This window comes from Nocardia sp. NPDC050713, assembly GCF_040654315.1.
Classification (GTDB): domain Bacteria; phylum Actinomycetota; class Actinomycetes; order Mycobacteriales; family Mycobacteriaceae; genus Nocardia.
On the sequence record NZ_JBFAHS010000001.1, the window covers coordinates 691,052 to 802,836 of the forward strand.

The 111,785-nt window shown below is 68.3% G+C and carries 114 protein-coding genes and 1 tRNA gene (2 of these 115 running past the window's edge); 53 read left to right on the plus strand and 62 right to left on the minus strand.

Features of this window, described 5'->3' with window-relative positions; all coding sequences use genetic code 11:
* From AB0H49_RS02630 to AB0H49_RS02645, 4 genes are all read right to left on the minus strand, one after another.
* Window positions 1-280, minus strand: partial view of an HIT domain-containing protein gene (locus AB0H49_RS02630; protein ID WP_357246308.1) — the 5' portion only. The gene continues 155 nt to the left of window position 1, outside the view; 280 of the gene's 435 nt are visible here — the first part of the coding sequence; it begins with the start codon at window positions 278-280; the stop codon falls past the left edge of the window.
* A gap of 88 nt (window positions 281-368) precedes the next feature.
* Entirely contained in the window at window positions 369-1,790 is a 1,422-nt protein-coding gene (gene purB, locus AB0H49_RS02635) for an adenylosuccinate lyase (RefSeq protein ID WP_357246311.1), read from the minus strand.
* 6 nt (window positions 1,791-1,796) lie between these two features.
* A complete protein-coding gene (locus AB0H49_RS02640) occupies window positions 1,797-2,435 on the minus strand; it encodes a TetR family transcriptional regulator (RefSeq protein ID WP_355000341.1) in 639 nt (212 codons plus the stop codon).
* 129 nt (window positions 2,436-2,564) lie between these two features.
* Window positions 2,565-3,734: a pyridoxal phosphate-dependent aminotransferase gene (locus AB0H49_RS02645; protein ID WP_357246314.1), complete on the minus strand. Its 1,170-nt coding sequence runs from the start codon at window positions 3,732-3,734 to the stop codon at window positions 2,565-2,567.
* 128 nt (window positions 3,735-3,862) lie between these two features.
* Between AB0H49_RS02645 and AB0H49_RS02650 the strand changes: the two genes are divergently transcribed.
* Entirely contained in the window at window positions 3,863-4,822 is a 960-nt protein-coding gene (locus AB0H49_RS02650; RefSeq protein WP_357246317.1) for a M23 family metallopeptidase, read from the plus strand.
* A 34-nt stretch (window positions 4,823-4,856) separates the two neighbouring features.
* Here the strand turns inward: AB0H49_RS02650 and purD are convergent, their stop codons facing one another.
* Entirely contained in the window at window positions 4,857-6,137 is a 1,281-nt protein-coding gene (gene purD / locus AB0H49_RS02655) for a phosphoribosylamine--glycine ligase (protein WP_357246320.1), read from the minus strand.
* Between the two features lie 224 nt (window positions 6,138-6,361).
* Here purD and AB0H49_RS02660 point away from each other — a divergent pair, with 224 nt between their 5' ends.
* The 3 genes from AB0H49_RS02660 to AB0H49_RS02670 all read left to right on the plus strand — a co-directional run bounded on the left by AB0H49_RS02660 (window position 6,362) and on the right by AB0H49_RS02670 (window position 9,610).
* Window positions 6,362-6,739, plus strand: a complete 378-nt coding sequence (locus tag AB0H49_RS02660) for a PH domain-containing protein (protein ID WP_355000557.1) — start codon at window positions 6,362-6,364, stop codon at window positions 6,737-6,739.
* A gap of 31 nt (window positions 6,740-6,770) precedes the next feature.
* Window positions 6,771-7,196, plus strand: coding sequence for an HIT family protein (locus tag AB0H49_RS02665; protein ID WP_097247837.1), 426 nt, complete (start codon window positions 6,771-6,773; stop codon window positions 7,194-7,196).
* Window positions 7,197-7,858: 662 nt separating this feature from the next.
* Window positions 7,859-9,610 (plus strand): glycoside hydrolase domain-containing protein, encoded by a 1,752-nt coding sequence (locus AB0H49_RS02670; protein WP_357246323.1) that lies wholly within the window; start codon window positions 7,859-7,861, stop codon window positions 9,608-9,610.
* 142 nt (window positions 9,611-9,752) lie between these two features.
* On the opposite strand, the gene AB0H49_RS02675 is transcribed toward AB0H49_RS02670, so the two are convergent.
* From AB0H49_RS02675 to AB0H49_RS02685, 3 genes are all read right to left on the minus strand, one after another.
* Window positions 9,753-9,824: transfer RNA gene (locus tag AB0H49_RS02675), tRNA-Thr, on the minus strand.
* A 111-nt stretch (window positions 9,825-9,935) separates the two neighbouring features.
* Window positions 9,936-10,178: an MbtH family protein gene (locus tag AB0H49_RS02680; protein ID WP_011207082.1), complete on the minus strand. Its 243-nt coding sequence runs from the start codon at window positions 10,176-10,178 to the stop codon at window positions 9,936-9,938.
* A gap of 152 nt (window positions 10,179-10,330) precedes the next feature.
* Window positions 10,331-11,164, minus strand: a complete 834-nt coding sequence (locus tag AB0H49_RS02685; protein ID WP_355000346.1) for an alpha/beta hydrolase — start codon at window positions 11,162-11,164, stop codon at window positions 10,331-10,333.
* A 183-nt stretch (window positions 11,165-11,347) separates the two neighbouring features.
* On the opposite strand from AB0H49_RS02685, the gene AB0H49_RS02690 reads away from it, so the two are divergent.
* The 4 genes from AB0H49_RS02690 to AB0H49_RS02705 all read left to right on the plus strand — a co-directional run bounded on the left by AB0H49_RS02690 (window position 11,348) and on the right by AB0H49_RS02705 (window position 15,652).
* Window positions 11,348-11,539, plus strand: a complete 192-nt coding sequence (locus AB0H49_RS02690; protein ID WP_067791289.1) for a hypothetical protein — start codon at window positions 11,348-11,350, stop codon at window positions 11,537-11,539.
* Window positions 11,540-11,701: 162 nt separating this feature from the next.
* On the plus strand, window positions 11,702-13,291 hold the full coding sequence (locus AB0H49_RS02695) for a trehalose-6-phosphate synthase (RefSeq protein ID WP_355000347.1): 1,590 nt from the start codon (window positions 11,702-11,704) through the stop codon (window positions 13,289-13,291).
* Between the two features lie 64 nt (window positions 13,292-13,355).
* On the plus strand, window positions 13,356-14,090 hold the full coding sequence (locus AB0H49_RS02700) for a response regulator transcription factor (RefSeq protein WP_355000348.1): 735 nt from the start codon (window positions 13,356-13,358) through the stop codon (window positions 14,088-14,090).
* Window positions 14,091-14,230: 140 nt separating this feature from the next.
* The gene (locus AB0H49_RS02705) at window positions 14,231-15,652 is read left to right on the plus strand and encodes a HAMP domain-containing sensor histidine kinase (RefSeq protein ID WP_357246614.1); all 1,422 of its coding nucleotides are present in this window, start codon (window positions 14,231-14,233) and stop codon (window positions 15,650-15,652) included.
* A 21-nt stretch (window positions 15,653-15,673) separates the two neighbouring features.
* Here the strand turns inward: AB0H49_RS02705 and AB0H49_RS02710 are convergent, their stop codons facing one another.
* The 12 genes from AB0H49_RS02710 to AB0H49_RS02765 form a co-directional block, all read right to left on the minus strand.
* A complete protein-coding gene (locus AB0H49_RS02710; protein WP_357246327.1) occupies window positions 15,674-16,165 on the minus strand; it encodes a h domain protein in 492 nt (163 codons plus the stop codon).
* Window positions 16,162-17,058: a hypothetical protein gene (locus AB0H49_RS02715; protein WP_357246330.1), complete on the minus strand. Its 897-nt coding sequence runs from the start codon at window positions 17,056-17,058 to the stop codon at window positions 16,162-16,164. The genes AB0H49_RS02710 and AB0H49_RS02715 overlap by 4 nt, the downstream gene beginning before the upstream one ends.
* Entirely contained in the window at window positions 17,055-18,473 is a 1,419-nt protein-coding gene (locus tag AB0H49_RS02720) for an MlaD family protein (RefSeq protein WP_355000351.1), read from the minus strand. Before AB0H49_RS02720 ends, AB0H49_RS02715 begins: the two co-directional genes overlap by 4 nt.
* Window positions 18,470-19,714, minus strand: a complete 1,245-nt coding sequence (locus AB0H49_RS02725) for an MCE family protein (protein ID WP_357246333.1) — start codon at window positions 19,712-19,714, stop codon at window positions 18,470-18,472. The genes AB0H49_RS02720 and AB0H49_RS02725 overlap by 4 nt, the downstream gene beginning before the upstream one ends.
* A complete protein-coding gene (locus tag AB0H49_RS02730) occupies window positions 19,714-20,976 on the minus strand; it encodes an MCE family protein (RefSeq protein ID WP_355000353.1) in 1,263 nt (420 codons plus the stop codon). Before AB0H49_RS02730 ends, AB0H49_RS02725 begins: the two co-directional genes overlap by 1 nt.
* The gene (locus tag AB0H49_RS02735; RefSeq protein ID WP_355000354.1) at window positions 20,973-22,037 is read right to left on the minus strand and encodes an MCE family protein; all 1,065 of its coding nucleotides are present in this window, start codon (window positions 22,035-22,037) and stop codon (window positions 20,973-20,975) included. Before AB0H49_RS02735 ends, AB0H49_RS02730 begins: the two co-directional genes overlap by 4 nt.
* A complete protein-coding gene (locus tag AB0H49_RS02740; RefSeq protein WP_355000355.1) occupies window positions 22,034-23,059 on the minus strand; it encodes an MCE family protein in 1,026 nt (341 codons plus the stop codon). Before AB0H49_RS02740 ends, AB0H49_RS02735 begins: the two co-directional genes overlap by 4 nt.
* Window positions 23,056-24,225: an MCE family protein gene (locus AB0H49_RS02745; protein ID WP_357246337.1), complete on the minus strand. Its 1,170-nt coding sequence runs from the start codon at window positions 24,223-24,225 to the stop codon at window positions 23,056-23,058. The genes AB0H49_RS02740 and AB0H49_RS02745 overlap by 4 nt, the downstream gene beginning before the upstream one ends.
* A 5-nt stretch (window positions 24,226-24,230) precedes the next feature.
* Window positions 24,231-25,082 carry an ABC transporter permease gene (locus AB0H49_RS02750; protein WP_355000357.1) on the minus strand — a complete coding sequence of 284 codons (852 nt, stop codon included), beginning with the start codon at window positions 25,080-25,082 and terminating at the stop codon, window positions 24,231-24,233.
* 4 nt (window positions 25,083-25,086) lie between these two features.
* Window positions 25,087-25,851, minus strand: a complete 765-nt coding sequence (locus AB0H49_RS02755; protein WP_067791272.1) for an ABC transporter permease — start codon at window positions 25,849-25,851, stop codon at window positions 25,087-25,089.
* Between the two features lie 297 nt (window positions 25,852-26,148).
* Complete coding sequence (locus tag AB0H49_RS02760) at window positions 26,149-27,054, minus strand: 3-oxoacyl-ACP reductase (RefSeq protein ID WP_357246342.1); 906 nt, start codon at window positions 27,052-27,054, stop codon at window positions 26,149-26,151.
* 44 nt (window positions 27,055-27,098) lie between these two features.
* Window positions 27,099-27,287 (minus strand): ferredoxin, encoded by a 189-nt coding sequence (locus AB0H49_RS02765; protein ID WP_141807579.1) that lies wholly within the window; start codon window positions 27,285-27,287, stop codon window positions 27,099-27,101.
* 151 nt (window positions 27,288-27,438) lie between these two features.
* Between AB0H49_RS02765 and AB0H49_RS02770 the strand changes: the two genes are divergently transcribed.
* The 3 genes from AB0H49_RS02770 (at window position 27,439) to AB0H49_RS02780 (ending at window position 30,345) form a co-directional block, all read left to right on the plus strand.
* The gene (locus tag AB0H49_RS02770) at window positions 27,439-28,632 is read left to right on the plus strand and encodes an acyl-CoA dehydrogenase family protein (protein WP_355000359.1); all 1,194 of its coding nucleotides are present in this window, start codon (window positions 27,439-27,441) and stop codon (window positions 28,630-28,632) included.
* A gap of 19 nt (window positions 28,633-28,651) precedes the next feature.
* A complete protein-coding gene (locus AB0H49_RS02775; RefSeq protein ID WP_357246345.1) occupies window positions 28,652-29,755 on the plus strand; it encodes an acyl-CoA dehydrogenase family protein in 1,104 nt (367 codons plus the stop codon).
* Window positions 29,756-29,880: 125 nt separating this feature from the next.
* The gene (locus AB0H49_RS02780) at window positions 29,881-30,345 is read left to right on the plus strand and encodes a hypothetical protein (protein WP_357246348.1); all 465 of its coding nucleotides are present in this window, start codon (window positions 29,881-29,883) and stop codon (window positions 30,343-30,345) included.
* Window positions 30,346-30,375: 30 nt separating this feature from the next.
* Here the strand turns inward: AB0H49_RS02780 and AB0H49_RS02785 are convergent, their stop codons facing one another.
* Window positions 30,376-30,963: a TetR family transcriptional regulator gene (locus AB0H49_RS02785; RefSeq protein WP_357246351.1), complete on the minus strand. Its 588-nt coding sequence runs from the start codon at window positions 30,961-30,963 to the stop codon at window positions 30,376-30,378.
* Between the two features lie 100 nt (window positions 30,964-31,063).
* Here AB0H49_RS02785 and AB0H49_RS02790 point away from each other — a divergent pair, with 100 nt between their 5' ends.
* Entirely contained in the window at window positions 31,064-32,245 is a 1,182-nt protein-coding gene (locus tag AB0H49_RS02790; protein WP_357246354.1) for an FAD-dependent monooxygenase, read from the plus strand.
* 118 nt (window positions 32,246-32,363) lie between these two features.
* On the opposite strand, the gene AB0H49_RS02795 is transcribed toward AB0H49_RS02790, so the two are convergent.
* Complete coding sequence (locus tag AB0H49_RS02795; protein WP_357246356.1) at window positions 32,364-34,013, minus strand: acyl-CoA synthetase; 1,650 nt, start codon at window positions 34,011-34,013, stop codon at window positions 32,364-32,366.
* A 60-nt stretch (window positions 34,014-34,073) separates the two neighbouring features.
* On the opposite strand from AB0H49_RS02795, the gene AB0H49_RS02800 reads away from it, so the two are divergent.
* On the plus strand, window positions 34,074-34,856 hold the full coding sequence (locus AB0H49_RS02800; protein ID WP_355000365.1) for a crotonase/enoyl-CoA hydratase family protein: 783 nt from the start codon (window positions 34,074-34,076) through the stop codon (window positions 34,854-34,856).
* A 61-nt stretch (window positions 34,857-34,917) separates the two neighbouring features.
* Here the strand turns inward: AB0H49_RS02800 and AB0H49_RS02805 are convergent, their stop codons facing one another.
* The gene (locus tag AB0H49_RS02805; RefSeq protein WP_067791250.1) at window positions 34,918-35,337 is read right to left on the minus strand and encodes a VOC family protein; all 420 of its coding nucleotides are present in this window, start codon (window positions 35,335-35,337) and stop codon (window positions 34,918-34,920) included.
* A gap of 178 nt (window positions 35,338-35,515) precedes the next feature.
* Here AB0H49_RS02805 and AB0H49_RS02810 point away from each other — a divergent pair, with 178 nt between their 5' ends.
* Window positions 35,516-36,508, plus strand: a complete 993-nt coding sequence (locus AB0H49_RS02810; protein ID WP_357246361.1) for a sigma-70 family RNA polymerase sigma factor — start codon at window positions 35,516-35,518, stop codon at window positions 36,506-36,508.
* 243 nt (window positions 36,509-36,751) lie between these two features.
* On the opposite strand, the gene AB0H49_RS02815 is transcribed toward AB0H49_RS02810, so the two are convergent.
* Window positions 36,752-38,302 carry an acyl-CoA synthetase gene (locus AB0H49_RS02815; RefSeq protein WP_357246364.1) on the minus strand — a complete coding sequence of 517 codons (1,551 nt, stop codon included), beginning with the start codon at window positions 38,300-38,302 and terminating at the stop codon, window positions 36,752-36,754.
* Between the two features lie 70 nt (window positions 38,303-38,372).
* Entirely contained in the window at window positions 38,373-39,410 is a 1,038-nt protein-coding gene (locus tag AB0H49_RS02820) for an LLM class F420-dependent oxidoreductase (protein WP_355000369.1), read from the minus strand.
* Window positions 39,411-39,629: 219 nt separating this feature from the next.
* On the opposite strand from AB0H49_RS02820, the gene AB0H49_RS02825 reads away from it, so the two are divergent.
* From AB0H49_RS02825 to AB0H49_RS02840, 4 genes are read left to right on the plus strand one after another with little or no spacing between them, the layout of a single operon-like run.
* Window positions 39,630-40,595 (plus strand): OB-fold domain-containing protein, encoded by a 966-nt coding sequence (locus tag AB0H49_RS02825; RefSeq protein WP_357246367.1) that lies wholly within the window; start codon window positions 39,630-39,632, stop codon window positions 40,593-40,595.
* Window positions 40,596-40,607: 12 nt separating this feature from the next.
* Window positions 40,608-41,642, plus strand: a complete 1,035-nt coding sequence (locus AB0H49_RS02830; RefSeq protein WP_357246370.1) for a thiolase domain-containing protein — start codon at window positions 40,608-40,610, stop codon at window positions 41,640-41,642.
* Complete coding sequence (locus AB0H49_RS02835; RefSeq protein ID WP_355000372.1) at window positions 41,639-42,808, plus strand: thiolase domain-containing protein; 1,170 nt, start codon at window positions 41,639-41,641, stop codon at window positions 42,806-42,808. Before AB0H49_RS02830 ends, AB0H49_RS02835 begins: the two co-directional genes overlap by 4 nt.
* The gene (locus AB0H49_RS02840) at window positions 42,805-43,221 is read left to right on the plus strand and encodes a nuclear transport factor 2 family protein (protein ID WP_357246374.1); all 417 of its coding nucleotides are present in this window, start codon (window positions 42,805-42,807) and stop codon (window positions 43,219-43,221) included. Before AB0H49_RS02835 ends, AB0H49_RS02840 begins: the two co-directional genes overlap by 4 nt.
* A 79-nt stretch (window positions 43,222-43,300) precedes the next feature.
* On the opposite strand, the gene AB0H49_RS02845 is transcribed toward AB0H49_RS02840, so the two are convergent.
* On the minus strand, window positions 43,301-44,566 hold the full coding sequence (locus tag AB0H49_RS02845) for a cytochrome P450 (protein ID WP_357246377.1): 1,266 nt from the start codon (window positions 44,564-44,566) through the stop codon (window positions 43,301-43,303).
* Between the two features lie 131 nt (window positions 44,567-44,697).
* Here AB0H49_RS02845 and AB0H49_RS02850 point away from each other — a divergent pair, with 131 nt between their 5' ends.
* On the plus strand, window positions 44,698-45,861 hold the full coding sequence (locus tag AB0H49_RS02850; RefSeq protein ID WP_355000375.1) for a steroid 3-ketoacyl-CoA thiolase: 1,164 nt from the start codon (window positions 44,698-44,700) through the stop codon (window positions 45,859-45,861).
* Window positions 45,862-46,224: 363 nt separating this feature from the next.
* Window positions 46,225-46,641, plus strand: coding sequence for a helix-turn-helix domain-containing protein (locus AB0H49_RS02855; RefSeq protein WP_011207048.1), 417 nt, complete (start codon window positions 46,225-46,227; stop codon window positions 46,639-46,641).
* 428 nt (window positions 46,642-47,069) lie between these two features.
* Here the strand turns inward: AB0H49_RS02855 and AB0H49_RS02860 are convergent, their stop codons facing one another.
* From AB0H49_RS02860 to AB0H49_RS02880, 5 genes are all read right to left on the minus strand, one after another.
* A complete protein-coding gene (locus tag AB0H49_RS02860; RefSeq protein ID WP_357246381.1) occupies window positions 47,070-48,092 on the minus strand; it encodes a hypothetical protein in 1,023 nt (340 codons plus the stop codon).
* Complete coding sequence (locus tag AB0H49_RS02865) at window positions 48,089-48,604, minus strand: ImmA/IrrE family metallo-endopeptidase (protein ID WP_357246384.1); 516 nt, start codon at window positions 48,602-48,604, stop codon at window positions 48,089-48,091. The genes AB0H49_RS02860 and AB0H49_RS02865 overlap by 4 nt, the downstream gene beginning before the upstream one ends.
* Before the next feature lie 10 nt (window positions 48,605-48,614).
* Entirely contained in the window at window positions 48,615-49,172 is a 558-nt protein-coding gene (locus AB0H49_RS02870) for a hypothetical protein (RefSeq protein WP_357246387.1), read from the minus strand.
* Window positions 49,173-50,640: 1,468 nt separating this feature from the next.
* The gene (locus tag AB0H49_RS02875; protein WP_357246390.1) at window positions 50,641-51,549 is read right to left on the minus strand and encodes an SDR family oxidoreductase; all 909 of its coding nucleotides are present in this window, start codon (window positions 51,547-51,549) and stop codon (window positions 50,641-50,643) included.
* A gap of 106 nt (window positions 51,550-51,655) precedes the next feature.
* A complete protein-coding gene (locus AB0H49_RS02880; protein WP_357246393.1) occupies window positions 51,656-52,447 on the minus strand; it encodes an SDR family oxidoreductase in 792 nt (263 codons plus the stop codon).
* Window positions 52,448-52,533: 86 nt separating this feature from the next.
* Between AB0H49_RS02880 and AB0H49_RS02885 the strand changes: the two genes are divergently transcribed.
* From AB0H49_RS02885 to AB0H49_RS02905, 5 genes are all read left to right on the plus strand, one after another.
* Window positions 52,534-53,298 (plus strand): enoyl-CoA hydratase family protein, encoded by a 765-nt coding sequence (locus AB0H49_RS02885; protein ID WP_357246396.1) that lies wholly within the window; start codon window positions 52,534-52,536, stop codon window positions 53,296-53,298.
* A gap of 26 nt (window positions 53,299-53,324) precedes the next feature.
* On the plus strand, window positions 53,325-54,203 hold the full coding sequence (locus AB0H49_RS02890; RefSeq protein ID WP_355000380.1) for a CoA-transferase: 879 nt from the start codon (window positions 53,325-53,327) through the stop codon (window positions 54,201-54,203).
* A 4-nt stretch (window positions 54,204-54,207) separates the two neighbouring features.
* Window positions 54,208-54,966 carry a CoA-transferase gene (locus tag AB0H49_RS02895; protein ID WP_357246400.1) on the plus strand — a complete coding sequence of 253 codons (759 nt, stop codon included), beginning with the start codon at window positions 54,208-54,210 and terminating at the stop codon, window positions 54,964-54,966.
* Between the two features lie 58 nt (window positions 54,967-55,024).
* On the plus strand, window positions 55,025-56,110 hold the full coding sequence (locus AB0H49_RS02900) for a nitronate monooxygenase (RefSeq protein WP_357246403.1): 1,086 nt from the start codon (window positions 55,025-55,027) through the stop codon (window positions 56,108-56,110).
* A gap of 287 nt (window positions 56,111-56,397) precedes the next feature.
* The gene (locus AB0H49_RS02905) at window positions 56,398-56,586 is read left to right on the plus strand and encodes a hypothetical protein (protein WP_357246406.1); all 189 of its coding nucleotides are present in this window, start codon (window positions 56,398-56,400) and stop codon (window positions 56,584-56,586) included.
* A gap of 214 nt (window positions 56,587-56,800) precedes the next feature.
* On the opposite strand, the gene AB0H49_RS02910 is transcribed toward AB0H49_RS02905, so the two are convergent.
* Complete coding sequence (locus AB0H49_RS02910; protein ID WP_357246617.1) at window positions 56,801-57,949, minus strand: acetyl-CoA C-acetyltransferase; 1,149 nt, start codon at window positions 57,947-57,949, stop codon at window positions 56,801-56,803.
* 86 nt (window positions 57,950-58,035) lie between these two features.
* Entirely contained in the window at window positions 58,036-58,653 is a 618-nt protein-coding gene (locus tag AB0H49_RS02915; protein WP_355000385.1) for a TetR/AcrR family transcriptional regulator, read from the minus strand.
* A gap of 309 nt (window positions 58,654-58,962) precedes the next feature.
* Between AB0H49_RS02915 and AB0H49_RS02920 the strand changes: the two genes are divergently transcribed.
* Genes AB0H49_RS02920 through AB0H49_RS02930 form a run of 3 tightly spaced genes read left to right on the plus strand, consistent with a single transcriptional unit; the run spans window position 58,963 to window position 60,562 of the window.
* A complete protein-coding gene (locus tag AB0H49_RS02920) occupies window positions 58,963-59,283 on the plus strand; it encodes a type VII secretion target (RefSeq protein ID WP_355000386.1) in 321 nt (106 codons plus the stop codon).
* On the plus strand, window positions 59,280-60,023 hold the full coding sequence (locus tag AB0H49_RS02925; RefSeq protein WP_357246411.1) for a hypothetical protein: 744 nt from the start codon (window positions 59,280-59,282) through the stop codon (window positions 60,021-60,023). The genes AB0H49_RS02920 and AB0H49_RS02925 overlap by 4 nt, the downstream gene beginning before the upstream one ends.
* Window positions 60,023-60,562: a hypothetical protein gene (locus AB0H49_RS02930; protein ID WP_357246414.1), complete on the plus strand. Its 540-nt coding sequence runs from the start codon at window positions 60,023-60,025 to the stop codon at window positions 60,560-60,562. The genes AB0H49_RS02925 and AB0H49_RS02930 overlap by 1 nt, the downstream gene beginning before the upstream one ends.
* A gap of 781 nt (window positions 60,563-61,343) precedes the next feature.
* Here the strand turns inward: AB0H49_RS02930 and AB0H49_RS02935 are convergent.
* From AB0H49_RS02935 to AB0H49_RS02945, 3 genes are all read right to left on the minus strand, one after another.
* The gene (locus AB0H49_RS02935; protein ID WP_355000390.1) at window positions 61,344-62,075 is read right to left on the minus strand and encodes a hypothetical protein; all 732 of its coding nucleotides are present in this window, start codon (window positions 62,073-62,075) and stop codon (window positions 61,344-61,346) included.
* A 146-nt stretch (window positions 62,076-62,221) separates the two neighbouring features.
* Window positions 62,222-63,022, minus strand: a complete 801-nt coding sequence (locus AB0H49_RS02940; protein ID WP_357246417.1) for an SDR family oxidoreductase — start codon at window positions 63,020-63,022, stop codon at window positions 62,222-62,224.
* A complete protein-coding gene (locus AB0H49_RS02945) occupies window positions 63,019-64,212 on the minus strand; it encodes an acyl-CoA dehydrogenase family protein (protein ID WP_355000391.1) in 1,194 nt (397 codons plus the stop codon). The genes AB0H49_RS02940 and AB0H49_RS02945 overlap by 4 nt, the downstream gene beginning before the upstream one ends.
* A 77-nt stretch (window positions 64,213-64,289) precedes the next feature.
* Between AB0H49_RS02945 and AB0H49_RS02950 the strand changes: the two genes are divergently transcribed.
* From AB0H49_RS02950 to AB0H49_RS02995, 10 genes are all read left to right on the plus strand, one after another.
* A complete protein-coding gene (locus AB0H49_RS02950) occupies window positions 64,290-65,849 on the plus strand; it encodes a FadD3 family acyl-CoA ligase (protein WP_357246420.1) in 1,560 nt (519 codons plus the stop codon).
* A complete protein-coding gene (locus AB0H49_RS02955) occupies window positions 65,849-66,769 on the plus strand; it encodes an enoyl-CoA hydratase (protein WP_357246423.1) in 921 nt (306 codons plus the stop codon). Before AB0H49_RS02950 ends, AB0H49_RS02955 begins: the two co-directional genes overlap by 1 nt.
* A complete protein-coding gene (locus AB0H49_RS02960) occupies window positions 66,769-67,911 on the plus strand; it encodes an acyl-CoA dehydrogenase family protein (RefSeq protein ID WP_357246426.1) in 1,143 nt (380 codons plus the stop codon). The genes AB0H49_RS02955 and AB0H49_RS02960 overlap by 1 nt, the downstream gene beginning before the upstream one ends.
* Entirely contained in the window at window positions 67,908-68,939 is a 1,032-nt protein-coding gene (locus AB0H49_RS02965) for an acyl-CoA dehydrogenase family protein (protein ID WP_357246429.1), read from the plus strand. Before AB0H49_RS02960 ends, AB0H49_RS02965 begins: the two co-directional genes overlap by 4 nt.
* Window positions 68,940-69,012: 73 nt before the next feature.
* Complete coding sequence (locus AB0H49_RS02970) at window positions 69,013-70,059, plus strand: acyl-CoA dehydrogenase family protein (RefSeq protein WP_357246432.1); 1,047 nt, start codon at window positions 69,013-69,015, stop codon at window positions 70,057-70,059.
* 223 nt (window positions 70,060-70,282) lie between these two features.
* Window positions 70,283-70,735: a MarR family transcriptional regulator gene (locus AB0H49_RS02975; RefSeq protein WP_357246434.1), complete on the plus strand. Its 453-nt coding sequence runs from the start codon at window positions 70,283-70,285 to the stop codon at window positions 70,733-70,735.
* Window positions 70,736-70,761: 26 nt separating this feature from the next.
* Window positions 70,762-72,003, plus strand: a complete 1,242-nt coding sequence (locus tag AB0H49_RS02980) for an MFS transporter (protein WP_357246437.1) — start codon at window positions 70,762-70,764, stop codon at window positions 72,001-72,003.
* 82 nt (window positions 72,004-72,085) lie between these two features.
* Window positions 72,086-72,838: a DUF427 domain-containing protein gene (locus tag AB0H49_RS02985; protein ID WP_357246440.1), complete on the plus strand. Its 753-nt coding sequence runs from the start codon at window positions 72,086-72,088 to the stop codon at window positions 72,836-72,838.
* 67 nt (window positions 72,839-72,905) lie between these two features.
* Complete coding sequence (locus AB0H49_RS02990) at window positions 72,906-73,121, plus strand: type II toxin-antitoxin system VapB family antitoxin (protein WP_355000400.1); 216 nt, start codon at window positions 72,906-72,908, stop codon at window positions 73,119-73,121.
* Window positions 73,118-73,546 carry a PIN domain nuclease gene (locus tag AB0H49_RS02995; protein ID WP_357246444.1) on the plus strand — a complete coding sequence of 143 codons (429 nt, stop codon included), beginning with the start codon at window positions 73,118-73,120 and terminating at the stop codon, window positions 73,544-73,546. The genes AB0H49_RS02990 and AB0H49_RS02995 overlap by 4 nt, the downstream gene beginning before the upstream one ends.
* 19 nt (window positions 73,547-73,565) lie before the next feature.
* Here AB0H49_RS02995 and AB0H49_RS03000 read toward each other — a convergent pair whose 3' ends face one another.
* Both AB0H49_RS03000 and AB0H49_RS03005 read right to left on the minus strand, forming a co-directional pair.
* The gene (locus AB0H49_RS03000; protein ID WP_357246447.1) at window positions 73,566-73,766 is read right to left on the minus strand and encodes a hypothetical protein; all 201 of its coding nucleotides are present in this window, start codon (window positions 73,764-73,766) and stop codon (window positions 73,566-73,568) included.
* Window positions 73,767-74,001: 235 nt separating this feature from the next.
* Window positions 74,002-74,916, minus strand: coding sequence for an AraC family transcriptional regulator (locus tag AB0H49_RS03005; RefSeq protein WP_357246449.1), 915 nt, complete (start codon window positions 74,914-74,916; stop codon window positions 74,002-74,004).
* A 96-nt stretch (window positions 74,917-75,012) separates the two neighbouring features.
* Between AB0H49_RS03005 and AB0H49_RS03010 the strand changes: the two genes are divergently transcribed.
* Complete coding sequence (locus AB0H49_RS03010) at window positions 75,013-76,056, plus strand: saccharopine dehydrogenase NADP-binding domain-containing protein (RefSeq protein WP_357246452.1); 1,044 nt, start codon at window positions 75,013-75,015, stop codon at window positions 76,054-76,056.
* A gap of 204 nt (window positions 76,057-76,260) precedes the next feature.
* Window positions 76,261-76,671 (plus strand): cupin domain-containing protein, encoded by a 411-nt coding sequence (locus tag AB0H49_RS03015; protein WP_357246455.1) that lies wholly within the window; start codon window positions 76,261-76,263, stop codon window positions 76,669-76,671.
* 44 nt (window positions 76,672-76,715) lie between these two features.
* Here AB0H49_RS03015 and AB0H49_RS03020 read toward each other — a convergent pair whose 3' ends face one another.
* Both AB0H49_RS03020 and AB0H49_RS03025 read right to left on the minus strand, forming a co-directional pair.
* The gene (locus AB0H49_RS03020; RefSeq protein ID WP_355000406.1) at window positions 76,716-77,048 is read right to left on the minus strand and encodes a hypothetical protein; all 333 of its coding nucleotides are present in this window, start codon (window positions 77,046-77,048) and stop codon (window positions 76,716-76,718) included.
* Complete coding sequence (locus AB0H49_RS03025; RefSeq protein ID WP_355000407.1) at window positions 77,048-78,244, minus strand: Rieske 2Fe-2S domain-containing protein; 1,197 nt, start codon at window positions 78,242-78,244, stop codon at window positions 77,048-77,050. The genes AB0H49_RS03020 and AB0H49_RS03025 overlap by 1 nt, the downstream gene beginning before the upstream one ends.
* Window positions 78,245-78,507: 263 nt before the next feature.
* Here AB0H49_RS03025 and hsaA point away from each other — a divergent pair, with 263 nt between their 5' ends.
* The 4 genes from hsaA to hsaB are packed head-to-tail and all read left to right on the plus strand — an operon-like array spanning window position 78,508 to window position 82,071.
* On the plus strand, window positions 78,508-79,671 hold the full coding sequence (gene hsaA / locus AB0H49_RS03030) for a 3-hydroxy-9,10-secoandrosta-1,3,5(10)-triene-9,17-dione monooxygenase oxygenase subunit (RefSeq protein ID WP_355000408.1): 1,164 nt from the start codon (window positions 78,508-78,510) through the stop codon (window positions 79,669-79,671).
* Window positions 79,671-80,552 carry a 4,5:9,10-diseco-3-hydroxy-5,9,17-trioxoandrosta-1(10),2-diene-4-oate hydrolase gene (hsaD, locus tag AB0H49_RS03035; RefSeq protein WP_357246460.1) on the plus strand — a complete coding sequence of 294 codons (882 nt, stop codon included), beginning with the start codon at window positions 79,671-79,673 and terminating at the stop codon, window positions 80,550-80,552. The genes hsaA and hsaD overlap by 1 nt, the downstream gene beginning before the upstream one ends.
* A gap of 2 nt (window positions 80,553-80,554) precedes the next feature.
* The gene (gene hsaC, locus AB0H49_RS03040; RefSeq protein WP_355000410.1) at window positions 80,555-81,460 is read left to right on the plus strand and encodes an iron-dependent extradiol dioxygenase HsaC; all 906 of its coding nucleotides are present in this window, start codon (window positions 80,555-80,557) and stop codon (window positions 81,458-81,460) included.
* A 23-nt stretch (window positions 81,461-81,483) separates the two neighbouring features.
* Window positions 81,484-82,071 carry a 3-hydroxy-9,10-secoandrosta-1,3,5(10)-triene-9,17-dione monooxygenase reductase subunit gene (hsaB, locus tag AB0H49_RS03045; RefSeq protein WP_357246463.1) on the plus strand — a complete coding sequence of 196 codons (588 nt, stop codon included), beginning with the start codon at window positions 81,484-81,486 and terminating at the stop codon, window positions 82,069-82,071.
* A 59-nt stretch (window positions 82,072-82,130) separates the two neighbouring features.
* Here hsaB and AB0H49_RS03050 read toward each other — a convergent pair whose 3' ends face one another.
* Window positions 82,131-82,889, minus strand: coding sequence for an NAD(P)H-binding protein (locus AB0H49_RS03050; protein WP_357246466.1), 759 nt, complete (start codon window positions 82,887-82,889; stop codon window positions 82,131-82,133).
* Window positions 82,890-83,027: 138 nt separating this feature from the next.
* Here AB0H49_RS03050 and AB0H49_RS03055 point away from each other — a divergent pair, with 138 nt between their 5' ends.
* A complete protein-coding gene (locus AB0H49_RS03055; protein ID WP_357246469.1) occupies window positions 83,028-83,600 on the plus strand; it encodes a YdeI/OmpD-associated family protein in 573 nt (190 codons plus the stop codon).
* Between the two features lie 51 nt (window positions 83,601-83,651).
* Here the strand turns inward: AB0H49_RS03055 and AB0H49_RS03060 are convergent, their stop codons facing one another.
* The gene (locus AB0H49_RS03060; protein WP_355000414.1) at window positions 83,652-84,212 is read right to left on the minus strand and encodes a TetR/AcrR family transcriptional regulator; all 561 of its coding nucleotides are present in this window, start codon (window positions 84,210-84,212) and stop codon (window positions 83,652-83,654) included.
* Between the two features lie 133 nt (window positions 84,213-84,345).
* On the opposite strand from AB0H49_RS03060, the gene AB0H49_RS03065 reads away from it, so the two are divergent.
* The 4 genes from AB0H49_RS03065 to AB0H49_RS03080 all read left to right on the plus strand — a co-directional run bounded on the left by AB0H49_RS03065 (window position 84,346) and on the right by AB0H49_RS03080 (window position 87,024).
* A complete protein-coding gene (locus AB0H49_RS03065; RefSeq protein ID WP_357246472.1) occupies window positions 84,346-84,963 on the plus strand; it encodes a DUF2867 domain-containing protein in 618 nt (205 codons plus the stop codon).
* Window positions 84,964-85,081: 118 nt separating this feature from the next.
* A complete protein-coding gene (locus tag AB0H49_RS03070; protein ID WP_357246475.1) occupies window positions 85,082-85,852 on the plus strand; it encodes a glucose 1-dehydrogenase in 771 nt (256 codons plus the stop codon).
* A gap of 117 nt (window positions 85,853-85,969) precedes the next feature.
* Entirely contained in the window at window positions 85,970-86,626 is a 657-nt protein-coding gene (locus AB0H49_RS03075; RefSeq protein WP_355000417.1) for an SRPBCC family protein, read from the plus strand.
* Window positions 86,626-87,024 (plus strand): metalloregulator ArsR/SmtB family transcription factor, encoded by a 399-nt coding sequence (locus AB0H49_RS03080; protein WP_355000418.1) that lies wholly within the window; start codon window positions 86,626-86,628, stop codon window positions 87,022-87,024. Before AB0H49_RS03075 ends, AB0H49_RS03080 begins: the two co-directional genes overlap by 1 nt.
* 128 nt (window positions 87,025-87,152) lie before the next feature.
* Here the strand turns inward: AB0H49_RS03080 and AB0H49_RS03085 are convergent, their stop codons facing one another.
* From AB0H49_RS03085 to AB0H49_RS03115, 7 genes are all read right to left on the minus strand, one after another.
* Window positions 87,153-87,539, minus strand: coding sequence for a hypothetical protein (locus AB0H49_RS03085; protein WP_357246479.1), 387 nt, complete (start codon window positions 87,537-87,539; stop codon window positions 87,153-87,155).
* 51 nt (window positions 87,540-87,590) lie between these two features.
* A complete protein-coding gene (locus AB0H49_RS03090) occupies window positions 87,591-87,737 on the minus strand; it encodes a DUF1059 domain-containing protein (protein ID WP_141807638.1) in 147 nt (48 codons plus the stop codon).
* Between the two features lie 51 nt (window positions 87,738-87,788).
* Entirely contained in the window at window positions 87,789-88,595 is an 807-nt protein-coding gene (locus tag AB0H49_RS03095) for an SAM-dependent methyltransferase (protein ID WP_355000420.1), read from the minus strand.
* Window positions 88,596-88,763: 168 nt separating this feature from the next.
* Window positions 88,764-89,801: a 4-hydroxy-2-oxovalerate aldolase gene (dmpG, locus tag AB0H49_RS03100; protein WP_141807640.1), complete on the minus strand. Its 1,038-nt coding sequence runs from the start codon at window positions 89,799-89,801 to the stop codon at window positions 88,764-88,766.
* A 12-nt stretch (window positions 89,802-89,813) separates the two neighbouring features.
* The gene (locus AB0H49_RS03105; protein WP_355000421.1) at window positions 89,814-90,722 is read right to left on the minus strand and encodes an acetaldehyde dehydrogenase (acetylating); all 909 of its coding nucleotides are present in this window, start codon (window positions 90,720-90,722) and stop codon (window positions 89,814-89,816) included.
* A 10-nt stretch (window positions 90,723-90,732) separates the two neighbouring features.
* Window positions 90,733-91,518 carry a 2-keto-4-pentenoate hydratase gene (locus AB0H49_RS03110; protein ID WP_357246484.1) on the minus strand — a complete coding sequence of 262 codons (786 nt, stop codon included), beginning with the start codon at window positions 91,516-91,518 and terminating at the stop codon, window positions 90,733-90,735.
* Between the two features lie 39 nt (window positions 91,519-91,557).
* Window positions 91,558-93,222, minus strand: a complete 1,665-nt coding sequence (locus AB0H49_RS03115) for an FAD-binding protein (RefSeq protein WP_357246620.1) — start codon at window positions 93,220-93,222, stop codon at window positions 91,558-91,560.
* A 114-nt stretch (window positions 93,223-93,336) separates the two neighbouring features.
* On the opposite strand from AB0H49_RS03115, the gene kstD reads away from it, so the two are divergent.
* Window positions 93,337-95,052, plus strand: a complete 1,716-nt coding sequence (kstD, locus tag AB0H49_RS03120) for a 3-oxosteroid 1-dehydrogenase (protein ID WP_357246487.1) — start codon at window positions 93,337-93,339, stop codon at window positions 95,050-95,052.
* A 188-nt stretch (window positions 95,053-95,240) separates the two neighbouring features.
* A complete protein-coding gene (locus AB0H49_RS03125) occupies window positions 95,241-96,101 on the plus strand; it encodes a MaoC/PaaZ C-terminal domain-containing protein (RefSeq protein WP_357246490.1) in 861 nt (286 codons plus the stop codon).
* A 249-nt stretch (window positions 96,102-96,350) separates the two neighbouring features.
* Here the strand turns inward: AB0H49_RS03125 and AB0H49_RS03130 are convergent, their stop codons facing one another.
* The 6 genes from AB0H49_RS03130 to zapE form a co-directional block, all read right to left on the minus strand.
* The gene (locus tag AB0H49_RS03130; protein ID WP_357246493.1) at window positions 96,351-96,809 is read right to left on the minus strand and encodes a hypothetical protein; all 459 of its coding nucleotides are present in this window, start codon (window positions 96,807-96,809) and stop codon (window positions 96,351-96,353) included.
* Entirely contained in the window at window positions 96,806-98,089 is a 1,284-nt protein-coding gene (locus AB0H49_RS03135) for a DUF58 domain-containing protein (RefSeq protein WP_357246496.1), read from the minus strand. The genes AB0H49_RS03130 and AB0H49_RS03135 overlap by 4 nt, the downstream gene beginning before the upstream one ends.
* Window positions 98,086-99,048 (minus strand): MoxR family ATPase, encoded by a 963-nt coding sequence (locus AB0H49_RS03140; RefSeq protein WP_355000427.1) that lies wholly within the window; start codon window positions 99,046-99,048, stop codon window positions 98,086-98,088. Before AB0H49_RS03140 ends, AB0H49_RS03135 begins: the two co-directional genes overlap by 4 nt.
* Window positions 99,049-99,076: 28 nt before the next feature.
* Window positions 99,077-99,574, minus strand: coding sequence for a hypothetical protein (locus tag AB0H49_RS03145; RefSeq protein ID WP_357246500.1), 498 nt, complete (start codon window positions 99,572-99,574; stop codon window positions 99,077-99,079).
* Window positions 99,571-100,521 (minus strand): DUF4129 domain-containing protein, encoded by a 951-nt coding sequence (locus AB0H49_RS03150; protein WP_357246503.1) that lies wholly within the window; start codon window positions 100,519-100,521, stop codon window positions 99,571-99,573. Before AB0H49_RS03150 ends, AB0H49_RS03145 begins: the two co-directional genes overlap by 4 nt.
* Window positions 100,522-100,673: 152 nt before the next feature.
* On the minus strand, window positions 100,674-101,750 hold the full coding sequence (gene zapE, locus AB0H49_RS03155; protein WP_357246506.1) for a cell division protein ZapE: 1,077 nt from the start codon (window positions 101,748-101,750) through the stop codon (window positions 100,674-100,676).
* A 77-nt stretch (window positions 101,751-101,827) separates the two neighbouring features.
* On the opposite strand from zapE, the gene AB0H49_RS03160 reads away from it, so the two are divergent.
* Entirely contained in the window at window positions 101,828-102,406 is a 579-nt protein-coding gene (locus AB0H49_RS03160; protein WP_357246509.1) for a TetR family transcriptional regulator, read from the plus strand.
* Window positions 102,407-102,438: 32 nt separating this feature from the next.
* Here the strand turns inward: AB0H49_RS03160 and AB0H49_RS03165 are convergent, their stop codons facing one another.
* Complete coding sequence (locus tag AB0H49_RS03165; protein WP_357246512.1) at window positions 102,439-103,776, minus strand: alpha/beta fold hydrolase; 1,338 nt, start codon at window positions 103,774-103,776, stop codon at window positions 102,439-102,441.
* Window positions 103,777-104,093: 317 nt separating this feature from the next.
* Here AB0H49_RS03165 and AB0H49_RS03170 point away from each other — a divergent pair, with 317 nt between their 5' ends.
* Window positions 104,094-104,876, plus strand: coding sequence for an alpha/beta hydrolase (locus AB0H49_RS03170; RefSeq protein WP_357246515.1), 783 nt, complete (start codon window positions 104,094-104,096; stop codon window positions 104,874-104,876).
* 104 nt (window positions 104,877-104,980) lie between these two features.
* On the opposite strand, the gene AB0H49_RS03175 is transcribed toward AB0H49_RS03170, so the two are convergent.
* The 6 genes in view from AB0H49_RS03175 to AB0H49_RS03200 are tightly spaced (at most 58 nt apart) and all read right to left on the minus strand, a layout consistent with a single transcriptional unit that may run on beyond the window.
* Entirely contained in the window at window positions 104,981-106,159 is a 1,179-nt protein-coding gene (locus tag AB0H49_RS03175; protein ID WP_357246518.1) for a lipid-transfer protein, read from the minus strand.
* Window positions 106,152-106,616 (minus strand): MaoC family dehydratase, encoded by a 465-nt coding sequence (locus tag AB0H49_RS03180; protein WP_357246520.1) that lies wholly within the window; start codon window positions 106,614-106,616, stop codon window positions 106,152-106,154. The genes AB0H49_RS03175 and AB0H49_RS03180 overlap by 8 nt, the downstream gene beginning before the upstream one ends.
* The gene (locus AB0H49_RS03185; protein ID WP_355000435.1) at window positions 106,613-107,551 is read right to left on the minus strand and encodes an OB-fold domain-containing protein; all 939 of its coding nucleotides are present in this window, start codon (window positions 107,549-107,551) and stop codon (window positions 106,613-106,615) included. Before AB0H49_RS03185 ends, AB0H49_RS03180 begins: the two co-directional genes overlap by 4 nt.
* Window positions 107,552-107,567: 16 nt before the next feature.
* Complete coding sequence (locus tag AB0H49_RS03190; protein WP_355000436.1) at window positions 107,568-108,728, minus strand: acyl-CoA dehydrogenase family protein; 1,161 nt, start codon at window positions 108,726-108,728, stop codon at window positions 107,568-107,570.
* Window positions 108,713-109,777, minus strand: coding sequence for an acyl-CoA dehydrogenase family protein (locus AB0H49_RS03195; protein ID WP_357246525.1), 1,065 nt, complete (start codon window positions 109,775-109,777; stop codon window positions 108,713-108,715). Before AB0H49_RS03195 ends, AB0H49_RS03190 begins: the two co-directional genes overlap by 16 nt.
* Before the next feature lie 58 nt (window positions 109,778-109,835).
* Window positions 109,836-111,785 carry the 3' portion of an acyl-CoA dehydrogenase gene (locus tag AB0H49_RS03200; protein WP_355000438.1) on the minus strand. Its footprint extends 219 nt past the window's final position, so the window shows 1,950 of its 2,169 coding nt (coding positions 220-2,169); its start codon lies off the right edge, out of view; its stop codon occupies window positions 109,836-109,838.

Genomic DNA, 111,785 nt, shown 5'->3' on the forward strand with positions numbered 1-111,785 from the left:
CCGCCGTCACGCCATCGGCGAGAAAGAAATTGACCCCGTCACACCCCACCTCACTCGCCCGCAACGCCCCAGCCAGCCGCTGCCCCACCTGAAACAGCTTCCCCCCGATCACCGGATCCAGCTCCGCCAAACACCGCGCCGCCACCCGCGGCACCACCAGCAAATGCCCCGGCGTCATCGGCCGAATGTCCATGAACGCGACCACGTCGTCGTCCTCGTACACCTTGGAAGCCGGCGCCCGCCCGGCAATGATGTCGGCGAAAATCGAGTACGGATCCACACCGCACCTTAACCTGCCAGCAGCCGGGTTCCGCGTGAACCCGGCTCCTCTCCGGACGGGTGGGCAGCCGGGTTTCGCGTTTGCGCCGTCAGAGGATTGGCGACGGGGTGTAGCGGGCGGCTTCGGGGTAGGTGTCGACGAGTTTTTGGACCTGGGCGATGACGTCGGCGGCCTGGGCGCCCGCGGCGCCGATGAAGGCGGACTTGTCGGCGAGGGCGGTGTCGAGGGCCGGGCGGTCCAGGGGGAGGCGGTGGTCGGCGGCGAGGCGGTCGAGCAGGTCGGGCTCGCGGCCCTGTTCGCGCATGGCGAGGGCGACGGCGACGGCGTGCTCCTTGATGACCTCGTGCGCGGTCTCCCGGCCGACGCCCGCGCGCACCGCCGCCATCAGGATGCGGGTGGTGGCGAGGAACGGCAGATAGCGGTCGAGCTCGCGGGAGATGACGGCCGGGTAGGCGCCGAACTCGGCGAGCACGGTGAGGAAGGTTTCCATCATGCCGTCGATGGCGAAGAACGCGTCCGGCAGCGCGACCCGGCGCACCACCGAACAGAACACGTCGCCCTCGTTCCACTGCGCGCCCGACAGTTCGGCGGCCATCGAGGCGTACCCACGCAGCACCACCTGCAGACCGTTGACGCGCTCGCAGGAGCGGGTGTTCATCTTGTGCGGCATGGCCGAACTGCCCACCTGCCCGGGCTGGAAGCCCTCGGTGACCAGCTCGTGCCCCGCCATCAGGCGAATGGTGTGCGCGAACGAGGACGGACCCGCGCCCACCTGCACCAGCGCGGAGAGCACGTCGTGATCCAGCGAGCGCGGATACACCTGACCGACGCTGGTGAACACCGTCGCGAAGCCGAGATGCCGGGCGACCTGCTGTTCCAGCGTGGCCAGCTTGGCCGAATCGCCGCCGAGCAGGTCGAGCATGTCCTGCGCGGTGCCCATCGGACCCTTGATGCCGCGCAGCGGGTAGCGGTCGATGAGCTCGCGCAGCCGGGTCAGCGCGATCAGCAGCTCGTCGGCGGCCGAGGCGAAACGCTTGCCGAGGGTGGTGGCCTGCGCCGCCACGTTGTGCGAACGGCCGGCCATCACCAGCGTCTGGTACTCGGCAGCCCGCTCGGCCAGCCGCGCCGCGATGGCGACGCCGTGCGCGTGCACGTGCTCGAGCGAGAGCCGGATCTGCAGCTGCTCGACGTTCTCGGTGAGGTCGCGGCTGGTCATGCCCTTGTGCACGTGCTCGTGCCCGGCCAGCGCGTTGAATTCCTCGATGCGCGCCTTCACGTCGTGGCGGGTGACCCGCTCGCGCTCGGCGATGGAGGCGAGATCGACGTGGTCGATCACCCGCTCGTAGTCGGCGATCACTCCCGCCGGGATGTCGATGCCGAGCTCCGACTGTGCCCGCAGCACCTCCAGCCACAGCCGCCGTTCCAGCACGATCTTGTGCTCCGGCGACCACAGGTGCACCAGCTCGGGACTGGCGTAACGGGTGGCGAGGACATTCGGGACGAGACTCACGTCTGGTCAGTCTAGTGCTCGGAACCTGTCCGCTTGCTGCGGCGTCGCCGGGGCGACGATATCGATCACCTCGAGCAGCGCGCCGCGCGCCATCCGACGGGGTTCCGGGTTGCTTTCGCTCAGCGCCGCGACCACCGCGCCGTCCACCACCGCGACCACCCTGCGTAGCTGTTCGGGCCGCACCATCCGGTCCGAACGCCGCAGCACGTCGGCGAGCAGCTCGTCGAGCTGGGCGCGCAGCCGTAGCTGGACCTCGCGTAGCTCTGGATGTCGCGCCGAGGCCACCGAACGCTCGTAGCGGGCGATCAGCTGACCACGCGCGCCTTCGTCGGGCCCGTCGGCGCCGACCAACAGGTCCAGCACCAGGTCGACGGTCGCCTCGGCGCCGCGGCGGCGGTGACTCACCTCGCCGACCCTGCGGCGCATCGCGTCCAGCTCCGCGTTCCCACTGAACTCGACCGCGCGGGCGATCAGGTCTTCCAGGGACTCGAAGTAGTACGTGGTCGAGGCGAGCGGTAGATCCGCGCGCGTGGCAACCGAGCGATGCCGCACCGCATCGAATCCGCCTTCGAGTAACAACTCGGCGGCGGCCGCTACCAGAGCCTGGCGACGCCGTTCGCCTTTCGGGGTCGTCGCGGTTATCACCGTGCCATCGTGCCAGTCGTCATCAGTTCATCCGTGCGAAATCGAGAGTCGAAAGCCAGCAATCGTTGTTTTACCCCATCTGGGCGTTCCCGGTGTCGAACTGTGGAAACTTGTTGTCGGACATGAGGTTCAGGCGCCCAGATAGTAGCCGAGCCGCAGCAACGCCGCCTCGATATCCGCGGTGGCGCCCGCAAACGAGAAGCGAACGGTGCGGTGCCCGGCCACGGTGTCGAAGTCGATGCCGGGCGCCAAGGCCACCCCGGTGTGCTCGAGCACCTCGGCGCACCACTTGCGCGAATCGTCGGTCAGGTGGCCGATGTCGGCGTAGGCGTAGAACGCGCCGTCGGCGGGGGCCAAGTCGGTGATGCCCAGCTTCGGCAGGCCGTCCAGCAGCAGCCGCCGGTTCACCGCGTAACGCTGGACGTGGCCGTCCAGCTCGGTCTTGGCCTCGGCGCCGAAGGCGTGCAGCGCAGCGTATTGGGAGACGGCGGGCGGGCACACCGTCATGTTGGAGGCCAGTCGCTGCAGCGCGGGCCGCAGCCTGCTCGGCGCGAGCATCCAGCCGAGCCGCCAGCCGGTCATGGAGAAGTACTTGGACACCGAGCCGATAACCACGGATTCGCGAGAGGTCTCCCACGCCGAAGAGGTCTGTGCCGCCGAGCCCGGGGTCTCGTAGGTGATGCCGTGATAGATCTCATCGGAGATCAGCAACGTCCCGTGCGTGTCGCACCAGCGGGCGAGCGCGGCGAGCTCGGCCGGGGTGATCATGGTGCCGGTGGGGTTGGCCGGGCTGGCGACCACCAGACCGGCGGGCGGCTCGGGCAGCGATTCGAGCATGGCCACGGTCGGCTGGAAGCGGGTCTCGGGGCCGCAATCCAGTTCGACCACTCGGCAACCCAGCGCGGTGAGGGTGTTGCGGTAGGCCGGGTAACCGGGCCGAGCCACCACGACGGTGTCGCCCGCGTCGAAGGCGGCCAGGAAGATCAGGGTGAACGCGCCGGACGACCCGGTCGTCACCACCACCTCGTCGGGGTCCACGTGGTAGCCGTAGGTGTCCCTGTGGTGCTCGGCGATCGCCTCGCGCAGCTGCAGAATGCCGAAAGTCTCTGTGTAACCGAGCAATTCGGCGTCGATCGCGGTCTTCGTGGCACGCAGCACCGGAGCGGGAGCGGGCGTCGAGGGCTGACCGGCCGCGAGCACGAGCACGTCGCCGTGGGTTCGGGCGCGCTCCGCGGCGGCTTTCCAGACATCCATCACGTAGAAAGGTGGAATGGTCGACCGGCGAGATTCTCCTGACACCCGACAGACGGTAGACCCTCCGACCCGGCGGCAGGTCGCCAACGCTCGGCTTTCCTCGAAGAGCTTTCTCGGCCGACACCTGCCCACATCCGTGCTTGCGTCCCGCGCGCACGGCTAAGGTCGGCGTAATGCTGGAAAAGGCTCGCCGCGCGGGGCTCGAGCGGGTACGCGGAGTGGGTGGCATCGGCGTCATTCCGCCGGATTGGCGTGCCAAGGTGCGGGAGCGGTCCGATCGCGATCCGCGCCGCCTGCTACGCCGCGCCCGCGCCGAATTCGCCGAACTGCGCCGCCGCCCCCTGCCCGACCCGCGGGACCTGTGGACCGAACAGAAACGGCAGGACTACCGAGCGCTGCTGCGCAAACATCGGGTGCTGATCGCGGGGCTGGCGGTGACACTGCTGGTGGCCGGGGCCGATTCACCGTTCGACTGGGGCGTCGGCCACCGCGATCCCGGCCCGAACGAGGCCATGCGGGTGTTCTTCGCCCATCCCCAGGAAATGCAATCGACCCCGCCCTCGGTGCGCCGCTACCTCAACGCCATCGCGAGCGGCGAACGGCGCCGCGAACAAGCCGTGGTCGCCGCCGCGGCGCGAGCGACGCTGGAGCGAGCCAAGGCCGAAGCCGCCGCGGCCGCCGCGGGCGAATGGCAACCCTGGATGGGCGGCACCGCACCGCTGCCGCCCGGCTCGATCCTGCCGGGCGTCGGCGGATTCGTACTACCGACCCGCGGCACCTTCACCTCCGGATTCGGTTCGCGCTGGGGCACTTTCCACAACGGCATCGACATCGCCGCGCCCATCGGCACCCCGATCTACGCCGTCGCCAACGGCACCGTGATCGACGCGGGCCCCGCCCAGGGTTTCGGCTTGTGGGTGCGCATCCGCCACGACGACGGCTCGATCACCGTCTACGGGCACATGTACGACTTCTTCGTCTCCGTCGGCGAACGCGTCCCGGCGGGCATGCAGATCGCCCGCATGGGCAACCGCGGCGATTCCACCGGCCCGCACCTGCATTTCGAGGTGATCGTCGGCGGTCGCCACGTCGACCCGCGCGCCTGGCTGGCGCTGCACGGCCTCAGCTTCTAGTGCTGCGTCCAGAATCACCCCGCGAAGCGGGCGGTTACTTCGTGGGGACGGCGATCCGGTCCTCGACGGCGGCGAGGCCGATGTCGGTGCGGTAGTGGCTGCCGGGCAGCTTGATCGAGGCGATGCGGTCGTAGGCCTTGGCGCGGGCCTCGGCCAGATCGGCGCCGACGCCGACGACACTCAGCACGCGTCCACCCGAGGAGACCAGCGCACCGTCCTCACGCTGCGCTGTCCCGGCGTGCAGCACGGCGGCGGCGTCGTCCGGAGCGCCTTCGCCCGCACCGGTGATCACGTCGCCGAGGCGCGGACGGCCAGGGTAGTTCTCGGCGGCGACCACCACGGTGATGGCCGAACCGTCCCGCCAGCGCGGCGCGGCGACCTCGGCGAGGGTGCCGGTCGCGGTGGCGTTCAGCAGCTCGCCGAGCGGGCTCTCCAGCAGGGCGAGCACCGCCTGGGTCTCGGGATCGCCGAAGCGGCAATTGAATTCGACCACCGCGGGTCCGTCCGCGCCGATCGCGAGACCGGCGTAGAGCAGACCGGAGAACGGGCAGCCGCGGCGCACCATCTCGGCGGCGACCGGCTTCACCACGTCCTCGACGATGGCGGTAGCGATCTTCTCCGGCAGCCAGGGCAGCGGCGTGTACGCGCCCATGCCGCCGGTGTTCGGGCCGGTGTCGCCGTCGCCGACGCGCTTGTGATCCTGCGCGGGCAGCAGCGGCACCACCGTCTCACCGTCGACCAGGCAGAACAGCGAGACCTCCGGCCCGTCGAGGAACGACTCCAACAGCACCGGGTGACCCTGTTCGAGCAGTTCGGCGCCGTGATCGCGGGCCGCGAGCCGGTCGGCGGTCACCACGACGCCCTTGCCCGCGGCGAGACCGTCGTCCTTGACCACCCAGGTGGGGCCGAAACGATCCAGCGCCGCGTCCAGCTCGGCGGGGTTGTCGACGACCTCGCTGTGCGCGGTCCGCACACCGGCGGCCGTCATCACGTCCTTGGCGAAGGCCTTCGAACCCTCGATCCTGGCGGCGGCGGCCGACGGGCCGAAGCAGGCGATGCCCGCGGCGCGCACCGCGTCGGCCACGCCGAGCACCAGCGGCACCTCGGGGCCGATCACCACGAGGTCGGCGGCCAGCTCGGTGGCCAGCGCGACGACCGCCTCGGCCGAGGACGGGTCCACCGGACGCACCTGCGCGTGCTGCGCGATGCCCGCGTTGCCCGGCGCGGCGTAGAGCGCGCTCACCGCGGGATCGCGGCGCAGGCTGAGGACGAGGGCATGTTCACGGGCTCCGGAACCGATGACGAGTACGCGCACGGCCAACAGCTTAGGTGAAGCGACTACCCGCCTCGTCGGGCATCGGCCTTCTGGTCGGCTCGCGTTCGGCATCCGTTCGCCCAGCGTTCGGCGACCGCTCGCCGTACCCGCACGAATTCGATTGTCGCCTTTCGCCCCTCGCGGCCTCGCCCCGTGGATCATGGGTGGGGAGGGTTCGGACCATCCGCCGAACCGTCTCCCCCACCGCGAAGGACGTACAGATCATGGGTCTGATCGACGGACTGATGGGCAACGCCGGGCGCATAGATCCTGGCCAGGCACAGCAGGAGTACGGGAAGCTGCTCGGCAACGGCGAGCAGATCTACTCCGCCTACCTGCTGGTGCGCGACGCCCTCCTGTTCACCAACCGCCGCCTGATCTTGGTGGACAAGCAGGGCCTGTCCGGCAGGAAGGTGAGTTACCACAGCATCCCCTACCGCTCGATCACGCACTTCGCGGTGGAGACGGCGGGCACCTTCGATCTGGACGCCGAGCTCGTCATCTGGATCGCGGGCACGCACGAGCCGGTGCAGAAGCGGTTCAACCGGCAGGTCGACATCTACGAGGTGCAGGGCATCCTTTCCCACTTCGTCGCTGTGTAGCGCGCGGCCGTCTGCGGACTACGCTGCGGATATGGCTTCCGTCTTCAGTGCGATCATCGCAGGTCAGATCCCTGGTCGATTCGTATGGCAGGACGACGAATTCGTCGCCTTCCTGACCATCGCGCCGGTCACCCAGGGCCACACGCTGGTGGTGCCGCGCAAGGAAATCGACCACTGGCAGGACATCGACGCCGAGACCTTCGCGCGGCTCAACGGTGTCGCGCAGCAGATCGGCAAGGCGGTGCGCGCCGCGTTCGACGCGCCGCGCGCCGGTCTGCTCATCGCGGGCCTCGAGGTGCCGCACCTGCACGTGCACGTCTTCCCGGCCTACAGCCTCGGCGATTTCGACATCTCCGGAGCGGACCCCAACCCGTCGCCCGAGTCGCTGGACGAGGCGCAGGCCAAGATCAAGCAGGCGCTGCGGGATCTGGGTCACGGGGCCAACGTGCCGGACTGAACGGGTCGGCGCGAGGCACGCGCGGCGATGCGGGCAGTCGGCCGACGAGCAGCTGGACGGCTGGGCCGCAACGGCACAGGGCGACGGCTCGCCCACAACCACACAGGGCGGCTCGCCCACAACGACACAGGGCGCTCGGTTTTCGAAACCGAGCGCCCTTTCCATTTTCATGACTGTTCAACGAACTGCTCTGTCCCGCAGGCGCACTGCTCTACACTTCTATGGGTAACCGTTCCGTTGCTCGAAGACGGCGTTCAGACTTTGCAGGTCCGCACGAAACGAGTGGTGTCATGGCCGATAACCACGGGCAGTTCCCCTCTCCGGCAACACCTTCGCGTCTTCTCCATAGGATCCTTCCCGGTCGCAGAAGACCCCTCGTCGCCGACCGACTATCGCCCGTCGGCGAAACGCACCGCGCGGAGCGCTGTTGATCCAGCGCCGAAGGTGCCTTCACTCCCCGCACTTTCGAATCTCCGCACGCCGCCCGGCCGCTCAGCGGTAGCCCTCCGTGACACAGGCACGCTCGGCTCCGCACCGAAACGGCGATCCACCGTCCGCGCCCGGACGATCGACGCACGTCGCAGTATGTCGACTTGCCGAACCGCAGGGTCCGCCGCGCACTTCTCGAGTTCCGGATTTCCCAACCGCCGTGGAGGGCAACGATGGTCACAGCAGTGGATTTCGCAGCACGACAGATCGACCCGCGAGCCATCCGGGACGCCGGACACGTCGCGGTGCTCTCCTACGTCTCCACCTCACGCCCCGGCTCGAACTTCGGGGCCAAACCGCTCACCCGCGAGTACGCCGACCGCATCCGCGCCGCGGGACTCGACATCGTCTCGATCTGGCAGTACGGCAAACCCGGCAATCCCGAGGCTCCTTCCGACTACACCCTCGGCTTCGAGGGCGGCGCCCGGATGGGCCACGAGGCGAGGGAACGGCACTTCGCCGCGGGTGGGCCCGGCTACTGCCCGATCTACTTCGCCGTCGACGAGGACATCGATGAGCACACCTGGAACACCAAGGCGGTGCACTTCTTTCGCGGCGTGAACAACGCCATCGGCCAGGAGTGGACCGGAGTCTACGGTCACGACGAGGTGTGCCTGTGGGCGATTCGCGACGGCGTCGTCGGGCGGTCGACCACGCCGGGCCGGTATTGGGCCTGGCAGACCAAAGCGTGGTCGGAAGGCGATATCGCCGAGGGGATTTCGCTGTATCAGCGCGTCGTCGACACCCCGTCGACACCCGGTCCCAAGATCGACGGCACCTCCGTCGACGTGAACGACATCTACGCCGCGGACTACGGGCAATGGTCGATCGACCGTGCACCGAGGCCGGTGGCCAAACCCGAGTACGTCGAGCTCGATCGGATGGGCAACTCGCGCAGCAGCCGCCACGGCGCACGCGTCACGAACTTCCTGCTGCACACGCAGGAGGGCAACGGCACCGCGGAGTCGCTGGCGAACTACCTGAACAACACCGCGAACGGCGTCTCCTACCACTACACCGTGCGCGACGGCATCGTGTGCGACGTCGTCGACACCGACTACGCCAGCTGGAGCGTGCTCGACGCCAACCCGTTCACGATCAACCTGTGCTTCGCCGGATCCCGCGCCGGGTGGAGCAGGGCGCAGTGGCTGGAACGCGAGGACGATGTCCGGATCGCGGCGTGGCTCGCCGTCCAGGACGCACGCAAGTACGACTTCGAGCCGATCGTCATCCCGCCGCCGTACTGGCGCGGCGAGGGCATCTCGGACCACAAGTACGTCACCGAGGAATTGGGGATCGGCACGCACACCGACGTCGGCTACAACTTCATCTGGGACCGGCTGGAAACCTTCGTCAACGAGTACGCGGGCGGCGGACCCCCGCCCGGCCAAGCCAACGCCATCGACGACGCGGCCGCTGCCGCACCGTGGCTCGGCAGGCGGCTCACCCCGGGCGAGATCCCGACCCCGGACGGCGTCGGCCGCCGCGCCGAATTCGAGAACGGCCAGGTGTATTGGCACCCGAACACCGGCGCGCACGCCATCCCCACGCGGTTGTTCGACAAGTTCGCCGAACTCGGCTGGGAGACGGGCCCGCTCGGCTGGCCGATCACCGACCTGACCATCCTGACCGACGCCGCGGGCGCGCGCCTCGGCGAAGTCCAGGGCTTCCAGGGCGGCGCCCTCTACCTGCGGTACGGCGCCGACCGCCCGCCGGTCTGGGTGCACGGCGCGATCCGCGACCGCTGGAATCGCTCCGGTTTCGAAAAGGGCGCTCTCGGGTGGCCCCTCGCCGACGAGCAGTCCTTCGACGGCGGCGCCTTCCAGCGCTTCGAGCACGGAACCATCTACTGGCCCGGCCGCCGCGACACCCTCGCCCTGCTCGGCAACGACGGACCGGACACCCCTCTCCCCGACCGCGATTGAGAGAGCGCAGGGCACGCGCCGCACAGGATTGAACTGACGACCTTTCGCTTACAACAACGACCGAGCCTCTACCACTGAGCTCAGCCGCGCAGCGGCTGCAAAAAGGGCGCCCGGTCCGAAACCGAGCGCCCTCTGTTCGACGAGCCCCCTGTCAGGATTGAACTGACGACCTTTCGCTTACAAGGCGAGTGCTCTACCACTGAGCTAAGGAGGCGAGAAGCGGTGCCAATCATAGCCGGGCTCGCCCGCCGCGTGACACCGGCTTTACGGTGTCACGCGGTGGCGGCTCAACGAGATGTCCCGGCGCAGTATCGGATACCGCGGGTCAGGACTGGGCGCCCTGCCGGGCCGCGTCATCGGCGGCCATCGCATCGCGCAGACTCTTCGGACGCATATCCGTCCAGTTCTTCTCTACGTACTCGACGCAGGCAGCGCGGCTGTCCTCACCGAACACGACTCGCCATCCGGCCGGAACCTCGGCGAACGCGGGCCACAGGGAATGCTGTTCCTCGTCGTTGACCAGGACGAAGAAGCGGCCGTCTTCGTCATCGAAGGGGTTGGTGCTCAATTTCACCTCACTGGATACTGGCGCTGTGTACGGGATCTGCTCCAGGGTCCGTCCGGCGCGGCGACCGTGCTGATCACGAGTCGTACACCGGAAGAACTCCCCGAGCGTTGTGTCGACCCTAGCAAGGGAGACGTTACGTGTAGGTGGTTACCTCAGGCGGCGAAGAAATCCAGGAGGATCTTGTTGACCGCCTCCGGCCGCTCCAGGTAGCCGAAATGCCCCGCGTCGGGGATCTCCTGGTAGCGGGCGCCGGGGATGGCGTCGGCCACCTCCCTCGTGAGGTACGGGGGGATCATCCGGTCGTCGGCGAATCCGACGCCGAGGCACGGCACCGAGATCGCGCGGTAGGCCTGCACCCGGTCGAAATCGTGGTCCATCTTGCGCTGGGCGCGGATGCCAGGGGTGACCGGTCCGCCGGTGAATTCGAACAGGTCGAGCCAGTCGCGCGCGGAGTTGGTGTTGGCCATGGTGGCGGGCGAAAGGTTCATCACGGCGGTCACCGCGGCCTCGTACTTCGCGGGCAGTTTGACGCCGCTGGCGTCGAGATCGTGTTCGCCGAGCGAGAGCGTCTTCTGGAACTGGTCGAGCCGCCCGTGCCCGGCCATGAAGACGGCCTTGCGCACCAGGTCGGGACGGGCGAGGGCCAGCTCCTGGGCGACGCGCGCGCCCATCGAGGTGCCGACGACCAGCGCGGGTCCCTCGTCCAGCAGTTCGATGAGACCGGCGGTGTCGGCGACCAAGTCATCGATGGTCATGCCCGAAGCCGCCTCGAAGGACGGCGCGATGCCGCGGTTGTCGAACGTGCAGACCCGGTATCCGGCGGCGACCAACGCGGGCACCTGGTGCAGTTCCCAGACCCGGCCGGGGCTGCCGGTGCCCATGATCATCACGACGAGCGGGCCGCCGCCCTTGACGTCGGTGCCCTTCGCCCGGTCGCCCTTGACCTGGTAATTGAGGGAGATTCCGTTCACCGTCGCCAGCGGCATTTGTGGACCCTTTCGTGTGGTTTATGCTGCGCCCCACGGTATAGGCATGGGGGTGAGGGTGCACCAGGCACTCGGGATAAGCGACATACTGGTGCGGCGGCGCCGATTCCATACCGTGAAGTGGCTCCGAGGCCTCGGGGGTCCAGCGTCGCTTACCATTGACTATTCGTACGCACGAGCGTAATGAGCCGGGAGGACAAGAAGATGGCCGCGAAGGGCAGCGCGAACGATATCGCGGACGACGAACTGGAACCACTCGCCGACGAGACCGCACGTCAGGCGCAGCGGGTCGTCGCGGCCTACGCAGAGGACGCCGACGAATGCCGGATGCTGCTGTCGATGCTCGGCATCGGACCCAGCGGCCGCGGCGAGTAACGCCCGACCCCTCGCTCGACGACAACGGCGCCGTCGACTCGACAGATCAACTCCAACGCCGAATCAGCGACGCGTGACCGCGGCGAGAGCGACGGGCCCCGACCGGGAACCGCGTGACCGCGAAGACACCGCGAACGCCGCCAACCAAATAAGGATGCGTGAGTGGACCAGATGACCGAACAGCTGTCCGACGACTCCGAACACGCCCCCGAACTACCCGAACCCGAACCACAGGAGTCCGGCGCCCCGCGCGCCGTATCGATCGCTCCGGAGGGCGCCGGTTCGGGTTTTGTCGTTGTGGCCAACCGTCTGCCCGTCGATCTGGAGAAACTGCCCGACGGCAGCACCCGCTGGAAGCGCAGCCCCGGCGGCCTGGTGACCGCGCTGGAGCCGGTGTTGCGCAACAACAAGGGCGCGTGGGTCGGCTGGGCGGGCGTGCCCGACGTCGAGGTCGAGCCGATCATCGAGGACGGACTGGAACTGCATCCGGTGCCGCTGTCGGCGCAGGAAGTGACCGACTACTACGAGGGCTTCTCCAACGGCACGCTGTGGCCGCTGTACCACGACGTGATCGTCCGGCCGACCTACGACCGCAGGTGGTGGGCCGCCTACGTCAACGTGAACCGCCGGTTCGCCGAGGAGACCGCCAAGGTCGCCGCCGAGGGCGCGACCGTCTGGGTGCAGGACTACCAGCTCCAGCTGGTGCCCAAGATGCTGCGCATGCTGCGGCCGGACCTGACCATCGGCTTCTTCCTGCACATCCCGTTCCCGCCGGTCGAGCTGTTCATGCAGATGCCGTGGCGGACCGAGATCATCGAGGGTCTGCTCGGCGCCGATCTGATCGGTTTCCACCTGCCGGGCGGTGCGCAGAACTTCCTGTATCTGGCGCGGCGGCTCGCCGGGCAGCCGACCTCGCGCGGCACCGTCGGCGTGCGCTCGAAGCTCGGCGTGGTGCAGGTCGGTTTCCGCACCGTGCGGGTCGGCGCGTTCCCGATCTCGATCGCCTCGGCCGAGCTGGACGAGCACTCGCGTCGCCGCTCGATCCGGGAGCGGGCGGCCAAGATCCGCGCCGAGCTGGGCAATCCGAAGAACATCCTGCTCGGCGTCGACCGCCTCGACTACACCAAGGGCATCGACATCCGGCTCAACGCGCTGGAGGAGCTGCTGATCGACGGCCGCGTCGATCCCACCGAGACCGTGATGGTGCAGCTGGCGACCCCGAGCCGCGAGCGCGTCGAGAGCTACATCCAGATGCGCGGCGACATCGAGCGCCAGGTGGGCCGGATCAACGGCGAGTTCGCCAGGGTCGGCTACCCGGTGGTGCACTACCTGCACCGCCCCATCCCGCGCGACGAGCTGATCGCCTTCTTCGTGGCCGCCGACGTCATGCTGGTGACGCCGCTGCGCGACGGCATGAACCTGGTCGCGAAGGAGTACGTGGCCTGTCACAGCGGACTCAACGGCGCCCTGGTGCTCAGCGAGTTCACCGGCGCGGCCGCCGAACTTCGGCAGTCCTACCTGTGCAACCCGCACGACCTGGACAGCGTGAAGGACGCCATCGTCTCCGCACTGGAAGACAACCGCGACACCAAACGTCGCCGCATGCGCTCCCTGCGCCGCCAGGTCCTGGCCCACGACGTGGACCGCTGGGCCCGCGCCTTCCTGGACGCCCTCGCCCAGGACCAGGTGGCGGGCAGCGCTCTGCTGACCGACGAGGACGTCTACCCGGAGTCGGACAACCCCACCCGCTGACGCCCACAGCTGGTTCCCAGGAATCCTCCAGCGTCCTCGCAGACACGTGGCGCACCATGAACCCATGACTGGTGCGCCCGCGGAGCGGTCCCCCGAGGCCAGGGTGCTGGTGGTGGACGACGAGCCGATGATCCTCGAACTGCTCTCGGTGAGCCTGCGCTACCAAGGCTTCGAGGTGGAGACGGCGATCGATGGCGCGCAGGCCCTGGACCGGGCGCGGAGCTTCCGGCCGCAGGCGATGATCGTCGACGTGATGATGCCGGGCATCGACGGCTTCGGTCTGCTGCCGCGGCTGCGCGCCGACGGCATCGACGCGCCGGTCCTTTTCCTCACCGCCCGCGACGACGTGCAGGACAAGGTGGCGGGGCTGACACTCGGGGCCGACGACTACATCACCAAGCCGTTCAGCTTGGAGGAGGTGGTGGCCCGGCTGCGGGTGGTGTTGCGCCGTGCCGGGCACAGCGCGCCCGCGAAGGAGAGTTCGCGCCTGCGCTTCGAGGACATCGAGCTCGACGACGACACCCACGAGGTGTGGAAGGCGGGCGAGCCGGTCGCCTTGTCCCCCACCGAGTTCACCTTGCTGCGGTACTTCATGGTCAATGCCGGAACCGTGCTGAGCAAGCCGCGCATCCTGGATCACGTGTGGCGCTACGACTTCGGCGGTGAGGTCGGCGTGGTGGAGACCTACGTGTCGTATCTGCGCAAGAAGGTGGACACCGGCGAGCAGCGCCTGATCCACACGTTGCGCGGCGTCGGCTACGTCATGCGGACGCCGCAGCGCGGGCGTCCGGGGCAGTGAGCGCGGATTCGGTGCACACCGAGGACGATCGGAAAGCGCCAGCCGCCAGCCGAACTCGGCCGTCGGAGCAGCGCCGCGCCGCCCGCGAGGCAGACCGCGCGAAACGGGCACGGGAAGCTCTTGGGCAGCGGCTTGCCGCGATTCCGCTGCGGGTCACGCTGGTACTCGCACTCGTGGCGCTGGCTGGGCTCGGCCTGGTGGCTTCCGGGATGGCGGTCACGTCGTCGCTGGAGATGTCGCTGCTGAACCGCACCGATCAGCAGCTGCGCGACGCCGCGATGACTCGTGTCCGGATGACCCGCCCGCCGCTGCCGCCGCCGAGTCCGCCGTCGGATCAGCGCAGCGCGCCGAGCTCGTTCTACATCTTCACCGAGAATCACGACGGCACCGGCTCTTTCGTGTTGCAGCCCTTCGACGTCGAAGCCGCCCCCGCGCTGCCGGATCCGCCGTCCCCGCGTCCGGTGACGGTGGGCTCGGCGGGCGACGCCGACGTCCAGTGGCGCGTGATAACCGTGCACAGCCACGAAACGACCACGACCATCGCGCTGCCGCTCACCCAGAACCAGGAGACCGTGCGGCGACTGGTGATGCTGCAACTGGTGATCGGCGCCGCCGTGCTCGCCGCCCTGGCGCTGGCCGCCTATTTCGTGATCCGGCGCAGCCTGCGCCCGCTACGCCGGGTGGAGAACATCGCGGCGGCCATCGCCAGGGGCGACCTGCACCGCCGAGTTCCGGTGCGCGGCACCAACACCGAGGTCGACCGGCTGTCCCGCTCGTTGAACGGCATGCTGGCGCAGATCCAGTCCGCGTTCGCCGCGACCGAGGCATCGGAGGCGGCGGCCAAGCGTTCCGAGGCGAAGATGCGCCGCTTCGTCGCCGACGCGAGCCACGAATTGCGCACCCCGCTCACCACCATTCGCGGTTTCGCCGAGCTTTACCGGCAGGGCGCGAACACCGATCCCGCGATGTTCATGGACCGGATCGAACGGGAGGCGCAGCGGATGGGTCTGCTGGTCGAAGACCTGCTGATGCTGGCCAGGCTGGACGCGCAGCGCCCGCTGGAAACCGGCACGGTGGATCTCCTCGCGGTCGCCAGCGACGCGGTGCACAACGCGCGCGCCGTCGCCGCGGCCGCCGACCCGGATGGTCCGCGGCGCCCGATCGCACTCGAAGTGAGTTCCGGTTCAGGCACTTTGGAGGTCCAGGGCGACGAGACCAGATTGCGCCAGGTGCTGGCGAACCTGCTGAACAACGCGCTCACGCACACTCCGCCGGACGCCTCGGTGACGGTCCGCCTCACCCCCGCCGACGACGAGGTGCTGCTCGAGGTGTCCGACACCGGTCCGGGCCTGCCGCAGGAGGAAGCCGACCGGATCTTCGAACGCTTCTACCGCACCGACACCTCACGCGCCCGCGCCAGCGGCGGAACCGGTCTGGGTCTGTCCATCGTGCAGGCGCTGGTCGTCGCCCACGGCGGTACGGTCCGCGTCACGAGTGTTCCCGGCGAAGGCGCCACCTTCACGGTGCGGTTGCCGCGCGAGGACGGTGCCCGCGACGGGTAGACCCGCTTATCCCGCAGGGCTCTAGATCGGCGTCACCGCATCGACGAGCCAGCGGTCGTCGGTCTTGTCCAGCGTGACTCGCACGCGGCTACCGGTGGTGGTTCCTTGCGGCGATTCCTTGCTGGTGGTCACTTGGTTCAGGTACAGCAGCACCACCGCGTGGTCGCGGTCGGCGGAGACCACACCGCTCGCCTGCGTGGTGGCCTGCACGGTGAGCTGCTTCTCCTTGGCGCCCGGCGCGATGGCCTCGGTGATCAGCTTCAGGTAGTCCTCGCGGAAGTCGGCGGACAGGTTGTCCGCGGCCTTCGGCAGCTCGGTGTCCACGCTGGTGAAGTTGTAGCTGAACATCGCCGAGACGGCTCGGTCGGCCGCGGTAACCGCGTCCTGCCGCGCCTGCTCGTCCTGCCGGTCCGACCAGTACCCGAACCCGTTGATGGCCATCACGATCACCGCCGCCAGCGCCACCGCACCGGCGGCGGCGCCCGCCACGATCAAACCCCGTGTTTCTCTCATGGCACGAACTCCACATTCGAAGCGGACAGGCCGGAATCACCGCGGGTCACGGTGACCCGGAAGCGGTAGAACCGCGTCTGCGGCTCGGCTTGGCCCGCGTTGGTCAGGGTCTGCTTGGCGGCGACGAGCACCTTCGCCGAATCGTCGGCGTCGCTTTCCAAAGCCGCCTCGACGATCTCGCCGTTGGACACGACCTTGGCCTGCTGCACGATGCTCAGGAACGGGTCGACCCGGCCGTCGAATTCGGTCTTGAACTGGCCCGAGGCCAGCGAGAGGATCCGGTCGATGTCCTCCTTGGCGGAGTCGGCCCGGATGGTGGTCAGGTTCAGGATCGCCTGCCGCGCGGTCTGCACGTATTCGGTGCGGCGCTGCTCGCGCATGTCGGCCGACCGCGTGACGATCGTCGAGACGACGGCACCGGCCACCAGGGCGAGGACCAGGACCGCCGAAGCGGCCATCGCCAGGATGCGGCCGAGGCCGAGCTGATCGCGGAGCGAGCCTGCGGTCTCGGTGTCGCCGGAGTCGTCGGCGGTCTCCTCGGCGGTCGCCGATTTCGCGGACTCCGGCTTGTCGAGGTCGATCGAGGTCGAACCGGCGGAATCGCCGCCCTTCGGCAGCTCGACGGAATCGGCACTCTCAGCGCTCACGCTCGTCGCCGACTCGACCGAATCGGCACCCTTGGCACTGACGTCCCGGCCGACGGAATCGGCCCCGTGCAGCGGCGCCGCACTGGCGCTCACGCTCTTCGCCGCCCCGGCACTTCCCGCACCCGCGCCCGTCGCCGCCGCGGCGGTGACCTTCTCCGTCACCGCGGACGCATCCTCCACCGGCGGCCCCGCCGACCGACTGGCCCGCCTGCGCGTGCGATGTGCATCTCCGTTGATTTCACTCATCGTTGCTGCTCCTCGAACATCGCCTGCCAGCTGGACGGTACCGTGCCGGAACCACCGGGTCCGATATCTCCCTGTCGGTAGGTCCGGCCGTCGGGGCCGATGTAGACACCGGTAGCCGGATCGTAGGACTTCGCCGCCGCGGGCGTGCTGTACGACGCGGGCGCGACCTCGGTCCCTTCGGGCTCGGACCCGCTCGCGGGCGCCACCGGCTGCGGCGGGCCGAACGGCGGGTTGTCGCCCACCGGCACGTAACCGGTACGGCACAGCTCCGGCGTCGGCGCGCGCACGCCCGGGTACTCCATACATGGCGTGTTGCGGATGCCGCGCACCTCGATGGGCGAGTCCTGCGGGATCTTGCAGTAGAGGCCGGGCGGCGTGTCGACGATATCCAGTTCGCTCGGCGAGCGGCGCTCGTCTTCGGGCAGGAAGCCGGTGGTGCAGGCGGGCGGGTCGTTGACCGTCGCCATGAAGTCGACGAGCACGCCGTATTCGACCGGGCCGCGCACCGCGGTCATCAGCGCTGCCACCAGTGGCGGGTACACGACCAGGATCTGTTCGAGTCCCGCGTGGTAGATGTTGGTCACCTGACCGACGCTGACCAGGTTCGAAAGCAGCAGCGGCAGTGTCGGTTCCAGATCCTGGAACTGCGCGGTCACCCGCCGCACGGCGGCCGGGCCTTCGCGCAGGATGTTGGTGAGCGCCGGGTCGTGCGCGCGCAGCTGATCGGTGACGGTGGCCAGGTCGGCGGTCCACGACCGGATCGCCGCGTCCGAGCGGATCTGGGTGTCCAGCAGCGGACCGATCTGCTCGATCAGTTTCTTGGTCGGCTCGCTGCTGTTCTGCGCCTCCTGCACGAGTAGCGAGGCCGAGTCGATGAAGCGCTGCAGATCCGGTCCCGCGCCGTTGAAGGCGCGGAAGGCCTCGTCGATGACCTGACGCAACCGCGTGTCGGCGACGCTGGAGAGCAGGCGATCGGTCTGGTCGAGCAGCGTGCCGACGTCCTGCGGCAGCTTGGTGCGATCCTGCGGAATCACCGCGCCCGCCGCCAGATTGCCGCCCTTGGGGCTCTCCGCGGGAATCAGGTCGACGTACTGTTCGCCGATCGCCGAGACACTGCGCACCCAGGCGTCGACGTCGGAGGGGATCTTGTAGTCGCTGTCGATGGACAGCTTCGCCTCGACGCCGTCCGGCGTGAGCCGGACCTCTTGCACCTTGCCCACATTGGTGCCGCGATAGGCCACGTTGGCGGTCGGGTAGAGGCCGCCGGTCGCGGCGAGCTGCACGGTGACGTCGTAGCGCCCGATGCCGAACATGGCGGGCAGCTGTACGTAGGTGCCCGCCATGATGGTCAGGCCGATCACGGTCAGCACGGCGAAGATGCCGAGCTGCACGCGGACGAATCGGGTCAGCTTCATCGGCCCGGACTCCCTTGCGGCGCAATGTTTCCCGCTCCCGGCAGCGGCACGGTCAAACCTGGAATGGCGGGCAGACCGGGTATCGGCGGCAAACCGGGGATGGTCGGCGTCGGCTGGCCCGGGGCGGGCGTCTGCAGCGGGCCGGTCGCCGGGTTGCCGCTGTCGCTCGCGGTGGGCGGGGCGAAGCTGCCGACCACGCCCTCGACACCGCCGAACCGGCCGCCGAGCGGGGTACCGGTGAGCCAGTTGGAGTCGAGGCGCTTGGCCGTCATGTCCACCGTCATGAACAGATTCAGGTAGTCACCCTTGATCGCCTTGTCGAGGTTCTTCATCGGGAACGGGAAGGTGAGCAGGATCTTCAGCGACTCGATGAGGTTGTTTCCCGTGTCGGACAGCTGCTGGAGCACCGGCTCGAGGTTAGCGAGGTTCGCCTTCAGGTTCTCCCCGCTCATGCTGACGACCCGCTGGGTCACGTCGCTCAGCTCACCGAGCGCGGTGATGGCGTGGGTGATGTTCGCCCGCCGGTCGGCGAGCACGGTCAGCGCCGGGTGGATGCGCTCGATCGCGCTGCCGAGGACGTCGCGCTGCTGCGCGAGCTGCCCGCCGAGGCGGTCGAGGCCCTCCAGCGCGGCGATGATGTCGCCGGTCTGCGCCTGCAGGTTGGTGGTGAGCTCGTTCAGCTGCGGAAGCAGGTCGCGGATAGCGTCCTCGCGTCCGCTCAGCGCGGCGTTCAGCTCGCGAGTGATGGTCTCGAGCTGCGCGACGCCACCGCCGTTGAGCACCACCGACAGCGAGGAGAGCACCTGCTCGGTGGTCGGGTACGCGCCGGCCCGATCCAGCGGGATGACGTCGCCCGCCTTCAGCTCGCCTTCCGCGGGCACGTCGGTCGGCGGACCGAGTTCGATGTGGTTGCTGCCGAGCAGACTGGTCTGGCCGATCTTGGCGACCGCGTTGGCGGGCAGTTTCACGTCGGGGTTCAGCGAGACGGTGACCAGCGCGTGCCAGTTCTCCACCTCGATGCCGGACACCGTGCCCACCGGGACGTCGTGCACGCGCACCGGCGAATTCTGAGTCAGCGTGGTGACATTCGGCATCTGGATGCGGATTTGGTAGGAGCCCTCGCCGGTGCCTTCGGCGCCCGGCATCGGCAGCGAGTTCAGTCCGTCCCACTGGCAGCCGGTGGCGCCGAGGGTCAGCGCGACACCCATCGCGAGGACGGCCGTCTTCCGCAGCGGTCGCATCATCGCCCTCCTCCCGGAATGGCCAGGCCCGCAAGGCCACTCGGCACGCTGATCGGCGCGGGCTGCGGTGTCGGCGCGGGTGCGCGCTCCTCCAGGCTCGGCGGGCTGTACGTCAGCTGGTTGGGGAAGGCGTGCACGCCGGTGGCCGGGTTCGCCATGATCGGCACGTAGTTCATGGCCAGCGAGTCGATGACCGGCGCGAGATAGGTGGCGCACAGATCGGCGGAGCGATCGGAATCGTTCTCCTCCAGCGCGCGCACCGAGCCGCACAGGAAGCTCAGCGGGTCGGCCGGGTTGTTCAGCGCGATCGCGCCGGTGACAGTGCCCTGGGCAGGCTTGTAGAGCTGGTAGAAGTTCACCAGCGCCGTCGGGCCCGAGTGCAGTACCCGTTCCAGCTCGGGGCGCTTGTCCACCAGGATCTGGGTGACCTCGGCCAGTCGCTGCACGCCCTCGGTGAGCTCGGCTCCGCCGCCGTCGAGGAAGCGCTTGACGTCGGCCATCGCGATATCCAGATTGTCCAGTCCCGCACCGAGATCCGACGAGACGCCGGCCAGCACCGAAGACACCGAGGCGAGCCTGCCGCCGAACTGAACGATCTGCTCGTTGCTCGCCGAGAGCACCTCGACGAACTGCTGCAGGTTGCGGATGGTGCCGAACAGGTCGGTGCGCCCGTCGGAGAGGGTGGTCAGGGTGGCCGAGAGTTCGCGCAGGGTCTCGCGCATCCGGTCGCCGTTGCCGTCCAGGTTGTCCGCCGCGGTGTTGACGAAGCGTCCGAACGAGCCCTGCTCGTCGTCGCCGACCGGGCCGAGAGTCGTTGCCAGCTTGGACAACTCGGCCTTGATGTCGTCCCACTCCACCGGGACCGCGGTGCGCTCGATCGGAATGGTCGCGCCGTCGGTCAGCTTGGGTCCGCCGGTGTAGGCCGGGGCCAGCTGGATGAAGCGCGCCGAGACCAGCGAGGGCGAGATGATCACCGCGCGCGCGTCGGCGGGGATGTCGATGCCGCGATCTATGGTGAACTCGACCCTGACCTGTTCGCGGCCGGGCTCGACCTTGTCGATCCTGCCGACGTCGACGCCGAGCACCCGCACGTCGTCGCCGACGTAGAGGCCCGTGGTGGACGGGAAGAACGCGGTGACTGTCGTGGTCCCGATCTTGGTGATGCCGCGGTACGTGCCAGCGAGCACCAGCGCGGCGACCAACACGCCCGTGAGTATCCACACCCAACGAGGGGCCTTTTGAACTACTTTCGGCATTTTCATCGCGGCGGCTCCTGGACCGCAGGCCCGATCGACGGGGGCGGATTCAAGAAGAAGTTGCGCAGGTCGTCGGGCAGGTGCTGCGGCCACACCAGCGCGTCGACAAGCGGCTGCAGACCGACAGAGGTCGCGTTCACGACGTAGGCGTTGAACCACGGGCCGTTGCCGACCTGCTCGCCGAGTGCGGCGGCGAACGGGCCGAGACCGTCGAGGGCCTTGGTGAGGTTGTCGCGGTTGCGCTGCAGCAGACCGAGCACCGAATTCAGCCGGTCCAGTGCGGGTTTCAGCTGCGCCTCGTTGTCGGCGACGAGGCCGGACAGCTGCTGGGCGAGCCCGTTCACGTGCACGATCAGCTGCGAGATCGCGGTGCGGCGGCGGTCCAGCTCGCCGAGCAGTTCGTTGCCGTCCAGCAGCAGCGCGTTGATCTGGCCGCTGCGGTCGGACAGGATCTTGGTGACGTTCTGCGCCCGCCGCAGCAACTCGGACAGCGCCTCGTCCCTGGCGTTGATGGTCCGCGAGAGCTGGGTGACGCCGTCCAGTGCGGAGCGCAGCGGGGCCGGGGTGTCGGCGAAGGTGGCCGAGAGAGCGTCCAGGGTCTCGTCGACCTTCTGCATATCCAGGCCCTGCACAGTGCCCGCCAGATCACCGAGCGCCTCGTTGAGCGAGTACGGCGAAGTGGTGCGGTCCAGCGGGATGGTGTCGTCGCGGCGCAGCGCGCCCCCACCTTGCGGCAGCAGCTCCAGCGACTTGCGGCCGAGCACGGTGTTGGTCTTGATGGCCGCGGAAGTCTTGTCGCCCAAGATGATCGACTCGTCGAGGGTGAACTTCACCAGCACCTTCGCGCCGTCCAGCTCGACGTCGTCGACCCGGCCCGAGCGCACGCCAGCGACCTGCACCGGGTCGCCGGGCACCAGCCCGCCCGCGTCGGCGAAGTAGGCGGTGTAGAGGGCGCCGCCGCGGATGAACGGCAGCCGGTCGAATTGCAGCGCCGAGAGCGCCACCGCTATCGCGACGACGATGCCGACGATGCCGATCGTCACGGCCGGAGATCGCTGCTCGTTCATTCGGGGGCACACCTTCCCGTCTCCTGCCCGCCCGGCATGTTGATGTGCAGCGGCTGTCCGTTCGGCCCGTCGATGATGAAGTTCGTGCTGCATACGTAGAGCGCGAGGAACGAACCGTAGGAACCGATGCGGATCAACTTCCGGTAGGTCTCCGGCAACCGTTCCAGCACCCACTGGACGGTGTCGGAACCGTTGTCCAGGTTGGTGGCCAGTCGACCGGTCTGCTCGATGGTGCCGCGCAGATCCGGCCGGGCCTGCGCGAGCAGGTCGGTGAGATCGCCGGTGGCGCCCGCGATCCTCGGCAGCGCGTCACCGATCGGATCCCGGTCGGCGGCCAGCCCGCTGACCAACCGCTGCAATTCGGTGAGCGTGGTGTCGAACTGCTCGCCGCGCTCGTCGATGGTGGCCAGCACCGCGTTCAGGTTGTCGATGACGCTGCCGATCAGCGCGTCGCGCTCGCCGAGCGTCTTGGCGAACGAGCCGCCGCTGTTGAGCAAGGAGACCAGCGTGCCGCCCTGGCCCTGGAAGATCTGCAAGAGCGCGTTGGTGAGATCGTTCACCTGACCGGGGTCCAGCCCGCGCAGCAGCGGTTTGAAGCCGCCGAGCAGCATGTCCAGATCCAGCGCGGGCGAGGTCTTGTCCTTGCCGATGGTGCCGCCCTCGTGCAGCTTTTGGGCCGAGCCCGGCCCGTCGAGGAGTTCCATGTACCGGTCGCCGACCAGGTTCTCGTACTTGATCGTCGCGCGGGTGCTGGTCAGCAGCTGGTACTTGCGGTCGACGTCGAACTCGACGTGCGCCAGGTTGTCCTTGCCCACCTTCACCGAGGTGACCGAGCCGACCGGCACGCCTGCGATGCGCACTTTGGCGCCGGGCAGCATGCCCGAGGAGCTGGTGAATACGGCGTGGTACCCGTACTCCCGCGCGAAACGCATCTGGCTGAACACGATGACAAGTCCGGCGAAGACCAGCGTCATCACCAGGGTGAAGATGGTCAGCTTCACCGTCGTCGCGGTATTTCTCACGGCGCGCTCACCCCCGGCAGCCCGGCGAACAGCAGCTGGAACACCTTGGGGCCGTTGAATTCGATCTTCATCGACGGCACGTAGGGCGCGCCCTCGTTGGTGTCGGTGACGACGTAGTTCGCGTGGCTGCCCGGCACCCGGTCTTCGAGCCCCTCGCAGCGCGGGCCGCCGGTCGCGTTCACCTTCGGCAGGTCCTCCGGATACTTGTACGGCTCGGCGCCGAACATGAAGTTGGTGTTCATCGTGACGCCGGGTTGCATGCCGCCGAACATCGCGTCGGCGACCGGCATCAGCCGTCCGATCGCGTTGATCATGCAGTGCAGACCGGGGACGTACTCCTCGAGCAGCCCGGTGGTCGGGCGCAGCAGATCGAGCGCGGTGCCGAGGTTGTTCTCGTTCTCGCGCAGCACCGAACCCGTCGTGTCGGCGAGGCCGACCACGTTGGCGAGCACGTCGTCGAGGCCCTGCCGCTCGTCGACCAGCGTCTGGCTGGTGGTGACCGCGTTGTCCACGGTTCGCAGCAAATCACCAACGGTGTCCGCGTAGATGTTCGACACTTCGGCGGTGGCCGCGAAATCCTGCTGCAACGTCGGCAGCGTCGGGTTCATCTCGCGCAGGTAGACGTCGAGATTCACCAGCAGCTCGCCGAGCGTCTCGCCGCGGCCCTGCAGCGCGGTGCCCAGCGCGGAGAGTGTCGCGTTCAGCTTCTCCGGCTCCACCTTGGCCAGCACGTCGGACAGGTGCTGGAACAGCGTGTTGAACTCGACGGTCACCTTCTCGGCGACGACGGTCGCGCCGGGCTTCAGCGAATTCGACGAAGGCTCTTCCGGCACAACGAAGTTGACGTACTTCGCGCCGAACACGGTGGTCGACCTGATGTCGACGCCCGCGTTGGCGGGCACCAGCTTCAGCATCTCGGGATCGAGCGCCAGCTTCAGCCGCGCGCCGTCGGCCTGCTGGGTGACATCGGCGACCCGGCCGATCTCGACGCCACGCACCTTCACTTTGGCGTCGGGGTCGAGCACCAAGCCGCTGCGCGGCGCTTCGACCAGCACCGTGGCGGTCTTGGTGAACCCGCCGACGAACATGGTCAGCGCGATCGCGACCACCGCGACCAGCACGAGCACCATGGCGAGGCCGGCGAGTTTGTACTTGAACTTCTCCATACCGCCTACCCGGAAAGATGGAAGTTGCCGGAGGTGCCGTAGATGGCCAGCGAGATCAGCAGGGTCACCGTGACCACCGCGACCAGCGAGGCCCGCACCGCGTTGCCGACCGCCACACCCACGCCGACCGGGCCGCCCGCGGCGTAATAGCCGTAGTAGGTGTGGATCATCATGACCGCCAGTGCCATGAAGATCGCCTGGGCGAAGGACCAGAGGATGTCGCTCGGGATGAGGAACGTCGAGAAGTAGTGGTCGTAGACGCCCGCCGACTGCCCGTAGATCACCACCGTGGCGAACCGGGCCGCCACGAACGAGGCGATCACCGCCAGCGCGTAGAGCGGCACGATCGCGATCATCCCGGCCAGCACCCGCGTCCCCACCAGATACGGCACCGGACGGATCGCCATGACTTCCAGTGCGTCGATCTCCTCGGAGACCCGCATGGCGCCGAGCTGCGCGGTCGAACCCGCGCCGATGGTGGCCGCGAGGCCGATGCCCGAGATCACCGGCGCGGCGATGCGCACGTTGATGAACGCGGAGAAGAAGCCGGTCAGCGCCTCGACGCCGATATTGCCCAGCGAGCTGTAGCCCTGCACCGCGATGGTGCCGCCCGCGAACAGCGTCAAAAACCCGACGATCACCACCGTGCCGCCGATGACGGCGAGCGCGCCGGTGCCCATGCTGATCTCGGCGATCAGCCGGATCGTCTCGGTTCGGTAGTGGATGAGGGCGCGTGGCATGGAGGCCAGCGCCTGCCCGTAGAACACGGCGTGCTTGCCCACCGAGTCCAGCGAATCCGATATCCGGCGCACCCGCCGCACCGCCCGGGGGAAGCGGGACTGGATCACGAAGGCCATCGCGTCACCGCACCGTGAACTTGATGCCGACGGCGGTGACCACCACGTTCACCACGAACAGGGCCATGAAGGCGAAGACGACGGTCTGATTCACCGCATCACCGACACTCTTGGGACCGCCTTTGACGTTCAGGCCGAGGTAACAGGCCACCAGTCCGGCGATCAGCCCGAACAATCCGGCCTTCACTTCGGAGATGATCAGCTCGGGCAATTTGGTGAGCAGCGTGATGCCGTTGACGAACGCGCCGGGGTTCACGTCCTGCAGATAGACGGAGAACAAGAATCCGCCGACGATGCCGATCGTGCACACCAGGGCGTTGAGCAAGAGCGCGACGAACATCGAGGCCAGCACTCTCGGCACCACCAGCCGCTGGACCGGGTCGATGCCGAGAACGCGCATCGCGTCGATCTCTTCCCTGATGGTTCGAGCGCCGAGATCCGCGCAGATCGCGGTGGCGCCCGCGCCCGCCACGATGAGCACGGTGACGATCGGTCCGACCTGGGTGACCGTGCCGAACGCCGCGCCCGCCCCGCTCAGGTCGGCCGCGCCGATCTCGCGCAAAAGAATGTTCAGCGTGAAGCTCACCAGGACGGTGAACGGGATCGCGACCAGCAGGGTCGGCACGATGGACACGCGCGCGATGAACCAGGACTGATCGATGAACTCACGCGCTTGAAAGGGCCTGCGGACGCTCGCGCGGGCGACTTCCGCGGTGAGTTCGAAGAACCCACCGACGGCCCGCAACGGGACAGCAAGGACCTCGTTCATCCGCGATCCTCCTAGCTCAACTGCACGTACTGCTGCATGGCGCGACACGGCACCATGGCCGCGTCGCCGGATTGATTAGAACATGTTCACATGGTCGTCGTGCGGTTTTCTTCACATTTGAACTGCACGTTTTCTAGATGACGGCCCTCGAATATGAAACGTGTGTCATACGAAGGCGGTGACCCCGTTGTGAGGAGTCACACACCATCACCATGTCTACCAAGTGCCGGACTCATGATCAACAGCTGGACAGTTGATCAGTTGTTTCCTCGTCGATCGCTGCGATCGCCCAGGCGCTCAGCCGAGTTCGGTCAGCGAAGAGGCCGAGAAGGTCTGGCCCGCCGGTCGCTCGGCGAAGTAGCCGGAGAGCGTGTCGGCGAGATCGCCGGAGTCCCAAGCGTCGCCCGCGGCATCGAAGCGCCGCTCCACGACGGGCGCGGCCATCAGCGCCACCATCGGTCCGTAGACCACGAACAACTGCCCGTTGACCGAATCGGCCGCGGGCGAGGCGAGATAGGCGACGAGCCGCGCGACGTGATCGGGCGAGAGCGGATCGACACCGGCCTCGGGAGCCGCGCTGAACACCGCCTCGGTCATCGCCGTGCGCGCGCGGGGCGCGATCGCGTTGGCTCGCACGCCGTAGCGCGACAGCGCCCGGGCGGCCGAGAGAGTGAGGGCGGTGATGCCCGCCTTGGCCGCGCCGTAGTTGGCCTGGCCCTCGGGGCCGAGCAGGCCCGCCTCGGAGGAGGTGTTGATCAGGCGGCCGTAGACCGGCGCGCCCGCCTCCTTCGACTTCGCGCGCCAGTAGGCGGCGGCGTTGCGGGACAAGAGGAAATGGCCGCGCAGGTGGACCGCGAGCACGGCGTCGAAGTCCTCGTCGGACATGTTGAACAGCATCCGGTCACGAGTGATGCCCGCGTTGTTGACCACGATGTCCACGCTGCCGAACGCCTCGTTCGCGGTGCCGATCAACGCGTCGGCCGTCGAGCGTTCCGCGATGCTGCCCGCGACGAACTCCGCCTTGGCGCCGAGCGCCCGGATCTCGGCGAGCGTCTCGGCGACCGCCTCGGATTCCGCGAGGTCGTTGACCACCACCGACGCGCCCGCGCCCGCCAGTGCGAGCACCTCGGCCTTGCCGAGTCCCGCGCCCGCGCCGGTCACGATCGCCACACGGCCCGCCAAACTCAGATCAGTTTCGTTCACCGGCCCGACTTTAGAACGTGTTCCAACCTACTGGCAAGAAACTTTCACTGAAGTTTCAGCGCGGCTTTCGGGCACTGCGCCACCGCGTCCTCGACATCGCCGAGGCGGTCCTCCGCCACGTCGGCCGTCAGGATGTGCAGCTGGTCCTCGTCATCGAGTTCGAACACGTCGGGGGCGATTCCAACACAGATTCCGTTCGCCTCGCACAGATCCAGATCGACGCTGACCTTCATGGAAACTCCTTTACTGCGACTCTTCTCGAAGCCTACAAGCCCGCGCTGCCACGCGCGCCGCCATCGGCCGGATTCCTCGGCAATACTGGAACATGTTTCAGTCGATATGCAATCATCGGGACAAGCGAATCGAAGGACACGAGGTTTTGCCATGCGCATTGCGTACACGCCGCAGCAAGAAGAGCTCCGCGCCGAGTTGCGCGACTACTTCGCGCGGCTGATCACACCGGAGCGCCGGGCCGCGCTGAGCGCGACGACCGGTGAGTACGGGCACGGCAATGTCTACCGCGAGGTCGTCCAGGAGATGGGCCGCGACGGCTGGCTGACGCTGGCCTGGCCCAAAGAATACGGCGGCCAGGACCGGCCGACCATGGACCAGCTGATCTTCACCGACGAGGCCGCCATCGCGGGCGCCCCGGTTCCGTTCCTCACCATCAACTCGGTGGCGCCCACGATCATGCACTACGGCAGCGAGGAACAGAAGAAGTTCTTCCTGCCCAAGATCGCCGCGGGCGAGCTGCACTTCTCCATCGGCTACTCCGAGCCGGGAGCGGGCACCGACTTGGCCAGCCTGCGCACCTCGGCGGTGCGCGACGGCGACGAGTACGTGATCAACGGCCAGAAGATGTGGACGAGCCTGATCGCCTACGCCGACTACGTCTGGCTCGCGGTGCGCACCGATCCGAGCGCCAAGAAGCACAAGGGCATCAGCATGCTCATCGTGCCGACCACGGCCGAGGGCTTCTCCTGGACGCCGGTGCACACCATGGCGGGCCCCGACACCAGCGCCACCTACTACCAGGACGTGCGCGTTCCGGTCAGCTCGCTGGTCGGCCAGGAGAACGGCGGCTGGGCGCTGATCACCAACCAGCTCAACCACGAACGCGTCGCGCTCACCTCGGCGGGGCCGCTGACCGTCGCGCTGAACCAGACCCTCGAATGGGCGCGCAACACCAAGGCGGGCGACGGCTCGCGCGTCATCGACCAGGAATGGGTACAGCTGAACCTGGCCAAGGTGCACGCCAAGGTCGAGTACCTGAAGCTGCTCAACTGGGAGATCGCCAGCCGCGCCGACGCGGGCGGCGACGCGGCGCCGCGCCCGTGGGACGCCTCGACCTGCAAGGTATACGGCACCGAGCTGGCCACCGAGGCGTACCGGCTGCTGATGGAGGTCCTCGGCCCGCAGGCCTACCTGCGCCAGGACTCCCCCGGCGCCGAACTGCGCGGACGCCTCGAGCGCTTCCACCGTGCCGCGCTGATCCTGACCTTCGGCGGCGGCACCAACGAGGTGCAACGCGACATCATCGCCATGACCGCCCTCCGCCAGCCCGCCGCCGCGCGCTGAGCAGAAAGCAGAGACCACCATGGATTTCACCCCCACCGAAGCTCAGCTCGACCTGGCCCGTCTGACCGGCGAGGTGTGCGGCAAGCTCGTCACGGCCGACCGGCTGCGCTCGCTCGACGTGGCGGGCCGGTTCGACGAGCCGCTGTGGAAGTCGTTGGCCGAGACCGGGATTCTGGCCGCGGCGCTGCCGGAGAACGTCGGTGGCAGCGGACTCGGCGCGCTGGAGCAGACCGCGGTGCTTCGCGAGCTCGGCAAGTCGGTCGCCGCCGTTCCCTACCTCTGGTCGATCGTGGTCGGCGCGGGCGCGCTGGCGCGGTTCGGGTCCGAGAGCCAGCAGGCGCTTGCCGCTCAGGCGGGCGAGGGTTCGGCGATCTTGACCGCGGCGCTGGCCGAGGAGCACAACTACGAACCGGCCAAGCCGACCACCGTCGCGCGCGAGAGCGACGGCGGGTGGCGACTGACCGGCGCCAAGACCACGGTGCCCCACGCCGATCGCGCGGCCCGAGTCCTGGTGCCCGCCACGGTTTCCGGTGTGCCCGCGGTCTTCCTCGTCGATCCCGCCGACGCTTCGGTGTCGGTCACCGCGCAGCACGTAGTGGATCTCAGCGCGGAGTTCGGCGTCGAATTCACCGACACCCCTGCCGAATTGGTCGGCACCGTGGACGGCGGCGCGGAGCTGCTCGACTGGATCCTCACCCGCGCCTGGCTCGGGCTCAGCGCCCAGCAGTTGGGCACCGTCGAGAAGGCGCTGGAACTGGTCGCCGACTACGCGCGCGAACGCGAACAGTTCGGCAAGGCCGTCGGCAGCTTCCAGGCGGTCGCGCAGCGTTTGGCCGACGCCTACATCGACGTGCAGGGCTTGCGCCTCGCGGTCACCCAGGCCGCATGGCGGCTCGCCGAGGACATGCCCGCCGCCGAGGCCGTGCACACCGCCAAGTTCTGGGCCGCCGACGCGGGCCACCGCGTCGCCCACACCGTCGTGCACGTGCACGGCGGCGTCGGCATCGACCGCGACCACATCGTGCACAACTACTTCACCGCCGCCAAGCACAACGAATTCGCCCTCGGCGCCGCCACCGACCACCTCCGCGCCCTCGGCGCCCTCCTCGCCACCCCTTCCTGATCCCAGCGGCACAACCGCTCCCGGACATCGGCCCGTCGGCACAACCGACGGGCCGATCGTCGTTCCGGGGACCACCGGCAACGTCGTTTACTGAACTAATTCAGATAAGTGGCTACACTGGCGTCATGGCAGCGAAGAACTTCCCGTTCAGCGACTTGATCCGGAAGCAGACGTCCGTTTTCCCGGCACTCGAGAACGCCGACGTCATCCTGGAGCGTCGTGACGCGGAGAACCTGGTGCTGTCCAGGTCCGAGCGCTTCGAAGCCAAGGACACGGCCGTGCGACTGCTGGCGCGCACGATCGCGATCATCGCCAAGTCGAACCGCGGTCTCGCCGAAGAGGTATTCGCCGAGGAACTGCCGTGGCTCAAATGGCTACCCGAGACCGGCAGGAGCGAAGCGGTCACGGAACTACTCGACCATCTCATCGCCGGTGCGGACACCGGACTGTTCACACCGTTCGCACGCGACTTGATCGCCTGGCAGCACACGGCCGAGATCTACGCGCAGCCGGAATTGGCGCGGCAACTCGCAGGTCCCTTCGAGCTGTCGGACTTCGGTGAGGTGCCCCGACCCGGATCCGCGGAATGAAGCTCAGGAGCTTCAGCCACTGACCCATCGCTAGGCGGTGGGTGGGGTGGAGGTCAGGTAGCGCTGGAGGGTGGGGGCGATGTCGGCGATGAGTTGGGGTGGGGTCATGGCGACGACCGGGGGGAGCCGGAGGACGTAGCGGCACAGGGCCAGGCCGAGTAGTTGGGTGACGACGAGGCCGCTGCGGCGGGGAGCGTCGGCCGGATCGCCGAAGCGGAGGACCGCGGGGAGCACCTGTTCGGCGAAGACCGCCCGGAAGCGGTCGGAGACGGCGTCGTCGGTGATGGACGAGCGCAGCAGAATCAGCAGGACGGTGTTCTGCTGATCCTCCCAGATCGCGAGAAAGCGACGGATCAGCAACTCGCCCAACGTGTCCGGCTCGGCGGCGGCCAGATCCGGCAGTTCGAGATCGATGTCGACGGCCGCCGCGAACAGCCCGTCCTTGCTGCCGAAATAGCGCATCACCATGGACGGATCGATGGCGGCGTCGGCGGCGATGGCGCGGATCGTGGCTTTGCGGAATCCTTCGGCGGCGAAACGCTCCCGCGCCGCCTCGAGAATCGCGGCGCGGGTCGCGTCGGAGCGACGGGCGGGGGGCTGATCGGACGACTCTGTCATGCCAACGATTGTAGGCCAACAACTGTTGACTTCCATGCGAGCCCGGCTCTATCGTTATGCCAACAAGCGTTGGCCTACAGTTGTTGACATAGGAGCCAGTATGAACGCCACCCCGCTCCCCAGCACCACCTCGGTACTCGTCGTCGGCGCCGGACCCGCCGGACTCACCGCCGCCATCACCCTCGCGGACGCGGGCGTCGACGTCGTCGTCCTGGACCGGCTCACCGAGGGCGCCAACACTTCTCGCGCGGCCGTGGTGCACGCGCGCACCCTCGAGGTCCTCGCCGAACTCGGTATCGCCGACGAACTGATCCTGCGCGGAATCCAGGTTCCGCGTTTCACCGTGCGCGACGGCGCGCACACCCTCGCGACCATCGAGTTCGGCGACCTCCCGACCCCGTACCCGTACACCCTGATGACCCCGCAGGACACCACCGAGGCGGTACTCCTCGAGCGCCTGCACAAGGCGGGCGGCCGGGTGCACCGGCCGTACGTGGTCACCCGTGTCGTGAACGAAAAGGACGGTGTCACGGTCGAATACACCGATGCGGCGGGCGACGCGGGTGTCATTCGCGCCGACTACGTCATCGGCGCCGACGGCATGCACAGCACCGTGCGCGAGCACGCGGGCATCGGCTTCACCGGCGACACCTACCCGGCGTCGTTCGTCCTTGCCGACGTGCGGATGACGTGGCCGATCGCCAGAGACGAAGTAGCGCTGCACCTTTCGCCGGAGGGCGTGACTGTCGTAGCGCCGCTGCCCGACGCCGCGCAACCCGACCGGTACCGGGTGGTCGCCACGCTGGACGAGGCGCCCGAACACCCCACCGCCGACGACATTCAGGCGATCCTGGACGCGCGCGGCCCCGGCGGCGACATCCGAGTGCGGGAAGTGCTGTGGTCGTCGCGATTCCGTGTGCACCACCGGGTGGCCGACCGTTACCGCGCGGACCGGATCCTGCTGGTGGGCGACGCCGCTCACGTGCACAGCCCGGCGGGCGGTCAGGGCATGAACACCGGCATCCAGGACGCGGCCGCCCTCGGTCCGTTGCTCGCGCGGGTACTGGCGGGTGAACCGCAGGCGCTCCTGGACGAGTACGAAGCCACCCGCCGCCCGGTCGCCGTGGAGGTGGTGGCGTTCACCGACCGCATGACGAAGATGGCCACCCTGCGCCCGCGCGTCGCGCGGCTCGCGCGCAACACCGCGCTCTCGGCGCTGACTCGAATTCCCGCGTTCCGCGATCGCCTCGCCTTCCGCTTGGCCGAGCTGACGACCCGCTGATCGAAAGCAACTGTCGATCAGCGACTTCGATGGGCTGCCGGGATCGGGCAGCGGAACAACCGGACACGACGAAGGGCCGCCGCGATCTTCAACGCGGCGGCCCTTCCCGTATTACCGACTACTTGGCGCTCGCCTCGGCGTGCTCGTCCGCCGGACGCGCCTCGGTTTGAGCCTTGGCCCACCGGTAGTCCGGCTTGCCCGCGGGGGAACGCTTGATCTCCTCGACGTACCAGAGGCTGCGCGGGAGTTTGTAGGGGGCGATCTCCTTGGTCAGCACGGGGCGCAGATCCTCCAGGGTCGGGCGGTTGTCGCCGCGACACTGGACGACCGCGACGACGCGCTGGCCCCAGCGATCGTCGTCGACGCCGACCACCAGGGCGTCGAAGATCTCGGGGTGCGACTTGAGCGCGCCCTCGACCTCCTCGGGGAAGATCTTCTCGCCGCCGCTGTTGATGCTGACCGAACCGCGGCCGAGCATCGTGACGGTGCCGTCCTCCTCGACCCGCGCGTAATCACCGGGGATCGAGTAGCGAATCCCGTTGAACTCCTTGAAGGTCGCGGCGGTCTTCGCCTCGTCCTTGTAGTAGCCGAGCGGAATGTGCCCCTTGCGCGCGAGGATGCCGATCTGGCCGGATCCCGGCACCACCGGATTGCCCGCCTCGTCGAGCACCTCGGTGGAAGCGTCGATCTTGACCCGCGGGCCGCCGGTGTGCGCCTCGCCCTTCGTGACCATGCTGAGCCCGCCGAACCCGGTCTCGGAGGACCCGATCGAGTCGGTGATCATCCGGTTCGGCAGCAGATCGAGCAGCTTCTCCTTGATGGCGGGCGAGAAGAGCGCCGCGCTGCTGGCGATCGCGAACAGCGTCGAAAGGTCGTAGGGCTTTCCGGTTTCCGGGTTGCCCTCGATCAGCGCGTCCAGCATCGGCCGCGCCATGGCGTCGCCGGTGATGAAGATGAGGTTGATGCCGTGGCGGTCGATGTGCTGCCACACGCCGTGCCCGGTGAACTCCGGGATCATCACGGTCTTGCCGCCGCCGAACAGGCTCTGGAAGGTGGCCCACTGCGAGCCGCCGTGGATCATCGGCGGAATCGGGAACCGGGTCATCGGCGGGTTGGCCGCGCCGAGCTTGGCGAGATCCCATTCGTCGGCGACGTATTCACCGGTGAGGAAGTTGATGCCGCCACCGAGCACGCGCCACACGTCCTCCTGCCGCCACATCACGCCCTTGGGCATGCCGGTGGTGCCGCCCGTGTAGAGCATGTACAGGTCGTCGGGGGAACGTTCGCCGAAGTCGCGCGCGCCGGAGGACTGCGCGAGGGCCGCCTCGTATTCCACCGAATCCGCTGCGGTGGGGATCGTGCCGGTCGTATCGTCGTCCACGACGATGACGGTGCGCAGCTGCGAGGACGCGGCCCGAACCGCGGCCACTTTGTCGCTGTAGCGGCGCTCGTGAATCAGCGCGACCATGTCCGAATTGTCGAAGATGTATTGCAACTCGTTCTCGACGTATCGGTAGTTCACGTTGATCATCACGGCGCGGGCCTTGAACACCGCGACCATGGCCTCGACGGCCTCGATGGTGTTGCGCGAGTAGATGCCCACCTTGTCGCCCGGCTGAACACCGTGTTCCAGCAGGTAGTGGGCCAGTTTGTTGGCGCGCTCCTCCAGCTGGGCGTAGGTCACCTCACGGCCGTCGTCGGCCAGCGCGACGCGATCGGGCATGAGGTCGATGGCATGTTCGACGAGGTCGGCTATGTTGTGGCTCACACGCTAAAAATAGAACGTGTTACTGTTCTTGACAAGGCTCGAAAGTCAGGAGAATCAGCAATGCCGCACTGCCTCGTCGAGAAGCGCGATCACGTTCTCATCGTCACCATGAACCGGCCCGAGGCCCGCAACGCGCTGTCGGCCGAAATGATGGCGATCATGCGCGACGCCTGGGACCAGGTGGACAGCGATCCGGAGATCCGGGTGGCGATCCTGACCGGCGCGGGCGGCGCTTTCTGCGCGGGCGCGGACCTCAAGGCGATGACCGCACAGCACCCCGGCGATTCGTTCAAGGGCGGCGGCTGGGATCTGTCCAAGATCGAGGCGCTGCTCAAGGGCCGCAGGCTCACCAAGCCGCTGATCGCGGCGGTCGAGGGCCCGGCCATCGCGGGCGGCACCGAGATCCTGCAGGGCACCGACATCCGCGTGGCCGGTGAGAGCGCGAAGTTCGGTGTGTCCGAGGCGCGCTGGGGCCTGTTCCCGCTCGGTGGCTCCGCGGTGCGCCTGGTGCGCCAGATTCCCTACACCGTCGCGGCCGACATCCTGCTCACCGGCAGGCACGTCACCGCGGCGGAGGCCAAGGAGATCGGCCTGATCGGGCACGTCGTCCCGGACGGCACCGCGCTGGACAAGGCGCTCGAACTGGCCGACCTGATCGCGGCCAACGGCCCGCTCGCGGTGCAGGCCATTCTGCGCACCATCCGCGACACCGAGGGCATGCACGAGGAAGAGGCCTTCAAGATCGACGCCGAACTCGGGACAGCGGTCTTCAAGTCGGCGGACGCCAAGGAGGGGCCGAAGGCGTTCGCGGAGAAGCGCAAGCCCACTTTCACCGGCAACTGAGCGCCGAATACGACTCGGCCCCCGGCGCGTTCGCGCTCGGGGGCCGCGTCGCGTCCGGGCGTCAGTTGGCGCCGGGGTAGTCCATCCAGAACGGCTCCCACTGGTGGCCGTCGGGGTCGATGAAGGTACGGCCGTGCATGCCGACCTGAGCCTCCTGCGCGCGCTTCTCCTCGTTCACTTCCTCGGTGGCGCCCGCGGCGACGGCGGCGTCGGTCAGCTGGTCGACCTCCTGCGCGCTGGACAGCGAGAGCGCGTAGGCGGCGGCCGTGGCCGAGACGGTGTCGGCGATCGGGCGCTTGCTGAAGGTGGTGAAGTATTCCCTGGTCAGCAGCATCAGGCAGATGTTGTCGTCGACGACGATGCAGGAGGCGTTCTCGTCGGTGAAGTCCTGGTTGACCTTCCAGCCCAGTGCCTCGTAGAAGGCCTTCGACCGGTCCAGATCGGTGACCGGAAGGTTGATGAAGATCATCTTGCTGCTCATGTTCTCGTCCTCTCGGGGCGCGTCGGCGTGTTCACAGGTAGAGACGGAGCCCGCGGCAGGAACTAATCGCTACGAGCGCCTGTGATCGCGGTCACGCCGTTTTCGGCCGATCTTGGTCCGGGTACCAGCGGGTTTTCGGGCCTGTTTTGTGTCGGTGGGCTGTGGCATGGTGGCACCCATGACCGACTCGTCCAGCCCGTCCACCACCCTCTCCCCCGACGTTCTCGCGTCGTTCGAGGGTCACCGGCGGGAGCTGTGCGCCTACGCGTACCGCATGCTCGGCTCGTCCTTCGAGGCCGAGGACGCGGTGCAGGAGACCTTCACGCGGGCGTGGAAGTCCTACGCCTCCTTCGAGGGCCGGGCCAGCCTGCGATCCTGGCTGTACCGCATCGCCACCAACGTCTGCCTCGACATGCTCGACGGCCCGCAGCGCCGCGCCAGGCCTATGGACCTCTCCGGCCCCGGCACGCCGGATTCGCCGCTGCCCCCGCCGCAGCCCGACTACGTCTGGATCGAGCCGATCCCCAACGCCCTTGCCTTCGGGGCGGATCCGGCCGAACACGCGGCGACCAAGGACACCCTGCGCCTCGCTTTCGTCGCGGCCTGTCAGCATCTGCCCGCGACCCAGCGCGCCATCCTGATCATGCGCGAGGTGCTGCGCTTCTCGGCGAGCGAGACCGCCGAGGCGCTGACCATGTCGCCCGCCTCGGTGAACAGCGCCCTCCAGCGCGCCCGCGCCACCATGTCCAAGGTGCAGCCCACCAGCACCGACGGCTACGACGAATCCGACGACGACCAGCGCAAACTCGTCGACGACTTCGTCGCCGCTTTCGAGGCCTACGACATGGACGCGCTGACCACACTGCTGAAAGCCGATGTGGCACTGTCCATGCCGCCCTTCGATCTCTGGATCTCCGGGCCGGAGAACGTGGCCGAGTTCATGCTCGGCACCGGTAGCGCTTGCGCGGGCTCGCGAATGGTGCGGTTGGAAGGGGCGAACGGTCATCCCGCGTTCGGGCATTACAAGCCGAGCGAGGAGCCGGGGGTCTTCGTGCCGTGGTCGATCACGGTGTTGGAGTTGGATGGGGAGACCATCGCGGGGCTGAACTTCTTCTTGGATACGGAGCGGTTGTTCCCGCTGTTCGGGCTGCCGATGGAGTTGCGGGACTGACTATCGACCCCCGCAACATTGGGAACTGTCTCCCAACCGCAGGCCCCGCACCCGAGAACCGCGACCCAGGGCCCCGACGCTCCCACACACCCGCCGAACGCCTCACATAGGCACCGCCTATGCGAGGCGTGTACAAGGTGTGTGGGACCAGCCAGACTTCGAACAACCCGGATGCAGGCGCATGGGGAAGGCTTCAGCGGAAGGACTGAGGCCGCCTAGGCGAATCAGCGGCGGCTCCGCAATTCACGACGCGGGCACGTAGCGCTCTCGGAGTTTGCGCTTGTACAACTTCCCGTTGGGGTCCCGGGGGAGCTCCGCGAGGTAGTCGATCGACCGCGGCATCTTGTACTTCGCCAACTGCGTTGCGGCGAAAGCGAGTAGTTCCTCGGTAAGCCCGTCGCCGACCTCCACCCCGTCCGCGGGCTGGACCACCGCCTTCACCTCCTGCCCCCAATCGGGATGCGGGATACCGAAAACCGCCACATCCGCGACCTTCGGATGCGTGACGAGGACGCTCTCGATCTCGGCCGGGTAGATGTTCACCCCGCCGGAGAGGATCAGATCCGAGCGCCGGTCGCAGAGGTAGAGGTAGCCGTCCTCGTCGAGGTAGCCGATGTCGCCGACGGTGAACAGGTCGCCGACTCGCGCGTCCTCCGTCTTGGCCTTGTCGTGGTGGTATTCGAAGCTGGAGGCGCCCATCTTCATGTACACCAAGCCCGTTTCGCCGGCGGCGACCTCGCTGCCGTCCTCCTCGCTGAGCACCTTGATCACCGACCACGGCCACGCCTTGCCGACCGAGCCGGGCTTGCGCAGCCAGTCGGCGCCGTTGATCACCGTGCCGCCGCCTTCGGTCGCCGCGTAGTACTCGGTGACCGTCGGCCCCCACCACTCCAGCATCTGGCGCTTGGTCTCTTGCGGGCACGGCGCCGCGCCGTGCACCATGCTGCGCAGCGAGGTGACGTCGTACTTCGCGCGCACCTGCGCGGGCAGCGCGAGCAGCCGGTGGAACTGAGTGGGCACCATGTGGCTGTGGGTGACCCGGTACTTGTCGATCAGGCGCAGCATCTCCTCGGGTTCCCACTTGTCCATGAGAACGAGCGTGTGCCCCAACTGGATCGAGATGGTCGCGAAGTTCAGCACCGCGGTGTGGTACAGCGGCGAACCGCAGATGTGCACGTGATCGTCGTAGGGCGCGAGCTCGAACAGGCCGAAGAAGGCGGCGGTGTGCGGCGGGACGACGTCGGGGTCGGCGCCGGTGAGCGGACGCCGAACTCCCTTGGGCCGCCCCGTGGTTCCCGAGGTGTAGAGCATCGGCGCGCCGGTGGCGCGCTCGGACGGACGACCGGTGTCGGCCGCGCCGAGCCAGGCCACCGACTTGAAGCCCTCGATCTCGCCGACCGAAAAGCGCGCCGACGCAGGCAAACCGGCCTCGTCGGCCGCCGCCTTGGCCGCGGCGGCGAACCGGTCGCTCGCGATGAACGCCTTGGCCTCGCTGTCCTGCAGGATGTAGGCCACCTCGGGACCGGTGAGGTGCCAGTTCACCGCCACGATGTACAGGCCCGACTGGTAGGCCGCGAAGTAGGCGGCGACCGCCTCGACGCAGTTGTGCACCATGCCGACCAGCACGTCGCCGGTCCGCAGGCCGAGGGCGCGCAGCCCGTTGGCGTAACGGTTGGCGAGTGTGGCCAGTTCGCGATAGGTCACCTCCCGGCCCGAGGGATCGACCATGGCGATCCGGTCGGGTTCGGCGTTCGCGATGTTCCACAGACCGAGAATTCGCACTGACTCTTGCACAGGGGGACGGTGCGGAGGCGGAGCCGAGGGGGTGGGTGAGGCAGTCACCTCATTGAATCTAGAACGCGTTCTACTGATCGACAAGGGGTGCGAGTCGGTCCAATTGCGCCAGATCCGGAACCGACACCAGCATCATGGTGACGCCCGCGGCCTCCCAGACCTTCAATTGCTTCCGCACATGCTCCTCGTCGCCGATGATGGCGGTGTCCAGAATCAGCTCGTCCGGGACGACGGCCGCCGCCTCGGCCTTCTTGCCCGCCTGGAACAGCTTGCCGATCTCGTCGACCTCGCGGTCGTAGCCCATCCGGCGGTAGACCTGGGCGTGGAAGTTCAGCTCCGGCGCGCCCATGCCGCCGATGTAGAGCGCCATGATCCAGCGCATCTTCTCCAGCTCCGCGGCGGGGTCGTCGGTGATCACCACCTGGCAGCTGGCCGCGATCTCGAAGTCCTCGCGCGACCGGCGAGCGCCCGCCCTGGCAAACCCCTCGTCGAGCCAGTCGTTGTACATGTTCGCCAGGCGCGGCGCGTAGTAGATCGCCAGCCAGCCGTCGGCGATCTCGGCGGTGAGCGCCACGTTCTTCGGCCCCTCCGCGCCGAGCCAGATCGGCAAATCCGCACGTAGCGGGTGCACGATCGGCTTGAGCGGCTTACCGAGCCCGACCGAACCCGGCCCGGTGTAGGGCAGCGGGTAGTGCGGGCCGTCGCTGGTCACCGGCGCCTCCCTGGCGAGGATGCGGCGGATGATGCCGACGTACTCGCGGGTGCGCTGCAAGGGCTTGGCGAACGGCTGCCCGTACCACCCCTCCACCACCTGCGGACCGGAAACCCCGAGCCCGAGGATCGCCCGGCCGCCGCTGAGATGGTCGAGGGTCAGCGCGTGCATCGCGGTCGCCGCGGGCGTGCGTGCCGACATCTGCACCACCGAGGTGCCAAGCCGCACCCGCTCGGTGGACGACCCCCACCAGGTGAGCGGACCGAAGGCGTCCGAGCCCCACGATTCCGCGGCGAACACGGCGTCGAATCCGGCTTTCTCGGCCGCGACGACCAACTCCCCCGCATTCTGCGGCGGCTGCGCCATCCAATAGCCGAGCTGCAATCCGAACTTCATGATCGTCCCTTTCCGAGCAACGTCCCTTGCCACCAGAATAAGAACCTGTTCTACTCGATAGCGTGACCAAGGGGAATACCGCGTCCAGCGTATTCACGGGTGGGGGCCCGACGGGATGAGCACCGCCGCGAGCTGGCGGGACGAACCCGCCCTGGCGCGCGGCGCGACGACGGCCGCCGGAACAGCGGCGGGTGATGAACAGCTGAGAGAGGGTCGGAATTGGACACCAGCACGGCACCCGATGTGCTGAGCGCCCCGCTGCGGGCGCGATTCGACTACACACGGTCGGTGGGACCGACCATCGGCCGATTCCTGACCGGTCTGCGGAGCCGCAAGGTGGTCGGCGTGCGCGGGACGGACGGCCGGGTTCTGGTGCCGCCGCCCGAATACGACCCGGTCACCAGCCTGCCGCTGACGGAGTTCGTCGACGTCGCCGACACCGGCGTCGTCGCCTCCTGGACCTGGGTGCGCGAGCCGCTCCCCGGCCAGCCCTTCGACCGGCCCTTCGCCTGGGCGCTGATCCAGCTGGACGGCGCGGACAGCAGCATGCTGCACGCCGTCGACGTCGCCGGACCGGACCAGATGCGGACCGGCATGCGGGTGCGCGCGCGGTGGGCCGAACAGACCGAGGGCACCATCAAGGACATCGTCTGCTTCGAGCCGGGCGAGCAGTCCACCGCCGAGCCCGTCACCGAGAGCGGCGAGCCGGTGACGATGATCGTCACGCCGGTCGACCTTTCCTACAAGCACACCGCTTCCCCGCAGGAGACCGTCTACCTGCGCGGACTCGCCGAAGGCAAGCTGATCGGCGCGCGCACCGACGCCGATGGCAAGGTGTACTTCCCGCCGCGCGGGGCCAACCCGACCGACGGCAGGCCGACCGACGACTTCATCGAGCTGTCCGATCACGGCACGATCACCACGTTCTGCATCGTGAACGTGCCGTTCCTCGGGCAGCGCATCAAACCGCCGTACGTCGCGGCCTACGTGCTGCTGGACGGCGCCGACATCCCGGTTCTGCACCTCGTACTCGGTTGCGAGGCAAGCGAAGTACGGATGGGCATGCGCGTGAAGGCGGTGTGGAAGCCGCGCGAGGAGTGGGGTCACGGTCTGGAGAACGTCGACCACTTCGAGCCGAGCGGCGAGCCGGACGCCGATTACGAGACCTACAAGCACCACCTGTGAGAGGCGCTTACGTTGACTGACAACGCCACCGACATCGCGGTCGTGGGCTTCGCCCACGCGCCGCACGTGCCGGAGACCTTCGGCACCACCAACGGTGTCGAGATGCTGGTGCCCTGCTTCCAGCAGCTCTACGCCGACCTGGGCATCACCAAGTCCGACATCGACTTCTGGTGCTCGGGCTCCTCCGATTACCTTGCCGGACGCGCCTTCTCGTTCATCTCGGCCGTCGACGCCATCGGCGCCGTCCCGCCGATCAACGAGTCGCACGTCGAGATGGATGCCGCGTGGGCGCTGTACGAGGCGTTCGTGAAGCTGAAGTCCGGGCAGGCCCGCACCGCGCTGGTCTACGGCTTCGGCAAGTCCTCGGCGGGCACGCTGCGCCAGGTGCTCACCATGCAGCTCGATCCGTACCTGGTCACTCCCCTGTGGCCGGACGCGCTGTCCATCGCGGGTCTCCAGGCCCGGGCCGGTCTCGACGCGGGCCGCTGGACCGAGCGCGACATGGCCGCGGTCGCGGCGGGCGACTCGGGTGACGTCGAAAGCCTGCTCGCCACACCGTATGTGGCCGATCCACTGCGCGCGCACGACTGCGCGCCGATCACCGACGGCGCGGCCGCCATCGTGCTCGCGGTCGGCGATCGCGCCCGCGAATTGTGCGAACGGCCCGCCTGGATCACCGGCATGGCCCACCGCATCGACACCCCCGTGCTCGGCGCCCGCGATCTCACCGTCTCCCCCTCGACTTCGGCTGCGGCGCAGGCGGTTACCGGCGGCGACCTGAGCGGCTTCGATATCGCCGAATTGCACGCGCAGTTCAGCCACCAGCAGCTGATCCTCACCGAGGCAATCGGATTGAAGCCGGAGACCACGGTGAATCCGTCGGGCGGCGCGCTGGCCGCCAACCCGATGTTCGCGGCGGGACTGGAGCGCATCGGTTTCGCGGCCGAAGCCATCATGGCGGGCAACGCCAACCGCGCACTCGCCCACGCCACCAGCGGCCCCGCGCTGCAGCAGAATCTTGTGACCGTTTTGGAGGCGCAGGCATGACCGTTCCGGCCGCGGTGCTCGGCACCGGACAGACCCATCACGTGACGAAACGAACCGACGTGTCGATGGCGGGCATGTGCCGCGAGGCAATCGATCGCGCGCTCGCCGACGCCGGGCTCACCATCGCCGATATCGACGCGGTCGTGGTCGGCAAGGCGCCGGACCTGTTCGAGGGCGTCATGATGCCCGAACTGCACATGGCCGATGCGCTGGGCGCTTCAGGAAAGCCGCTGCTGCGCGTGCACACCGCCGGTTCGGTCGGCGGTTCCACCGGCGTGGTGGCCGCCAACCTGGTGCAGGCGGGTGTGCACAAGCGGGTGCTCGCGGTGGCCTGGGAGAAGCAGTCGGAGTCGAATGCCATGTGGGCGTTGTCGATTCCGGTGCCGTTCACCATGCCGGTCGGCGCGGGCGCGGGCGGCTACTTCGCGCCGCACGTGCGTTCCTACATCCGCAGGTCGAACGCCCCGACCCACATCGGCGCGATGGTCGCGGTGAAGGACCGGCGCAACGGCGCCAAGAACCCGCTGGCCCACCTCCGGCAGCCCGACATCACGCTGGAATCGGTGCTCGCCTCGCAGATGCTGTGGGATCCGATCCGCTTCGACGAGACCTGCCCGTCCTCGGACGGCGCCTGCGCGATCGTCATCGGCGACGCGGAGGCGGCCGCGGCGGTCGAGGCCGAAGGCAAGAAGGTCGCCTGGGTGCACGGCACGGCGATGCGCACCGAGCCGACCACCTACGCCGGGCGCGACCAGGTCAACCCGCAGGCGGGCCGGGACGCGGCCGCCGCGCTCTGGAAGGCGGCGGGCATCACCGATCCGCTCGAGGAGATCGACGCGGCCGAGATCTACGTTCCGTTCTCCTGGTTCGAACCGATGTGGCTGGAGAACCTCGGTTTCGCGGCGCAGGGCGACGGCTGGAAGCTCACCGAGAAGGGCGAGACCGAGATCGGCGGACGCATCCCGGTGAACCCCTCGGGCGGCGTGCTCTCCTCCAACCCGATCGGCGCGTCCGGCCTCATCCGGTTCGCCGAGGCCGCCAAGCAGGTGATGGAACGGGCGGGCGACTACCAGGTCGATGGCGCGCGCAAGGCCATGGGTCACGCGTACGGCGGTGGGTCGCAATACTTCTCGATGTGGGTTGTCGGTTCGGAGAAGCCGGAATGACCGCCACCGAGCACCCCGCGCGCGCCGCCGGACTCGCCTCGCAGACGGCGGTGCGGGCGCGGGACAAGGACGCCTGGCTCGATCTCTTCGCGGCCGACGGGATCGTCGAAGACCCCATCGGCCCTTCGGGTTTCGATCCGGAGGGCAAGGGGCACCGCGGGCGCGACGCGATCGCGGCGTTCTGGGACAAGGCGATCGCGCAGACCGAATCGATCGAGTTCCTGTTCGACGATTCCTTCGCCTGCGGCAAGGAAGTGGCCTTCACGGGCACCATCCGCACCCGCATCGGCGGTCATGAGATCGACGCCGAGGGCGTGTTCACCTACAAGGTCGACGACGCGGGCAAGATCGTCGCTCTGCGCGCGTTCTGGGAAGTCGACCGGGCCATGTCGACCACCCGGCGCGTCGACTGATACCTGCTGCCCTTCCCGGCAGCACACGAAAGGCCCTCGAACCGGCTGGGTACTCCGGTTCGAGGGCCTTTCTCGTCCGTCAGTGCGCGACGGGACAGCCGCCCGTCTTGTAGTCGACCTGGAATTCCTTGATTCCGTTCAGCCAGCCGGAACGCAGCCGCTTCGGGTCGCCGAGCTTGGTGATGTCGGGCAGGTGGTCGGCGATGGCGTTGAAGATCAGGTCGATCTCCAGGCGGGCCAGGTTCGCGCCGATGCAGAAGTGCGCGCCGGTGCCGCCGAAGGACAGGTGCTGGTTGTCCTTGCGGGTGATGTCGAACTTCATCGGGTTCTCGAAGACGTCCTCGTCGAAGTTGGCCGACCGGTAGAGCATCACCAGCCGCTGGCCCTTCTTGATCTGCACGCCGCTGAGTTCGGTGTCCTCCAACGCGGTGCGCTGGAAGGAGGTGATCGGGCTGGCCCACCGGATGATCTCGTCGGCGGCGGTCGCCGGGCGCTCCTTCTTGAAAAGCTCCCACTGATCGGGGTTGTCCAGGAAGGCCATCATGCCCTGGGTGATCGCGTTGCGGGTGGTCTCGTTGCCCGCGACGGCCAGCAGGATGACGAAGAAGCCGAACTCCTCCTCGCTGAGCTTGTCGCCGTCGACATCGGCCTCGATCAGCGTGGTGACGATGTCGTCGGCGGGGCAGGCCTTGCGCGCGACGGCCATCTGATAGGCGTAGCCGAGCACCTCGGCGGAGGCGGCCACCGGGTCGGCGTCGTTGTCCGGGTCGTCGTAGCCCGTCATCTGGTTCGACCAGGCGAACACCTTCATCCGGTCTTCCTGCGGCACGCCGATCAGCTCGGCGATCGCCTGCAGCGGCAGCTCGCACGCGACCTGGGTGACGAAGTCGCCCGCCCCCGACGCGGCCGCCCTCTTCACGATGTCCTCGGCCCGGGCCGAGAGCTCGGCGCGCAGGCCGTTGATGGCGCGCGGGGTGAAGCCGCGCGAGATGATCTTGCGGAGCTTGGTGTGCTCGGGCGCGTCCATGTTGAGCAGCACGATGCGCTGCAGCTCGATCTGCTCGCGGGTGATGTCGTCGTTGAAGCGTGGGATCGCGGTGTTCTCGAAGCTGGAGAACACATCGCTGCGCCGCGAGATCTCCTTGACGTCGGCGTGCTTGCTCACCACCCAGAAGCCGTCGTCGTGGAAGCCACCGGTTTCGGGTGACTGCGGGTTCCACCAGATCGGCGCGGTCTTGCGCAGCTCGGCGAACTCTTCGACCGGAATTCGCTCGGCGTAGATGTCCGGGTCCGTGACGTCGAACCCTTCCGGCAGATTCGGGCGGGCGTTCCGAGTCTCAACCACCAGATGTCTCCTTCGACAAACTGAAACACGTTCTACAATCAATTGCAGCACAGCCGGAAGGACTAGTAAATAAGCGCGGCCCATCCGGCTGGCACACGTTTCAGTTTTGTCCCCTAGTGGAAGGTTCAAAGATGGGCACACCCGTCATCGTCGAGGCCGCTCGCACCCCGATCGGCAAGCGCGGCGGCTGGCTTTCCGGTCTGCACGCCGCCGAACTCCTCGGCCTGACCCAGCGCGGACTGCTCGAGCGCGCCCACCTGGACCCGGCCCAGGTGGAACAGGTGATCGGCGGCTGCGTCACCCAGGCGGGCGAGCAGTCCAACAACGTCACCCGGGTCGCGTGGCTGCACGCCGGGCTGCCCTGGCAGGCGGGCGCGACCACGATCGACGCGCAGTGCGGTTCGGCCCAGCAGGCCAATCACCTGGTGGCCGGCCTGATCGCCGCGGGCGCTATCGACATCGGCATGGCATGTGGCGTCGAGGCGATGAGCCGAGTTCCATTGGGCGCCAACGTCGGCGAGCACGCGGGGCCGCGCAGGCCCGCGTCATGGAGCATCGACTTGCCCAACCAGTTCGAAGCCGCGGAGCGTATTGCCAAGCGGCGCGGCATCTCTCGCGACGACGTCGACGCGTTCGGCGCGCGCTCGCAGCGGCTGGCCGCTCAGGCGTGGGCCGAGGGTCGCTTCGACCGCGAGGTGCTGCCGATCACCGCGCCCGCGGTGGACAAAGAAGGCAACCTCACCGGCGAGAAACTGGACGTCACGCGGGATCAGGGGCTGCGCGAGACGACAGTGGAGGGCCTCGCCAAACTGAAGCCGGTGCTGGAGGGCGGAGTTCACACGGCGGGCAGCTCGTCGCAGATCTCCGACGGCGCGGCCGCAGTGCTGCTGATGGACGAAAAGGCCGCGCAGCGAGCGGGTTTGCGTCCGCGGGCGCGGATCGTGACGCAGGTGCTCGTCGGCGCCGAACCGGAGTTCCACCTGGACGGTCCGGTGCAGGCTTGCACCCGCCTGCTCGAGCGCTCCGGGATGAATATCGGCGACATCGACCTTTTCGAGATCAACGAGGCATTCGCTTCGGTCGCACTTTCTTGGGCTTCTGTACATCAGCCGGACATGGACCGGGTGAATGTCAACGGCGGGGCTATTGCGATCGGCCACCCCGTCGGGTCGACCGGATCCCGGCTCATCACAACGGCTTTGCACGAACTGGAACGCACCGGCGGCAGCACCGCGATGGTGCTCATGTGTGCCGGTGGCGCACTGGCGACAGGTACGATCATCGAGAGGTTGTAGCAACTTCAACCAATTTCATACCCATTTGTTGAACGTTCATCCCAGAAGCCGCAAAACGTGTCGTACGCCACACAATGGCCAGTACAGCCGACTAGATGAGATGTCAGCTATCTTTTCGCTATCATTGCCTGGTCCGGGAAGAACCCCGCGACGGGCCAGAACCGGGTCGTACCGCCCTTGGACTAGAGACGTTGGCGCGACCCGCAAACGCAACCGTCTCAGTGACTTCGCCGACGGCGCGCCTAGAAGCTTCAAGGAAATCCTGAATCAGGCGTAGGTTTTCAGTTACTGAGCCGCTAATATCAATGATACGTATCCGAGATAACGACTGTTAGTACAGCGAAGGGAATTGGGCGGCTCACAATGGCTGATTTCGCGGCGCGGCTGAACAAGCTGTTCGAAACCGTGCATCCCCCGGGGCGCAAGCCGCACACCAACGCGGAGGTTGCGGCTGCGCTGACGGCCTCCGGGCATCCGATCTCGAAACCGTATCTCTCGCAGTTGCGGTCGGGCCAGCGGACCAACCCGTCGGACGAAACGGTGGCTGCACTGGCCAAGTTCTTCAAGGTCAAGCCGGACTACTTCTTCAACGACATCTATGCCGCCAAGATCGATCACGATCTAGAGCTGCTGTCCCAGCTGCAGGGCTACGGACTGCGTCGGCTGTCGAGTAGGGCGTTCGATCTTTCCGAAGAATCGCAGAACCTCCTCACCTCCATGGCGGAGAAGTTGCGGGCGAGTGAGGGCTTGCCCGAAATTCCTCCGGATGGAACCGAATAGGGTTCTCCCACAGCGCAGCACAGTGCGGCCCTCGGTCGCACTGTGCTGCGTTGTGCGCGAGCCAGCCTGTGACCGCGCCGAGACCGTTCGCGGCGCAGACGTTTCCGCCGAAGTCAATTCGGCGGCGTAGTCGCATTCCGTAGTTCTGCCGATTGCGTTCGCAACTGTTCGCAATCCACGCTGCGCAAGAACGTTTGAAAGTGCATCTGCGATCGATACTGCGGCGGGCGGGATCGTCATTGCGCAAACGCGTGCCACGCAACGTCATCGGAGCCGAGACAGTTCTGTCTCTTTTCGGTCGCCCCTATTTCCAGGGGCATTCCCTTTCGCTCCATGGACACCGGTCCAACTCAGAGTACGCATCGCTGTCGTCACGGTGACGATGCCATCACCGTCCGGGCGTCAGCGCTGTGAGCGGTTGGGCAAGGTCATCGGGGGGCGGGGCGCTCCGCGTGCGCGCCCGCTGTGGATTCGTAGGCGCGGGCGATCGCCTGCACCCAGCCACGCGGGCTGACGCCCGCCGGCGGAGCGATCCAGCGCGCGTCTATCACTGTGTCGCCCAAGGGATTTCGCGCCCAATGCGCCACCCGATCGGCACGCTCGTGCACGGCCGCGGGCGGTGCGCCCGCGGCGGCCAGCTCGACACCGCCGCCCGATTGCAGGTAGAGCGCGTCCATGATCTGGGCGACCTGGTCCGAAGCCCGCAGCTGCGTGGAGGTTCCGGTCTGGTCGTGTGCGATCACCTCGGGGAACCGGCCGACCATCAAACGGTGCAGCGGCCGAATCCGGTGCAGCAGCATCCGCGCTCGCACCCACAGTTCCACCACGATCCACACCGCGCCGAAAGCGATGAGCAGAGCGGCGATTTCCCACGCGGGCCAGCCCCACGTCGGTTCACCCGCGGGCGCACGCGGTTCGTCGGCCGAGGCGCGCTGAACATGAAGGGCCGCGAGCACGCCGACCAGCGCGGTGCCCGCGGTGTAGATGGCGATGCCGCGGCCGAGCGTCGTCCAATCCAGATTCCGCAGACCGGTCACGACGATGAAGATCGCGCCGAGCACCACGAGCACCCAGCCGAACGTGTACGACAGGGCCAGCGCGACGGCCACCGCGGTGGCGCCCGCCGCGTAGATCACCATGGCGATCTGGCGCAGGTTACGCCGGGAGACCACCGGCCACGCCGCGGCCGCCACCACCGAGGTGGCGGTGACGAACGCGAGCCAGGCCGACACCACGACACCGTCGGAGACCAGTCCTGAGCGCAAGCCGTGCGGGCGCAGATTGTCTATGGCGAGGGCGATCTCGGGTACCGCGACCGTCGCGCCCAGCGCGACCGCGGCCACCGCGACGACGATCGCCACGCGTGCCGTCGTCGCGGGCTTCACCAGCACGCGTCCCACGCGCGCGCCCGCGGCGACCCACACCAGCATGGCCGTCAACCAGAGCGTCATCCGAGTGCCTCATCGAATCGTAGGACCGAGACGCCTGCGCCTCGACTGTTGAAGACGCGCAACCGGGTCATCAGCATGGCGGCGAAGGTCTCGGCCTCCCACTCGGCGAGTTCGTCGGCGCCGTCGTCGACGATCTGCTGGTGGGCCCGCTGACTCAGCATGTAGGCGATCAGGTCGTCGCTCGCCTCCAGCGTTACCGCGGGCGCGGGCGCACCCTCGTGATCGAAGACGATGTGACCGAGTTCGTGGGCCAGCGTGTGCTCGCGGCTGGGCAGCGCGGTCGCCAGCACGATGACGTCGCGATCGGGATAGAACCTGCGCTGGCCGCAGACGCCGGGACCCAGTTGGGCACTGGCGATTTCGATCGCCCGCTGGCGCTCGTCGGCGACGGCGGCGACGACTTCGTCCAGCGTGGTCGCGTCGAAGTCGGCCGCGACGGCGCACACCGCGTCGACCGCCGCCGCCACCCTGCGGTAGGAACGGGAGCTGCTCTGGGTCCTGCTCTCACTCATCGCCGCTCCCTCACGACCTCGGGCCGAAGAACTGTGCGCGGGCGGCGTCCACCCTGGCCTGCGCGGCGGCGGCGCTCTGGAAACTCACCGCGCCGGAACCGGTTCCGGCCAGCGCGAGCGCGATGAGGCCGCCGACGACCGAGAGCATGTTCGGTTCGGGCAGTCCGTCGTCGGCGCTCGTCGGGCGCACGTCGTGGTCCGGCTTGGCGGGCGCTTGCGGCGCGGGCAGCGGGGGCGCCTGTTCGGGGACGGCCGCGGGAGCGTGCGGCGCGGCGACGGGAACGGGCGCGAGTTGCGGAGTCGGGATGGCGGGCACTGGCGGAATGACCAGGGGCGCTGGAGGAATCGTGGGTGCGGGCGGGGTGGGGAGCGGGATCAGCAAAAGCAACAAGGGCGAGGCGGAACCGACCGCGGCCGAACCAACGGCGGCGGAGCCAACTCCCGCCGAACCGACACCCGCCGAACCGACACCCGCCGAACCGACGGCGGCGGAGCCGACTCCCGCCGAACCGACGCCCGCCGAACCCACAGCCGCGGAACCGATAGCGGCCGAACCGGTTCCGAGCACGACGCCCAGTCCAGCCGACCCAGTACCGACAAGTGCGCCCAACCCGGCGGAGCCGGTGCCGAGCAGCGCGCCCAACCCAGCCGACCCTGTACCGAGCAGCGCGCCCAACCCGGCCGAACCCGTTCCAAGGACAGCACCCAAACCAGCGGAACCGGCGGCACCGGCCGAACCCAGCCCAGCGGAACCCACAGCACCAGCCGAACCCAGTCCGGCCGAACCCGCAGCGCCAGCCGAACCCAGTCCAGCGGAACCCATAGCACCAGCCGAGCCCGCAGCACCAGCCGAACCCAGCCCAGCCGAACCCAGCCCAGCCGAGCCCGCAGCACCAGCCGAACCCAACCCGGCGGAGCCAGCGGCACCAGCCGAACCCAATCCGGTGGAACCTGCGGCACCGATCGAACCCGCGCCGGACGAACCGATTTCCCCGGCGGCGGGTTCGGGAACCATAGGGAGGAGGGGCAATCCAGGGCCCGCGGGGATGCTCGGTTGTGCCGGTTCCTCGAGCGGTATGCCACCCGGTTGCGCGATCGCGGAGACGGAGCCGAGTAGCGCGAAACCGGCCACAGCTCCGGCTAGAGCCAACGCACGGGCAGTGCGACCAACGGCCATGCGCCAGCCTTCCCCTCTTCGTACAGCGCAGATCTGTGCCCGGTCGCAACACCTCATCCGGGACTTTTTGACGGACGGGTGCCCATAGTAAACCCCCGTTCCGAACCTCGCAGGAAAAGGATCGGCGCGCACAGCGACACCCCGAGCGACTCGCGGCGCGAATCACTCGGGTTAGCCACAACTTCACTGGACGACGTCGAGGGCCGTCCAGCAAACAGAAGGAGGGAATCCGTCGACCACGGCAAGGCGGCCGGACCGCCAGGGGGACGCCCAACCGACATCGCCGGAACAATCCCGTCGATAGTCCGCGCAGGGCCGGAGCAACGACGAAGGGACGACCAACGCCGCCGGAGAGAGCTTCTCGACCACCCGCGCGTGGCTGGAGCGACGGCGAAGTAGGCCAGCGCACGCAGCCGGACGGTATTCACCGACAACCGCCACGCGGGCCGCGACGGTGAAAGTAAGCCCATATGACGCCTCTGGGCGGCGTCCGCCCTCAGCTCGTGGTCGACCGGAGCCAGAGCGGAGGTGCGCCCAGCAGACGCGACGGATGGAGTCTCCTCAGCCGAACACGGCCGAAGTGAAGACGAAAGGACGCCAGCCGATGCCAACGGACACGGCCGTCGGCAGTGGCGTACGGCCGGGGCGACGGCGGGGACGCCCGACGGCACGGCCGGACAACTGCGTCGATCGCTCGCGCAGGGCTGAAGCGACAGCGGGGGCGCCCGGCAGGCCCGGGACGGACGCGGTCCGCCCTCAGCCCGGCACGGCCGAAGCGAAAGCCAGATATGCCCGGCGGGCGGGACCGACGGAGTCCGCACGCAGCCCGCGCCCGCTGGAGCGACGGCGGATCTACACCTCAGGCACCGTAGACCGGCTCCGGCGCAGCGCCTTTCGCGATGAGATCGGCGACGACCGGCCCGAGTTCGGCCGGTTCCCACCGCGCACCGCGATCCACCGCGACACCGTGCCGCCAGCCTTCGGCGAGCGCGACCTTGCCGCCCTCCACCTCGAACATGCGGCCGGTGACCCCGGCGGACTGCGGGCTGCCGAGCCAGACCACCAGCGGCGAGATGTTCTCCGGCGCCATGGCGTCGAACCCGTTCTCCGGCGCGGCCATCGTCTCGGCGAACACGGTCTCGGTCATCCTGGTGCGCGCGGCGGGCGCGATCGCGTTGACGGTCACGCCGTAGCGGGCGAACTCGGCGGCCGCGGTGAGGGTCAGACCGGCGATACCCGCCTTCGCGGCGCCGTAGTTGCCCTGGCCGACGCTGCCCTGGAGGCCCGCGCCGGAGCTGGTGTTGATGATGCGGGCGTCGACCGGGCGGCCCGCCTTGCTCTCGCCGCGCCAGTACTCGATGGCGTGGCGCATGGTGGCGAAATGGCCCTTGAGGTGGACGCGCACCACCGCGTCCCACTCGTCCTCGCTCAGGTTGACCAGCATCCGGTCGCGCACGAAACCGGCGTTGTTGACGAGCACGTCCAGGCCGCCGAAAGTATCGACGGCCTGGCGGATCAGGTTGCGCGCGCCATCCCAGTCCGCGACATCGTCACCGTTGGCGACGGCCTGCCCGCCCATCGCCTCGATCTCGCCGACCACCTGCTGGGCCGGGGTCTCGGCGGTCGCCGCGCCGTCGAGTGCGGAGCCGAGGTCGTTGACCACCACGCGCGCGCCCGCGGCCGCGAAAGCCAGCGCGTGCGCCCGGCCGATGCCGCGGCCCGCACCGGTGACGATGACGGTGCGCCCGGCGCAGATCTGCTCACTCATGCTTGCACCTCGTTAGCGCTCGGCTCCGGCATGCCTGAGGGCGCTGTGCCCATGATTCGCTCACTCCGTTCGCTCATTACCTGTTGTCCTCTTTCGTTGTTCGGGATCAGGCCCGCTGCTGGTCGTGCGCCGCGGTGGACGCGGCGAGGAAGGCGGGGCGCTCGCCGCCGCCGTGCACCGGCAGCGAGGCGCCGGTGACGTAGTCGGCCAGCGGCGAGGCGAGGAAGGCGGCCGCGCGGCCGATGTCCTCGGGGCGGGCCATGCGGCCGAGCGGAACCGTCGCGGCCACGGCGTCGACACCGTCGCGATCGCCGTAGTGCATCTCGCTCAGCTCGGTCTCGACCAAGCCGACCACCAGCGAGTTCACCCGGACCTTCGGCGCCCACTCGACGGCCAGCGACTGCGTCAGGTTGTCGATGCCCGCCTTGGCCGCGCCGTAGGCCGCGGTGCCCGGCGAGGGTCGATGGCCGCTGACGCTGGAGATCATCACGATCGATCCGCCGTCGGCCTGCTTCTGCATCACCGCGTTCGCGGCCTGCGAAACCAGCAGCGGCGCAAGCAGGTTGAGCTCCACGATCTTGGCGTGGAAGTTCTTGCTCGCCTCGGCGGCGAGTGCGAAGGGGGCCCCGCCCGCGTTGTTCACCAACGTGTCCAGCCGACCGTGGCGCGCGAGCACGGTGTCGATCATGCCTTGGACCGCGTCGCCGTCGCGGACGTCGCAGGGCAGGTATTCGATCTCCCGGCCGTCGTACGCGACCGGGGCGTCGGCCGGACGCCGCGCGCAGGCGATCACGGTCGCGCCCGCGGCAAGAAAGGTCTTGCTGATGCCCGCGCCGACGCCGCGCACGCCGCCGGTGACCAGAACGACGCGATCGGCCAGATCGATTTCGAGTCCCACCGTGCTAACCTACCAAGCAACTGCTTGCTTTGCCAATGCCGACATACTTCGGCACGCACCACGAGCTCAGAAACGAAGGACATGCGATGGGGATCAACCGTCACTCCGAATCAACCGGCATCACCGTGGTCACGGTCGACTATCCGCCGGTCAACGCCATCCCGACCGACGGCTGGTTCGCCATCGCCGACGCCGTGCGCGCGGCGGGGCGCGATCCGGAGACCAAGGTCGCGGTGCTGCGGGCGGAGAACCGCGGCTTCAACGCGGGCGTCGACATCAAGGAGATCCAGAGCAAGCCGGGCCACCAGGCGCTGATCGACGCCAACCACGGGTGCTTCGAGGCGTTCGCCGCGGTCTACGACTGCCCGGTGCCGGTCATCGCGGTGGTGCAGGGCTTCTGCCTCGGCGGCGGGATCGGCCTGGTCGGCAACGCCGATGTCGTCGTCGCCTCCGACGACGCCACCTTCGGCCTGCCCGAGGTGGATCGCGGCGCGCTCGGCGCGGCCACCCATCTCTCGCGGCTGGTTCCCCAGCACCTGATGCGCGCGCTGTTCTACACCGCGAGCACCATCACCGCCCAGCAGTTGCAGCACTACGGCTCGGTGTACCAGGTGGTGCCGCGCGCCGAACTCGACGCCGCCGCAATGGAAGTCGCCAAGAACATCGCGGCCAAGGACGGCCGGGTGATCCGGGCCGCCAAGCGCGCGCTCAACGGCATCGACGTGCAGGACGTGCACCGCAGCTACCGCTACGAGCAGGGTTTCACCTTCGAACTGAACCTCGCGGGCGTCGCCGACGAGATCCGCGCCAGGTTCGACGACGACCTCGCGGCGCGCAAGGCCGACAAGTAGCCCGCCCACCGGAAACAGGAGAACACATGCGGGACAAGCGAATGTCGCTCGACGACGTAGTCGGCGAGCTGCGCAGCGGAATGACCATCGGCATCGGCGGCTGGGGTTCCCGGCGCAAGCCGATGGCGCTGGTGCGCGCCATCCTGCGCTCGGATATCACCGATCTGACGGTGGTCAGCTACGGCGGACCGGATCTGGGCCTGCTCTGCTCGGCGGGCAAGGTGCGCAAGGCGTACTACGGCTTCGTGTCGCTGGATTCGGCGCCGTTCTACGATCCGTGGTTCGCCAAGGCGCGCACCGAGGGCGCGATCACGGTCCGCGAGATGGACGAGGGCATGGTCAAGTGCGGTCTGCAGGCCGCTGCCGCGCGGCTGCCGTTCCTGCCGATCCGCGCTGGGCTCGGTTCCGCGGTCATGGACTTCTGGGAGGGCGAGCTGAAGACCGTCGCCTCCCCCTACCCCGCCGCCGACGGCCGCACCGAAACGCTCGTCGCCATGCCCGCGCTGAATCTCGATGCGGCGCTTGTGCATCTGGATCTCGGCGACCGACACGGCAACGCCGCCTACACCGGCGTCGACCCCTACTTCGACGATCTGTACTGCCTGTCCGCGGAGCGCCGCTACCTGTCGGTGGATCGACTGGTCGAGACCGAGGAACTGGTGAAAGCCGTTCCGCAGCAGGCGATCATCCTCAACCGCATGATGGTCGACGGCGTCGTCGAGGCCCCCGACGGCGCGCACTTCACCTTCTCCGGCAGCTACGGCCGGGACGAGAAATTCCAGCGCCACTACGTGGCGGCCGCCAAGACGCCCGAGTCGTGGGCCGAGTTCAAGGCCACTTATTTGGATGTCTCCGAGGACGAATACCAGGCGGCCGTCCGCGCTTTCGCCACGCAGGAGGGCTGATTCGATGACCGAGACCACCACCAGCACCCGCGCCGAAGTCTGCGTCGTCGCCTGCGCGGAGATCTTCCGCGGCGCGGGCGAGATCATGGCGAGCCCCATGTCGCCGGTCACCACGATCGGCGCGCGCCTGGCCCGGCTGACCTTCGAACCGGACCTGCTGCTCTCCGACGGCGAGGCGCTGTACCTGGCCGAGACTCCCGCGCTCGGCGCGAAAGCGCCTATCGAGGGCTGGATTCCGTTCTCCAAGGTGTTCGACGTCGTCGCCTCCGGACGGCGGCACGTGGTCATGGGCGCCAACCAGATCGACAAGTACGGCAACCAGAACCTGTCCGCCTTCGGCCCATTGCAGCAGCCGACCAGGCAGATGTTCGGTGTCCGCGGCGCGCCGGGCAACACCATCAACCACGCCACCAGCTACTGGGTGCCCAAGCACAACAAGCGGGTGTTCTGCGAGCAGGTCGACATCGTCTCGGGCATCGGCTACGACAAGATCGATCGCACCAACCCGGCTTTCCGCTTCCACCACCTGCATCGTGTCGTGAGCAATCTGGGCGTCTTCGATTTCGGCGGGCCAGGCCACACGATGCGGGCACTCTCGCTGCACCCGGGCGTCGACGCGGACGAGGTCGCGGAGAACACCGCGTTCGAGATCGCCGGGCTCGCCGAGGCGCGCGAGACCCGCCTGCCGACCGAGGAGGAGCTGCGGATCATTCGAACCGTGCTGGATCCCAAGGGCATTCGCGACAAGGAGGTAGCCGCATGACCGGGTCAGGGCCCGGAGGAGGCAGCTTGCCCCTCGGACATGCGAGAAAGGACACGGCATGACCACGCGCCTGCACACCCCGCTGACCGAACTGGTCGGCATCGAGCATCCCGTCGTGCAGACCGGCATGGGCTGGGTGGCGGGCCCGAGCCTGGTCTCGGCCACCGCCAACGCGGGCGGTCTCGGCATTCTCGCCTCGGCGACCATGACCTTCGCGGAGCTGGAAGCGGCGATCGCGAAAACCAAGGCGCAGACCGACAAGCCGTTCGGCGTGAACATCCGCGCCGACGCCAGCGACGCCAACGAGCGCATCGACCTGCTGATCCGCGAGAAGGTGAAGGTCGCGTCGTTCGCGCTCGCGCCCAAGCAGGACCTCATCGCCAAGTTGAAAGACGCCGGCGTGGTGGTGATTCCGTCGATCGGCGCGGCCAAGCACGCGGTGAAGGTGGCCTCCTGGGGCGCCGACGCCGTCATCGTGCAGGGCGGCGAAGGCGGCGGGCACACCGGTCCGGTGGCGACCACCCTGCTGCTCCCTTCGGTGCTGGACGCGGTCGACATCCCGGTCGTCGCGGCGGGCGGCTTCTTCGACGGACGCGGCCTGGCCGCCGCCCTCGCCTACGGCGCTGCGGGCGTCGCGATGGGCACCCGCTTCCTGCTCACCCGAGAAAGCTCGGTGCCCGACGCGGTGAAGCAGGAGTACCTGCGCAGGCAGTTGCAGGACACCGTGGTCTCGCTGAAGGTCGACGGCATGCCGCACCGGGTGCTGAACACCGAACTCGTTCAGAAGCTGGAGAATTCGGGCCGCTGGCGCGGATTCGCCGCGGCGGTGTCGAACGCGGCGCGGTTCAAGAGCATGACCGGCATGAAGTGGTCGACAATGGTTCGCGACGGGCTCACCATGCGAAAGACCAAGGACCTCAGCTGGTCCCAGGTCGTCATGGCCGCCAACACCCCGATGCTGTTGCGCGCCGGGCTCGTCGAGGGCAACACCCAGGCGGGCGTGCTGGCCGCGGGGCAGGTCACGGGGATCATCGAGGACCTGCCGACCTGCAAGGAGCTCATCGAGCGGGTGGTCACGGACGCTGTGGAGCGGATCGAGGCGATGTCGGCGCTCGCCGGTCAGTCGACGGCCACCAAGTCCTGATCCCCTGTCTTCACTGACGCAAAGGCCGCTCGATCCGCCCGGGTCGAGCGGCCTGCCAACCCTCCAACCACCATTTCTCTACCGTCGATAGAGAAATGGTTTCCACGGTAGTCATATGGTCGCTGTTCGATCTTGAAACGCCACCAATGACTACCGTCGATCGACCCGCATCGCCAACCCCAACCTCGTCACCCGACCCCGAACCGGTGCATCCACCAACAAGCTTCGGGAACCCCACTTACGGCGGCAACCATTTGAGCTGTTCGATGCGCAGATAGAATCCAAGCGTGGCACGACGACGCTACGTGGCACGCGGCGTGTCGGGCGGATACCGCGTGTGGGACAACAAGGCTTGCCGCTGGTGGGGCGACCTGTACGAGTTGTGCCCCGACGAGTTGCTGGCCGAACTCAACAATCGTCACCGCCCCGACCGAATCACTGAACTCACCAGACAGGCGCGAGCCCGCAAGCGTTGAATGCTGTTACCGGAGTCCGTGGTCTCGAGCCGTGGCCTTGGACGTGGACACCGACGCCCCGGATCGTGCGCGCCTCTGCGCTACCAGCCGCATCGCGAGACGCCGTATCCGGGCGTGTGCTGGGGGCGCTCGAGCGAAGCGTGCGGCGGACGGGTACGCACCACGAAAACCGCGCTGGGCGAACAACGTTCACCCGGCGCGGATCGGGACAGACTTACAACCGCTCGATGATGGTGGCGTTGGCGGTGCCGCCGCCTTCGCAGATGGTCAGCAGACCGTAGCGCCCGTTGCGACGCTCCAGCTCGTTGAGCAGGGTGGCGAAGAGCTTGGCTCCGGTGGCGCCGAGGGGGTGGCCGAGGGCGATGGCGCCGCCGTTGACGTTGACCTTCTCCGGGTCGGCGCCGGTCTCCTTCAGCCAGGCGAGGACCACGGGCGCGAAGGCCTCGTTGATTTCGACCACGTCGATGTCATCGATGGTGAGGCCGGTCTTCGCCAGCGCCCACTTGGTCGCCGGGATGGGCGCGGTGAGCATGAAGATCGGGTCGGCGCCGCGGGCGCTGACGTGGTGGATGCGGGCGCGCGGCTTCAGGCCGTATTCCTGCACCGCCCACTCGGAGGCGAGCAGGGTGGCGCTGGCACCGTCGGAGATCTGGCTGGCCACCGCGGCGGTCAGCGGGCTGCCCTCGGCAAGGGCGGGCAGCGAGGCCATCTTCTCCAGCGAGGTTTCGCGCGGGCCCTGGTCGATCCAGAAGTCGCCGACGGGGACGATCTCGTTGTCGAACTTGCCTTCCTTGATGGCCTGGCGGGCGCGCTCGTGGCTGCGCAGCGCCCATTGCTCCATGTCCTGGCGGGTGATGCCCCACTTCTCGGCGATCAGCTGCGCGCCGCGGAACTGCGAGACCTCGTCGGTGCCGTACCGGTGGTCCCAGCCCTGCGCGCCGACGAACGGCGACTCGAATCCGTACTCCTTACCCGCCAGCATGGCCGCCGAGATCGGGATGGCGCTCATGTTCTGCACGCCGCCGGCGACGATCACCTCGGCGGTGCCGCTCATGATGGCCTGCGCGCCGAAATTGATGGCCTGCTGGGAGGATCCGCACTGCCGGTCGACGGTGACGCCCGGGACTTCCTCCGGGTAGCCCGCGGTCAGCCACATGGTGCGGCCGATGTTGCCCGCCTGCGGACCGACGTTGTCGACGCAGCCGACGATCACGTCGTCGACGTTGATCGGGTCGATCGGGTTGCGGTCCAGCAGACCTCGCAGCGCGGCCGCACCCAGATCGGCCGGGTGCACACCGGCCAGCGCGCCACCGCGCTTGCCGACCGGGGTGCGCACCGCGTCGACAACGTAGGCGTCCCGCAGGGGGGTGTAAGGGGGACGGTCGCCGGCGGAGACGGCGGGGCGGGTAGACCCAGCGCGGCGGGCGGAAGGTGCAGACATGAAGACTCCTAGTCGGTGTGCCGCGAGACGGTGAGACCGTCGAGAACGATGGTGAGGTACTGCTTGGCGAGGTTTTGGACGGTGATGGGTCCACCCGGCTGGTACCAGCGCACGGCGACCCACACGGTGTCGCGCAGGAATCGGTAGGCCAGTTCGACGTCGAGCTCGGGACGGAAGCTGCCGTCCTCGACACCGTTGGTCAGCACCTGGTGCCAGAGTTCGCGGAACTCGCGGTTGTACTCCTCGATGTAGGCGAACCGCTCGGCGTCGCGCAGCCGCTTGGCCTCGGCCTGGTAGATCGCGACGGCGGCGTGGAAGCGGTCGAACGACTCGTAGGACGCGATCACCAAGGCTTCCAAGGTGTCTCGCGAACTGAGGCCGGAGCCGACGATCTCGCGGTAGCGCCCGAACAGGTCGTCGAGGAAGCCGCGCAGGATCTCGTCCACCATCGACTCCTTGGAATCGAAGTGGTGGTAGAGGCTGCCCGATAGGATTCCGGCCGCGTCGGCGATATCGCGCACCGTGGTCGCGCGCAAGCCGCGCTCGGCGAACAGTTCGGCCGCCAGCGCGAGCAGTTCGTTGCGCCGGGCGGATTTCGAGGCGTCTGGTGCGGTCACGAGGGACATAATACAACCAAGCGTTTGCTTGGTGGTAGTGGGCGCGTACGAACGGGCGAGCTCACCGCTCGTCATCGGCGCTGTCCGTCGGCCAGGTTCCCGTCACGTATGCGGCCACCGGCTCGGCCAAGGCACTTCATCGACCTCGAGAGCCTCCAAATTGCTTCGCCGCGAAGGGATGCCGATCGTCCCGTCGGATTCGTCAGCCGTTGATGTCGTCTGATCGGCGATGTAGCCTCGGGATTCGGTCGGTCGCCTAACCGGGCTACGGCCGTGGCCATCACAGAAGTGTCTGAGTTATGACCAGAAGGGGGGCAGGTGTCCGAAGAATTCAAGGTAACGCCGGATGACCTGGACAATTTCGCCGGCACGATGAAAGATTTGTCCGCCCAAGCGAGCAGGGCAAGAAGCTACGCCAGCAGCTATCTGAACATCGACGCCGAACAAGGGCGAATATATCTCAGCACAAACGAACTGGTCGACGAAATTCAAGCAAATCTGACAGCCAACTACGAAAAGTTGGCAACGCTTTGCGATTCGGCTGCCTTGGAATTGACAAAGAGCGCGCAGATGTACCGCACAACAGATCTCGATGCAGCCAAGCGTCAAGATGCCCTTTACCCAGGCGCTGAGCGATGACGAACCAAGACCTTGAGCGGCCCCAAGACGCGTTGCGAGAGCCGAACGCCGAAGATCACATCTCCAACGATGTAGCATTCTGGCTGGGAGCGAACTTCGTCTCACCAGCATATGGGGTCAAATGGGTGATACAGAAATTCACCGGCGTCGACATCCTCGAGTGGGTGGCATCACAGGTTGCCGGCGATTGGCAAGCAGTAAAACGAGCGTCGATAGCGGTTCAAAATCTAGCGGAGTTCAATTCCGCGTTCAGCCAGTCGATCAAGACCGACTGGAACAAGCGGTTGGACCAGTCCTGGGATGGAAATGCCGCAGAAAGTGCCAAGCAGTATTTCGATAAGTTGGCATGGGCACTGGATGGCCAAGTTGGGCAGCTCAAAGGAATCGCACAGGAACTGAACAACCTGGCTGACGCGATGGCCGATTTGTGTCGAGGGCTGGGTGATCTACTTCAGGAGATCATAGACCTGGCTGTCGTCGCACTTGCGATGTCGTGGACCGCACCGGAGAATCCGGCTTTATGGGCAGTCGTCGTGAGGATGCTGGTCAAGGTGAACCAGGCGTTCTCATGGCTGGGTTTGGCCTGGACAACCTTCACAACTGGCAGTGCCGCCATTCGCAGCCTGAATGCGGACACAGATCCGTCTGCCTTCCCCGAACTTGGAGTCGTCGTAAGCAGGACCGAAGACAGCAAGCGGTACGGAACCCCTATCGAGGCATACGATCACCCGGGAGCGTGATGAGCAACTGGCCGCGGCAGGAGCTGATCCTCGATGTTGCGAAAGGTGACGTCGGCATATCACGCGCACTGCGCAAATCCCTTGAAACAATCAGGTCATCGATTTCGGACCAGCAGATCAGAAGCAGTCTGGACGACGTACTCGCCGGCCGGATGGGCATGCGAGAATTCGGCAGATCCGAGATGTTTGCCAAACTACTCGATCAGGGCTCGATGGATCGAATCGACAAGCTTATTTCGTCCGTCTCGGACGAGGAACGAGAGAGGCTGGCCGCAGACGCGGAAACATTCCTCGACGACCTACGCACTCAGGCATCCGACGAGAGTACACAAGAAATTCGCGCGGAAGTAACTCCCCCCGGCCACGAACCGAAAACATCATCGGCTGAGCAATCGACGAATAACTCCGCTTCGGTCTCTTCCGCAACGGTATACCCAGGCACCCGAAAGCCCAACCGTGAACGGGTCGTCATCCCGGAAGAACCCGATGACGACGATCTGTACTTCGGTGAGCGTCGACAGCGGGGCTGGTTGGAATGATGGCGCGATATCCGGATGCTGTGGTGCCTGTAGAAGTTCCCGTGGTTACCACAGTTCGACCTCCATCGAAGTGGACGCGAGATACGGGAATCCGATTCGAGATCGAGCTTCGCGAGCCCCTGCCGGATATATGCAGCGAGCATGGTCTCCCCGCGGTCGATCGTCGCTCCGAGACGATTGCTTTCCACGAAGGTACCCGCGGACGGGAACAACTCACGCCGGGATCGATGTTTCGCGCCTTGGCATACAAGATACTCAGCTTCGGGTTCAACGCCCTCGAGATCGATACCAGATTCCGCGGCGAGTGGCCGGTATGCCACCGTTGCCTCCAGTCGTCGCGCAGATATAGGCGGCTTGGTCGAAGCATTGTCTTCTTCGGGCTATTCTGCATCGCCGGACTGATGATTGCAAAAATACTACAGGTGGATCAAGTAGTTATTGCATTCTTGGCGGTCGGGATATTTCCGATCTGGTTTCCCGCAGGGCTCTTGGTGGCCTCTATGGTCCATCGTCGAGCAAATACTTTCCTTCGGTGTCGTCCGATAATTGCCGAGGATACTGTTGTGGTCGAGGCGCACCCGAGATTCGCCGCTGCGATGGCCGACTCGACGAATGGTGGTATCGCCTAGCGTCCCAACGCCGAGATCGACCGTGGCCGCCGTGGCAGCTGAGGTCGGGATCGGCAATCGCCTCTGGCACGGCTGGTTCGTGCCACATAGCCAGTGGCGTCACAGGAACACTGGTAAACCATCCGTGTCCGTCGCGGAGAGACGTCGGCGCACTAACGCAGGGAGTAGCGGATCGGGGAGGACACGGAGAGGTCGGCGAGGAGGCGGTCGCAGATGATGACCGGGGAGACGCCCGCCCGCGCCATGCGGGCGACGAGCGCCAATCTTCGTTCGGGCGTATCCCATTCGACTGTCAGCGGCCCGCGGCCCGGGCCCGCGTCGACGGTCGCCATCACTCGGGGCGGACCGTACGGGACGGGTTCTTCGATCAGCTTGAGGACCATCCCGCGCTGCCAAGCGTGATAGGCGTCCATGTCGGCGCCGACCACCAGCTTGTCCGTGGCGGCGCACAGACCCTGGGCGATCTCGTCGGCGACGGCGCCGCGGTCGTAGTGGTGTCTGCGGCAGCGGCGCAGCACCTCGATCAGGTCGGCGCGGACCTCGCGCAACAGGGCGGTCTGGCGCTGTCGCCGCCGGTCCTGCTCGGAGGGAACCCCGGCCGGAGACTTCAAGCCGATTCGCCGGGCGCGGGCGTTGTCGCGGAGCATGTCGGCGCGCAACGCGGCCCTCGGGTCGCGCTCGACCTCGTTCTCGTCGACCGCGTACATCTCGAGGATCTGGGCGGCGCGGCACGCTGTCGCCCGCGCGGATTCGTGGTTCATGAGTTCGGCGCCGAGTGTCAAGGCGGCTAGAACCATACTGTCGAGCCGTCGTCTGGCAAGCACGACCTCGCGCACGACGTCGAGTTCCAGTTGTTCGCGGGCAGGTGGGCGATCCAGGCCCATAGCCAACGCCCCTTACGAAATTGCGGGATCCGTCCATCCCCAGCATGGCACACCCCGGCCAGCTGCGCGCCACCCTTTTTCACCTGATCGGGCGCCCATTTCCACGGAGGGAAGCGGACGCCCGAAGGCGATCTCAATCAGGCGCCTCAGGCCCGCTGGCTGCTCACCGAAACCACCTCGCCGGTGAGGTAGCTGGTGTAGTCGCTGGCCAGCATCGCGATGGTCGCGGCGACCTCCCACGGCTCGGCCGCGCGGCCGAAGGCCTCCCGCTCGGAGAGCTGATCGAGCAGTTCGGTCGAGCTGACCTTGTCGAGGAAGGCGTGCCTTGCGATGCTCGGCGCGACCGCGTTGATCCGCACGCCGAGTTCGGCGGCCTCGATCGCGCTGCACCTGGTCAGCGCCATCACGCCCGCCTTGGCGGCCGCGTAGTGCGCCTGACCGTACTGCGCGCGCCAGCCGAGAACGCTGGCGTTGTTCACGATGACGCCGCCGTGCCCCGCCGAACGGAAGTAGGCCAGCGCGGCGCGGGTGCAGCGGAAGGTGCCGTTGAGGGTGACGTCGAGGACGCGGTCCCACTGCTCGTCGGTCATGTCGACGACCGGCGTCTCGCCGCCGAGACCCGCGTTGTTGACCATGATGTCGATGCGACCGAGCGCTTCGGCCGCGCCGCGGACCAGCGCGTCCACCTGTTCGGTGCTCTGCACGTCGCAGGCGATCGCGGCGACCCGGCGATCCGGGAACTCGCCCTTCAGCTCGACCTCGGTCTCCGCGAGCCGACGCTCGTGCCAGTCGGAGACGACCACGTCGGCGCCCTCGGCGAGCAGTCTGCGCGCGGTGGCCGAGCCGATGCCCGTCCCCGCGGCCGCGGTGACCACGGCGACGCGTCCGGTCAGCAGGCCGTGCCCGGCGACGGGCTCGGGGGCGACCGAAAGGGGCCGCGCGGTCACGGCCGTGCCTCGCGCGGCAGACCGAGCACGCGCTCGGAGATGATGTTGCGCTGCACTTCGTTCGAACCTCCGTAGATGGTGTCGGCGCGGGTGAACAGATACAGCCGCTGCCATTCGTTGAGATCGTCGTCCTCGTCGGCCACCAAGCCGCGCGCGCCGAGCACGGCCATGGCCAGCTCACCGAGCCCGCGGTGCCAATTGGCCCAGAGCAGTTTGGCGACCGACGCCTGACCGCCGTCGTCCACGCCGGTGCCTTCCATGGTGCGCAGCGCGTGCGCGCGCAACACGCGCAGGCCGACCCAGGCCCGGTCGATCCGGTCGGCGATGAGCGGGTCGTCGGCCGCGCCGATGCGGCGGGCCAGCGCTTCGACGTCGGCTAACTCACGCGCGAAGCGGATCTGCTGGCCGAGGGTCGAGATGCCGCGCTCGAAGGTCAGTGTGCCCATCGCGATGCGCCAGCCGTCGCCCGGCGCGCCGACGACCAGGTCTGCCGCGGTGCGGGCGTTGTCGAAGAAGACCTCGTTGAATTCCGAGGTCCCGGTGAGCTGGATGATCGGGCGCACCTCGATACCGGGCTGCTTCATGGGAACGAGCAGGTAGGACAGGCCCTTGTGCCGGGACGAGCCCTTCTCGGTGCGGGCGACGACGAAGCACCAGTCGGCCACGTGGGCCAGCGAGGTCCAGATCTTCTGGCCGTTGATCGACCACTCGTCGCCGTCGAGGTGCGCGGCCGTGCTGATCGCCGCGAGGTCCGAGCCTGCGCCCGGTTCCGAGTAGCCCTGGCACCACAGTTCGGTGACATTGCGGATGCCGGGCAGGAAGCGGTCTTTCTGCGCCTGGGTGCCGAATGCCAGCACGGTCGGACCGAGCAGTTCCTCACCCACGTGCGAGACCCGCGCGGGCGCGTTGGCCTTGGCGTACTCCTCGTGGAAGATCACCTGCTGGCGCACGCTGGCCTCGCGACCGCCGTACTCCTTGGGCCAGCCCAGGCAGGTCCACCCGGACGCGGCCAGATGCCGGTCCCAGGCCAGGCGCTCGTCGAACGCCTCGTGTTCGCGGCCTGGACCGCCTAGTCCGCGCAGTTCGCGGAATTCTCCGTTGAGATTCTCGGCCAGCCATTCCCGCACTTCGGCGGAAAACCGCGCGTCCTGCGCGGCAGTGTCGGAATCTGAGGTCTGGATCGCAACCACGCCGGTAGGATAACCTACCAAGCACTTGCTTTGTAGAGTGCGTGCATAAGTACTCGCGTGAACGGTGAGGAACACCCGTGACAACCCCTGCACAAACGACACCGCTGGCCCTGCAAGACGCCGCGCGGACCTTCGGCGCCGCCCCCGCACTGGCCGACGGCGACGTCCGTCTCGACTGGACCCAGCTACTCGCCGCGGTCCAGGAGGCGGCGCGCGCGCTGATCGCGCGCGGCGTGCAGTCCGGCGACCGGGTGGCCATGTGGGCGCCGAACACCTATCACTGGGTGGTCGCCGCGCTGGCCGCGCACTACGCCGGCGCCGCCTTGGTGCCGCTGAACACCCGCTACGTCGCCGACGAGGCCGCGGACGTGCTGTCCAGGGTCGAGGCGAAGGCGCTGTTCATCGCGGGGACCTTCCTCGGCCGGGACCGCCTCGCGGAACTACAGGCCGCCGCACCCGAATTGGCCATCCCCACCATCGTGGTGATTCCCGTCGAGCCGGGCGGCGAGACAACGAGCACCGATCGGGCCGTGCTGAACTGGTCCGATCTCGCGGTGATCGCCGAGACCGTCCCGGTCGAGGACGCCGAGAAGCGCGCCGCCGCGGTGGACGCCGAGGACATCTCCGACATCCTGTTCACCTCCGGCACCACCGGCCGCAGCAAGGGCACGCTGGTCGCGCACCGGCAGGCGCTGTCGGTGGTCCGGGCCTGGGCCGAGTGCACCACACTGAACAGCGACGACCGCTATCTCGTCGTCAGCCCGTTCTTCCACAATTTCGGTTACAAGGCGGGCATCCTGTCCTGCCTGGTCACCGGCGCGACGATCATCCCGCAGGCCACCTTCGACGTGCCGCAGACGATGCGACTGGTCGGCCAGGAGAAGATCACCGTGCTGCCCGGGCCGCCGACGATCTACCAGACGATCCTGGACTTCCCGGACCGCGACTCCTACGACCTGAGCACCCTGCGGGTGGCGGTCACCGGTGCGGCGACGGTGCCGGTCGTGCTGGTCGAGCGGATGCGGTCGGAACTCGAATTCGGCGTCGTCATCACCGGTTACGGCCTCTCCGAGGCGGCCGGGTTCGGCACCATGTGCCGCGCCGACGACGACGCCGAGACCATCGCGACCACCTGCGGCAGGCCGATCGCCGACTTCGAGCTGAAGCTCAGCGACGCGGGCGAGGTGCTGCTGCGCGGCCCCAACGTCATGCTCGGCTACCTGGACGATCCGAAGAGCACCGCCGAGACGATCGACGAGGACGGCTGGCTGCACACCGGCGACATCGGCGCGCTCGACGAGCGCGGCTACCTCCGGATCACCGACCGGCTCAAGGACATGTACATCTCCGGCGGCTTCAACGTCTACCCCGCCGAGATCGAGCAGGCGCTGGCGCGGCTCGACGGTGTGGCCGAATCGGCGGTCGTCGGCGTGCCCGATGCCAGGATGGGCGAGGTCGGCAAGGCCTACGTGGTGCGCAAGCCCGGCTCGGCGCTGACCGAGGACCAGGTGCTCTCGCACGCCACCACCGTGCTGGCGAATTTCAAGGTGCCGCGCTTCATCGAATTCCGCGACCAGCTGCCCTACAGCGCCGCCGGGAAAGTGCTCAAGCGTCAATTACGTGAGGAGAAGTCGTAATGCCAGACCAACCCGCTGCGGAGCGCTCGGACGAACCACCGCACGGCTCGGTGCCGGACGAAGGCGAGGTCGTCACCTACGAGCGGCGCGGCCGGGTCGCGATCGTCACGATGAACCGGCCCGACTACCGCAACGCGCAGAACTCGGTGATGACCTACGCGCTCGACGCCGCCTTCCAACGGGCCGTCGAGGACGACGAGGTCGGCGTGATCGTGTTGGCGGGCAACGGCAAACACTTCAGCGCCGGGCACGACATCGGCACGCCGGGCCGCGACCACCACGTGCACTACGAGAACAAGGCGACGCTCTGGTGGGACCACGTCGACAAGCAGGGCGGCGACCAGCGATTCGCCAGGGAGTCCGAGGTCTACCTCGGCATGTGCCGCCGCTGGCGGGAGATGCCCAAGCCGACCATCGCGATGGTGCAGGGCGCCTGCATCGCGGGCGGGCTCATGCTGGCCTGGGTCTGCGATCTGATCGTCGCCTCCGAGGACGCGTTCTTCTCGGATCCCGTGGTGCGCATGGGCATTCCGGGTGTGGAGTACTTCGCGCACCCGTGGGTAATGGGACCGCGCGCGGCCAAGGAGTTCCTGTTCACCGGCGACCGCTTCGGCGCGGCGCAGGCCAAGGAATGGGGCATGGTCAACCGGGTGGTCCCGCGCGCCGAACTGGAGGCCGAGACCATGGCGCTGGCCGAGAAGATCGCCGCCATGCCGCGTTTCGGCCTCGCGCTCACCAAGAAGGCGGTCAACCAGGCCGAGGACCTGATGGGCATGCGCACCGGCATGGATTCGGTCTTCGGGCTGCATCACTTCGCGCACGCGCACAACGCCGAGGTCGGCGCGGACTCACTGGGCGGCATGAACGCCAAGACGATGAAGGCCAGTGCGAGCACGGCCGAACAGAACGGGACGACGTAGTGGATCTGGATCTGGACCAGGCGACGCAGGAATTCCAGCGGGAAGTCCGCGAATTCCTCGCCGCCGAAAAACCCTCGACGCCATTGCCTTCGATGGACACGAAGGCCGGTTTCGAGGCGCACCGCGACTGGGAGCGCACACTGGCCGACGCGCGGTTGTCGGTGGTCTCCTGGCCGAAGGAGTACGGCGGGCGCGACGCCTCGCTGCTGGAATGGGTGCTGTTCGAGCAGGAGTACTACGCCGCGGGCGCGCCGGGGCGGGTCAGCCAGAACGGCATCTTCCTGCTCGCGCCGACATTGTTCGAGCACGGCACCCCCGAGCAGCTCGACCGCATCATGCCGCGCATGGCGCGCGGCGACGACATCTGGGCGCAGGCATGGTCGGAGCCCGAGGCGGGCAGCGACCTGGCGGGCATCCGGTCGACGGCGCGACGCACCGAGGGCGGCTGGCTGCTCAGCGGTCAGAAGACGTGGAGCTCGCGGGCGGCGTTCGCGGACTGGGCCTTCGGCCTGTTTCGCAGCGATCCGGAGGCGGAGCGGCACAAGGGACTCACCTATGTGATGTTCCCGCTCACCGCCGACGGCGTCTCGGTGCGGCCGATCCCGCAGCTGGACGGTGAACCCGGCTTCGCCGAGATCTTCCTCGACGACGTCTTCGTGCCGGACCGCGACGTCATCGGCGCGCCGGGCGAGGGTTGGCGGGTCGCCATGAGCACCTCGAGCAACGAGCGCGGTCTCTCGCTGCGCAGCCCCGGCCGGTTCAGCGCCACCGCGCGACGGCTGGTCGACCTGTGGCTGGACAGTGGCGACCGCACCAACACCGCCCAGCGCGACGCCGTCGTCGACGCGTGGATCGGCAGCGAGGCCTACCGCCTGCACACCTTCGGCACCGTCACCCGGTTGAACGAGGGCGGCAAGCTCGGCGCGGAATCCTCGATCACCAAGGTGTTCTGGTCCGAACTCGACGTCGCCATGCACGAGACCGCGCTGGACGTGCTCGGCGCGGCGGGCGAACGGTCCGGGCCGTGGACCGACGGCTACCTGTTCTCGCTGTCCGGCCCGATCTACGCCGGTACCAACGAGATCCAGCGCAACATCATCGCCGAGCGCATCCTCGGCCTACCGAGAGGGAACGGCCGATGAGATTCGCGCTGAGTCCGGAACAGATCGATTTCGCCGCCAGTGTGCGCAAGCTGCTGGACGCCGGACGCACGCCGACCGCGGTCCGCGCGTGGGCAACCGGTGACCAGCGGCCGGGCCGTGCGCTGATCCGGCAGCTGGCCGGTGCGGGCGTGCTCGGCCTCGCGGTCGACGAGGCGCACGGTGGCGTCGGCGCGGATCCGATCGACCTCGTCGTCGCGTTCGTCGAGATCGGCCGGTCCGCAGCCCCGGGACCGTTGGTCGAGACCGCCGCCGCGATTCCCGTTCTGCTGCAATCGCTCTCGGATTCCGCGGCGGCCGAGCGCTGGCTGCCCGGGCTCGCCGAGGGCACCGCGCTCGGCACTGTCGCCTTCGCCACCCCTGGCACCGATCCGGTCGCGCTGGACGCCGATGTCGCCGACGTGACGCTGCTCGTCGACGGCGCGCAGGTGTTCTCGGCCGAGCGTGGCGCGGCGATCCGCTCGGTGGACCCCGCGCGGAAGCTGTTCGCGGTGACGGCCGCCGAGCTCGTCGCCAACGACGACCGGGTGCTGGAGGCGGGCGCGGTCGCGTTCGACACCGGCGCGCTGGCCGCCGCAGCCCAGCTGCTCGGCGCCGGTCGGGCGCTGCTGCACGCCGCCACCGAATACGCCAAGCAGCGCAAGCAGTTCGGCAAGCCGATCGGTGAATTCCAGGCCGTGAAGCAGAAACTCGCCGACGTGCTCATCGCGCTCGATCTGGCCGAGCCGCTGCTCTACCGCGCCGCGCTCACCATGGGCGAGCCGACCCGCAGCCGCGACGTGTCGGCCGCGGTGCTGGCCTGCGGCGACGCCGCGCACACCGCCGCGCGAGCCGCATTGCAGGTGCACGGCGCGATCGGCTACACCGCCGAGTACGACCTGTCGCTGTGGCTGACCAAGGTCACCGCGCTGCGCGCCGCGTGGGGAACGCCGGACCTGCACCGCGCCAGGATCGCCCGCGCACTGCGCGACGAGGCCGTCCGGGACCGAGCGATCAGGGGTACCGCATGAATGAAGGCAGTGAGCGAATCATGCGCCAGCGCGCCTCGCGCATGTCGGAGCCGACCGTCAGCGAGGTGCAGGCATGAGTGAGCACGAGGAATTCGCCGCCTCGGTACGCGCGCTGCTCACCAAGCACGCGGGCCGCGACGCCGTGCGCGCCGCGATGGACACCGAACTCGGCGACGACCCGAAGCTGTGGCGGCTGCTCTGCGAGCAGATCGGCGTCGCGGCGCTCGCCGTGCCCGAGGAGTACGGCGGCTTCGGCGCTTCGCTGGTCGAATCCCTGCTGGTGGTAACCGAACTGGGCCGGACGCTGGCGGGTGTGCCGATGCTCGGTTCGGCCGTGCTCGGCGCGCAGGCCGTTTTGCTCTCCGGCGACGAGGACGCCTGCGCGCGACTGCTGCCCGGCGTCGCGGAAGGCACGACGACGCTCGCGGTGTGCTGGGCGAGCGCGACCGGCTGGGACGTGCCCGGTGTGCACGCCGATGGCGAGAAGCTGTCCGGCACAGCCTATTACGTGCTGGACGGCGTGCAGGCCGATACGTTGCTCGTGGTCACCGCGAGCGGGCTTTTCGAGGTAGAGGCGGGCGCCGCCGGGATCACCCGGCGTCCGGTCGCGACCATGGACCCGACGCGCAAGCTCGCCGAGATCGGCTTCGACGGCGTCGCCGCGCGCAAGCTCGGCACCGGCGATCCGGTCGCGCTGACCACGCGGCTGCGCGAGATCGCTTGGGCCGCAGTGGCCGCCGAGCAGGTCGGGGCGGCCGAGCAGTGCCTGGAGATGACGGTCGAATACGCCAAGTCCCGGGTGCAGTTCGGGCGCGTGATCGGCAGTTTCCAAGCGCTCAAGCATCGGATGGCCGATATGTACGTGCTGCTGGAGTCGGCCAAGTCGGCGTCCTACGCCGCCACCGCCGCGGTCGCCGAGGGGCTTCCGTCGGCCGCCGAGGACGTGTGGGTCGCGCGGACGCAGTGCTCCGAGGCGCTGACCGAGATCGTCTCCGAGACCGTGCAGCTGCACGGTGGCATCGCGATCACCTGGGAGCACGACGCGCACCTGTTCTTCAAGCGCGCGCACGGCGACGCCCAGCTCTTCGGCACGCCGCACCGACCGCTGGCGCATACCTAGCGCCAGCGCTTCGCGGGCCCCGGTGAGTCCTCGACTCGCCGGGGCCTTCGCCGTTCTTCCACACACCTTCCACACGGTTCACATAGGCACCGCCTATGTGAGGCGTGTGGAAGGTGTGTGCGAGCGAGTTGGCGGTGCGCAGTGCACGGCGATCCGCGGTGGGCTATCTCACGGTAGATAGATAGTTAGCTTATGTAATAATATTTGGGTGCAGCATGCTCCCTTGGCGACAGCAGACATCGTGGTCGATCTCCTCGTCACCGCGGGCAGGCTGACCCGGCTGGCCGGGGCGATCGGCGACGACGATCTGCCGCGAGCCGTGCTGCGGGCCCTTGCCGTCCTGGACGAGCACGGCGCGGTGCGGGTCAGCGAATTCGCCAGGATCGATCGATGCTCCCAACCGGCGGCAACGGCGCTGCTCGGGCGGCTCGTCGAAGACGGATTCGCGACGAGGACCAAGGACCCCGAGGACTCGCGGGCGGTCGTCGTCGACCTCACCCCGGCCGGACGCGAGCGACTGGCCCGAGCCCGCGCCGCCTACGGCACGGCCATGGCCGCCCGGCTCGCCGAATTCGACGTCGAACGACTCGCGCGAATGGATACCGATCTGAACGAACTGCTGGAAGCGCTGAAAAAGGCGGCTCCCCAGCACGATCCGTCGAGGGAACACCTATGAGCGAACGAAGTGAGCGAGGCGCAGGCATGAGCACCGTGATCACCCGCGCCGATACCAGCGCGCCAACGTCGACCAAACAGCCGAAGGCGGTCTGGGCGGTCGCCTTCGCCAGCGTCATCGCCTTCATGGGCATCGGCCTGGTCGACCCGATCCTCGAGCCGATCGGCGAGCAACTGCACGCCTCGCCGTCGCAGGTCTCGCTGCTGTTCACCAGCTACATGCTGGTGACAGGCGTTGCGATGCTGGTAACGGGCGTGGTGTCCAGCCGCTTCGGCGCGAAGAAGACCTTGCTCGCCGGTTTGGCCATCATCGTCGTGTTCGCGGCGCTGGCGGGCATGTCCGGCACTGTCGGGGAGATCGTCGGTTTCCGCGCGGGCTGGGGTCTCGGCAACGCGCTGTTCATCGCGACCGCGTTGGCCACCATCGTCGGCGCGGCGAGCGGCGGCGTCGCGCGCGCCATCATCCTGTACGAGGCGGCGCTCGGCATCGGCATCGCGACCGGCCCGCTGGTCGGCGGCGTGCTCGGCGGAATCAGTTGGCGCGGACCGTTCTTCGGCGTCTCGGTGCTGATGGCGATCGCGTTCGTCTGCATCGTCGTGCTGCTGCCCGAGGGCCCGAAGCCGGAACATCGCACCTCGCTCGCCGCACCGTTCCAGGCGCTGCGCCACCGCGGACTGCTCACCGTCAGCATCACCGCGCTGCTCTACAACTTCGGCTTCTTCACCCTGCTCGCCTACACCCCGTTCCCGCTGGACATGGGCACCTACGCGATCGGCTTCATCTTCTGCGGCTGGGGCATTCTGCTCGCGATCGCCTCGGTCTTCCTGGCTCCCGGCTTGCAGCGCCGGTTCGGGACGCTGCCGATGATGGGTCTCGCGCTCGGGTTGTTTGCCGCGGACCTCGCGGTGATGGCGCTGTTCGCGGAGCACAAGACGGTGCTGATCGTCGGCACGGTGCTCGCCGGTCTGTTCCTCGGCGTGAACAACACCCTCATCACCGAGGCCGTGATGATCTCCGCGCCGGTGGAGCGTTCCACCGCGTCGGCGGCCTACAGCTTCGTCCGATTCGCCGGTGGCGCCGCCGCGCCGTGGCTGGCGGGCAAGCTCGGCGAGCACAGCATCGCGCTGCCGTTCTGGGTGGGCGCGGCTTGCACCGCCGCCGCCGTGCTCGTCCTGGTGGTGGGACGTGCCGCGCTCGCCCACATCGACGAGCACGATCCCGCGCCGCATTCGGTGGAAGAGGCGCAGGCGATCACCGTCGGCGACTGAGATTTTTCGCGGGCCCCGCTGTCGCGGCGGGGCCCGTTTCGGGGTCCGGAACCTGTCACCCGTTCGGCGTACCGTCGAGAATATGACCGAAGAGCAGCGAGGCCGCGTCAAGGTCGCGACCAGCCAGAAGCGAATCCGGGTTTATCTCGGCGGGCACCTGGTGGCCGATACGGACCGCCCGGTGCTGGTATGGGAGATCCCCTACTACCCGACCTACTACGTCCCCGTCGCCGATCTGCGCGCCAAAATCGAGCCGAACGGCGAGACCACCCATTCCCCCAGCCGTGGCGAGGCCACGGTGTACGACGTGATCGTCGACGGCGTCACCGCGCCGGGAGGTGCGCTGCGCTACCACGATTCCCCGCTGCCGGAACTGAACGAGCTGGTCCGGCTGGACTGGGACGCCATGGGCGACTGGTTCGAGGAGGACGAGCCGGTCTACGTCCATCCGCGCGATCCGTATTCACGCGTCGACATCCTCGGCAGCTCCCGGCACATCCGGATCGAGATCGGCGGCGTCGCCGTCGCGGACTCCCACAGCCCGCGTATCCTCTTCGAAACCGGCCTTCCCGCACGCTATTACCTCCCCCTCACCGACGTGCGCCTCGACCTCCTACATCCCTCCGACACTCACTCCCGCTGCCCTTACAAGGGCACCGCCGACTACTGGACCGTCCGCATCGGCGACAAGGAATACCCCGACATCGCCTGGGTCTACCGCACCCCGCTACCCGAGAGCCAGAAGATCGCGGGCATGGCGTGCTTCTACAACGAGAAGGTCGACGTCTGGATCGACGGCGTGCTCGAGGAACGCCCCCGCTCCCCCTTCAGCTGAAAACCCCTCGACGCCGGATATACGCGCTGATATCTTCGATATACGCGGAGATATCAGGAGGTGCGCCATGGCTCGTACGGTGATCGACCTCGATGACGAACTCGTCGCCGATGTCGCCAAGGAACTCGGCACCGGCACCAAGAAGGACACCGTCAACGCGGCGCTGCGGGAAGTCCTGGAGACCCGCCGCCGGGCGCTGGCGCTCACCCGTTTGCAGGATGCCGTCGCCGAGGGCGCTTTCGACCTGGACATCCTCGAGAACAAGCGGGACTACCGGCGGTGAGTGCGGCGCGGTTCCTGATCGACACCAGCGCGCTGGTTCCGATTATGCGCCAGGATCCGGATTCCTTTGCTTGGCAACGCGCGGTCGCCGCGGGACTGGTCGCGATCTGCCCGATCGTGGAACTCGAGTTCTTCTACACCGCCCGCTCCGCCGCCGACCGCGAACGCACTATCGACGACATGCGCGTGCTATTCGGCTGGGAACCGGTCGACGACCGCGCCTACGCCCGAGCCTGGGAAGTCCAGGGCGAACTGACGAAACGCGGCAAGCACCGCAGCGCGGGCCCGGTCGACCTCGTCCTCGCCGCCACCGCCGAACTCCGCGGCCTCAGCCTCCTCCACCGCGACCACGACTTCGACCAGATCGTCGCCATCACCGGCCAGCCCCACCGCTGGCTCGGCAAAGGCGACAACGACTTGGATTAGTCGGCGGCGCCTCGCCTTTTTAGGGGATTACGAGGAGCAGTTGGGGCGCCACCCGCTGCGACAGCACGAAGGCGGCGATCGCTGTGGTGACCGAGATGTTCAGATTCATGACGGTCCGCTGCCCACGGCCGATCTCGTCCAGCTCGTTGCGCAACGCGACGAACTCCGCCAAGGCCGCGTCCAATACCCGCCGCGCCGACTCGTCCGCGGTCGTGCTCACGGGACCTCCCCTCCCGAGCGAACGGCGATAGCTCATGCGCACCGCTGATATTCATGATGCCGGATGGCTCCCCCGCCGAACGTCGGTTTCTAGACGAGACTTCCAGATTCCCCTGCGTTCACCTTCCAAGACGAAACTCCCCTTTTCCGCCGCACGCACCGGAACTTCACCGGACACCCGACCCAGCCGGCGAGGTCGGACCGGCCGCAGCGCCTCGGCAGCGCGCGGCAGCGCGTCACACGGCGATCGGGGTTTGGGTGGGGGTGCGGCGGTAGTGGCCTGGGGCCTCGCCGTAGGCGCGTTTGAAGGCCTTGGCGAAGGCGAATTCGGAGGTGTAGCCGACTTTTCGGGCGATGGTGTGCAAGGGGGCGTCGGTGTCGCGGAGGAGGCGGGCGGCGGTCAGGAGGCGCCATCGGGTGACGTAGGAGAGTGGGGGTTCGCCGACGGTGGCGGTGAAGCGGCGGGCCAGGGTGGCGCGGGAGACGCCGGCGATGTCGCTGAGGTCGGGGACGGTCCAGGCGCGGGCCGGGTCTTCGTGGACGGCGCGCAGGGCGGCGGCGACGGCGGGGTCGGCGAAGGCGGCCGCCCAACCGGTGGGGTGGGCGTCGGCCTGTTCGTCGAACCAAGCGCGCAGGATGAACAGCAGCATGGTCTCCAGCAGTGCGGGCACCGCGGCATCGCTGCCCTGGCGCGGTTCGGCGATCTCGGCGGCGAGCAGATCCACCGCACCGCGCAGCGCGGGATGACGGCCGGGGCGGGCGGGCAGGTGGATGAACTCGGGCAGTTCGTCGAGCAGCGGGTGCGACCGGGCTCTACCGAGTTCGTATGCGCCGCAGAGTAGTTCGGCCCGCAACCCCGGCCCGGGGATCTCGCGCGGCTCGCCGGGCCGAGCGGTTTCGGTGACCGGGCTCTCGAGATTGTCGACCAGATCGTGATCGGCGCCGCGCGGCATGAACAGCACGTCGCCGACACCGAGCGCGATCGGTTCACCGCCGGGCGGGACCGCCCAGCAGGATCCGCGCAGCACGACATGGAACCCCGCGCCGGGCACCACCGGATAGCGGCGACCCCACGGCGCGTGCCTGATGAACAAGCCGGACGCCGGATAGCCGGTGCGAATGGCCGCTATGGTCTCGCTGAGGATGTCCACGGCAGCAACAATACGCTCAGTTGTTGAGCGTTTCAGACATGAATGTGAGCTTGTAAGCCATTCATTTGCTCGCATCGTGCCCATAAGGTCATTTGCATGACACAGCGGACGACCTCCCCCACCATCGCCGTCTACGGCGCCACCGGCCACACCGGCGGCCACCTGCTCGCCGAACTCCACCGCCGCGGCCTCACCCCGATCCTGGTGGGCCGCAACGCCGATCGCATGCGTGCCGCCGCCGAAGCCGCGGGCCTGACGAACGCCGAAATCCGTGTCGCCGACCTCACCGACCACGCCGCCCTTGCCGCCGCGTTCACCGGCGCCGACGCGGTGATCAGCAGCCTCTCCGCCTACGTGCGCAACGGCGAACCGGTACTGGCCGCCGCCATCGCCGCGGGCGCGCACTACACCGACATCTCCGGCGAACAGCTGTTCCTGAAGAAGGTCTTCGACGATTACGCCACCGAGGCCGAAACAGCCGGTGTAACAGTCGTTTCCGGTATCACGGACAACAATATCGCGGGCGACCTGCTCGCCAATCTCGTCGCGCGCCGGGTGAACGGCCCGGCGGAGATCGTCATCAGCCACCTGAGCAAGAGCGGGGGCAACGGCTCGAAGGGCAGCGCCAAGACGGTGTTCGCCAGCCTCGACTGGTTCAGCAGCGGCGGTTGGCATTTCGCGGACGGCGAGCTGCGCACCGGTCCCGCGCGGCATCCGGAGATGACCTTCCCGGGAGACACCTCGCCCACCGCCGTCGGGAAGTTCCCGCAGCCGCCGGTGCTCACCGTCCCGCGGCACACCGAGGTCGCGTCGGTGGAGGGCGTCCTCGCCGCCGAGATCCTCAGCACGCTGGGCTCTTTCACCGAGGAGCTCATCGAGCAGATCCCCGACGAGCCGAGTTCGGACCTGCGCTACCAGGTGATCGTGGACGCGCACGGCGACGGCCGGGTGGTGCGCGGCGCGGTCGACGGTGTGGACTCCTACCGTGATTCCGCCCTGCTCGCCGTCGAGATCGCGACCCGATTGGCCGCCGGGTCCGCCAAGCCGGGCGCGCTGGCACCGGCCGAAGCGTTCGAGCCCGCCGAATTCCTCGACGCCCTCGCCCGTTTCGGCATCACGTGGCGCATCGAGGAGTCCTGAGCTCAGCGAGTGGCGAGTTTCGCCGCCACTGGGTCGCCCCGAGCGGAACAAGCTGGACGAAGTCAGCGCGCTGCGAGTCCTCCGCCACCAGGCCGGCCCCGAGCGGAACTAGCCAGCCGAGCCCGGCATCGGGTGAGGACCGCGCGCGACCTCCTCCTCCGCGCCGAGCCGGTCGAGCACGGCGACGAGGCATAGAGTCGAGAGATGACCGACGACCGGCCCGCGCTGGCCATCGCACTCGACTTGACGCCGCACCCCGAGGGCGGCTGGTATCGCCAAACATGGCGCAGCCCGGTGGAATTCACGCCCGACGGCTATCCGGGATCGCGCGCCGCGGCGACGGCGATCCATTTCCTGCTGATGCCGGGTGAGCGCTCGGCCCCGCACACGGTGCGCTCCGACGAGCTGTGGCTCTGGCACCGCGGCGGACCGCTCGCGCTCGACATCGGCGGCGAGGAAATCGTCCTCGGTCCCGATGTCGAGCGCGGTCAGCTGTTGCAGGCCGTGGTTCCCGGCGGTGTCAGCCAGGCCGCGCGGCCGCTCGGCGACGAGTACGTGCTGGTGAGCTGCATCGTCGCTCCGGGCTTCGATTTCGACGACTTCCGGCTCGACTGAGCCGTCGCCCGCCGCGCACGGCCGGGGCGAATGCGGAGGTAGGCCTACTTCGGAACCTCGATCACACCCTCGTCGACCGCCCACTTGATGGTCTTCTCCAACTGCGGGCAGCTCTCGGGACGACCCGGGCGGCCGCCCGACGCGGCGAGCTCGGCGAAGACCGGGCAGTGCGTTTCGGGCGGCTCGGTCCACTGCACGGAGGTCTGGTGCGAGCTGGATTTGCGCACCAGCACCTCGCTCCGGCAGGCCTGACACCGCAACGGCGTCAGGCCCTCCTCCAGGTAGCGCTGTTTGTCGACCACGGTCTGGGCCTGCACCGCCGCCCGCCGCGCGGGCTGATCGGCGAAGTCCGGCGCCTTGGCCCAGGTGGCGGCCATCAGACCCCGGCCTCTGCTTCCTTCGTCGCCTGCTCGGCCTCTTCGGCTTCGCGCTTGCGACGCAGGTTCTCCGCGACCTCGGCTTCCCACGCCTCGTTCGCCTTGGTGGTGTCCACCTCGAACTCGAAGCGCTGGGTCATCTTCTCGGTGACGTCGGCGGCGTCCACGTAGAACTGGTCGTACCAGCGGCGCAGCTGGTAGACCGGGCCGTCCTCCTCGCACAGCAGCGGGTTCTCGACCTTGGACTTGTGCTTCCAGATCTCGACATCCTGCAGGAAGCCGACGCTGATGCCCTCGGTCATCTTCTCGGCCAGCTTGTCGGCCATCTCGCCGTCGACGCCCTTCGGCTTCTCCAGCGTGATGCCCCACTGCAGCATGAACGAGTCCTGCGTCACCGGGTAGTGGCAGTTGATCAGGACGCTCTTGACCTCGTAACCGCTGTAGATGTTGATCAGCGGGTTGATCATGTACGAGGGGCCGAAGTACGAGGCCTCGGACTTCAGCAACGTGTCGCCGCCGTACTTGGAGGCCATACCGATGTCGGGCCTGCCCTTGGTCTCCAGGAACTGGGTGGCGATGTGTCCCTCGAAGACGTTCTTGAAGTACGTCGGGAAGGCGAAGTGGATGTAGAAGAAGTGGGCCATGTCGACCACGTTGTCGATGATCTCGCGGCAGTTCGCGCCCTCGATGAGCATCGAGTTCCACGTCCAGTCCGTCCAGCCGCTGTCGAGCTGGTCGGTCGGGTTGCCGTCCGCGTCGGTGTACGGCCCCTCGATGTGCGGGATGGTGATCTCCGGCGGCGGCTCGTTGCCCTCGTGGTCGTGCCAGACGAACAGCTGACCGTTGCGCTCCAGCGTCGTCCACTTCCTGGTGCGCGCCAGCGGCGGCACGCGCCGCGCGTAAGGGATGGAGCTGCACTTGCCGTTGACACCGGACCAGCGCCAGTCGTGGAACGGGCAGGCGATGTCGTCGCCCTTGACCTCGCCCATGCTCAGGTCGCCGCCCATGTGCCTGCAGTAGGCGTCGAGCACCCGCAGTTCGCCCGCGCTGTCGACCCAGACCACCAGCTTGGTACCGAACACGTTCACCGCGTGCGGCTTACCGTCCCGGAACGTCTTGGCCAGGCCGAGGCAATGCCATCCCCGCGCATAGCGGGTAGGCGCCGAGCCGACATCCAGCTCCCTGTGCTTACCCACCCCGCCGGCTCCGCCGGCTGCCGACCCCGAGGCCCTTGCACCGCTCCCCTTGGGGGTAACTGCCATCGCGATTCTCCTCCTTCTGTACTAGAACACGTTACAAAAATGTCCCGCTTCATGCCAGCGATTCGGCTCACTTCCTGCGCATGTGCATTCACGACCTGCGATGAACGCCGGTTCTCGACAGAAATAAGAACCTGTTCTAGTCTCAGAGGCAAATGAGTACCGGTTACCAATCCGACCAGGCAGGAGCAGGTCCCGAGATGACGCAAGAAGTGACCGAGCGGGTCGAAGCGCTGTTGCCGACACTGCGTGAGCGCGCGCAGGAGGCCGAGGACCTGCGGCGCATCCCCGACGAATCGATCAAGGCGCTCCAAGAGACCGGCTTCTTCCGACTGCTGCAGCCCAAGCAGTGGGGCGGACACGCCGCCGACCCGGTCGTCTTCTACGACACCGTCCGCAAGCTGGCCAGCGCGTGCGGTTCCACCGGTTGGGTGGCGGGCATCGTCGGCGTGCACAACTGGCACCTCGCGCTGTTCGACCAGCAGGCGCAAGAGGACGTATGGGGTGAGGACACCGAGGTGCGGATCTCCTCGTCCTACGCCCCGATGGGCGCGGGCACCGTGGTGGACGGCGGCTACATCGTCAAGGGCGCGTGGGCCTGGTCCTCCGGCTCCGACCACGCCACCTGGGCGGTGCTCGGCGGTCCGGTCATCAAGGACGGCAAGCCGGTCGACTTCGGCAGCTTCCTCATCCCGCGCACCGACTACCGCATCGACGACGTGTGGAACGTGGTCGGCCTGCGCGGCACCGGCTCCAACACCGTTGTGGTGGAGGACGTTTTCGTGCCCAAGCACCGGTTCCTGAGCTTCCGCGCCATGAGCGAGCTGAAATCGCCCGGCCTGGCGCAAAACCCGGACCCGGTCTACAAGATGCCGTGGGGCACCATCCATCCCACCACGATCTCCGCGCCGATCGTCGGCATGGCCTACGGCGCCTACGCCGCGCACGTCGAGCACCAGGGCAAGCGGGTGCGCGCGGCCTTCGCCGGCGAGAAGGCCAAGGACGACCCGTTCACCAAGGTCCGCGTCGCCGAGGCGTCCAGCGATATCGACGCGGCGTGGCGCCAGCTCTCCGGCAACGTCGCCGACGAATACGCACTGCTGGTGGCGGGCAAGGAGATTCCGTTCGACCTGCGGGTCCGGGCCCGCCGCGACCAGGTGCGCGCGACCGGGCGGGCGATCGCCTCGATCGACAAGCTCTTCGAGGCCTCAGGCGCCACGGCGCTGGCCAATGGCACTCCGCTGCAGCGTTTCTGGCGCGACGCGCACGCGGGCCGGGTGCACGCGGCCAACGATCCCGAGCGCGCGTACGTCATGTACGGCACCCACGAGTTCGGCCTTCCGGTGACCGACGGGATGGTGTGATGACCTCGACGGTGGAGCTCACCTACGAATCGACCTCGCGCTACGCGCAGGTGCGGCCGGATCTGCGGCTGCACTACCACGAGGCGGGCACCGGCAACGGTCCGACGATCGTGCTGCTGCACGGCGGCGGCCCCGGTGCGTCGTCCTGGTCGAATTTCGCACGCAACATCCCGGTGCTGGCGCAGAATTTCCATGTGCTCGCGGTGGATCAGCCGGGTTTCGGCAAGTCGGACAAGCCGGTCGAGCATCCGCAGTACTTCGCGCACTCCGCGTCGGCGCTGAAGGATCTGCTCGACCACCTGGAGATCACCGACCGGGTGCACATCCTCGGCAATTCGCTCGGCGGCGGAGCGGCGGTCCGGTTCGCGCTGGACTACCCCGAGCGCGCGGGCAAGCTGGTGCTGATGGGCCCCGGCGGACTCAGCCTCAACGCCTTCGCGCCGGACCCGACCGAGGGCGTGAAGCTGCTCTCCCGCTTCAACTTCGAGCCGACGAGGGTGAATCTCGAAGCGTTCCTGCGGATCATGGTCTTCGACCAGAAGCTGATCACCGAGGAACTGATCGACGAGCGCTTCGAATCGGCCAAGACTCCCGAGGCGCTGGCCGCGACCCGCGCCATGGGCAAGTCGTTCTCCGGACCCGATTTCGAGCTCGGCATGCTCTGGCGCGACGCCTACAAGCTGCGCCAGCCGGTGCTGCTGATCTGGGGCCGCGAGGATCGGGTCAACCCGCTCGACGGCGCCATCATCGCGACCAAGATGATCCCGCGGGTGCAGTTGCACGTGTTCGGCGGCTGCGGCCACTGGGCGCAACTGGAGAAGTTCCACGAATTCAACCGGCTGGCAACGGACTTCCTGTCCGGATCCGGCAAGGAGAAGTAGACATGGGCATTCGATCGCTCGGCTACCTGCGCATCGAGGCCACCGACATGGCGGCCTGGCGCGAATACGGCCTCAAGGTGCTCGGCATGGTGGAGGGCAAGGGCAGCGTCCCGGACGCGCTCTACCTGCGAATGGACGAATTCCCGGCCCGGCTGGTCATCGTCCCCGGCGAGAAGGACCGGCTGCAGGTCTCCGGCTGGGAGACGGCCAATGCCGAAGAGCTGCAAGACATCCGGAATCGGTTGGAGGCCGCTGGCGTGCCCTACAAGGAGGGCACCGCGGCGGAGAAGGCCGACCGGCGCGTCTACGAGCTGATCAGTTTCGAGGATCCGTCCGGCAACGTGCTCGAGGCGTTCCACGGCGTCGCGTTGGAGCACCGGCGGGTCGTCAGCCCGTACGGGCACCGGTTCGTCACCGAGGAGCAGGGTCTCGGCCACGTGGTGCTCAGCACCTCCGACGACAAGGCCGCGCTGGAGTTCTACCGCGACGTGCTCGGCTTCCGCCTGCGCGACTCGATGCGGCTGCCACCGCAGATGGTCGGCCGTCCCGCCGACGGCGAACCGGCCTGGCTGCGGTTCTTCGGCTGCAATCCGCGCCACCACTCGCTGGCCTTCCTGCCGATGCCGACCCCGAGCGGCATCGTCCACCTCATGCTCGAGGTGGAGAACGCCGACGACGTCGGACTGGCCCTCGATCGCGCGCTGCGCAAGAAGGTCAAGATGTCGGCCACCCTCGGCAGGCACGTCAACGACAAAATGCTGTCCTTCTACATGAAGACGCCCGGCGGCTTCGACGTCGAATTCGGCTGCGAGGGACTGGAAGTCGACGACCACGACTGGATCGCCAGGGAGTCCACCGCCGTGAGCCTGTGGGGCCACGACTTCACGGTGGGCCAGCGCCAGCAATGACCGACGGGGTGAGCGAGCCTGTGATGGAGACGAAACCGACCACCGACGGACAACCGGTGATCGATCCGCGCCAATTCCGAAACGTGTTGGGGCAGTTCTGTACCGGTATCACCGTCATCACCGCCTTCGGTGACGACGCGGCGCCGATCGGCTTCGCCTGTCAATCGTTCGCCGCCCTGTCCCTCGAACCGCCGCTTGTGCTGTTCTGCCCCACCAAGGCGTCACGCTCCTGGGCGGCGATCGAGAAGACCGGACGCTTCTGCGTCAACATCCTCGCCGAGGAACAACAGCAGCTGTGCGCCCGCTTCGGTTCCCGCGAACCCGACAAGTTCGCCGGAACCGCCTGGCACACTTCGGAGCTGGATCTCCCGGTATTGGACGACGCGCTGGCCACGATCCAGTGCACGGTGGACAGCGTCGTCGACGGCGGCGATCACTACATCGTGATCGGCCGCGTGCAGGTCCTGTCGGAGTCCACGGACTCCGGCAGGCCCCTGCTGTTCTATCGCGGTCAGTACACCGCCATCGAGCCGGAGAAGACGGTGCCCGCGCCGTGGCGGGCCGATCTCGACCACTTCCTGACCACTACGACGCTGGACACCTGGTTGTAGGAGACCGTACCTCCGCCTTCGCTCCGGGCGCGGGCTGGAGACGCACCGCTTCCGCAGCGTCAGAAGTAAGCGTTCCCCTGGTCGGCGCTGACGAACTGCGCCCACTTCTGCGTGCCGTCGGCGTGGTCGGGGCAGGTGTTCCGACCTTCGCGGAACGCTCGCGCCACCTCGCCCGGCGCGGGCACGCGGACGACCCGGCGCGGACGCGATCTGATCGTGCGCCATGTTTCGGCGAGTTCGCCCAGGCTCAGCACTTCGGGACCGCCGAAATCCGGCGCGCGGCCGAGGGGCGGGCCCTGGATCAGTTCGGCGGCGCGTGCCGCCACGTCCGTCGCGGCGACCGGCTGGAACCGAAAGTCGATGGGCAGCGGCGCGATCGGCAGCCGTTCCACGCCGTAGAGGATCGACGCGATCAGCTCGTGGAATTGCGTCGCGCGCAGAATCGTATGCGGCACACCGCTTTCAGTGACGAGTTGTTCGCAGGCGAGCTTGTTGCGGTAGTAACGGAACGGGATGCGGTCGATGCCGACGATCGAGACGTACAGCAGGTGATCGACACCCGTCGCGGCGGCGAGCAGATTGCGGGTCTGCTCGATGTCGGGCCCGCCGAACTTACGGAAGTCCGAGGCCGCGTGCACGACGGCGTCCACGCCTTCCACCGCCTCCGCGACGCCTTCGCCCGTCCGCAGATCGCCCACGTGCGTGCCCGCGCCCGGTCGGCGCGAGAGGACTCGCACCGCATGCCCCTCCCGGCGAAGCAGCGCGACGATGTGCCTGCCCAGCGCTCCGGTTCCTCCGGCGACAAGAATGTTACCCATGAGTAACTAGTACTCCTCCCTCGTCCCGCACCACAAGTGCGGCGTGCCCGCGAGTCGGATGACAAAACTGCTCAATTGGTGAGCACTTATCTGCGGAGAATCAGAGGGAGAGACCATCCCAGCACCTCGGAGACCACCATGAACCAGCTCGACGGCACCGATGTCCACACCTTCGCGGACTCCGCGCACTGGGAGGCGTGGCTCGCGGCCAACCACGACCGGTCGACCGGCGTCTGGTTGAAGATCGCCAAGAAGAACGCGACGAGCGCGACGCTCAGCATCGCCGAGGCGCTCGACGGCGCGCTGTGCTACGGCTGGATCGACAGCCACCGCCGGGCCCTCGACGACGACCACTACCTACAGCGCTACTCGCCGCGCCGCCCGAAAAGCCCGTGGTCGCAGGTCAATGTCGACAAGGTGGAGGCGTTGACCGCCGCGGGGCGGATGCGCGAACCCGGCTTGGCCGCCGTTCGCGCGGCGCGAGCGGACGGGCGCTGGGACGCGGCCTACGAACGGCAGCGCACCGCGACCATCCCGGACGATTTGAGGGCGGCGCTGGAAGGGAACCTGCGGGCGCGCGGGCGATTCGATCAACTCGACCGCACCGGGCAGTACGCGCTGTTCCTGCGGTTGATGAAGACTCGTGGCGCGAGCGAACGCGCCGCGCGACTGCGGCAGATCGTCGAAGAACTCGATCGCAGCGCAAGCTGATCCACCAACGTAGCTCGATTGCTACACGCGGCTACGCCCAATACTCAGCCCTCATCGTCTGGGTTCGAGCAGGAACGCCGACGCCAGGGCGACCACCTCGCGACGGGTGCGATGGCCGTGGTCGGCGGCGAGCAGGTGTTTGCCGACCGCGAGGCTGAAGGCGAGCATGCTGCGGGCCTCGATCTCGTCGGGGTCGGTGCAGTAGGTGCCGAACAGTTCGCGCAGATACGCCATGCGCTCGTTGTCCACCCGGCGCAGTCGCTCGGCGACCGCCTCGTCGCGGCGCGCCCAGTCGCGTACGGCCAGGTCGATCGGCCGGAGGCGATCGTCGGAAAAGGTGAGCAGACCGGCGCGCTGGATCTTGGTGCGCGCGTCGCCGCCCTCCTGCTCGACCCGCTCGACCACCGCGCGGGTGCTCTCCTGCTCCCAGGTGTCGAGCATTTCCTCCAGCAGGGCGTTGCGGTCGGCGAAGTGCCCGTAGAACCCGCCCTTGGTGACGCCGAGCGCCGCGGCGATGCTCTCGACGCGCACGGCGTCGGGGCCGCCCGCGGCCAAGGCGACAAGTCCCTGCTCGACCCACCGGCTGCGGGGTGTGCGTGTGACGGCGACCATGCCACCAGTATCGCCGAGGGTGTCGACAGCGGGGGTGGAGCGGTCTACGATCGATGTTATACGGCGACGTATATTTGAAAACCGTTGCCGCATAAGGATGTTCATGTTCCATTGGACGACAGAGGAGGCCGACGTGACGACTCCGTTCCCGGTGCCGAGCGCACGGGCCGAGACGAGACTCCCCGACACCGAGCACACCGAACGTCCGTGGCGAATCCACGAGATCGCCCACGATTTCGTGCTAGAGGATGTCTGGGCGCTGCCGACGCCCGGCGGTCCCGACGATCTGCCCCGCTTGGTGCGGTTCATCGCGAAGGACGACGACACACCACAACCCCTGATCTTCCGTGTCCTGTTCGATATTCGCTGGAAACTCGGCGCGCTGCTCGGCTGGGACGACGCGGACACGAAAGTAGGCACCCGAGTCACCTCGTTGCGCGAGCGGTTGCCCGACGATCTGCGCGCGGGACCACGCGGCCCCGATACCGAGAATCATCCGTTCACGTCGGTCTACCTCACGGACACCGAATGGGCGGCGGAGATGGCCAACCGCACCATGCACGGGGTGATGCACATCGGCTGGGTGCCCGACGGATCCGGGGGTTACCGAGGGCAGATGGCTGTGCTCGTCAAGCCGAACGGGTTGTTCGGCAAGATGTACATGGCGGCGATCAAACCGTTTCGGTACGTGCTCGTGTACCCCGCGTTGATGCGCATCTTCGAGCGCGGCTGGCAGCGGCAGGGCACGTAGCGCGCGCGTCGACGTCGGCCGAGAACCGGCGGTCTCTGCGGCCCCGACGGAATCGCGGCGCACCGTCTGCTGTTCGTGATGGTTTGTACCGGCAAACAGCACTTCGGAGGTTCTGGCCATGCGCGCCAACAGCTCTCGTTTCGACGACAAGATCGCCCTCGTCACGGGCGGCACCAGCGGGATAGGACTCGCGGCCGCACGCCGCCTCCTCGACGAGGGCGCGCGGGTGATCGTCACCGGCCGCGACAAGAGCCGACTGGACGCGGCCGTCGAAGAACTGGGCGGCGGCGAGCGGCTGCTCGGAATCCGCAGCGATGTAGCGGAACTCGGCGACATCGACGCGCTGGCGGACACGATCCGCGAGCGCCACGGTCGCCTCGACGTGCTCTTCGCCAATGCGGGCATCGCCGCCTTCCTGCCGACCGCCGACATCACCGAAGCCGAGTTCGACCGCGTCATCGACATCAATTTCAAGGGCGTCTTCTTCACCATCCAGAAGACCCTCCCCCTGCTCGCCGACGAGGCGGCCATCGTCGTCAACGCCTCCTGGGCTTTGCACCGCGGCGTCCCCGGCGCCTCCCTCTACTCCGCCACCAAAGCCGCCGTGCACAGCCTCACCCGCACCCTCGCCGCCGAACTGGCCCCGAGGAGTATCCGAGTCAACTCCGTCAGCCCCGGCTACATCGAAACCCCCTCCTACCGCGAGAACGTCTCCGCCGAAGCCAAAGCCGCCGCCATCGCCGCCGTCGCCGCGGGCCGCCTCGGCACCCCCGAGGACATCGCCGACGCCGTAGCCTTCCTGGCCTCCCCCGAAGCCTCCTACATCAACGGCCAAGACCTCCTCGTCGACGGCGGCCTCATCACCGCCATCCCCGAGCGCATGCTGTAGCAGCAGATGGGTCAGCGCCCGGTGCGGGCCGGGCGTTGGCGTGCAGTCCAGCTGGATCAGTGGTCAGGGGTTCGCGCGTGGGTTAATATAAGTACCAACTTATTGAAGGAGGTTGGTATGGCCTTGTTGACGGATCCCGTGGGGATCGCCGGGCTGGTGGCTCGGGAGGTTCGGACCGGGGAGCGGGGTGGGGAAGTTACGCGGATCGCGGTGGCTCGGCGGAGTTATCCGACGGATCAGGCGGATCTGTGGGACGCGTTGACGAATGGGGAGCGGATTCCGCGGTGGTTTCTGCCGGTGAGCGGGGATCTGGAGCTGGGTGGGAAGTACCAGCTCGAGGGGAACGCGAACGGGGTGATCGAGGAGTGCGAGGCGCCGCGGCGGTTCGCGGTGACGTGGGAGATGGGCCCGCAGGTGTCGTGGCTGACGGTGACGCTGAGCGCGAGCGAGGACGGGACCGTTCTGGAGCTCGAGCACGAAGCGCCGGTCGATCCGGAGTTCTGGGCGCAGTACGGCCCGGGCGCTGTGGGCGTCGGCTGGGATCTCGCGCTGCTGGGACTCGGTCTGCACGTGGAGTCCGCGGCGGCGTTGGACGCTGCCGAGGTGCTGACTTTCCACACCACTCCCGAGGGTGTGGAGTTCATCAGGAGGGCCGCCAACGGGTGGGCGGACGCGGCGGTCGCCGACGGCGACGACCCGACCGAGGCGATCACGGCGGCGGACCAGACGGTGACCTTCTACACCACCGAGCCCGAGGACGGCGCCGAGTCCTGATGGTCGCGTCTCCGGCGAAGATCTTCGAGGCGCTCGGCGATCCGATCCGCCGCTACATCCTCGAGCTGGTGGCGGCCGAGGAGCAGCCCGCGGGCGCGCTTGTCGCGGCCGTGCAGCAGCGCGCCTCCATCTCCCAGCCCGGCGTCTCCCAGCATCTCAAGGTGCTGCGCGACGCCGGGTTGGTGAGCGTGCGCGCCGAGGGCACGCGCCGCCTGTACGCGCTCGACCCCGCCGGTCTGGACGCGGCCCGCGCCTGGCTGACCGAATTGACCGAACCGCTGCACCGGTTCAGCCAGCCCCTCGACGCCCTCGCCACCGAAATCGCCCGTGGCAAACGGGCCCGCCGCACCGCCGAGCCGCCCGTCGAGGAGGCGAGCAGGAGCGCGCGGCAGGCGTGAACGGAGCCGCACCGCAGGGAACCAGGCAGCGCCCGAATCAGCCGCGGGCTACGGAGCGCCGCGAAACAGGGAGCGCCACGTGAGCGACAGGCGCGCCGGCCGCCGAGCCGAGCCTCTTCGCGCGGCGCTCACATTTCGCACAGCCGGTACCAACCACCGGAACGCCCGGGAGTCGCGACGGCGGAGTTGTTGCGGAAGTACAGATTCGCGCCATCCTTGTAGGGCACCGCGAGGTCGATCTTCCCGCTCCGGTAGATGATGTGGAGGTCATCGGCTGCGACGATGGACGCGTCTTCCATGCCCGCAAGGAACCCGCTGTAGACCATGGTGTGCGTCTCGCTGGTGACGACACCGTTCTGCACGATAGCCGTCTGGTTGATGACGGCGGTGAAGGTTCCCCATCCGGCGACCGCGCCCGCGCAAGAGTCGGCGTGCGCTCCCGCTCCGGCCGACGCCGTACCTGCGCCGCCGCAGAGCGCGAGTCCCAGAGCCGCCAGTGCCACGAAAGTTCTCATGAACAGACCATGGCTGCCGCGGCTTGCGGGCTCCTTGAGAAATGCTCCGAATCAGAAAGCGATGAAAAGGATCTCGTCGCGCGAGTACTCGTGCCCGGGGTGCTTCTCCGCGAGATGCGCCTGGGTCTTGGCGACGAGATCGTCTTCGTCGGCGCCGACGATGGACTCACCGCAGGGGCAGTTCAGGTTTCGCTTCATTGTTCGTCCTAGGTCGCGGTCGGCGGGTCGCCGACCGAATGGAAAGTGATATCAGGGCTTTCGGGCCAGACCGGCGACGATCAGCTGCTCCCATACGGTGAGCTCGCGAACGGGGGTCGGGCCGGTGACGGGGCCGGGCCGCCAGTGCGGGACCGGGACGATACCCGGTTCCACGATCTCGAGATCACCGAAGAGTTCGGCGATCTCCTCGTCGGTGCGCCACCGGCCGCGGCCGAAGGTGGACTGCAACTTCTGCTCCACCGCTTCGGTCTCGGCGTTGTTCCCGGAGCGGAAGTGCGAGATGAAGACCGCGCTGCCGGAGGGGATCTGGTCGGTCCAGAAGCGGACGATCTCCGCCGGGTTCTCGTCGTCGTTGAGGTGGTGCAGGATCGCGCTGAAGACGACGGCGACCGGCTGCTCGAAATCGATCAGCCGGATGACGTCGGGATGCTCGCGAATTCCCTTCGCGTCGCGGACGTCGGCCTGGATGACGACCGTCCGATCGTCGGCCTCCAGCAGCGCGCGCCCGTGCGCGAGGACGATCGGATCGTTGTCGACGTAAACGACTTTGGCGTCCGGCACGTGCCGCTGCGCGACCTGGTGCACGTTGTCGGCGGTCGGCAGGCCGCTGCCGAGGTCGATGAACTGCCGCAGGCCCGCCTTGGCGAGCTCGCCGACGGCGCGAACCAGCACCTCGCGATTGGAGGTCGCGATGACCACCGAACCGGGAAGGTTGTTCTTGAAGTGGTCGCCGATCTCCTGATCGACGGGGTAATAGTCCTTACCGCCGAGCAGGTAGTCGTAGACCCGAGCGATGCTCGGCTTGGACTGATCTATCACGTTCGAGCTATCGGACACATTCGCACCCCCGACTCGCCGGACATTGTCCCCGCCAATAGTAGGAGATCACGCTCGGCCGCGGCAGGCCGTCGGCCTCCGACTGTCAACGACCGCAGCGGAATTCGCCTCGGTACCGGCCCGCGAGCGGTGGCAACCCACTCGCGGACCGGGATTCTCGAAACCGTTTCAGGCGGAAACCGCGGCCTGCTCCCGCTGCAACTCCAGCGCGATGTCGATGAGCTGGTCCTCTTGACCGCCGACGAGCTTGCGCTTGCCCGCGCGGACGAGCATCTCGGCGGCGGAGACGCCGTAGCGTTCGGCCTGGCGCTCGGCGTGCTTGAGGAAGCTCGAGTACACGCCCGCGTAGCCCATCATCAGGGCCTGGCGGTCCAGCAGGCACTCCTGCGGCATGGCCGGGCGGACGACGTCTTCCGCGGCGTCGGCGATGGCGAAGAAATCGATGCCGGTCTTGATGCCCAGCTTGTCGCAGACGCCGACCAGTGCCTCGACCGGCGTGTTACCCGCACCGGCGCCGAAACGGCGTGCGCTGCCGTCGATCTGGGTCGCGCCCGCGCGAATGGCGTAGATGGAGTTGGCCACCGCGAGATCGAGGTTCTCGTGACCGTGGAACCCCACCTGCGCGTCGTTGCCGAGTTCGGCGACCACGGCCGCGACGCGATCGGAAACCTGTTCCAGGACAAGCGCTCCCGCCGAGTCGACGATGTAGACACACTGGCATCCGGCGTCGGCCATGATGCGTGCCTGCTTGGCGAGCACCTCCGGCGGCTGGGTGTGCGACATCATCAGGAAGCCAACGGTTTCCAGCCCGAGCTCGCGAGCCAGTCCGAAGTGCTGGATGGAGACGTCGGCCTCGGTGCAGTGGGTGGCGATGCGGCAGATGGACGCGCCATTGTCCTGGGAGACCTTGATGTCTTCCTTGACGCCGACGCCGGGCAGCATGAGCACCGCGATCTTGGCCTGCTTGGCCGTCTGCGCGGCGATCGTGACCAATTCCTGCTCAGGAGTTTTGGAAAAACCGTAGTTGAACGAGGAACCGCCGAGTCCGTCGCCGTGGGTCACCTCGATGACCGGAACGCCCGCGCCGTCGAGTGCGGCGACGATGTCGCGCACCTCGGTGGCGGTGAACTGGTGGCGCTTGTGGTGCGAGCCGTCGCGCAGCGAGGTGTCGGTGACGCGGATGTCGAGTTCTGCTGAGTAAGCCATGGGGACTGCTCCTTACACCCGGCTCGTAGCGATTTGCTGTGCCATGACCTCGCCGACCTTCGTGGCCGCGGCGGTCATGATGTCGAGGTTGCCCGCGTACGGGGGCAGGAAGTCGCCCGCGCCCTCGACCTCGACGAAGACCGAAACCTTCGCCAGGCCACCGGAAACCACCGACGGCTCGTCGAACTGCGGTTCGTTGAGCAGGCGGTAGCCGGGCACGTACTGCTGGATGTCGGCGACCATCCGGTGGACGGAGTCCGCGATCGCGTCGGTGTCGGCGTCCTCCGGGATGGCGCAGAAAATGGTGTCGCGCATGATCATCGGCGGCTCGGCCGGGTTCAGGATGATGATCGCCTTGCCGCGCTCGGCGCCGCCGATGGTCTCCACGCCGCGGCTGGTGGTCTTGGTGAACTCGTCGATGTTGGCGCGGGTGCCCGGACCGGCGGACACCGACGACACTGAGGCGACGATCTCGGCGTACGGCACCGGCACGACGCGCGACACCGCCGCGACGATCGGGATGGTGGCCTGGCCGCCGCAGGTGATCATGTTGACGTTCGGCGCGTCCAGGTTGGCGCCGAGGTTCACCGGCGGCACCACGGCGGGACCCACCGCGGCCGGGGTGAGGTCCACCGCGCGGATGCCCGCCTCGGCGTACTTCGGCGCGGCGGCGCGGTGCACGTAGGCCGAGGTGGCCTCGAAGACCAGGTCCGGCAGCTCGGACTGGCCGAGCAACCAGTCGACGCCCTCGTGCGAGGTCTCCAGCCCGAGCCCGCGGGCCCGCTTCAGGCCCTCGCTCTCCGGATCGATGCCGATCATCCAGCGCGGCTCGATGACCTCCGAGCGCAGCAGCTTGTAGAGCAGATCGGTGCTGATGTTGCCGGACCCGACGATCGCGGCGGTGACGGTCCCGTTGGACACGACAGGCCTCCTAAATGAATTGCAAACGGACGGAACCGAGTCCGGCGAACTCGGCGTGGAACTTGTCGCCAGGACGGGCGTCGATGGCGCGGGTGCAGGAGCCGGGCAGCACGACGTCGCCCTTCTTCAGCCGCACGCCGAACGAGGCGACCTTGCGCGCCAGCCAGGCCACCGCGATGACCGGATCGCCGAGCACCGCGTCGCTGCGGCCCTCGGCGACCACCTCGTCGTTGCGGGTGAGCACCGCGTCGATGGCCTTGATGTCGATGTCCTTCGGCGCGACCCGTTCGGGTCCGAGCACGTAACCGGCCGAGGACGCATTGTCCGAGATGGTGTCGCACAGGCCGATGTTCCAGTCCTTGATCCTGGAATCGATCAGCTCGATCGACGGCGCGAAAGCGACGGTCGCGGCGAGCACGTCCTCCTCGGTGCAGTCCGCGCCGGGCAGGTCGGCGCCGAGCACGAACCCGACCTCGACCTCGACGCGCGGGAAGAGGTAGCGGTTCGCCTCTACCGGAACGTCTTCGAACACTTGCATTTCCGCGAGCAGGTGCCCGTAGTCGGGCTCGTCCACGCCCATCATCTGCTGCATGGCCTTGGACGAGAGGCCGACCTTGTGGCCGACCACGCGCGCGCCGCTGTCGAGGCGGCGGCGGATGTTGATCAGCTGGATCTCGTAGGCGTCGACCACGTCGATGTCGGGGTATCGCGCGACCAGCGGGTCGATGGCGACCCGATCGTTCTCGGCCCGCGCGAGTTCGTCGGCGAGTTCGGTTCGTACCGCGTCGGACAGCACGCTAATTTCCTTCCGCTGTTGCTTTTTCGAGGACTGTGTTCAACTCGCGCCGCTCCCGGTCCCCTTCGTGGTCACGCTGGCTACCGCCTCCGTGGCCGTCGCTCGCGCCGCCACCTGTTCGCCCGCCGCGGACCGTCCCGCGCGTCGACCGGAGAAGACGCAGTCGGCCAGCGACAGACCGCTGACGTAGGAATCCGAGCAGATGCCGACGGCGGTCCGTCCCGCGGCGAACAGGCCCGGAATGTCGTCGCCCTCGGCGTTCTTCACCGCACCGGTCTGCTCGTCGACGACAACGCCGCCGAGGGTGAGCATCGGGCACGGGTTGGTCAGGCTCGGCTTGATCCCCACATCCAACAACCAGTACGGGCCGCTGCGCACGGGTTCGGTGAATTCGGCGGGCTTGCCGACCGGGTCGGGCGTGCCGTGCTCTATGGCGGCGTTGTGCGCGTCGACGGTCGCGCGCAGTCCGGCTGGATCGATACCCGCTTTGGCCGCAACGGCTTCCAGCGTCGCGCCGCGCACCGCGTTGCGGCGCATCACCTCGAACTGGGCGCGTTGGAACCAGGTCGCCTGGGTGCGGATCTGCTCGATCGCGGTGCGCATCAGTCGCGCGTCGGCGAGCAGCCAGCCTTTGCCTTCGTGCTCGTTGATCAGCTTGTTGCCGACCGCGGCGCCGTAGCGGGTCTCGTCGATGACGCGGCGGCCCTGCGCGTCGACCAGCACCGAGCCGGTGAAAGCGCTGGGCGGCAGGATGAATCGCCAGGCCGAGACGTTGCCCATGTGGTCGGTCGCCGCGCCGACCTGCCGCGCCATCAGGATGCCGCTGCCATCGTCGCCGGTGGTGCCGAGCGCGAGACCGGCGCGGTACTGCGGGCCGTACTCCGCGAGCATGGCGCGATTGGCGATGAAGCCGCCCGCGCTGACCACGACGCCGCGCCTGGCCCGCACCCGGATCGTCGTGCCGTAGCGGCGATCGAGCAGGTCGAGGCGCTTCTCCAGCGACTTGCGCAGCGGCGGATAGTAGATGCCCGGTTTGGCGGCGGCCTTGGCCATGCGGCTGTAGCGGTCGCGGACCCGGCCGGGGGCGTCGCGCAGCGATCGGCACTCGACGCCGATCACCTCGCCGTTGTCGTCGGTGATCAATCGCGTTGCGGTGGTGAGGGTTTCGACGCGCACACCGCGACGCGCGGCGGAGGCGGCGAGCGGACCGGTGAGCTGCTTGCCCGAGGTGCCCTTGCCCTTGACGCGGTGGCCGCGCTGCGCGGGCTCGGCGACCTCGCGGCCGTAACCGGAGACCTCGCTGCCGGAGTAGTACAGGTAGTAGCTGTCGTTCGGGTACGAGGTCTTGTACGGGCAGAGCGAGGCCTCGAACGGCACGCCGTGCCCCTTCAGCCACTCGATCATGGCCGGGCTCTCGTCCACGAAACGGCGCAGCGTCGCCGGTGTGACGGCCGTGCCGACCTCGCGTTCCAGATAGGCGAGCATCTGCTCCGGCGTATCGCGCACCCCCGCCTCGCGCTGCACCGACGTGCCGCCGCCGGCGTAGATGATGCCGCCGGACAGCGCCGACGCGCCGCCTCCGTTGAACCGCTCCAACACCACTACCTGCGCGCCCGCCTCCGTCGCTTCCAACGCGGCGGACGCGCCCGCGGCGCCGTAGCCGACGACGACCACGTCAGCGGTGAGGTCCCATTCGAGGCCCATGTACTTCACTCCGGTCCGAAACTGAAACAAGTTTCCTCGACAAATGGAACGCCGAGCAAGTCTTCTGCCACACAACATAGACCAATGGCGCGTCCATTCTATAACGTGTTCTACATGACAGATCCGGTTCTCGAGCCACACAGCTACGACGTGGTGGTGGTCGGCAGCGGCGCCGCGGGCATGACCGCCGCCCTCACCGCGGCCCACCACGGCCTCAGCGCGGTCATCATCGAAAAGGCCGCGCACTACGGCGGGTCGACCGCGCGCTCCGGTGGCGGCGTGTGGATCCCCGGCAACAAGGCGCTGCGCGCGTCGGGTCGTCCCGACGACCGGGAAGACGCGCGCACCTACCTGCACAGCATCGTCGGCGACGTGGTGCCCAAGGACCGGATCGACACCTACATCGACCGCGGCGCCGAGGCCTTCGACTTCGTGCTCGACCACACCCCGCTGAAGATGAAGTGGGTGCCCGGGTACTCGGACTACTACCCGGAGGCGCCCGGCGGTCTCGGCGAGGGGCGCTCCTGCGAGCCCAAGCCGTTCGACATCAAAGTGCTGGGTGCGGAGAAGGACAAGCTGGAGCCTCCGTATGCGAAGGCGCCGCTGAACGTGGTCGTCATGCAGGCGGATTTCGTTCGCCTCAACCTCATCCGCCGCCACCCCAAGGGCATGATGCGCGCCATGCGCGTCGGCGCGCGCACCTACTGGGCGAAGTTCACCGGCAAGCACATCGTGGGCATGGGTCAGGCCATCATCGCCGCCATGCGCAAGGGGCTGCTGGACGCGAAGGTGCCGGTGCTGCTGAACACGCCGATGACCGAACTCGTCGTGGAGAACGGCGTGGTCACGGGCGTGCGGGCGCTGGTGGACGGCAAGCCCGTCGTGTTCACCGCGCGCCACGGCGTCGTGCTCGGCAGCGGCGGTTTCGAGCACAACGCGGAGATGCGCGCGAAGTACCAGCGCCAGCCCATCACCACCGAGTGGACGACGGGCGCGGCGGCCAACACCGGCGACGGCATCCGCGCGGGCATCGAGGCGGGCGGCGCGGTCGACTTCATGGAAGACGCCTGGTGGGGGCCGACCGTCTTCAAGGGCGGTCGCCCGTGGTTCGCCCTCGCCGAGCGCAATCTGCCCGGCTGCGTCATCGTCAACCGCGACGGCAAGCGATTCGGTAATGAGTCCGCTCCTTACGTCGAGGCTGGGCACACCATGTACGGCGGCGAATACGGGCAGGGCGAGGGTCCGGGCGAGAACATCCCGGCGTGGCTGGTGTTCGACCAGCGCTATCGCAACCGCTACATCTTCGCCGGATTGCAGCCTGGTCTGCGCTTTCCGTCCCGCTGGATGGAAAACGACAACATCGTCAAAGCCGACAGCCTGGAAGAGCTGGCGACCGCGATCGGCGTGCCAGCGGAAAATCTGGCCGCGACCGTCGAGCGGTTCAACAAGTTCGCCGAGACCGGCACCGACGAGGACTTCGGCCGCGGCAACAGCCACTACGACCGCTACTACGGCGACCCGACGGTGAAGCCGAATCCCTGCCTCGCCGGACTGGTGCAGGGCCCGTTCTACGCGGCCAAGATCGTGCCCGGCGATCTCGGCACCAAGGGCGGTCTGGTCGCCGACTCGGCGGGCCGGGTGCTGCGCGAAGACGGCAGCACCGTCGAGGGCCTCTACGCCTCGGGCAACTGCTCGACGCCGGTCATGGGCCACACCTACGCCGGGCCCGGCGCGACCATCGGACCCGCCATCACCTTCGGCTACCTGGCGGTCCTCGACATCGCCAAGCGCAAGCAGGAGCAGCCCGAGGCGGCCGCCTCCGAGGCGTAGCCGCATGCCGTTGCCACAGAGCCACCACACGGTTCGCATAGGCGATGCCTATGTGAACCGTGTGAAAAGTGTGTGGCAACCGCTGTCCCGGCGAGTGGGTACGGCGTTGTCAGCGGGGCGCGCTCGCCCGCAGGATCGATTCGTGGGCCGCGATCGAATCCGTCCACAACCATGCACAAGGAGAACTGATGCCCATCGACCCGAAGATCGCGCTCGGCGCGGAACTGCCGAGCAGGGAGTTCGCGTGGACGCCGTCGGATGTGCAGCTCTATCAGCTCGGGCTCGGCGCGGGGGCGCGGTGGACCGACGCCGCAGAGCTGCGCTACCTCGACGATCGGGAGCCGCAGGTGCTGCCGACCTTCGCGACCGTCGCGCAGACTCTGCACGAGACGGAGCCGCCCAAGGTGAGCTTCCCGGGTATCGACATCGACCTGGCGAAGGTGGTGCACGGACACCAGGAAGTGGAGGTGCACCGCCCGATCCCCGCCGCGGGCAAGGCGACCAGCACCGGTCGGATCAGCGAGCTCTGGGACAAGGGCTCGGCCGCGGTGGTCGTGCAGGAACACACCATCACCGGCTCCGACGGCGCGCCGCTGTGGACCACCCGCTCGTCCATCTTCGCCAAGGGCGAGGGCGGCTTCGGCGGTGAGCGCGGCCCGAGCACGAAGTCGGAGCTGCCCGCTCGCGCACCGGATTTCGACGTCACCACGCGGACGCTGCCGCAGCAGGCGCTGCTGTACCGGATGCTCGGCGACCGCAATCCGCTGCACTCCGACCCCGAATTCGCCCGCGCCGCAGGCTTCCCCAACCCGATCCTGCACGGCCTGTGCACATACGGAATCGTCTGCAAGACCGCGACGGACACCGCGCTGGACGCCGACGCGAGCCGCGTCACCGGTTTCCGCGCGCGCTTCGCGGGGGTGCTCTACCCGGGCGAGACCATCCGCACCCGGATCTGGCGCACCGACGGCGAACTCGTCATCGCCGCGACCGTGGTCGAGCGCGAGGACGCGCCGGTGCTCGCGGACGTCAGCCTGAAGTTCAGCTAGGCGGACGTAAGCCTGGAGTTCAGCTAGACCGGAGGTGACCGTCGATCGCGGCGCGGACGGGCTGCTGACCACACGGCGTGGCGCGGGCTAGGCCCTGTCGCGAAGTCCGGCCGAATGCATCGTGGCTCAGATCGTCGCCTGGCAAGGCGGAGGAGGAGCCGCTACCAGGGGCTGTATCGGTGACGACGACAACGCGGCCAGGCGGCGATCTGGGCCGCGGAGGCGCCGGATGGGACTTCGAGACAGGGCCTAACTCGAGGGCGGGCCGACCATTGCCTCCGGGCGGCTGCGGCGCGGGCCGAGGCCCTGGATCACCAAGGCGTACAACACGATTACGACGACCGGCGCGACCGCGGGAGCCCAGGCCAGACGTAGCGGCAGGAGCGCCGCGCCTACCGCGCAGGCGGCGAAACCTACCGCGCCGACGACCGAGGGCAGCGTGGTGGGCACGACGCCGATCGGCGCGGTCACGGTCGCGGCGTTCAGCAGGTAGGTGGTGGCCACCAAACCCGTTGCGGCCGCGGCGAGCACGCCGGTGTCCGCCCAGGCGAGCGCGCCGATCGCGACGAGCACGGCGGCGACCGCGGCGGGACGGAACCACCAGCCCGCCGCCGTCAGGATCAGCGCGGGCAGGGCCGCGAGCGGCGACATCAGCAGAACCGACGTGACGAGCAGGACGCCGGCGAGGACGGCGAGGAATCTGGTCATCGGCGCACCCGCACTGTCCTGCGGTGCTCGGGCAGCAGGCGCATGATCTGGTCGAGCCTGGCGTCCTGCGCCCACGGCACGATGTCGACGCCGACGGTGCCCATGTCGCGGTACATGGAGGCGCGTTCCAGCTGCCACATGCGCGCGAGCGTCTGGTCGAGTCCGTCCCGAAACGGCGTGCCGCGCAACACGTCCACCACCACGACGACGTGCCCGCGCTTGCGCAGATCGATCAGCGCCAGCGCGAACTGGGTGTCGAGCAGCGTGGAGAACGCCACCACGATCGCGCCGAGCGGCACCGCGGCGTGCGGCGCCAGGGTGCCGGTGGTGGGGATGTGTTCGTCGCCCACGTCGAGCACGGTGTCGACGATCCGGTAGAACTGGCGCCGCCCGATGTCGGGCCGCAACCAGCGCGGGCCCTGGCCGAGGCAGACCACCGCGGTCCGGTCGCCCGCCTGCAATGTCGACTGCACGACCTGGGCCGCGCCGCGCACCGACAGCTCGAGCGAATCGGTCGCCGGGCCCGGCGCTTGCTGCGAGGTGTCGACGAGTACGACGACGTCGGCGGACCGGTTGGTCAGCCGCTCGGTGACGTAGAGGCGCCCGCGCCGCGCGCTGACCGGCCAGTTCACGATCCGCAGCTGATCGCCCGGCGCGTAGGCGCGGATGTCGGCGTATTCCACGCCGGGGCCGTGCCTGCGGGTCAGGTGGGTGCCGAGCCGTTCCGGAAGGTCGGTGCGCGGCAAGCGCATTCGCTGCGGATCGGTCACTGGGTAGACGAACAACTGTCCCGCGGGCAGCGTCGCCGTCGCGACGGCGAGCCCCGCCGGGCTGAGCGCGGACACCCGCACCGACACCGGGTAGCGACCCCAGCGCCCGGCCGAGAGCGCCAGCCGCAGCCCGGCGGGCGCCGCCCCGGAGTCGCTCGCCTCCTCGATCTCGACACCGAGTCCGTGCACCGTCTGCGGCTTCAGGCGCAGCAGCGCGTGCCCCGCCTCCACGAAGGCGGCGACGGTGAGCACCACCTCCTCGGTCTCGAAGCAGCGCAGCGTGCCGCCGCCGTCGACCTGGATCCTGGTCCGCGACTGCTGCCACGGCGCCGTCGCGAGCACGCCGAGCAGCGGCGCGGCGAAGACCACCAACTGCCACCGCGCGAAGACGACCGCGACCACCAGCGCCACCGCCGCGCAGCAGGCCAGCATGTACACCAACAGCGCTGGACGCCACCGCAATTCGGCCTCGACGGTGGCGCTGGCGTCGCGGTGCCTTGACCGGGTCATGTCACGGTGGCGCGCGGGACCGGCAGGCGGCGCAGCAGTTCGGCGATGACGTCCTCGCCGCGGATCCGGCGCACCCACATCTCCGGGCGCAGCGTGATCCGGTGCGCCATGGCCGGAATCGCCAGCGCCTTCACGTCTTCCGGGATGACGTAGTCCCGGCCGAGCAGGAGCGCGCGGGCGCGCGACATCTGCACCAGATCCAGTTCGGCGCGCGGACTCGCGCCGACCTCGACCTGCGGGTGGCCGCGGGTCGCGCCCGCCAGTGCCACGACGTAACCCACCACGTCGGGATGCACCGTCACGTACTCGACCGACTGCCGCATCTCCAGCAGCCCGTTGGCGTCCACCACCTGACTGATCTGCGGCGGCGTCGCGCCGCGCTCGAGGCGTCTGCGAATCATCTGGGTCTCGTCGTGCTCGGAGAGGTAGCCCAGTCGCAGCTGGATGGCGAAGCGGTCCAGCTGGGCCTCGGGCAGCGGGTAGGTGCCCTCGTATTCGATGGGGTTGTCGGTGGCGAGCACGATGAACGGCTGCGGCAGCGGGAAGGTCTCGCCGTCGATGCTGACCTGGCCCTCCGCCATCGCCTCCAGCAGCGCGGCCTGGGTCTTCGGCGGGGTGCGGTTCACCTCGTCGGCCAGCAGCACATTGGTGAAGACCGGGCCGCGCCGGAAGTTGAACCGGCCCGAGTTCATGTCGTAGATGGTGGAGCCGAGCAGGTCGGCGGGCAGCAGGTCGGGCGTGAACTGCACCCGGGTGAAGTCCAGGCCGAGCGCGGCGGCGAAGGATCTGGCGATCAGCGTCTTGCCGAGTCCCGGCAGGTCCTCGATGAGGACGTGCCCACCGGACAGCACGGCGATCATGATCAGCTGCAATTCGTCGCGCTTGCCCACGACGACGCGGCCCAGCTCCCGCAGCACCGCCTCGGTTCGCTGGACGGTCGCGTCCAGTGGCATCGTCATTTGTCTACTCGCACTCGCTCAACCCATTTCACATTCTCTGCAGGCGGCGCAGGATCTCGTCCAGCGCCGCCCGGCCCGGTGCGCGCGTCGTCTGATCGCGCAGTGCCGAGTTCGCCGGATCCACCCAGCGCCACAGTTCCGGTCCGAACTGCAGAATCCCGGCCGCTTCGGTCGCCCTGCGGTTCTTGGCTACCCGCATGCCCGTGGACAACTCGAATTCTTTGGCGAGCAACGGTCGCAGGTGCCGATCCCAGTCGGCCCGGCTGCCGTCGGCGCGCTCGGCCAGCATCTGGGCCCGCGCCTGCCAGCGGTTCAGCATTTCCAGCGGGCCGTTCTCGATGTCGTCGACGCGGTCGTCGTCGTCGGAGTTCCCGCGCTCGCGCAACGTCAAAATCAACTGGAACAGCGCGAGGGCGACCGGGACGGCGGCGAGCAGCAGCATCGCACCGCGCGCCCTGCCGAACGCGACCAGCTCCAGCACCACCACCGCGACGATCGCGGCGGCCGCGATCCCGGCCCTGTTCATCCGGCCACCACCACCTCTCCTTGCAGGTCGGCGAGCACGATGCGCAGCAGCTGCTCGGCGCGCATGCGCTGCCACTCCAGCATCGAGTGCGGGCTGAACCTGGCCTCCTCGAAGAGCGCGACCAGCTCGCGGGCGGACGCGTCGTGCAGCGCGCCGCGCTCGAACGCGCGCGCCAGCACTTCCATCGGGGTGTCGGAGGCCAGCGGCGCGGCCGCGCGGTCGACGGCGAGGCCACGCTCCATGGCGACATAGCAGGCGATGATCGCCGTGCGCGGCTCCTGGCCCGGCGCGTTCATCGCGGCCAGACCCATTTCGGCGGCCCTGGCGAGCGAGTCGACGACGGTCGGCGGCGCGGGCGTCTCCGGCGGCGGCGCGGCGACCGGCTTGCGGCGGGCTGTCGCGGCCACCACCACCAGACCGACCAACGCGACACCGACCAGGACGCCCGCGCCCACGATCGTCAGAACCAAGCTGGTTCCGGTCAGGCTCTCGGCTCCGCCCGGCTGAGGCGGCGGCGTGGTCGGGAGATATTCGGGCGGCGCGCCCTCGCCGGTGGCGGGCGTCGGCTCGGACGGCTGCACTTCCCTGCCGACGCCGACGAAGAACACGGCGGAGGCCGCGGCCAAGACCAGCGCGAGCCCGGCCAGCGCCGCGAGGACCAGCAGACCGACCCGGCCGAGTCGCCATTGGCGGCGCTCCTCCTCGCGATCGGGTTCGGGCATGGCGAGCGGCAGCCGGTGCTGACTGGCGATCACGCCCGCGAGCAGGATCACCACCGAGACCGTGAGCAGCACCGGCATCAGCGCCAAGGCGAGCGCGGAGGGACCGGAGCGACGATCGGCGGTCTCGACCGCGCCGGGAATGTGCCCGCGCAACGCGATGGCGGCAACGGCCAGCAGCGTGATCAGCACGATCACGCGCGATATCGCCGCTCGCGCCCTGACCACCAGCGTTTACCACCAAACCTGAGAACTGCTCGAATCAGCCACATAGTTACATGCCGAACGGTCCGCTCGGGAGGGAATCGAATACTTCGGATCATGTCCGTTTTAACTCGGGTCACCGACGAGTCGTCGCAGGTAGGGCGGGCAAAGTGCGGCTACCCAGCCGCGGCGTTCACCGCTTGTGAGATCTCACAGAGGCGGCTGGCGGTGCGCGAAATATCCGGAACGCCGACCACGCCGTCGACCAGCTCCGGAAGCGGCGCCGCGGCGCAGAGCGTGAGTTCCAGATTCGCGTCGTAGAGGACGTCGACAAGGTTCACCAGACGCATTGCCCAGTCCGGCGGAACCTCGCGCAACCGGGGGACGTTGTGGATCGTCCAGCGGCGGAAGCGCCGGGTCAGGTCCACGTAGTCGGCGGCCGAGGTGGGGGTGCCGCAGAGTGCGGTGAAGTCGAGGGTGATCGCGTCGCCGTCGACGGCGCGGGCTCGAAGTGCGCGGTCGCCGATGGGGACGGTGACGGCGACGGCTGCAGGGGCGGTGCGGTCACCGACCGGAACCGAAATCGCGTCGGCCGTGCGGGCAGCGCAATGGTCGACCGAGACCGTGATCGCATCGGCGGCCGCGCCGCTTGCGGGGCCGCCGAGACTCTCTTCTTCGGTCTCGGTCGGCACGACCAGATAGCGGCCCGCCGCGAAACCACTTGTGGCGTCGCGCTTGCGCAGTGTGCGGTAGTCGGTGGGTCCGTCCACCGAGATCACGTCCAGGTGCTCGACGATGCGCGCGATGGTCGGCACGAACCGGTCGTGGAACAGCGGATTCGGCAGCAGCCGCTCGGGCGGGTAGTTCGAGGTGAGCACCAGCGCGATGCGGCGGGCGAAGAGGGCATCGAGCATGCGGGCGACGAGGATGGCGTCGCCGATGTCGTGCACGTGGAACTCGTCGAAGCAGACCAGCCGCGCGGCGCCGAGCAGCCGCTCGATGGCGGTGTGGATAGAGCCGGTTTCGTGTGCGGTGCTGTGCAATTCGGCGAAGAACCAATGGAAGTGGTATCGCTTCGCGCGGTCGGCGTCGACGGTGGCGAGGAAGCGGTCCATCAGCATGGTCTTGCCGCGGCCGGGTCGACCGTGCAGGTAGACGCCGCGCGCACCCTTGACCGGGCGGCCGCGCCGGTCCACCAGACGCGCCAGCCGGTCGGCCGCCGCGCGCTGATCTCGAGCGAGTTCGATCGTCATTCAGCCTCCTCGCTCTACAGATGTAGAGTCCTCTACAGTTGTAGAGCACAGCGAGGCAGGCGACCCAGAAGGTGATGATGTCCACAACCGACCGGCGCACCCTGATCGTCGACGCGGCCATCGAGCTCATCGCCCGGCGCGGCCTGCGCGGGCTGACACACCGCGCGCTGGACACAGAGCTGGAACTGCCGCCGGGGTCGTCCTCTTACTACTTCCGCACCAAACGCGCGCTGATCGAGGCGATCGCCGACCGGATATCCGCCCGTTCCCGAAGCGATTTCGTCTCGGCGAAGTTCGACGCGCCCGAGACGGCCGACCTTTCATCCATCGCACGCGGCATCGCGATCTGGTTGGACCGGCTGCTTCTCGAACGCCGCGACCACCTGATAGCCCGGCACGCACTGATCGTCGACCTCATCGGCGACCCGGAGCTGCACGCCCGGCTGGCCAACAGCCTCTTCTCGGTCGAACGTGCCCGAGAACTGTTCCGCGCCAACGACTTCCCCGACCCGGATACCGCCGCCGCCGACTTCGTCGCGGTCTTGGAGGGCGCGGTCTTCGACCGCTTCGGGGGCAACCGCAGCACTCTGCCCGCGGGCACCCCCGCCAGCGTCACCCAGCTGACCACTCTCCTGTCGGCCTACCTCCGCCGCTGAAGCCCTTCTCGAAGGGGCCACTCAGTAGTTCTTCACGGCGAATGTCGAGCGGCGATGCCTCGATTCGCGGCGTCGTTGATGGCAGTGGCGAAGGCTCGGGGATTCTCCAGTGGAATGAAGTGCCCCGCGTGCACGTGGCGGACCTGTAGCTCGGTGAAGTAATCGGGCAGCCGGTCGGCCCAACCGCTGGGGAACAACACGTCGTCGTCCGGCCAGAGCACCGTGGTGGGAACGGCAAGGCGCTCGTCGGGGGCGGGCGCCCGTTCGGCGGCGATGCGGGCGACTCCGCCCGTGCCGACCCGGTACCAAGCCAGCGATGCCGTGAACGCACCCGGCGGGGAGTACACCGAGACGAGGTGATCGAGATGATCGTCGGCGAGCGCGAAGCCAGGTCCGGACCAGTGCGACCAGAAGTGGCGCAGAAAGGCACGTACGGCCTCGGGCTTGCCATCGATGAGTTCGTCGGCGAGCCGGAGTTGGTTGAACGGCACGTACCAGAACTCTCGTTGCGCTTCGGCCGAGAGGATCCGTTCCCCGATGCCCGGCAGAGGCGGCGTCAGCACCAATTCCCGGATCAGATCCGGTCGTAAGCGCGCCACCGCGACCGCGATCCTGCTGCCGATATCGTGCCCGCCCAGCACCGGCCGGTCCAGCTGTAGTTCTTGGATCAGTCCGATGACGCTGCGTGCTTGCGCGTCGACGCTGTACTGAGTCGAAGGGTCCGCGAGATGCTTGTCGGACGCACCGAAGCCGCGGAGGTCCGGCACGACGACATCCAGCGTCGGCAACAGCGAAACCACGTCGCGGTATTCGGTCCTGTCGCTCGGCCACCCGTGCAGCAAGACGACCGGGGTCCCGGCCCCGGCTCGGTCGTAGGCCAACCGGAATCCGTCGATCGCGGACGTCCGCTCGACGCGCTGACCGGAGGGGCGAGAAACCGGCCAGCCGCGCTGGGAGTAAGTCGCGCCGGTGAAGTAGGCGCGGATGCCTGCGGCCGGGTACTCGATGACATCCCCCGGCAACGCCGTCAAGGCGAACCAGGCCAGCTCGTAGCACTTGTCGGGCTCGCGGTTGACCGGTTCGCCGGACCAATTCACGGCCTCGAAGAAGAGCCCGAGACGGGCTTCGCGCCCAGAGCCGACGACGTGCGCGGTGTGGATGTGGCGGAGGTCGGCGGGATCGACGACCACGCCGATCTCCTCCAGCGCCTCGCGGGCCGCGCCCGCCGTGGCCGACTCGCCAGCTTCCAGCTTCCCCGCCGGTAGGTGCCAGCGCCCGTCGAATTCGTCGGCGCTGCGCCGCCTGCTCAACAGCACCTCGCCGCCGCGGACGAGCATGATGTGGACGTCGACAAGGTGCCGGTCGGTCATGAGACTCCTCCCGTCGCGGCGACGATGCCGCTCCAACCTACGCGCGGCGACCGCCGCTCGATACCGCGGCGGCACAACCGGACACCGCGTGCAGGACACCGACGCCGCGGCCCGCGGCAACCCAGACGAACGCCGACGCGAGCGCCGACGACTGCCGCGCCCGCACTCGCCCGAGCGCCGCGGCGAACGAGGCGCACCGGTAGCTCCGACCTGTTGACAGCGAACGCTGCCGGTCCGCAGACTTCGCGGGTGGTCTGGCATCGAAGAGCTGTGTCGGCCTCTTTCCGGAGTCCTCGATGCGGTCGGAGAAACTGCCTGTGAACAAAGATCCCTTGCTGCTGTTGCACGGCGTGACTATGTCGGCCGCCGCCTGGGACAGCGTCGTTCCGCTGCTCGCCGACGAGTTCGATCTCATCGTGCCGACCGCTGCCGGGCACCGCGGCGGTCCGCGCATCGAGGGCGTGGCGACGATCGAGCATCTCGTCGACGTCACCGAACAACTGCTCGACGAACGCGGCGTACGCACGGCGCACATCGCCGGAAACTCGCTGGGCGGGTGGATGGGCATCGAACTCGCCCGCCGTGGACGCGCCCGCTCGGTCTGTGCACTCTCCCCGGCGGGATTCTGGACAACCGGCGCCGCCGACGAAACCGCGCCCACCGGCAAGCTCCGCCGCACGAAACGACTCGCCGACGCCGTACACCGGATCGCCCCGCTGCCGCTGCGCTCGGCTGTCGTCCGCCGACTGATCTTCAATGATGTTGCCGTACACGGTGATCGCCTCACCGCGACCCAAGCGCTCGGCGCGGTACAGGATCTCGTCGACTGCTCCGCCGCCTACGACATTCTGAGCACCACCGAAAGCGTCGCGCCCCTGGGCACGCTGCCATGCCCCATCACACTCGCCTGGTCGGCGAAGGACCGCATCTTCCCACCCTCGGTGAACGGAGCGGTCGCACGGCGCCGAATTCCCGAAGCGCGGTATGTGGAAATTCCCGCCGTCGGGCACGTCCCGATGATCGATGACCCGGCCCTGTGCGCGGCGACCATCCGCACGGCTGCCGGGCTCACCGAACAGGAACGCGCCGACCACAGCTGATCGACGCGCACCGGGACCGGTATCTCGGCGGGCGACACCCGCGCGCACCGGCCGAGGCGGGCGCCGACCGAACGGCCGACACCCGCGGGCACTTTCGGCGGAAATCAGTTGGCGCTCAATACCAGACCGGAGGTCGGCACGCCGGTCCCCGCGGTGACCAGCACGTTGCGCAGCGAGTCGACCTGGTTGACCGAGGTCCCGCGAATCTGGCGCACCGCTTCGGCGATGCCGTTCATGCCGTGGATGTACGCCTCGCCGAGCTGGCCGCCGTGCGTGTTGAGCGGAAGCCTGCCGCCGAGTTCGATCGCGCCGTCCTCGATGAACTCCTTGGCCTCGCCGCGACCGCAGAACCCGAGCTCCTCGAGCTGCATCAGCACGAACGGGGTGAAGTGGTCGTAGAGGATCGCGGCCTGCATGTCCTGCGGACCCAAACCGCTTTGCGCCCAGAGCTGTTCGCCGACGAGACCCATTTCCGGCAGGCCGGTCATGGCGTCGCGGTAGTAGCTGGTCATCACGTACTGGTCCGCGCCGGAACCCTGCGCGGCGCCGACGATCACCGCGGGCCGCTGCGGGAGGTCGCGGGCCCGCTCGACGCTGGTCACCACGATGGCGACGCCGCCGTCGGACTCCTGGCAGCAGTCGAGCAGGTGCAGCGGCTCGGCGATCCAGCGTGAATTCTGGTGGTCCTCGAGGGTGATCGGCTTGCCGTAGAAGAAGGCGTCCGGGTTCACCGCGGCGTGCTTGCGGTCGGCGACGGCGATTCGGCCGAAGTCCTCGCTGGTCGCGCCGTAGACGTGCATGTAGCGTCGCGCCACCATGGCGACCTGCGCGGCTGGCGTGCCGAGCCCGTGCGGATAGGACCAGCCCGCGTCGATGCCCGAGGAGGTCGGCGCGGTGGCCAGCGCCGTGGAGAACTGGCCGAACCGCGACACCGAGCGCTCGTTGAACGCGCGGTAGGCGACAACCACGTCGGCGACGCCGGTGGCCACCGCCATGGCCGCCTGCTGCACGGTCGCGCAGGCCGCGCCGCCGCCGTAACCGATGTGGCTGAAGAACTTCAGCTGCGGTATCCCCGTCGCCCTGGCGACCGCGGCCTGGGTGTTGGTGTCCATGGTGAAGGTGGTCAGGCCGTCCACGTCGGCGGGCGTGAGGCCCGCGTCGGCCAGCGCGGCCGTCACCGCCTCGGCCGCCAAGCGCAGCTCGCTGCGGCCGGAGTCCTTGGAGAAGTCGGTGGCGCCGATGCCGACGATGGCGGCGCGGCCCGACAGTTTCTGCTCAGTCATTGGTACCCCGCAGCGCGATGACGACTTTCGCCGTGATGTGGTCGCCCAGGCTGTCGCGCCCGACGACGTCGATGTGGATGTCGTCGCCGTCGACCGCGCTCACCGTGCCGGTGAGGGTGAGCGTGTCGCCCGCGTACAGCGGCACGCCGAGGCGCAGCGCGATCGACTTCACGATGGCGCGCGGGCCCGCCCAGTCGGTGACGAAACGCTGCACCAGGCCGGTGTCGGTGAGGATGTTGACGAAAATGTCCTTCGACCCGCGCGCGACGGCCTTGTCCCTGTCGTGGTGCACGTCCTGGAAATCGCGGGTGGCGAGGGCCGTGCTGATGACGAAGGTCGGGTCGGCGTGCACGGCCAACTCCGGCAGCGTCGTGCCGACCTGCACGGAGGTGGGTTCGGGTCCACCCGCCGCCCGGCCACCACCCCTCACTGAATCGCTTCGCGATGCTGTCGTCATTTGTTCACCGTCCAATACGGCAGCACGGCCTCGTCGTCGAGCTTCTCGAACTCCACCCGCACCGGCAGGCCGACCTCGACCTCGGCCGGGTCGATGCCGCGCAGTTCACCGAGCATGCGCACGCCCTCCTCCAATTCGACCAGCGCGACCACGAACGGCAGTTGCCGCCCAGGCACTTTCGGCGCGTGATGCACGACGTAGCTGAACACCGTGCCGTGACCCGAGGCGACCAAGTAGTCGGTCGGCTCGGATTTGTCCTTCCACAGGGCGGGGATCGGCGGGTGCCGCAACGTGCCGTCCGGCAGCTTCTGGATCCGCAGTTCGCCGAGTTTCGTGCCCTCCCAGAAGAATTCGGTGTCCCACGAGACCAGCGGCTTGACCCGGTCCCCCGCCGGCTTCGCCGGGGCGGCGGCTGTGCCCGGCGCGAACTTCAGTATGCGGAACAGCATTTCGGTGACGAGCTCGTCACCCACCCGCCACGAAGTGCGGAAGGTGACGAACCAGCCGTCGCCGAGCCCGGTGCGCTTGGGTCCGGTGATGCTCTCCAGGCGACTGGTGACGCTCACCTGTTCCCCGGGCACCAGGTAGCGGTGGTAGATCTGCTCGCAGTTGGTGCCGACCACCGAGGTGAAGCCCGCCTCGTCGAGCAGTTCGGTGGTGGCGCCCATCGGGTCGTCGGACGGGCGAACACCGTTGAGCCCGAACATGGTCCACACCTGCGCCATGGCGGGCGGTGCGACGACGCCGGGGTGGCCCGCGGCGCGGGCGGCGGCCTCGTCGACGTAGATCGGGTTGGTGTCGCCGATGGCCTCGACCCAGTTGTTGATCATCGGCTGGTTCACCGGGTCGCGCGCGAGGCGCGGCGCGCACTCGCCCGCCGCGATGATCTTCTCGGCGGCGGCGACGATCGCTTCCGGCGTTGACGTGTCCGGCACGACGCGGCTCCTTCTTTTATCGGGGTACTCGCGGCAGGTTCAATCCGGCGGTGGCGACGAGCTCGCGCATGATCTCGTTGACGCCGCCGCCGAAGGTCACCACGAGGTTCTGTTTGGTGCGCCGGTCCAGCCAGGTGAGCAGTTCGGCGGTGGCGGGCTCGGCCGGATCGCCGTGGCGGCCGACGAGCTCCTCGGCGAGACGGCCCGCTTCCTGGAGCGATTCGGTGGAGAACACCTTGGTGGCCGAGGCGTCGGCGATGACCTGCGACTGATCGCCGTCTACGGTCGCGGCGACCTGCCAGTTCAGCAGTTCGTTGAGCCGGACCATGGCGTGCATGCGCCCCAGTGAGCGCCGCACGTCGGGCTCGACGAGCAGCCCGCGCGGACGCGCCCAGTCACGCACCCGGTCGTAGAGCTGTTCGATCTTGCCCGACGGCCCGAGGCTGACCCGCTCGTGATTGAGCTGGGTGGTGATCAGGCGCCAGCCCCGGTTCTCCTCGCCGACCAGCATGTCGGCGGGGACCCGGACGTTGTCGAAATAGGTGGCGTTGGTGTGGTGGGCGCCGTCGCAGGTGATGATCGGCGTCCACGAATAGCCGGGGTCCTTGGTGTCCACGATCAGGATCGTGATGCCGCGATGGCGCGATTCCACGGAACCGGTGCGGCAGGCCAGCCACACGTAGTCGGCCTCGTGCGCGCCGGTGGTGAAGATCTTCTGCCCGTTGACGATCCAGTCGCCGGAGGCGTCGCGGACCGCGCTGGTGCGCAGCGAGGCCAGGTCGGTGCCAGCCTCCGGCTCGGAGTAGCCGATCGCGAAATGGATGTCGCCGGAGAGGATTCCGGGCAGGAACTTCTTCTTCTGCGCCTCGGTGCCGAAGGACTGCAAGGTCGGGCCGACGGTCAGCAGCGTCACCAGCGGCAGCGGCACATCGGCCCGCACCGCCTCGTTGAAGAAGATCTGCTGTTCGACGGGCCCGAAACCTTGCCCGCCGTATTCCTTCGGCCAGCCGACCCCGAGCCGGCCGTCGCGGCCCATGCGCCGCACGACGGCGCGGTAGGCGTCGCCGTGCCGGTTCACCGCCATCTCGGCCTCCTCTTCGGGAGTGACGAGATCGGCGAAGTAGGCGCGGAGTTCGTCGCGCAGCGCGCGCTGCTCGGCGGTCAGATCGATGAACATCTTGCTCCTAGACGATCCAGGCGGAACGACGCGCCGCCGAGCCAGCGGGCGATGTCCTTGGCCTGGGAGTAGTAGCGGTGCATCGGATGGGTCACGTCGACGCCGAGGCCTCCGTGCAGGTGATGACACTTCTGCATGGCGGCGGGCAGCTCGGAGGTCACGGTATAGGCGAGTACGTCGAGGTCGTCGTCGACGCGCTCGAGGTGCGCGGAATCGGCGTCGGACAGCGAGAGCGCCCAGTTCGCCGAGACCGCCGCGGCGTGCAGGGTGCGGGATACCACGTACAGATCGGCGATCTGCTGGGCCACCGCTTGGAATTCGGCGAGCGGCCTGCCGAACTGCTTGCGCACCCGCAGGTGCTCGGCCGTGAGCACGAGCGCGCCTTTCAGCAGTCCGTCGGCGACCGAGCCGATGCTCGCGACGGCCAACCGGTGCAGCTGCGCCAGATCACCGGGAAGCAGCCGCTCGGCGGGGATCTCCACGTTGTCCAGCAGGACGCTGCCCTCGGGCAGACCGCCCGAGGTCGGTGACGGCGTGACGGTCAGGCCCGCGGCGTCGCCCTCGACGAGCGCGATGCCGGAATCGGTCGGGATCAGCAGCCAGCGCGCCTGCTCGGCGTAGGGCACCGCGATCTTGTGCCCGCTGACGCGCACGACGGCCCCCTCGGCGACCGCGGTCGTCTTCGGCGTCGCGGCGAAGGGCGCACCCGGCTCGCTGAGCGCCGCGGTGAGCACCGCGCCCTTGGCCAGCTCGGGACAGATGCTTTCCGCGAGCGCGTCGGGCAGGACGGGTAGCAGCGCTAGCAGGCCGATACCCAGTGTCGGCAGGGCGGGCACGGCGACCGCGTCGGTGGCCAGCTCGGTGAGCAGCACCGAGATCTCCGGCAGGCCCATGCCGTCGCCGCCGAACTGCTCCGGTAGCGCGACCGAGAGCAGACCCGAATCGACGAGCGCCGGCCACAGCTCCATATCCCGCGCGGATTCGCGCTCCAGCAAACTCACTACTACTTCGGCGACGGCGTCTTGGCGCTCGTCCCTGGTGAAGTCCACGCTGTTCTCCCAGTTATAGCTTCGTATCGCGCAGCGATTGGCCGGGCGACGGGTGGGCTCAGCTGTCCGCGTCGCGCGGCAGCCCGAGAATCCGCTCACCCGCCACGGTGAGCAGGATCTGCTCGGTGCCGCCCGCGATGGAAAGGCAGCGCGTGAGCAGGAATTCGGTCACCTCGTCCGACTCCTGCGCACCGTTCGGTCCCGCCGCCTCGACGGCGAACTCCGCGACCGCTTGGCGGTGCCGCACACCGACCAGCTTGCGCACGCTGCTCTGCGCGCCGGAGTCGGCGCCCGCCAGCATCGCGACCGCGGCCCGCTGTTCGAGCAGCAACCCGGCGATGGCCTCGGCGACGAAGCCGCCGAGCCGGTCGTTGCGCAGCTCCGCGCCGGGACCGGTGGCGGGCAGCTTGGCGATCAGCTCCTCCAGCACCGGCCCGATTCCGTTGCCGCCCATGGCGACTCGCTCGGTGGACAGCGTGGAGCGGGCGATCTTCCAGCCGTTGTTCAGCGCGCCCACCAGGCAGTCGTCGGGGACGAAGACGTCGTCGAGGAACACCTCGCTGAACCGCGCCTCGCCGGTGATCTGCACCAGCGGGCGAATCTCCACACCCTTGCCGCGCATGTCGACGAGGAAGTAGGAGATGCCGCGGTGCTTGGGCGCGTCGGCATCGGTGCGCGCCAGGCAGATGCCCCAGTTCGCCTTGTCGCCCAACGAAGTCCAGACCTTCTGGCCGTTCAGCACCCAACCGCCCTCGACCCGTTTGGCGGTGGTGCGCAACGCGGCGAGATCGGAACCCGCGCCGGGCTCGCTGAACAGCTGGCACCACACCACCTCGCCGCGCAGGGTCGGCCAGGCGAACCGGTCGATCTGCTCGGGGGTGCCGTGCTGCAACAGGGTCGGGATCGCCCACCCGCCGATGGCCAGGTCGGGTGCGGTCACGCCCGCGCGGCGCAACTCCTCGGAGATCACCAGTCCGGTCATGGGGTCGGCGCCGCGGCCGTAAGGCGCCGGCCAGTGCGGCATGGCCAGGCCCGCGTCCACCAGCGCGTCGCGCTGCCGGTCCGCGGGCAGCGCGGCGATCGCGGCCACCTCGGCGGCCAAGTCGTTGGGGGCAGCGCCGTCCACGTCGACGCCCTCGGCGGCGAAGACCCGGTCCGCGCCGGTGGTCCGGCGCATTCCGTCGCGGGTCAGTTCGGTGACCCTGGCCCGCCAGCGCGCCGAGCCGCCGAGCAGCTGGCGCAGCGCCGTCGCCCTGCGCAGGTAGAAGTGGGCGTCGTGTTCCCAGGTGAAGCCGATGCCGCCGAGCACCTGGATGCAGTCCTTGGCGGTCTCCACCGCGGCGTCCAGCGAGATGGCCGCGGCGATGGCGGCCGCGATCGGCAGCTCGGCGCCGCCCTCGTCGACGGCGGCGGCGGCGTCCAGCGCGACCGAGCGGATCAGCTCGGTGCGGCACAGCATCCACGCGCAGATGTGCTTCACCGCCTGGAACGAACCGATCTTGCGGCCGAATTGCTCACGCACCTTCGCGTATTCGACCGCGGTCTCCAGACACCAGCCCGCGAGACCGGCGAGCTCGGCGGCCACGAGCGCGACGAGCACGTCTTCGACGCGGTGCGCGGCGGTGAACACCCGCTCGGCGGGCACCGCGACATCGGCGCAGTGCACGCGGGCCAGCGGGGTGCTCGGGTCGGCCGAGGTCAGCTCCTCGACGCGCAGACCGGCGGCGTCCGGCGGCACCAGGCACCAGCGCGGTCCGTCCGGGCTGGTCACGGGAAGTAGCACGGCGGTGCCGGAAGCGGCCCCGAGCACGAGGTCCCAGACACCGGTGAGCAACACGTCCCCGTCGGCGGCGGGTACGCTCACACCCGTCTCGGACGAAACATCCGGACCGACAACGACGTCGAGCGCGACACCGCACGGGAGGTCATCGGCAAGAGCGCCCGCGGTGACCAGGTTGGCGAGGGCGGTGCTGAGCACCGGGCCGCCCACCAGGTCGTGCGCCGCCTG

Coding starts and splice junctions, on each gene's coding strand:
- AB0H49_RS03130 (WP_357246493.1), bottom strand. CDS start 96,809: ATGACCAGATTCCTCGCCGTCCTCGCCGGCGTCCTGCTCGTCACGTCG.
- AB0H49_RS02980 (WP_357246437.1), top strand. CDS start 70,762: ATGAGCACCGTGATCACCCGCGCCGATACCAGCGCGCCAACGTCGACC.
- AB0H49_RS03165 (WP_357246512.1), bottom strand. CDS start 103,776: ATGACCGACCGGCACCTTGTCGACGTCCACATCATGCTCGTCCGCGGC.
- dmpG (WP_141807640.1), bottom strand. CDS start 89,801: ATGGCTTACTCAGCAGAACTCGACATCCGCGTCACCGACACCTCGCTG.
- AB0H49_RS02965 (WP_357246429.1), top strand. CDS start 67,908: ATGAGATTCGCGCTGAGTCCGGAACAGATCGATTTCGCCGCCAGTGTG.
- AB0H49_RS03050 (WP_357246466.1), bottom strand. CDS start 82,889: ATGGGTAACATTCTTGTCGCCGGAGGAACCGGAGCGCTGGGCAGGCAC.
- hsaC (WP_355000410.1), top strand. CDS start 80,555: ATGGGCATTCGATCGCTCGGCTACCTGCGCATCGAGGCCACCGACATG.
- AB0H49_RS02745 (WP_357246337.1), bottom strand. CDS start 24,225: ATGGAGAAGTTCAAGTACAAACTCGCCGGCCTCGCCATGGTGCTCGTG.
- hsaD (WP_357246460.1), top strand. CDS start 79,671: ATGACCTCGACGGTGGAGCTCACCTACGAATCGACCTCGCGCTACGCG.
- AB0H49_RS02685 (WP_355000346.1), bottom strand. CDS start 11,164: ATGCCGCTGGCGACGGTGAACGGAATCTCCCTCAATTACCAGGTCAAG.
- AB0H49_RS02990 (WP_355000400.1), top strand. CDS start 72,906: ATGGCTCGTACGGTGATCGACCTCGATGACGAACTCGTCGCCGATGTC.
- AB0H49_RS02725 (WP_357246333.1), bottom strand. CDS start 19,714: ATGCGACCGCTGCGGAAGACGGCCGTCCTCGCGATGGGTGTCGCGCTG.
- AB0H49_RS02820 (WP_355000369.1), bottom strand. CDS start 39,410: ATGAAGTTCGGATTGCAGCTCGGCTATTGGATGGCGCAGCCGCCGCAG.
- AB0H49_RS02720 (WP_355000351.1), bottom strand. CDS start 18,473: ATGAAGCTGACCCGATTCGTCCGCGTGCAGCTCGGCATCTTCGCCGTG.
- AB0H49_RS02985 (WP_357246440.1), top strand. CDS start 72,086: ATGACCGAAGAGCAGCGAGGCCGCGTCAAGGTCGCGACCAGCCAGAAG.
- AB0H49_RS02875 (WP_357246390.1), bottom strand. CDS start 51,549: ATGAGTGAGCAGATCTGCGCCGGGCGCACCGTCATCGTCACCGGTGCG.
- AB0H49_RS03140 (WP_355000427.1), bottom strand. CDS start 99,048: ATGACGATGCCACTGGACGCGACCGTCCAGCGAACCGAGGCGGTGCTG.
- AB0H49_RS02925 (WP_357246411.1), top strand. CDS start 59,280: ATGACGAACCAAGACCTTGAGCGGCCCCAAGACGCGTTGCGAGAGCCG.
- AB0H49_RS03115 (WP_357246620.1), bottom strand. CDS start 93,222: ATGGGCCTCGAATGGGACCTCACCGCTGACGTGGTCGTCGTCGGCTAC.
- AB0H49_RS03160 (WP_357246509.1), top strand. CDS start 101,828: ATGTCCACAACCGACCGGCGCACCCTGATCGTCGACGCGGCCATCGAG.
- AB0H49_RS02970 (WP_357246432.1), top strand. CDS start 69,013: ATGAGTGAGCACGAGGAATTCGCCGCCTCGGTACGCGCGCTGCTCACC.
- AB0H49_RS02885 (WP_357246396.1), top strand. CDS start 52,534: ATGGGGATCAACCGTCACTCCGAATCAACCGGCATCACCGTGGTCACG.
- AB0H49_RS02660 (WP_355000557.1), top strand. CDS start 6,362: ATGGGTCTGATCGACGGACTGATGGGCAACGCCGGGCGCATAGATCCT.
- AB0H49_RS03085 (WP_357246479.1), bottom strand. CDS start 87,539: ATGAGAACTTTCGTGGCACTGGCGGCTCTGGGACTCGCGCTCTGCGGC.
- AB0H49_RS02785 (WP_357246351.1), bottom strand. CDS start 30,963: ATGACAGAGTCGTCCGATCAGCCCCCCGCCCGTCGCTCCGACGCGACC.
- AB0H49_RS02770 (WP_355000359.1), top strand. CDS start 27,439: ATGCGCATTGCGTACACGCCGCAGCAAGAAGAGCTCCGCGCCGAGTTG.
- AB0H49_RS02700 (WP_355000348.1), top strand. CDS start 13,356: ATGACTGGTGCGCCCGCGGAGCGGTCCCCCGAGGCCAGGGTGCTGGTG.
- hsaB (WP_357246463.1), top strand. CDS start 81,484: ATGGAGACGAAACCGACCACCGACGGACAACCGGTGATCGATCCGCGC.
- AB0H49_RS02850 (WP_355000375.1), top strand. CDS start 44,698: ATGGGCACACCCGTCATCGTCGAGGCCGCTCGCACCCCGATCGGCAAG.
- AB0H49_RS03070 (WP_357246475.1), top strand. CDS start 85,082: ATGCGCGCCAACAGCTCTCGTTTCGACGACAAGATCGCCCTCGTCACG.
- AB0H49_RS03175 (WP_357246518.1), bottom strand. CDS start 106,159: ATGACTGAGCAGAAACTGTCGGGCCGCGCCGCCATCGTCGGCATCGGC.
- AB0H49_RS02955 (WP_357246423.1), top strand. CDS start 65,849: ATGCCAGACCAACCCGCTGCGGAGCGCTCGGACGAACCACCGCACGGC.
- AB0H49_RS03020 (WP_355000406.1), bottom strand. CDS start 77,048: ATGGCCGCCACCTGGGCCAAGGCGCCGGACTTCGCCGATCAGCCCGCG.
- AB0H49_RS02860 (WP_357246381.1), bottom strand. CDS start 48,092: ATGACGCTCTGGTTGACGGCCATGCTGGTGTGGGTCGCCGCGGGCGCG.
- AB0H49_RS03090 (WP_141807638.1), bottom strand. CDS start 87,737: ATGAAGCGAAACCTGAACTGCCCCTGCGGTGAGTCCATCGTCGGCGCC.
- AB0H49_RS02750 (WP_355000357.1), bottom strand. CDS start 25,082: ATGGCCTTCGTGATCCAGTCCCGCTTCCCCCGGGCGGTGCGGCGGGTG.
- AB0H49_RS03125 (WP_357246490.1), top strand. CDS start 95,241: ATGCCCATCGACCCGAAGATCGCGCTCGGCGCGGAACTGCCGAGCAGG.
- AB0H49_RS02790 (WP_357246354.1), top strand. CDS start 31,064: ATGAACGCCACCCCGCTCCCCAGCACCACCTCGGTACTCGTCGTCGGC.
- AB0H49_RS03060 (WP_355000414.1), bottom strand. CDS start 84,212: ATGGTCGCCGTCACACGCACACCCCGCAGCCGGTGGGTCGAGCAGGGA.
- AB0H49_RS02715 (WP_357246330.1), bottom strand. CDS start 17,058: ATGAGTGAAATCAACGGAGATGCACATCGCACGCGCAGGCGGGCCAGT.
- AB0H49_RS02780 (WP_357246348.1), top strand. CDS start 29,881: ATGGCAGCGAAGAACTTCCCGTTCAGCGACTTGATCCGGAAGCAGACG.
- AB0H49_RS02765 (WP_141807579.1), bottom strand. CDS start 27,287: ATGAAGGTCAGCGTCGATCTGGATCTGTGCGAGGCGAACGGAATCTGT.
- AB0H49_RS03075 (WP_355000417.1), top strand. CDS start 85,970: ATGGCCTTGTTGACGGATCCCGTGGGGATCGCCGGGCTGGTGGCTCGG.
- AB0H49_RS02935 (WP_355000390.1), bottom strand. CDS start 62,075: ATGGGCCTGGATCGCCCACCTGCCCGCGAACAACTGGAACTCGACGTC.
- zapE (WP_357246506.1), bottom strand. CDS start 101,750: ATGACGATCGAACTCGCTCGAGATCAGCGCGCGGCGGCCGACCGGCTG.
- AB0H49_RS02775 (WP_357246345.1), top strand. CDS start 28,652: ATGGATTTCACCCCCACCGAAGCTCAGCTCGACCTGGCCCGTCTGACC.
- AB0H49_RS02890 (WP_355000380.1), top strand. CDS start 53,325: ATGCGGGACAAGCGAATGTCGCTCGACGACGTAGTCGGCGAGCTGCGC.
- hsaA (WP_355000408.1), top strand. CDS start 78,508: ATGACGCAAGAAGTGACCGAGCGGGTCGAAGCGCTGTTGCCGACACTG.
- AB0H49_RS03190 (WP_355000436.1), bottom strand. CDS start 108,728: ATGTTCATCGATCTGACCGCCGAGCAGCGCGCGCTGCGCGACGAACTC.
- AB0H49_RS02895 (WP_357246400.1), top strand. CDS start 54,208: ATGACCGAGACCACCACCAGCACCCGCGCCGAAGTCTGCGTCGTCGCC.
- AB0H49_RS02900 (WP_357246403.1), top strand. CDS start 55,025: ATGACCACGCGCCTGCACACCCCGCTGACCGAACTGGTCGGCATCGAG.
- AB0H49_RS03010 (WP_357246452.1), top strand. CDS start 75,013: ATGACACAGCGGACGACCTCCCCCACCATCGCCGTCTACGGCGCCACC.
- kstD (WP_357246487.1), top strand. CDS start 93,337: ATGACAGATCCGGTTCTCGAGCCACACAGCTACGACGTGGTGGTGGTC.
- AB0H49_RS03145 (WP_357246500.1), bottom strand. CDS start 99,574: ATGAACAGGGCCGGGATCGCGGCCGCCGCGATCGTCGCGGTGGTGGTG.
- AB0H49_RS02865 (WP_357246384.1), bottom strand. CDS start 48,604: ATGAGTGAGAGCAGGACCCAGAGCAGCTCCCGTTCCTACCGCAGGGTG.
- AB0H49_RS02805 (WP_067791250.1), bottom strand. CDS start 35,337: ATGAGCAGCAAGATGATCTTCATCAACCTTCCGGTCACCGATCTGGAC.
- AB0H49_RS02710 (WP_357246327.1), bottom strand. CDS start 16,165: ATGAGAGAAACACGGGGTTTGATCGTGGCGGGCGCCGCCGCCGGTGCG.
- AB0H49_RS02930 (WP_357246414.1), top strand. CDS start 60,023: ATGAGCAACTGGCCGCGGCAGGAGCTGATCCTCGATGTTGCGAAAGGT.
- AB0H49_RS02730 (WP_355000353.1), bottom strand. CDS start 20,976: ATGAAAATGCCGAAAGTAGTTCAAAAGGCCCCTCGTTGGGTGTGGATA.
- AB0H49_RS03180 (WP_357246520.1), bottom strand. CDS start 106,616: ATGACGACAGCATCGCGAAGCGATTCAGTGAGGGGTGGTGGCCGGGCG.
- AB0H49_RS02735 (WP_355000354.1), bottom strand. CDS start 22,037: ATGAACGAGCAGCGATCTCCGGCCGTGACGATCGGCATCGTCGGCATC.
- AB0H49_RS03055 (WP_357246469.1), top strand. CDS start 83,028: ATGAACCAGCTCGACGGCACCGATGTCCACACCTTCGCGGACTCCGCG.
- AB0H49_RS02690 (WP_067791289.1), top strand. CDS start 11,348: ATGAGCCGGGAGGACAAGAAGATGGCCGCGAAGGGCAGCGCGAACGAT.
- AB0H49_RS02670 (WP_357246323.1), top strand. CDS start 7,859: ATGGTCACAGCAGTGGATTTCGCAGCACGACAGATCGACCCGCGAGCC.
- AB0H49_RS02855 (WP_011207048.1), top strand. CDS start 46,225: ATGGCTGATTTCGCGGCGCGGCTGAACAAGCTGTTCGAAACCGTGCAT.
- AB0H49_RS02810 (WP_357246361.1), top strand. CDS start 35,516: ATGACCGACTCGTCCAGCCCGTCCACCACCCTCTCCCCCGACGTTCTC.
- AB0H49_RS02835 (WP_355000372.1), top strand. CDS start 41,639: ATGACCGTTCCGGCCGCGGTGCTCGGCACCGGACAGACCCATCACGTG.
- AB0H49_RS03080 (WP_355000418.1), top strand. CDS start 86,626: ATGGTCGCGTCTCCGGCGAAGATCTTCGAGGCGCTCGGCGATCCGATC.
- AB0H49_RS03015 (WP_357246455.1), top strand. CDS start 76,261: ATGACCGACGACCGGCCCGCGCTGGCCATCGCACTCGACTTGACGCCG.
- AB0H49_RS02650 (WP_357246317.1), top strand. CDS start 3,863: ATGCTGGAAAAGGCTCGCCGCGCGGGGCTCGAGCGGGTACGCGGAGTG.
- AB0H49_RS02665 (WP_097247837.1), top strand. CDS start 6,771: ATGGCTTCCGTCTTCAGTGCGATCATCGCAGGTCAGATCCCTGGTCGA.
- AB0H49_RS02800 (WP_355000365.1), top strand. CDS start 34,074: ATGCCGCACTGCCTCGTCGAGAAGCGCGATCACGTTCTCATCGTCACC.
- AB0H49_RS02915 (WP_355000385.1), bottom strand. CDS start 58,653: ATGTCCCTCGTGACCGCACCAGACGCCTCGAAATCCGCCCGGCGCAAC.
- AB0H49_RS02840 (WP_357246374.1), top strand. CDS start 42,805: ATGACCGCCACCGAGCACCCCGCGCGCGCCGCCGGACTCGCCTCGCAG.
- AB0H49_RS03135 (WP_357246496.1), bottom strand. CDS start 98,089: ATGACCCGGTCAAGGCACCGCGACGCCAGCGCCACCGTCGAGGCCGAA.
- AB0H49_RS02755 (WP_067791272.1), bottom strand. CDS start 25,851: ATGAACGAGGTCCTTGCTGTCCCGTTGCGGGCCGTCGGTGGGTTCTTC.